At 67.4% G+C, this 98,698-nt stretch carries 103 protein-coding genes and 2 pseudogenes (1 of these 105 running past the window's edge); 69 read left to right on the top strand and 36 right to left on the bottom strand.

Features of this window, described 5'->3' with window-relative positions; translation table 11 throughout:
* Positions 1–1,583, bottom strand: a 1,583-nt coding sequence (locus tag OQ789_RS08730; protein ID WP_324684982.1) for a hypothetical protein, incomplete at its 3' end; no start/stop codon positions are given.
* Between the two features lie 126 nt (positions 1,584–1,709).
* Between OQ789_RS08730 and OQ789_RS08725 the strand changes: the two genes are divergently transcribed.
* The gene (locus tag OQ789_RS08725; RefSeq protein WP_324684980.1) at positions 1,710–2,672 is read left to right on the top strand and encodes a hypothetical protein; all 963 of its coding nucleotides are present in this window, start codon (positions 1,710–1,712) and stop codon (positions 2,670–2,672) included.
* Here OQ789_RS08725 and OQ789_RS08720 read toward each other — a convergent pair.
* The 6 genes from OQ789_RS08720 to OQ789_RS08695 form a co-directional block, all read right to left on the bottom strand.
* Positions 2,649–3,467 (bottom strand): ABC transporter permease, encoded by an 819-nt coding sequence (locus OQ789_RS08720; RefSeq protein ID WP_324684979.1) that lies wholly within the window; start codon positions 3,465–3,467, stop codon positions 2,649–2,651. The genes OQ789_RS08725 and OQ789_RS08720 overlap by 24 nt on opposite strands.
* Positions 3,457–4,305, bottom strand: coding sequence for an ATP-binding cassette domain-containing protein (locus OQ789_RS08715; RefSeq protein ID WP_324684978.1), 849 nt, complete (start codon positions 4,303–4,305; stop codon positions 3,457–3,459). Before OQ789_RS08715 ends, OQ789_RS08720 begins: the two co-directional genes overlap by 11 nt.
* Positions 4,302–4,754, bottom strand: a complete 453-nt coding sequence (locus OQ789_RS08710; RefSeq protein WP_324684977.1) for a MarR family winged helix-turn-helix transcriptional regulator — start codon at positions 4,752–4,754, stop codon at positions 4,302–4,304. Before OQ789_RS08710 ends, OQ789_RS08715 begins: the two co-directional genes overlap by 4 nt.
* A gap of 67 nt (positions 4,755–4,821) precedes the next feature.
* On the bottom strand, positions 4,822–5,319 hold the full coding sequence (locus tag OQ789_RS08705) for a metallophosphoesterase (RefSeq protein WP_324684976.1): 498 nt from the start codon (positions 5,317–5,319) through the stop codon (positions 4,822–4,824).
* Positions 5,320–5,343: 24 nt separating this feature from the next.
* Positions 5,344–8,262 carry an RND family transporter gene (locus OQ789_RS08700; protein WP_324684974.1) on the bottom strand — a complete coding sequence of 973 codons (2,919 nt, stop codon included), beginning with the start codon at positions 8,260–8,262 and terminating at the stop codon, positions 5,344–5,346.
* On the bottom strand, positions 8,259–8,690 hold the full coding sequence (locus tag OQ789_RS08695; RefSeq protein ID WP_324684972.1) for an MmpS family transport accessory protein: 432 nt from the start codon (positions 8,688–8,690) through the stop codon (positions 8,259–8,261). Before OQ789_RS08695 ends, OQ789_RS08700 begins: the two co-directional genes overlap by 4 nt.
* A 75-nt stretch (positions 8,691–8,765) precedes the next feature.
* Here OQ789_RS08695 and OQ789_RS08690 point away from each other — a divergent pair, with 75 nt between their 5' ends.
* From OQ789_RS08690 to OQ789_RS08680, 3 genes are all read left to right on the top strand, one after another.
* Positions 8,766–9,068: a metal-sensitive transcriptional regulator gene (locus OQ789_RS08690; protein ID WP_324684971.1), complete on the top strand. Its 303-nt coding sequence runs from the start codon at positions 8,766–8,768 to the stop codon at positions 9,066–9,068.
* Positions 9,069–9,131: 63 nt separating this feature from the next.
* Positions 9,132–9,710, top strand: coding sequence for a hypothetical protein (locus OQ789_RS08685; RefSeq protein WP_324685088.1), 579 nt, complete (start codon positions 9,132–9,134; stop codon positions 9,708–9,710).
* 43 nt (positions 9,711–9,753) lie between these two features.
* Positions 9,754–10,155, top strand: coding sequence for a DUF302 domain-containing protein (locus tag OQ789_RS08680; RefSeq protein ID WP_324684969.1), 402 nt, complete (start codon positions 9,754–9,756; stop codon positions 10,153–10,155).
* Positions 10,156–10,197: 42 nt separating this feature from the next.
* Here the strand turns inward: OQ789_RS08680 and OQ789_RS08675 are convergent, their stop codons facing one another.
* The gene (locus OQ789_RS08675; RefSeq protein WP_324684966.1) at positions 10,198–10,371 is read right to left on the bottom strand and encodes a hypothetical protein; all 174 of its coding nucleotides are present in this window, start codon (positions 10,369–10,371) and stop codon (positions 10,198–10,200) included.
* Positions 10,372–10,505: 134 nt separating this feature from the next.
* Here OQ789_RS08675 and OQ789_RS08670 point away from each other — a divergent pair, with 134 nt between their 5' ends.
* The gene (locus OQ789_RS08670; RefSeq protein ID WP_324685087.1) at positions 10,506–10,961 is read left to right on the top strand and encodes a MaoC family dehydratase; all 456 of its coding nucleotides are present in this window, start codon (positions 10,506–10,508) and stop codon (positions 10,959–10,961) included.
* Between the two features lie 9 nt (positions 10,962–10,970).
* On the opposite strand, the gene OQ789_RS08665 is transcribed toward OQ789_RS08670, so the two are convergent.
* Positions 10,971–12,266, bottom strand: a complete 1,296-nt coding sequence (locus tag OQ789_RS08665; RefSeq protein WP_324685085.1) for an acyl-CoA dehydrogenase family protein — start codon at positions 12,264–12,266, stop codon at positions 10,971–10,973.
* Between the two features lie 261 nt (positions 12,267–12,527).
* The gene (locus tag OQ789_RS08660) at positions 12,528–13,622 is read right to left on the bottom strand and encodes a F420-dependent hydroxymycolic acid dehydrogenase (RefSeq protein WP_324684964.1); all 1,095 of its coding nucleotides are present in this window, start codon (positions 13,620–13,622) and stop codon (positions 12,528–12,530) included.
* A gap of 50 nt (positions 13,623–13,672) precedes the next feature.
* Here OQ789_RS08660 and OQ789_RS08655 point away from each other — a divergent pair, with 50 nt between their 5' ends.
* The gene (locus tag OQ789_RS08655) at positions 13,673–14,290 is read left to right on the top strand and encodes a GNAT family N-acetyltransferase (RefSeq protein ID WP_324684962.1); all 618 of its coding nucleotides are present in this window, start codon (positions 13,673–13,675) and stop codon (positions 14,288–14,290) included.
* Positions 14,291–14,341: 51 nt separating this feature from the next.
* On the top strand, positions 14,342–14,671 hold the full coding sequence (locus OQ789_RS08650; RefSeq protein ID WP_324684961.1) for a hypothetical protein: 330 nt from the start codon (positions 14,342–14,344) through the stop codon (positions 14,669–14,671).
* A gap of 34 nt (positions 14,672–14,705) precedes the next feature.
* Here the strand turns inward: OQ789_RS08650 and OQ789_RS08645 are convergent, their stop codons facing one another.
* A complete protein-coding gene (locus OQ789_RS08645; protein ID WP_324684959.1) occupies positions 14,706–15,380 on the bottom strand; it encodes a TetR family transcriptional regulator in 675 nt (224 codons plus the stop codon).
* 70 nt (positions 15,381–15,450) lie between these two features.
* Here OQ789_RS08645 and OQ789_RS08640 point away from each other — a divergent pair, with 70 nt between their 5' ends.
* Genes OQ789_RS08640 through OQ789_RS08625 form a run of 4 tightly spaced genes read left to right on the top strand, consistent with a single transcriptional unit; the run spans position 15,451 to position 19,234 of the window.
* Positions 15,451–16,554 carry an iron-sulfur cluster-binding domain-containing protein gene (locus OQ789_RS08640; RefSeq protein ID WP_324684957.1) on the top strand — a complete coding sequence of 368 codons (1,104 nt, stop codon included), beginning with the start codon at positions 15,451–15,453 and terminating at the stop codon, positions 16,552–16,554.
* Positions 16,555–16,566: 12 nt separating this feature from the next.
* Complete coding sequence (locus tag OQ789_RS08635; RefSeq protein ID WP_324684955.1) at positions 16,567–17,667, top strand: acyl-CoA desaturase; 1,101 nt, start codon at positions 16,567–16,569, stop codon at positions 17,665–17,667.
* A gap of 11 nt (positions 17,668–17,678) precedes the next feature.
* Positions 17,679–18,203, top strand: coding sequence for an SRPBCC family protein (locus OQ789_RS08630; RefSeq protein WP_324684953.1), 525 nt, complete (start codon positions 17,679–17,681; stop codon positions 18,201–18,203).
* Complete coding sequence (locus OQ789_RS08625) at positions 18,203–19,234, top strand: LLM class flavin-dependent oxidoreductase (protein ID WP_324684951.1); 1,032 nt, start codon at positions 18,203–18,205, stop codon at positions 19,232–19,234. The genes OQ789_RS08630 and OQ789_RS08625 overlap by 1 nt, the downstream gene beginning before the upstream one ends.
* Here the strand turns inward: OQ789_RS08625 and OQ789_RS08620 are convergent.
* Complete coding sequence (locus OQ789_RS08620; RefSeq protein ID WP_324684949.1) at positions 19,231–19,860, bottom strand: helix-turn-helix domain-containing protein; 630 nt, start codon at positions 19,858–19,860, stop codon at positions 19,231–19,233. The genes OQ789_RS08625 and OQ789_RS08620 overlap by 4 nt on opposite strands.
* A gap of 81 nt (positions 19,861–19,941) precedes the next feature.
* Here OQ789_RS08620 and OQ789_RS08615 point away from each other — a divergent pair, with 81 nt between their 5' ends.
* Entirely contained in the window at positions 19,942–21,612 is a 1,671-nt protein-coding gene (locus tag OQ789_RS08615) for a CocE/NonD family hydrolase (protein ID WP_324684948.1), read from the top strand.
* Here OQ789_RS08615 and OQ789_RS08610 read toward each other — a convergent pair.
* Together OQ789_RS08610 and OQ789_RS08605 are read right to left on the bottom strand one after the other, a co-directional pair.
* On the bottom strand, positions 21,609–22,712 hold the full coding sequence (locus OQ789_RS08610; RefSeq protein WP_324684947.1) for a DUF1214 domain-containing protein: 1,104 nt from the start codon (positions 22,710–22,712) through the stop codon (positions 21,609–21,611). The two genes, OQ789_RS08615 and OQ789_RS08610, sit on opposite strands and share 4 nt — an antisense overlap.
* Positions 22,709–23,296, bottom strand: a complete 588-nt coding sequence (locus OQ789_RS08605; protein ID WP_324684945.1) for a TetR/AcrR family transcriptional regulator — start codon at positions 23,294–23,296, stop codon at positions 22,709–22,711. The genes OQ789_RS08610 and OQ789_RS08605 overlap by 4 nt, the downstream gene beginning before the upstream one ends.
* A 96-nt stretch (positions 23,297–23,392) precedes the next feature.
* On the opposite strand from OQ789_RS08605, the gene OQ789_RS08600 reads away from it, so the two are divergent.
* Both OQ789_RS08600 and OQ789_RS08595 read left to right on the top strand, forming a co-directional pair.
* Positions 23,393–24,556 carry a sulfotransferase gene (locus OQ789_RS08600; protein ID WP_324685083.1) on the top strand — a complete coding sequence of 388 codons (1,164 nt, stop codon included), beginning with the start codon at positions 23,393–23,395 and terminating at the stop codon, positions 24,554–24,556.
* A gap of 29 nt (positions 24,557–24,585) precedes the next feature.
* The gene (locus tag OQ789_RS08595; RefSeq protein WP_324684943.1) at positions 24,586–25,473 is read left to right on the top strand and encodes an alpha/beta hydrolase; all 888 of its coding nucleotides are present in this window, start codon (positions 24,586–24,588) and stop codon (positions 25,471–25,473) included.
* A 27-nt stretch (positions 25,474–25,500) separates the two neighbouring features.
* Here OQ789_RS08595 and OQ789_RS08590 read toward each other — a convergent pair whose 3' ends face one another.
* On the bottom strand, positions 25,501–25,713 hold the full coding sequence (locus tag OQ789_RS08590) for a TOBE domain-containing protein (protein WP_324684942.1): 213 nt from the start codon (positions 25,711–25,713) through the stop codon (positions 25,501–25,503).
* A gap of 100 nt (positions 25,714–25,813) precedes the next feature.
* Entirely contained in the window at positions 25,814–26,437 is a 624-nt protein-coding gene (locus OQ789_RS08585) for a TetR/AcrR family transcriptional regulator (RefSeq protein WP_324684941.1), read from the bottom strand.
* Between the two features lie 128 nt (positions 26,438–26,565).
* Here OQ789_RS08585 and OQ789_RS08580 point away from each other — a divergent pair, with 128 nt between their 5' ends.
* Positions 26,566–27,888: a cytochrome P450 gene (locus OQ789_RS08580; RefSeq protein ID WP_324684939.1), complete on the top strand. Its 1,323-nt coding sequence runs from the start codon at positions 26,566–26,568 to the stop codon at positions 27,886–27,888.
* A gap of 24 nt (positions 27,889–27,912) precedes the next feature.
* On the opposite strand, the gene msrA is transcribed toward OQ789_RS08580, so the two are convergent.
* Positions 27,913–28,425 carry a peptide-methionine (S)-S-oxide reductase MsrA gene (gene msrA, locus OQ789_RS08575; RefSeq protein ID WP_420716067.1) on the bottom strand — a complete coding sequence of 171 codons (513 nt, stop codon included), beginning with the start codon at positions 28,423–28,425 and terminating at the stop codon, positions 27,913–27,915.
* An 88-nt stretch (positions 28,426–28,513) separates the two neighbouring features.
* Here msrA and OQ789_RS08570 point away from each other — a divergent pair, with 88 nt between their 5' ends.
* The 4 genes from OQ789_RS08570 to OQ789_RS08555 all read left to right on the top strand — a co-directional run bounded on the left by OQ789_RS08570 (position 28,514) and on the right by OQ789_RS08555 (position 31,360).
* Positions 28,514–29,023 (top strand): nuclear transport factor 2 family protein, encoded by a 510-nt coding sequence (locus tag OQ789_RS08570; protein ID WP_324684937.1) that lies wholly within the window; start codon positions 28,514–28,516, stop codon positions 29,021–29,023.
* A 14-nt stretch (positions 29,024–29,037) separates the two neighbouring features.
* Positions 29,038–30,081, top strand: coding sequence for an NAD-dependent epimerase/dehydratase family protein (locus OQ789_RS08565; RefSeq protein ID WP_324684935.1), 1,044 nt, complete (start codon positions 29,038–29,040; stop codon positions 30,079–30,081).
* Between the two features lie 53 nt (positions 30,082–30,134).
* Entirely contained in the window at positions 30,135–30,917 is a 783-nt protein-coding gene (locus OQ789_RS08560) for a class I SAM-dependent methyltransferase (protein WP_324685081.1), read from the top strand.
* Positions 30,918–30,979: 62 nt separating this feature from the next.
* A complete protein-coding gene (locus OQ789_RS08555; RefSeq protein WP_324684933.1) occupies positions 30,980–31,360 on the top strand; it encodes a DUF427 domain-containing protein in 381 nt (126 codons plus the stop codon).
* Here OQ789_RS08555 and OQ789_RS08550 read toward each other — a convergent pair.
* Positions 31,354–31,752 (bottom strand): nuclear transport factor 2 family protein, encoded by a 399-nt coding sequence (locus OQ789_RS08550; RefSeq protein ID WP_324684931.1) that lies wholly within the window; start codon positions 31,750–31,752, stop codon positions 31,354–31,356. The genes OQ789_RS08555 and OQ789_RS08550 overlap by 7 nt on opposite strands.
* Before the next feature lie 62 nt (positions 31,753–31,814).
* On the opposite strand from OQ789_RS08550, the gene OQ789_RS08545 reads away from it, so the two are divergent.
* Both OQ789_RS08545 and OQ789_RS08540 read left to right on the top strand, forming a co-directional pair.
* Positions 31,815–32,726 (top strand): DNA-3-methyladenine glycosylase 2 family protein, encoded by a 912-nt coding sequence (locus tag OQ789_RS08545; protein ID WP_324684929.1) that lies wholly within the window; start codon positions 31,815–31,817, stop codon positions 32,724–32,726.
* 89 nt (positions 32,727–32,815) lie between these two features.
* The gene (locus OQ789_RS08540; RefSeq protein ID WP_324684926.1) at positions 32,816–33,364 is read left to right on the top strand and encodes a DNA starvation/stationary phase protection protein; all 549 of its coding nucleotides are present in this window, start codon (positions 32,816–32,818) and stop codon (positions 33,362–33,364) included.
* A 9-nt stretch (positions 33,365–33,373) separates the two neighbouring features.
* Here the strand turns inward: OQ789_RS08540 and OQ789_RS08535 are convergent, their stop codons facing one another.
* Positions 33,374–35,377: a chloride channel protein gene (locus OQ789_RS08535; RefSeq protein ID WP_324684925.1), complete on the bottom strand. Its 2,004-nt coding sequence runs from the start codon at positions 35,375–35,377 to the stop codon at positions 33,374–33,376.
* Positions 35,378–35,591: 214 nt separating this feature from the next.
* On the opposite strand from OQ789_RS08535, the gene OQ789_RS08530 reads away from it, so the two are divergent.
* From OQ789_RS08530 to OQ789_RS08500, 7 genes are all read left to right on the top strand, one after another.
* Positions 35,592–36,584, top strand: a complete 993-nt coding sequence (locus tag OQ789_RS08530; RefSeq protein WP_324684924.1) for a pirin family protein — start codon at positions 35,592–35,594, stop codon at positions 36,582–36,584.
* A 2-nt stretch (positions 36,585–36,586) separates the two neighbouring features.
* Positions 36,587–37,222: a TetR/AcrR family transcriptional regulator gene (locus OQ789_RS08525; RefSeq protein WP_324684922.1), complete on the top strand. Its 636-nt coding sequence runs from the start codon at positions 36,587–36,589 to the stop codon at positions 37,220–37,222.
* Between the two features lie 75 nt (positions 37,223–37,297).
* Complete coding sequence (locus OQ789_RS08520; protein ID WP_324684920.1) at positions 37,298–38,239, top strand: class I SAM-dependent methyltransferase; 942 nt, start codon at positions 37,298–37,300, stop codon at positions 38,237–38,239.
* Positions 38,240–38,267: 28 nt separating this feature from the next.
* Positions 38,268–39,209: a class I SAM-dependent methyltransferase gene (locus tag OQ789_RS08515; protein WP_324684919.1), complete on the top strand. Its 942-nt coding sequence runs from the start codon at positions 38,268–38,270 to the stop codon at positions 39,207–39,209.
* A gap of 81 nt (positions 39,210–39,290) precedes the next feature.
* Positions 39,291–40,856 carry an LCP family protein gene (locus OQ789_RS08510; RefSeq protein ID WP_324684918.1) on the top strand — a complete coding sequence of 522 codons (1,566 nt, stop codon included), beginning with the start codon at positions 39,291–39,293 and terminating at the stop codon, positions 40,854–40,856.
* Positions 40,857–41,008: 152 nt separating this feature from the next.
* The gene (locus OQ789_RS08505) at positions 41,009–42,433 is read left to right on the top strand and encodes an aldehyde dehydrogenase family protein (RefSeq protein ID WP_324684917.1); all 1,425 of its coding nucleotides are present in this window, start codon (positions 41,009–41,011) and stop codon (positions 42,431–42,433) included.
* 58 nt (positions 42,434–42,491) lie between these two features.
* Positions 42,492–43,355 (top strand): SDR family oxidoreductase, encoded by an 864-nt coding sequence (locus OQ789_RS08500; protein ID WP_324684916.1) that lies wholly within the window; start codon positions 42,492–42,494, stop codon positions 43,353–43,355.
* A gap of 11 nt (positions 43,356–43,366) precedes the next feature.
* On the opposite strand, the gene OQ789_RS08495 is transcribed toward OQ789_RS08500, so the two are convergent.
* Both OQ789_RS08495 and OQ789_RS08490 read right to left on the bottom strand, forming a co-directional pair.
* Positions 43,367–44,191: a tyrosine-protein phosphatase gene (locus OQ789_RS08495; RefSeq protein ID WP_324684914.1), complete on the bottom strand. Its 825-nt coding sequence runs from the start codon at positions 44,189–44,191 to the stop codon at positions 43,367–43,369.
* Positions 44,188–45,405, bottom strand: coding sequence for an acyl-CoA dehydrogenase family protein (locus OQ789_RS08490; protein WP_324685079.1), 1,218 nt, complete (start codon positions 45,403–45,405; stop codon positions 44,188–44,190). The genes OQ789_RS08495 and OQ789_RS08490 overlap by 4 nt, the downstream gene beginning before the upstream one ends.
* 109 nt (positions 45,406–45,514) lie before the next feature.
* On the opposite strand from OQ789_RS08490, the gene OQ789_RS08485 reads away from it, so the two are divergent.
* The 4 genes from OQ789_RS08485 to OQ789_RS08470 all read left to right on the top strand — a co-directional run bounded on the left by OQ789_RS08485 (position 45,515) and on the right by OQ789_RS08470 (position 49,075).
* Positions 45,515–45,985: a nuclear transport factor 2 family protein gene (locus OQ789_RS08485; protein WP_324684912.1), complete on the top strand. Its 471-nt coding sequence runs from the start codon at positions 45,515–45,517 to the stop codon at positions 45,983–45,985.
* A 227-nt stretch (positions 45,986–46,212) separates the two neighbouring features.
* Positions 46,213–47,313 carry a Re/Si-specific NAD(P)(+) transhydrogenase subunit alpha gene (locus OQ789_RS08480; protein WP_324684910.1) on the top strand — a complete coding sequence of 367 codons (1,101 nt, stop codon included), beginning with the start codon at positions 46,213–46,215 and terminating at the stop codon, positions 47,311–47,313.
* Positions 47,313–47,642, top strand: a complete 330-nt coding sequence (locus tag OQ789_RS08475; protein WP_324684909.1) for an NAD(P) transhydrogenase subunit alpha — start codon at positions 47,313–47,315, stop codon at positions 47,640–47,642. The genes OQ789_RS08480 and OQ789_RS08475 overlap by 1 nt, the downstream gene beginning before the upstream one ends.
* The gene (locus OQ789_RS08470; protein WP_324684908.1) at positions 47,639–49,075 is read left to right on the top strand and encodes an NAD(P)(+) transhydrogenase (Re/Si-specific) subunit beta; all 1,437 of its coding nucleotides are present in this window, start codon (positions 47,639–47,641) and stop codon (positions 49,073–49,075) included. Before OQ789_RS08475 ends, OQ789_RS08470 begins: the two co-directional genes overlap by 4 nt.
* Here OQ789_RS08470 and OQ789_RS08465 read toward each other — a convergent pair whose 3' ends face one another.
* Positions 49,076–49,201 carry a hypothetical protein gene (locus OQ789_RS08465; RefSeq protein WP_003874194.1) on the bottom strand — a complete coding sequence of 42 codons (126 nt, stop codon included), beginning with the start codon at positions 49,199–49,201 and terminating at the stop codon, positions 49,076–49,078.
* 158 nt (positions 49,202–49,359) lie between these two features.
* On the opposite strand from OQ789_RS08465, the gene OQ789_RS08460 reads away from it, so the two are divergent.
* The 4 genes from OQ789_RS08460 (at position 49,360) to OQ789_RS08445 (ending at position 53,438) form a co-directional block, all read left to right on the top strand.
* Positions 49,360–49,995 (top strand): TetR/AcrR family transcriptional regulator, encoded by a 636-nt coding sequence (locus tag OQ789_RS08460; RefSeq protein ID WP_324684904.1) that lies wholly within the window; start codon positions 49,360–49,362, stop codon positions 49,993–49,995.
* 155 nt (positions 49,996–50,150) lie between these two features.
* Complete coding sequence (locus OQ789_RS08455) at positions 50,151–51,251, top strand: diacylglycerol kinase (RefSeq protein WP_324684902.1); 1,101 nt, start codon at positions 50,151–50,153, stop codon at positions 51,249–51,251.
* Between the two features lie 16 nt (positions 51,252–51,267).
* On the top strand, positions 51,268–52,008 hold the full coding sequence (locus OQ789_RS08450; protein WP_324684901.1) for a glucose 1-dehydrogenase: 741 nt from the start codon (positions 51,268–51,270) through the stop codon (positions 52,006–52,008).
* Positions 52,009–52,097: 89 nt separating this feature from the next.
* Positions 52,098–53,438: an FAD-binding oxidoreductase gene (locus OQ789_RS08445; RefSeq protein ID WP_324684900.1), complete on the top strand. Its 1,341-nt coding sequence runs from the start codon at positions 52,098–52,100 to the stop codon at positions 53,436–53,438.
* On the opposite strand, the gene OQ789_RS08440 is transcribed toward OQ789_RS08445, so the two are convergent.
* The 4 genes from OQ789_RS08440 to OQ789_RS08425 form a co-directional block, all read right to left on the bottom strand.
* On the bottom strand, positions 53,435–53,980 hold the full coding sequence (locus tag OQ789_RS08440) for a TetR/AcrR family transcriptional regulator (RefSeq protein ID WP_324684899.1): 546 nt from the start codon (positions 53,978–53,980) through the stop codon (positions 53,435–53,437). The two genes, OQ789_RS08445 and OQ789_RS08440, sit on opposite strands and share 4 nt — an antisense overlap.
* A 52-nt stretch (positions 53,981–54,032) precedes the next feature.
* Positions 54,033–54,863, bottom strand: coding sequence for a thioesterase family protein (locus tag OQ789_RS08435; RefSeq protein WP_324684898.1), 831 nt, complete (start codon positions 54,861–54,863; stop codon positions 54,033–54,035).
* Positions 54,864–54,878: 15 nt separating this feature from the next.
* Entirely contained in the window at positions 54,879–55,697 is an 819-nt protein-coding gene (locus OQ789_RS08430) for an SMP-30/gluconolactonase/LRE family protein (RefSeq protein WP_324684897.1), read from the bottom strand.
* 73 nt (positions 55,698–55,770) lie between these two features.
* On the bottom strand, positions 55,771–56,247 hold the full coding sequence (locus OQ789_RS08425; protein ID WP_324684895.1) for an SRPBCC family protein: 477 nt from the start codon (positions 56,245–56,247) through the stop codon (positions 55,771–55,773).
* A gap of 131 nt (positions 56,248–56,378) precedes the next feature.
* Here OQ789_RS08425 and OQ789_RS08420 point away from each other — a divergent pair, with 131 nt between their 5' ends.
* From OQ789_RS08420 to OQ789_RS08410, 3 genes are read left to right on the top strand one after another with little or no spacing between them, the layout of a single operon-like run.
* Entirely contained in the window at positions 56,379–57,269 is an 891-nt protein-coding gene (locus OQ789_RS08420; protein WP_324684893.1) for an acyl-CoA thioesterase, read from the top strand.
* Between the two features lie 5 nt (positions 57,270–57,274).
* Entirely contained in the window at positions 57,275–58,195 is a 921-nt protein-coding gene (locus OQ789_RS08415; protein ID WP_324684891.1) for an LLM class F420-dependent oxidoreductase, read from the top strand.
* Positions 58,195–59,352, top strand: coding sequence for an acyl-CoA dehydrogenase family protein (locus OQ789_RS08410; RefSeq protein WP_324684889.1), 1,158 nt, complete (start codon positions 58,195–58,197; stop codon positions 59,350–59,352). The genes OQ789_RS08415 and OQ789_RS08410 overlap by 1 nt, the downstream gene beginning before the upstream one ends.
* On the opposite strand, the gene OQ789_RS08405 is transcribed toward OQ789_RS08410, so the two are convergent.
* Entirely contained in the window at positions 59,336–60,010 is a 675-nt protein-coding gene (locus tag OQ789_RS08405; RefSeq protein ID WP_324685077.1) for a DUF427 domain-containing protein, read from the bottom strand. The two genes, OQ789_RS08410 and OQ789_RS08405, sit on opposite strands and share 17 nt — an antisense overlap.
* A gap of 111 nt (positions 60,011–60,121) precedes the next feature.
* Here OQ789_RS08405 and OQ789_RS08400 point away from each other — a divergent pair, with 111 nt between their 5' ends.
* The 9 genes from OQ789_RS08400 to OQ789_RS08360 all read left to right on the top strand — a co-directional run bounded on the left by OQ789_RS08400 (position 60,122) and on the right by OQ789_RS08360 (position 67,820).
* Positions 60,122–61,291 carry a CoA transferase gene (locus tag OQ789_RS08400; RefSeq protein ID WP_324684888.1) on the top strand — a complete coding sequence of 390 codons (1,170 nt, stop codon included), beginning with the start codon at positions 60,122–60,124 and terminating at the stop codon, positions 61,289–61,291.
* A 160-nt stretch (positions 61,292–61,451) separates the two neighbouring features.
* Positions 61,452–62,006: a hypothetical protein gene (locus OQ789_RS08395; protein WP_324684887.1), complete on the top strand. Its 555-nt coding sequence runs from the start codon at positions 61,452–61,454 to the stop codon at positions 62,004–62,006.
* 3 nt (positions 62,007–62,009) lie between these two features.
* Positions 62,010–62,714 (top strand): NIPSNAP family protein, encoded by a 705-nt coding sequence (locus OQ789_RS08390; RefSeq protein ID WP_324684886.1) that lies wholly within the window; start codon positions 62,010–62,012, stop codon positions 62,712–62,714.
* Positions 62,715–62,776: 62 nt separating this feature from the next.
* Positions 62,777–63,952: a cytochrome P450 gene (locus OQ789_RS08385; RefSeq protein ID WP_324685075.1), complete on the top strand. Its 1,176-nt coding sequence runs from the start codon at positions 62,777–62,779 to the stop codon at positions 63,950–63,952.
* A 1-nt stretch (position 63,953) separates the two neighbouring features.
* The gene (locus OQ789_RS08380) at positions 63,954–64,922 is read left to right on the top strand and encodes a zinc-binding dehydrogenase (RefSeq protein ID WP_324684885.1); all 969 of its coding nucleotides are present in this window, start codon (positions 63,954–63,956) and stop codon (positions 64,920–64,922) included.
* 7 nt (positions 64,923–64,929) lie between these two features.
* Positions 64,930–65,688: an HpcH/HpaI aldolase family protein gene (locus OQ789_RS08375; protein ID WP_324684884.1), complete on the top strand. Its 759-nt coding sequence runs from the start codon at positions 64,930–64,932 to the stop codon at positions 65,686–65,688.
* The gene (locus OQ789_RS08370) at positions 65,685–66,080 is read left to right on the top strand and encodes a nuclear transport factor 2 family protein (RefSeq protein WP_324684882.1); all 396 of its coding nucleotides are present in this window, start codon (positions 65,685–65,687) and stop codon (positions 66,078–66,080) included. The genes OQ789_RS08375 and OQ789_RS08370 overlap by 4 nt, the downstream gene beginning before the upstream one ends.
* A complete protein-coding gene (locus OQ789_RS08365) occupies positions 66,077–66,793 on the top strand; it encodes an SDR family oxidoreductase (protein ID WP_324684881.1) in 717 nt (238 codons plus the stop codon). Before OQ789_RS08370 ends, OQ789_RS08365 begins: the two co-directional genes overlap by 4 nt.
* A gap of 88 nt (positions 66,794–66,881) precedes the next feature.
* A complete protein-coding gene (locus OQ789_RS08360; RefSeq protein WP_324684880.1) occupies positions 66,882–67,820 on the top strand; it encodes an alpha/beta hydrolase in 939 nt (312 codons plus the stop codon).
* Here the strand turns inward: OQ789_RS08360 and OQ789_RS08355 are convergent.
* A complete protein-coding gene (locus tag OQ789_RS08355; protein ID WP_324684879.1) occupies positions 67,817–68,929 on the bottom strand; it encodes an alcohol dehydrogenase catalytic domain-containing protein in 1,113 nt (370 codons plus the stop codon). The genes OQ789_RS08360 and OQ789_RS08355 overlap by 4 nt on opposite strands.
* A gap of 14 nt (positions 68,930–68,943) precedes the next feature.
* Here OQ789_RS08355 and OQ789_RS08350 point away from each other — a divergent pair, with 14 nt between their 5' ends.
* Entirely contained in the window at positions 68,944–69,429 is a 486-nt protein-coding gene (locus tag OQ789_RS08350) for a thioesterase family protein (protein ID WP_324684878.1), read from the top strand.
* Between the two features lie 92 nt (positions 69,430–69,521).
* Positions 69,522–69,965, top strand: coding sequence for an SRPBCC family protein (locus OQ789_RS08345; protein ID WP_324684877.1), 444 nt, complete (start codon positions 69,522–69,524; stop codon positions 69,963–69,965).
* Between the two features lie 88 nt (positions 69,966–70,053).
* Here OQ789_RS08345 and OQ789_RS08340 read toward each other — a convergent pair whose 3' ends face one another.
* Positions 70,054–70,731 (bottom strand): GntR family transcriptional regulator, encoded by a 678-nt coding sequence (locus OQ789_RS08340; RefSeq protein ID WP_324685073.1) that lies wholly within the window; start codon positions 70,729–70,731, stop codon positions 70,054–70,056.
* A gap of 183 nt (positions 70,732–70,914) precedes the next feature.
* Here OQ789_RS08340 and fadD5 point away from each other — a divergent pair, with 183 nt between their 5' ends.
* From fadD5 to OQ789_RS08275, 13 genes and pseudogenes are all read left to right on the top strand, one after another.
* Positions 70,915–72,510 (top strand): fatty-acid--CoA ligase FadD5, encoded by a 1,596-nt coding sequence (fadD5, locus tag OQ789_RS08335; protein ID WP_324684876.1) that lies wholly within the window; start codon positions 70,915–70,917, stop codon positions 72,508–72,510.
* Between the two features lie 293 nt (positions 72,511–72,803).
* Positions 72,804–73,619, top strand: coding sequence for an MlaE family ABC transporter permease (locus tag OQ789_RS08330; RefSeq protein WP_420716066.1), 816 nt, complete (start codon positions 72,804–72,806; stop codon positions 73,617–73,619).
* A 1-nt stretch (position 73,620) separates the two neighbouring features.
* On the top strand, positions 73,621–74,490 hold the full coding sequence (locus OQ789_RS08325; protein ID WP_324684874.1) for an ABC transporter permease: 870 nt from the start codon (positions 73,621–73,623) through the stop codon (positions 74,488–74,490).
* A gap of 5 nt (positions 74,491–74,495) precedes the next feature.
* A complete protein-coding gene (locus tag OQ789_RS08320) occupies positions 74,496–75,803 on the top strand; it encodes an MCE family protein (RefSeq protein WP_324684872.1) in 1,308 nt (435 codons plus the stop codon).
* On the top strand, positions 75,800–76,840 hold the full coding sequence (locus tag OQ789_RS08315; protein WP_324684871.1) for a virulence factor Mce family protein: 1,041 nt from the start codon (positions 75,800–75,802) through the stop codon (positions 76,838–76,840). Before OQ789_RS08320 ends, OQ789_RS08315 begins: the two co-directional genes overlap by 4 nt.
* The gene (locus OQ789_RS08310) at positions 76,837–78,402 is read left to right on the top strand and encodes an MCE family protein (RefSeq protein WP_324684870.1); all 1,566 of its coding nucleotides are present in this window, start codon (positions 76,837–76,839) and stop codon (positions 78,400–78,402) included. The genes OQ789_RS08315 and OQ789_RS08310 overlap by 4 nt, the downstream gene beginning before the upstream one ends.
* Positions 78,399–80,012, top strand: a complete 1,614-nt coding sequence (locus tag OQ789_RS08305; RefSeq protein WP_324684869.1) for a virulence factor Mce family protein — start codon at positions 78,399–78,401, stop codon at positions 80,010–80,012. The genes OQ789_RS08310 and OQ789_RS08305 overlap by 4 nt, the downstream gene beginning before the upstream one ends.
* Positions 80,009–81,178 (top strand): virulence factor Mce family protein, encoded by a 1,170-nt coding sequence (locus OQ789_RS08300; RefSeq protein WP_324684867.1) that lies wholly within the window; start codon positions 80,009–80,011, stop codon positions 81,176–81,178. Before OQ789_RS08305 ends, OQ789_RS08300 begins: the two co-directional genes overlap by 4 nt.
* Complete coding sequence (locus tag OQ789_RS08295; protein ID WP_324684865.1) at positions 81,172–82,722, top strand: MCE family protein; 1,551 nt, start codon at positions 81,172–81,174, stop codon at positions 82,720–82,722. The genes OQ789_RS08300 and OQ789_RS08295 overlap by 7 nt, the downstream gene beginning before the upstream one ends.
* Positions 82,692–83,458: pseudogene (locus OQ789_RS08290) on the top strand (Mce protein). Before OQ789_RS08295 ends, OQ789_RS08290 begins: the two are co-directional and overlap by 31 nt.
* Positions 83,455–84,426, top strand: coding sequence for an RDD family protein (locus OQ789_RS08285; RefSeq protein WP_324684864.1), 972 nt, complete (start codon positions 83,455–83,457; stop codon positions 84,424–84,426). Before OQ789_RS08290 ends, OQ789_RS08285 begins: the two are co-directional and overlap by 4 nt.
* Positions 84,423–84,983 (top strand): mammalian cell entry protein, encoded by a 561-nt coding sequence (locus OQ789_RS08280; RefSeq protein ID WP_324684863.1) that lies wholly within the window; start codon positions 84,423–84,425, stop codon positions 84,981–84,983. The genes OQ789_RS08285 and OQ789_RS08280 overlap by 4 nt, the downstream gene beginning before the upstream one ends.
* Positions 84,950–85,666: a mammalian cell entry protein gene (locus OQ789_RS08275; protein WP_324684861.1), complete on the top strand. Its 717-nt coding sequence runs from the start codon at positions 84,950–84,952 to the stop codon at positions 85,664–85,666. The genes OQ789_RS08280 and OQ789_RS08275 overlap by 34 nt, the downstream gene beginning before the upstream one ends.
* Positions 85,667–85,708: 42 nt before the next feature.
* On the opposite strand, the gene OQ789_RS08270 is transcribed toward OQ789_RS08275, so the two are convergent.
* The 4 genes from OQ789_RS08270 to OQ789_RS08255 form a co-directional block, all read right to left on the bottom strand.
* The gene (locus OQ789_RS08270) at positions 85,709–86,818 is read right to left on the bottom strand and encodes a phosphodiester glycosidase family protein (protein ID WP_324685070.1); all 1,110 of its coding nucleotides are present in this window, start codon (positions 86,816–86,818) and stop codon (positions 85,709–85,711) included.
* Between the two features lie 79 nt (positions 86,819–86,897).
* On the bottom strand, positions 86,898–88,334 hold the full coding sequence (locus tag OQ789_RS08265) for a YhgE/Pip domain-containing protein (RefSeq protein ID WP_324684859.1): 1,437 nt from the start codon (positions 88,332–88,334) through the stop codon (positions 86,898–86,900).
* 57 nt (positions 88,335–88,391) lie between these two features.
* Complete coding sequence (locus OQ789_RS08260; protein ID WP_324684858.1) at positions 88,392–89,117, bottom strand: pirin family protein; 726 nt, start codon at positions 89,115–89,117, stop codon at positions 88,392–88,394.
* Between the two features lie 25 nt (positions 89,118–89,142).
* Positions 89,143–89,967: a MarR family transcriptional regulator gene (locus OQ789_RS08255; protein WP_324685068.1), complete on the bottom strand. Its 825-nt coding sequence runs from the start codon at positions 89,965–89,967 to the stop codon at positions 89,143–89,145.
* A 128-nt stretch (positions 89,968–90,095) separates the two neighbouring features.
* Here OQ789_RS08255 and OQ789_RS08250 point away from each other — a divergent pair, with 128 nt between their 5' ends.
* Positions 90,096–91,229 carry a dihydrodipicolinate reductase gene (locus OQ789_RS08250; protein WP_324684857.1) on the top strand — a complete coding sequence of 378 codons (1,134 nt, stop codon included), beginning with the start codon at positions 90,096–90,098 and terminating at the stop codon, positions 91,227–91,229.
* On the opposite strand, the gene OQ789_RS08245 is transcribed toward OQ789_RS08250, so the two are convergent.
* Both OQ789_RS08245 and OQ789_RS08240 read right to left on the bottom strand, forming a co-directional pair.
* Positions 91,226–92,635, bottom strand: coding sequence for an alpha/beta hydrolase domain-containing protein (locus OQ789_RS08245; protein ID WP_324684856.1), 1,410 nt, complete (start codon positions 92,633–92,635; stop codon positions 91,226–91,228). The two genes, OQ789_RS08250 and OQ789_RS08245, sit on opposite strands and share 4 nt — an antisense overlap.
* Before the next feature lie 11 nt (positions 92,636–92,646).
* Positions 92,647–93,781, bottom strand: a pseudogene (locus OQ789_RS08240) (sigma-70 family RNA polymerase sigma factor).
* Between OQ789_RS08240 and OQ789_RS08235 the strand changes: the two are divergent.
* The 4 genes from OQ789_RS08235 (at position 93,744) to OQ789_RS08220 (ending at position 98,136) form a co-directional block, all read left to right on the top strand.
* Positions 93,744–94,568 (top strand): lysophospholipase, encoded by an 825-nt coding sequence (locus OQ789_RS08235; RefSeq protein WP_324685067.1) that lies wholly within the window; start codon positions 93,744–93,746, stop codon positions 94,566–94,568. The pseudogene OQ789_RS08240 and the gene OQ789_RS08235 overlap by 38 nt on opposite strands.
* Positions 94,569–94,706: 138 nt before the next feature.
* Positions 94,707–95,456, top strand: a complete 750-nt coding sequence (locus OQ789_RS08230; RefSeq protein ID WP_324684855.1) for a DUF2786 domain-containing protein — start codon at positions 94,707–94,709, stop codon at positions 95,454–95,456.
* Positions 95,453–95,965: a TIGR04338 family metallohydrolase gene (locus OQ789_RS08225; RefSeq protein WP_324684854.1), complete on the top strand. Its 513-nt coding sequence runs from the start codon at positions 95,453–95,455 to the stop codon at positions 95,963–95,965. The genes OQ789_RS08230 and OQ789_RS08225 overlap by 4 nt, the downstream gene beginning before the upstream one ends.
* Before the next feature lie 95 nt (positions 95,966–96,060).
* Positions 96,061–98,136 (top strand): beta-glucosidase, encoded by a 2,076-nt coding sequence (locus tag OQ789_RS08220; protein WP_324685066.1) that lies wholly within the window; start codon positions 96,061–96,063, stop codon positions 98,134–98,136.
* 38 nt (positions 98,137–98,174) lie between these two features.
* Here the strand turns inward: OQ789_RS08220 and OQ789_RS08215 are convergent, their stop codons facing one another.
* Entirely contained in the window at positions 98,175–98,321 is a 147-nt protein-coding gene (locus OQ789_RS08215; RefSeq protein WP_324684853.1) for a metallothionein, read from the bottom strand.
* Positions 98,322–98,528: 207 nt separating this feature from the next.
* On the opposite strand from OQ789_RS08215, the gene OQ789_RS08210 reads away from it, so the two are divergent.
* Positions 98,529–98,698, top strand: the 5' end (the start) of a protein-coding gene (locus OQ789_RS08210) for an O-methyltransferase (protein ID WP_324684852.1). The gene runs 484 nt beyond the window's last position; only the first 170 of its 654 coding nucleotides appear in the window; its start codon is at positions 98,529–98,531; its stop codon lies off the right edge, out of view.

Genomic DNA, 98,698 nt, shown 5'->3' with positions numbered 1-98,698 from the left:
TGCTGGAGGTGCCAGCCGCCGGCATCGTGCCAGGCGTCCTGGACGTTGCCGTGGGCGTCGCGGTAGGTGAAATGCTGAAGGCCGTCGTAGACCGAGACGAACAGGTCGCCGACGGCGGGCGGGCCGGCGGCGTCGGTGTTGATGTGTTGGAGGTGCCAGTTGGTGCCGTCGAACCAGATGTCTTGGATTGCGCCGTGGGCGTCGAGGTAGGCGAAGTGGTGTTCGTTGTGGTGTGCGCAGACGAATAGTCCGCCCGCGGCTGGTGGGGTGTGGTCGGCGTGGTTGATGTGCTGGAGGTGCCAGCCGCCGGCATCGTGCCAGGCGTCCTGGACGTTGCCGTGGGCGTCGCGGTAGGTGAAATGCTGCCGGCCGTCGTAGACGGAAACACACGGGCTCCCCGGGGCGGGCATCGGCCCCGGGGTGGGGATGACGTACTCGCCGCTGACCGCGGCTGCGCCGGCTGAGAGCTGCTGCATGTTCCACCCGCCGCATCCCAACCAGGCGTCCTGTAATTGGGCGCCGGCGTCGCGGTAGGTGAAATGCCGCTGATCTTCGAAGACTGAAACGAACAGGCCGCGACCGAGCGCGAAGGGGACGAGCACCGCCGTGATGCCGGTGGATGCGTAACCGCCGAGCCGCTGCTCCGCCGACCATGAGCCGTCGGGGTCGCGCCAGAGCGAGGACACACCGTCTTGACCGTCGTAGAAAAGCTGCACGACAGCGGTGTCCGGAACGACCACGCTGGCGATGTGGTCTTCGGTGGCCACTTGTCCACCGATGCGCTCCTCCGGCGACCATGAGCCGTCGGCGTTGTGCGAGCGCGACCGCACAGCGTGGTCGATGCCCGGATAAAACAGCCGGAGGACGTCGGAACGCGAAACCCTGTTGGTCGCGATGTCGCCGATGGCGGCCCCGCCGAGGTTCTGTTCCGCCGACCATGACCCGTTGGCGTTGCGCCGCATGGAGCGCACGGTGTTGTCGGTCGCCCGGTAGAACAGCTGGACCTCGGTGCCCGGAACCACGCCGACCGCGATGTTGCTTGCCGGGTGCACGTCCCCGCCGAGGCTCTGCTCTTGCGACCAAGACCCATCGTGGCGGCGCCACAGCGAGGAGACACCTCGGCGGCCCCGATAGAACAGTTGCAGAAGATCTGTGCCCGGAATCGCGAGGGCGGCGATCCTGCCGCCACTCACCTGGCCACCGAGGCTTTCCTCCGCTGACCACGATCCGTCCGAATCGCGCCGGCGCATGATCACGTGGCGGCTGGGGCCGGCGTAGAAGGTGTGCAAGACGTCGCTGCCGGGCACGGCACTCCCCGTTATCTCACTGCAAACCGTTCCCCCTAGGCGCTGCGCTGCCGACCAACACCCGTCCGGGTTGCGGCGACGCGAACACGCCCCGCGGTCCGTCTCGACATAGATCAAGTCCAAGACGGCGGCTCCCGGTACCGAGACCGCGATGACCGGACCGACGGGTGTGCCGCCAAGTGCCTGTTCGGCAGACCATGTCCCATTCGGGTTCCGCCAGCGGGTGATCACACCGCCGGCTCCCGCATAGAACAGCTGCACCATCTCTGTCGACATCGCTCGGCAACCTTTCGCCCCTCTTAATCTGCCCCATGTCGAACGGAAAACATATGTGTCGGGAGCCATCCAACGCCGGCTGTGGTATGCAGACCTTGCGCCTTACGAACTCGGAAGGGGTGGGTGGTGACAAGTCCCTTCGCCCGGATGGCCGCCCACGTTACCGACGGCGCCATCAAAATCGTTGAGCTGCAGGCGGTCCCACGATCCCAGTCGACAGTGTTGGGCAGATGTCTGAACGAATCCGGCGCGACCAGCCTATTCATCAACGAGCCCTTCAACAACATGCGCGATGGCGACTTGAACATCGCCGCGGGACATGTCGTCGAGGCGGTCGAACCGGTTTTGTCGTCGGCGCACGAACCGGTGGTGGTGTTCTCGAAGAACATGGCGCATTATCTCTCGGCGTCGGTGTTTGGAGCCTGGATCGATGCCTGCAGCGCGGTGGTGTGGTGCATCCGCGATCCGCGGATGCAGCTTTCGTCTCTGGTGACGCGGCTGGCCAACGATATGTTGTTCGGCCCCGGGTCCGATCGGCTGAAACAAAGCGACCTGCCGCTATCCCAACCCTTGAGGTCGCCGGCGTGGCCGGGGGTCGTGGAGACGGTGACCGAAATGCTGCGGAACAGTCGGTGGTCGACGGACTTCTCGGCGACGGGTTGGCGCGCCATCGCTGCGCACTACACCGATTGCGTTGCGCGCCAGAGCTTTGTGGCCGACGGGTCATTGTTCAGCCGGGTCCCCGAACGGTTCTTACGGTACCTGTGCGGCGGTCTGGGCATCGAATTCCGTGCTGGCATGATCGACGGCTGGCAGCAGCCATTTCTCAATGCAAACCGGCTCGACAGCCATCCGGATCGGCGGTTGGATCCGGCCCAAGCGTGGACCGGGCACGCGGCCACCAGCGGTGGTATCGAGGAGACCGATAGCGTCCCACTGCAGGCATCGCTTCTGCCCACGGCGCTACGGGATCATCTGACCGAGGTGGCCTTGCCCACGTATGAGATGTTGACGCGCGCTTTTTCTGCGCAACAGAATCTCGCGCAGTATCGGCTCGATCGCGGCCTAAGCGACGAGCCGGCGCAATAGCGTTGACGCCGCGGCGATTCCGGCCACCGCGGCCACCGCCAGGACGACGAGGTCCATCGGGTGGAAAGGCGTGCCGATGAGCATGCCCCGTAAGGCGTCGACCTCGTAGCTGAGCGGGTTGACCCTGCTCAGCACGTGCAGCCACGTCGGCATGACGTCGACCGGGTACAGCGCGTTGGAGGCGAAGAACAACGGCATCGTGATGGCCTGGCCGATGCCCATCAGGCGATCGCGACTGCGCACCAGCCCGGCCAGCGTCATCGACAGGCAGGCGAAGAACGCGGCACCGAGCATGACGACCGCCATCGCCGCCAGAATCCGCAGCGGGTTCACCGTCAGGCCGACATTCATCAAATACGCCAGCGCCAGCACGCCCACCACCTGGGCGACCGACCGCACACCGGCCGCGAACGCCTTGCCGGTGATCAGCGCCGACGCGGGTGCCGGGGTCACCATGAGCTTGGCCAGTATGCCGGCGTCTCGATCCCAAATGATCTGTATGCCATAGAAGATCGAGATGAACAGCGCCGACTGGGCAATGATGCCCGGCGCCAGGAAGGCCAGGTACGAAACCGGCCCGGTGTTGATGACGTGCAACTTGCTGAAGGTGGTGCCGAAGATCAGCAGCCACAGCGCCGGCTGCACCATCCGGGTGACGAGTTCGGTCCGGTCGTGTTGCAGCTTCTGCAGTTCGACGATCGCGAATGCCCCGATGCGACCGGCCAGCGCGCCGACTCGCTGCCACCCACGCGGCGCGCGGGTCAGCGTTCCTGGGGAGGCGGTATCAACCGACACGGCGCGCCACCCCTCTGCTGGAACGGATTTCGCGGATGGACCCGCCGTCTTCCGGCGAATCGACTTGGGGCTGGCGACCCGATGCCGCGTCCAGATCCGATGCCGCATAATGACGGAACACATCCTCGAGGGTGGCCGACGGTGACACGGTGGCCTTCAACTTGTCGGGGGTTCCCACGGCCCGCAGCCTGCCGCGGTGCATCAGCGCGACCCGGTCGCACAGCGCGTCGGCCTCCTCCATGTAGTGGGTGGTCAGCAGCACCGTCATGCCGAACTGCGCCTGCATCTTTCGCACTTGCGCCCAGACACCGTCCCGCGCGATGGGATCCAGGCCGACGGTTGGTTCGTCGAGCATCAGCAGCGACGGGCGGTTGACCAGCGCCTGCGCCACCTCGAGGCGGCGCACCATGCCACCGGAGTACGACGAGGCCGACCGGTCGGCGACGTCGATGAGATCCATGGCGAGCAGCGCCTGGTCGACGCGGTCGGCCCGGTCGCCGCGCGGCACGCCGTACAGGCGCGCGAACCATTGCACATTCTGTCGGCCGGTCAGTGCGGACTCGATCGAAAGTTGTTGCGGGACATAGCCGATGTTGCTCCTGATGTCGGTGGTTTGACGGCGCGCGTCCATTCCGAAGATGCGCAGTTCCCCGTGCTGCACCGGCATCAGCGTGGTCAGCATCCGGATCATGGTCGTCTTACCGGCGCCGTTGGGCCCCAGCAGGCCCAAGGTTTCGCCGGGCCGCACCTGCAGTGTCACATCATCGACGGCGGTGAACTGGCCGTAGTGATAGCTCAGGTTTCGGGCATCGACCGCCATCGGCAGCGATCCGCTCATGATCGCCGCTCTCGCAGTTTTCGGGTCATCGTGTCGAGGACCTCCAATCCCTTTGTCAAAGACTCGATCTGGTCGTCGTCGAGTTCCTCGACGACCTCGGACAACAACGCTCGCCGGGTGGCGCGGGATGCGTCGACGACCTGCTGGGCCGGCTCGGCGAGCCGCAGCTGGCACACCCGGCGGTCGGTGTCGCCGGCCGTGCGCAACAGCAGCCCGGCGGACACCAGCTTGGTGACCAGGGTCGAGGCGGTGTTGGGCACCAGCCCGAGCTCGGCGGCCGCGGCGCTCACCGAAATCCCCGGCCGGCGCCCGACCAGCCACAACAGCTCGGACTGCGACTCAGAAAGTCGCGACGTGTCGAAGCCCCGGCCCGCCGACCTGCGGAGTTGTCGGCGGAACCTGCCGACCACACCGAACAGCTCGCCTGCCACATCCGTGCGCGTAGTCATATGCGCCAATAATACCTCTGTAGCCAAGCTATCTATGTGTGCAAGCTGTGTCTGAGATATGTACCCGTTACCGCGGGAGGCGATGCAGCGCGACGCCGGTCAGCCCGCGCTCGTCGACGCGCGCGGTCATGTAGGTGCAGAAGGGTTGGCGCCGGCGGTCCGTCGGCGAGCCGGGATTGAGCAGGCGCAAACCGCTGTCGGTGACGGTGTCCCACGGGATATGGCTGTGGCCGAAGACCAGCACGTGGCTTTCGGGGTAGAGCCGCGACATCCGCGCGTCACGTCCGGTGGCGGCGCCGGTTTCGTGGACGACGGTGATCCGCACCCCCGCCAGCGTCACGTCCGCGCGCTCGGGCAACCGCGCCCGCACGGAGGGGCCGTCGTTGTTGCCCCAGCAGCCCACCAGCCGGGGCGCCCGCGCTTCGAGCGCGTCGAGGAACTCCGGCGCTATCCAGTCACCCGCGTGGACGACGACGTCGGCCTCGGCCACCTCGTCCCAGACCGGCGCGGGCAGGTCGCGGGCCCGCTTCGGAATGTGGGTATCGGCGATCAGCAGCAGCCTCACAGACCCATCTTGCGCCCGCGGTCCTCACCGCACCGACGATGCCAGGGTCCTGTCGTGCTTGGCGGTCGGCTCATCCGCGGCCTCGCCGAGCAGCAGCGAACGAACGAGGCCACGCGGGCCGAAGGGTCGGAGCATGAAACTGGCCGGACGCGGCCGCACCCGCAGCGGCCACCAGAACCAGCGTCCGAGCAGCGCCGCGATCGACGGCGTCATCAACGACCGCACAATCAGCGTGTCGAACAGCAGGCCAAGCCCGATCGTGCTGCCGGCCTGGCCGATCGAGCGCAGGTCGCTCGCGACCATCGACATCATCGTGAAGGCGAACACCAGGCCGGCCGAGGTGACGACCCCACCGGTCTCGCCCATCGAGCGGATGATGCCGGTCTTCAGCCCCGCGCCGATCTCCTCCTGGAACCGGGACACCAGCAGCAGGTTGTAGTCGGATCCGACGGCCAGCAGGATAATCAACCCGAACACCGGTGCGATCCAGTTCAATTCGAGGCCGAAGAGGTGTTGCCAGACCAAAACCGAGAGTCCAAAGGCCGCGCCCAGCGACAACAGCACCGTGCCGACGATCACCAGGGATGCGACCAGCGCCCGGGTGATGATCAGCATGACGACGAAGATCAGCGTCAGCGCCGCGAGTCCCACGATCACTAGGTCGTAATGAGAGCCCGCTTGGATGTCGCGATAGATCGCCGCGGTGCCGGTGAGGTAGAACTTGGCGCCGGTCAAGTTCGTCCCCTTCACCGCTTGGTGCGCGGCGGCGAGTTCGGGCATGACCGTGGAGATGCCCGCCGGCGTCGCCGGGTCCGCGTCATGGGTGATGATGAAGCGCGCGGCCTGACCGTCCGGCGACAGGAAGAGCTGCAGGCCGCGCTGAAAGTCGGTGTTCTGGAACGCTTCCGGCGGCAGGTAGAAGTAGTCGCCACTGCGCGCGGCGTCGAAGGCCTGACCCATCGCGCGTGCCGTGTCGGTCATCTGGGACATTTGGGTGATCAGACCGGAGAAGCTGCTGTGCATGGTGAGCAGCGTCCCCTGCATCGCTGTGGCGACGGCGATGATCGGCGGGAATTCGGCGAGCAGCTGGGGCAGAATCGCGTCCACGTTGTTCACGTCCTTGACCAGCGTGCTCATGTTCTCACTGAACTTGTCCACACCGTCGATCGCCTCGAACACCGATCTTGAAGCCCAGCACACCGGGATGTTGAAACAATGTGGCTCCCAATACAAGTAACTGCGGAATGGCCGCGCGAAATCGTCGAAGTCCGCCAGGTGGTCGCGCATCTCGTCGAGTGCGGCTTGCATTTCGTGCATATCGCCGACCATGTGGTGGGTCGCGCCGCTCATCTGCCCGAGCACGCCCTGCATCCGCTGCATCGAGACGATCATGGCGCCAAGGTCGTTGCTCATCTTGAGCATGTCGTCCGATCGGTCCTTCATGAATTGAATGTTCTGCCGGATCGGAATCGATTGTGCGCTGATCTGGAACGGAATGGACGTGTGCTCGATCGGGCCCCCCAACGGCCGGGTGATGCTCTGCACCATCGCGATTCCGGGTGAATTGAAGATGTTCTTGGCGATCCGATCCAGAATGATCATGTCGCCGCTGTTGCGCATGTCGTGATCGGCTTCGATCATGAGGATGTCGGGATTCATGGTGGCGGCGCTGAAATGCCGCTCGGCAGCGGCGTATCCAACGTTCGACGGCAGGTTGCGGGGTATGTAGAAGCGGTCGTCGTAGCTGACCTTCATGCTCGGCATGATCAGGATGCCGACGATCGCGATGATCAGAGAGGCCGCGAACACCGGACCGGGCCAGCGCGCGGTGGCGGTGCCGATACGGCGCCACCCGCGGGTCTTGATCATCCGCCGCGGGTCGAGTAAGCCGAACCGGCTGGCCACCGCGACCACCGCGGGCGCCGCGGTCAGCGCTCCCGCAACGACGACGAGCAGGCCCAGCGCCGACGGGATGCCGAGCGCCTTGAAGTACGAGAGGCGCGCCAAGTGCAGGCAGAATGTGGCCCCGGCGATCGTCAATCCCGAGCCCAAGATGATGTGCGATGTTCCGCGAAACATCGTGTAGTAGGCGGCTTCTCGATCCTGGCCGGCCTGGCGGGCCTCTTGGTAGCGACCGATGAGGAAGATCGCGTAATCGGTGCCCGCCGCGATCGCCAGCGACGACAGCATGGCGACGACGAACGTGCTGAACCCTAACCAGCCGTTGTTCCCGAGCAGCGCGACGAGCCCTCGGGCCGTGCCCATCTCGAATCCGACCATGACGAGCACCAGCAGTACGGTGCTGAGGGAACGGTAGGCGATGAAGAGCATGATCATGATGACCACACCGGTCACGCCCATCATCTTGAACATGCTTTTATCGGCGGCTTCGTTCATGTCCGTGGTCAGCGGGGCCGGACCGGTGACGTAGACCTGGAGACCTGTGGGTGGCTTTGAGCTGTCGACGATCTTTCGCACCGCATCGACGGACGCGTTGCCCTGGGTGCTGCCCTGGTCGCCGGCCAGATTGAGCTGGACGTAAGCGGCTTTGCCGTCCCGGCTCTGGACACCGACGGCGGTGAGAGGGTCTCCCCAGACGTCTTGGACGTGCTGCACGTGCTTCGGGTCGGCCTGCAGAGTCTTTACCAAGCCGTCGTAGTAGCGGCGCGCCTCGGCGCCGAGGGGGCTGCTGCTCCCCAGGACGATCATCGCGATGCTGTCGGAGTCCGACTCGTGGAAGGTTGCACCGATGCGCTTGGCGGCGATCATCGCCGGTGCGTCCTTTGGCGACATCGTCACCGCGTGGTTTCGTGCGACCGACTCGATCGGGGGAACCAACACATTCAGGGCGACGGTCAAGAGCAGCCATGCCAGCAGGATGGGCACGGCGAACCTGCGGACGAACCGCATGAACCTCGGTCGGGTGTCATTGTCGGCGCTCATGCGGCCTTCACCAGACAGGAGGTTTGGGCGTGGCGCCCGGCCGATGACCGCTCGTCCTTGACTTCACCGTTGACGGTGATGCGGCAGCCGATGTTGTCACTATTGCCTTGTGCGACCAGGCTGGCGATGGCAGCCGGCGCTGTCGTTGCGACGGTGACTGTCCAGGGCAGACCGGTGAAGCTCGCCTGCTCCGGCTGGGCATCCTTGTCCAGGTAGCTCACGCTGCCGGCCGCCTCGCCGGGCCCGTAGACCTCATATGTGACCCGCTTGACGTGCGAAGCTTCGAGCGGTGCGGCGCCGGCTTCGGTGGCGGAGAAGATTTCGTCGGAGCCGAACACGCCCCGCAGTCTCATGACGGCTTCGCCCCCGAGGGCAACGGCCACCACGACGACGAGCGGTAACCATGCCTTCTTGAGAAACGTGAACATCAGACCGGACTCCTTGCGTCGCCAGCTACGGACAGCCGCCAGCATATACCCTACGGGGTATGGTATAAAGGGACCATGGCAATCGAAGGTAACGGCGGCCGATCACGCAAGGCGGACGGGCACGAACCCGGCGACGTCGATGTCGTCCTGGCTCGATTACGGCGGGCGCACGGTCAGCTCGGGGGCGTCATCTCGATGATCGAGCAGGGCCGCAGCTGCAAGGACGTCGTCACCCAATTGGCTGCGGTGTCGAAAGCGCTGGATCGTGCGGGCTTCAAGATCATCGCCTCCGGTCTGCGTGACTGCATCACGCGATCAGGGGATCAGCCGACCGTGTCCATCGATGAGCTGGAAAAACTGTTCCTGAGCCTGGCCTGATGGCCCGGGCCGCCGAGGAAGGGAAGAGGAGCGGAAGTGTCATCCACCGAAATTGATCGCGCGGTGACGTTGTGGCTGGACCCGGTGTGTCCGTTGTCGTGGAACACCGCGCGTTGGCTGCGCGGGGTCGCCGAGACGACGGGGTTGGCCATCGACTGGCAGCTCATGAGCCTGGCGCTGCTGAATGAGGGACGCGAACTGTCACCCGCGCAGCAGGCCCGGATGCGTGATTCGCAACAGGTCGGCCGCCTGATGGTCGCCGTAGCGCGCGAGCACGGCGCCGCCGGATGGACCGCCGCGTATTTTGCCTTCGGCGAGCGATACTTCGATCACTCGGAACCCGTCAGCGCCAAGCTCGTCGCGAACATCCTGATGACGGTCGGGGCCCGCGGCGCCACGGCGTCGGCAGTGTCGGACACATCCCACGACGACTTCGTCCACAGTCAACATGCTGCGGGGCAGCGCGCGCTGGGTGAAGCCGGGGGCAGCCCTATTCTGCGGATTGGCGAACGCACATTCTTCGGGCCGGTGCTCACCGCGCCGCCGGATGCGGAAGCCGCCGCCCCGTTGTTCGATGCGGTCGCGACGCTGGCCGCAACTCCGCAGTTCGCCCAGCTGCAACGGCCGCGCACCGCAACATAGCCGAAATCCTGGCCAATGCAACGCCGACATGAGGAGAGGACAAATGACAGCGGCATTGAGCACCACCCTGCACACCTCGTTCGAAGACGCGGTGGAGCGGACCACAAAAGCCCTGGCGGATCAGGGTTTTGGCGTGCTCACCACGATCGATGTGAAAGCCACGCTGAAGCAGAAGCTCGGGGAGGATATGGAGAACTATCTCATCCTGGGTGCCTGCAACCCGACGCTCGCGCATCGCGCGCTGGGCATCCAACGCCGGATCGGCCAGTTATTGCCCTGCAACGTGGTGGTGCGGTCCGATCCCGCCGGTGAGTCCGACGTGGTCGTGGTCGAGGCGATGGATCCCCAGCTCATGGTCAAGGTGACCGGCGATCGGGCGGCTCTGCAGGACGTCGCCGATCAGGCCACCACCAAGCTGCAAGCCGCCATCGACGCACTCGGATAATTCGGACCCACGACGCCTGGCCCCGACGGCTCACGGCCCAGGTTAACCGCGTTCACTGCGGGCTTCCGCACCCGTCTCTCCGGCGTCGAACGAATCGTCGGAACCCGCCGCACCGACATAAGAGCCGTCCTCCTCACCCGCGGCGGCGCGGGATTGAGTCTGGTGCGTCTCAGCGGCTACGTCTTCCTCGGATTTGTGGCCCTTGGGATCTGGCATGGTGGCGTCCTTGTCTGTGCAGGCGGTCTTTTTCGAAGAGTTCCCCCGAGGGTGCGCCCGAAACGGGAACCATGCACTCGGCGCGCCGACGCCCGGCGCTATTGTTGGCAGCCGAGACCAAGGAGAACACGCCGATGCGCACCTTCGAATCAGTCAGCGACCTTGCCGGCGCCGCGGGCGAAGCCCTGGGGCACAGCGACTGGGTCACCATCACCCAGGAAGACGTCAATCTGTTCGCCGACGCGACCGGCGATCACCAGTGGATCCACGTCGACCCGGAGCGGGCCGCGTCGGGCCCGTTCGGCACGACCATCGCCCACGGCTTCATGACCCTGGCATTGCTGCCGCGGCTGCAACACCAGATCTATACCGTCAATGGCATCAAGCTCGCAATCAACTACGGGCTCAACAAGGTTCGCTTCCCCGCTCCGGTCCCGGTCGGCTCTCGGGTGCGCGCGCAGAGTTCGTTGATCAGCGTTGACGACGTGGGGAACGGCGCCGTGCAGGCGACCATCTCGACCACCGTCGAGATCGAGGGCTCGGCCAAGCCGGCGTGTGTGGCCGAGAGCGTGGTTCGTTTCGTCGCCTGACGCCCGCCGTCAGAACTCGGCGGCCGCGTGTTCCAGCCGTTCGGCCAGCCGCGCCTGAGCCTCGGCGCGCCGGGTCGGGATATGGGCCGACGGGAAAGGCGTTGTCACCGGCTCGTATTCGCGTAGGGTGCGGCGCGCGACCGTCATCTTGTGCAGCTCGGTGGCGCCGTCGGCGATGCCCAGCGACTCTGCGGCCACCAGCATCTTGACGAACGGCATCTCGTCGGACACTCCGAGCGCGCCGTGCAGATGCAGCGCACGCTGCGCGACGTCGTGCAGCACCTGGGGCATAGCCACTTTCACCGCCGCGATGTCGCGGCGCACCTTCTGGTAGTCGTGGTGCTTGTCGATCAGCCACGCGGTGCGCAGCACCAGCAGCCGGAACTGCTCGATCTGGATCCAGCTGTCGGCGATCTTCTCCTGGGTCATCTGGAAATCGGCAAGTTTCCCGTGCCGCGTCCGGCGCGACACCGCCCGCTCGCACATCATGTCAAAAGCCCTGCGCGCCAGCGCAATAGTGCGCATGGCGTGATGGATGCGCCCGCCACCGAGGCGGGTCTGGGCGATCATGAACGCCGAGCCCTCACCGCCGAGCACGTGGTCGGCGGGCACGCGCACATCGTGGTAGCGGACGTACCCGTGGGAACCGTGCTTGCCCGACTCGCCTCCCACCGCGACATTCCGGATGATCTCGATGCCCGGCGTCTCGCCCGGGACGATGAAGAGCGACATCTTGTCGTAGGTGCGCGCGTCCGGCTTGGTCACCGCCATCACGATGAAGAATGACGCGTGCTTGGCATTGCTGGAAAACCATTTCTCCCCGTTGATCACCCAGTCGTCCCCGTCGCGGACCGCCCCGGTCACGAACATCCCCGGATCCGAACCGCCCTGGGGTTCGGTCATCGAGTAGCACGAGGTGATCTCGCCGTCCAGCAACGGCTGCAGGTAACGGGCCTTCTGCTCGTCGGTCCCGAACAGCGCGAGGATCTCGGCATTGCCGGAATCCGGTGCCTGACAACCGAACACCGAAGGTGCCCAACGGGAACGCCCGAGGATCTCGTTGAGCAGCGCCAGCTTGACCTGACCGAAGCCCTGTCCGCCGAGCTCGGGCCGCAGGTGCGCCGCCCACAGCCCTTGGTCTTTCACCTGCTGCTGCAGCGGCCGCAGGATCGCCATCATCTCGGGATTCTTCTTGTCGTACGGATCGAGCGCGACGAGGTCGAGCGGTTCCAGCTCTTCGGTCATGAATTTCTCGACCCAGTCCAGCCTCGCCTGGTACTCGGGGTCTGTTTCGAAGTCCCACACGGTGGTCAACCAATCCCCGGCGCAACACCGCGCCGGACTCGTCGATGAGGACATCCCATCGTAGAGCGGGCCGGCCGCCCCGGTTACGGCACGGACCTACCCGCGCTCGCCGCGGGTGTCGATGATCCGCTGGGCGATGTCCACCAGCTTCATCTGGCTCTCTGCGAGAGCCGTCGCAGCAAGTCGAACGCGCGCACGTCGTCCACGCCGAAACGTATTCTGCACGAACCGCCCACGGCACATAAGGCGCCCAGGGGTTGCTCAGCGCAACTTCGGCAACACGTGGTCGCGGTAGAAGCCGATGGCGACGACGGGATCATCCTGGGGAAAGTGCATGAACGGGACGGCGCCCGCGTCGAGAACCCGCTGCACGGCATCGATGTGCCCAGCGGGGTCGGTGCCGACCGTCCAGCCGGCCAGCACCTTGTCGATCGGGTTGGACTCGGCCGCCCGCTGGATCTCAACGGGATCGGGCTGATCGACTGCTCCGGCGGTGAAGCGCCACAGCGTGGCGGCCCGAGTGGCCTCGGCGTTGTCGCCGACGACCGCGAACAGTTCGGCGCGCTTGCCCAGCGTGGCCGCGTCGCGGCCGGCGGCTTGCGCACCGGCGGCGAAGGCCGCCAGCAGCTTTAGGTTCGTCACGTCGCCGGCCTGGGTGATCCATCCGTCCCCGCGCTGCCCGGCGAGCTTCGCGCTCTTCGGCCCGGCGGCGGCCACGAAGATCGGTGGTGGCGTGGCCGGGACGTCGTAGAGCCTGAGCGAGTTCGTCTGGAAATAGCGGCCGGAGAACGAGATTCGTGCGCCGCTCCACAGTTGGCGGATGAGGTCGATCGCTTCGGCCAGGCGGTCGTGGCGCTCCGCGTAGTTGCCGTAGGCGTTGGTGGTGGCCTGTTCGTTCAGGCGTTCGCCGGTGCCCACCCCGAGAAACACCCTGCCCGGGTTGAGGATCGCCAGGGAGGCGAATGCCTGGGCGACCGTGGCGGGATGGTACCGGTAGGTCGGGCACGTCACCCCGGTGCCGAACGAGACGCGGCTGGTGCCGCTGCCCACCAGCGCCAATGTGAGCCAGGGAAACATCGCATGGCCTTCGTTGTCCTGCCATGGCTGGATGTGATCGCTGGCCCAGACGTAATCAAAGCCCGCCCGTTCGGCCGCCTGAGCCTGCGTCATCAGGTGATCGGTGCGGAACTGCTCGTGGGAGAGCACGAATCCCACGCCCTTGCCCGTCGGTGCCGGACCGCTGGACTTGCCGTGGCCGGTGGCCGGTTTGGCGCACGCGTCGGCCACCCCGACCGACCCGAGCATGCCCGCACCGGCTGCCACCCGCCCGAACGTTCGTCGCGAGATGCCGGTCACCGGATCGGCATACCCGTCGCGCCGGGTTTGAAGCCACTAGCGTGGGGCGGATGAACCCGACGGTCCGACCTGCGGCCAACGCCGACATTCGCGAGCTGTCCCGCACGCTGGCCCGCGCGTTCTACGAGGACCCGGTGATGACGTGGCTGCTTCCCGATCGGGACAAGCGGACCGCCCACCTGGCCCGCCTGTTCGCGACGATGACGCGCCACCACCACCTGGCCCGCGGGGGCGTGGAGGTGGCACACGGGGACGTGGGTATCGGCGGGGCGGCGCTGTGGGATCCGCCCGGCCGATGGCTGGAAACACCCGGTGCGCAGTTGGCGATGACGCCGACGTTCATCCGCGTGTTCGGCCTGCGCTCGACGCGTGGCCGCGCAGTCCAGGAATTGATGAAGAGCGTGCATCCCGAGGAGCCGCACTGGTACCTGGCGGTGATCGGCAGCGATCCGGCCGTCCGCGGCAGGGGATTCGGTCAGGCGTTGATGAGATCGCGGCTGGACCGATGTGACGCCGAATACTGCCCGGCCTACCTCGAGTCGAGCAATCCCGAAAACGTCCCGTATTACCAGCGTTTCGGCTTCACAGTCACCGGTGAGATCGTGCTGCCGGACGGTGGCCCGAGCCTGTGGGCCATGTGGCGTCCGCCGCGCCCGCCGGGTGGCTGAACGTCTCGTACCCGCGTTTAACCCCCCGATGCGGCGGGCAACCGTCTCGGCATGAGCGATAACCCCGCGGATTTCCCCGACGAGGGCGGTCCGGGAGACACGTTGAACGCCAGCGAGGGCACCGACTCGGACGAATTGCGCAATGACGACGGCGACGTCGTCGTCGACCCGCCCGAGGATTGGAGCGAGGCCAACCGGTTCGGTATGACGGCCAGGGAAGAACGCGAGGGCGAATCCCTCGACGCCCGATTGGCGGCCGAGGAGCCGGACGTCCCCGACGACGTCGAGCCGCCCGACGACGGGCCCCGGCGCGCCCATCGGGGCCAGATCGACGGCACCCCCGAGGACGGTGACTCGCTGTACGAGGTGGTCGACGAGTAAGTCAGTGCTCGGCTGTTTACTGCGGCCGGGGTGCTCAGGGTGTGCTTCGCCAGCCGGCGATGCCGGTCGCGATCATCCGCAGCTGCTTGACGGCGAGCCGGCGGATGTCTTTGGTCGCCTCGGTGCTCTGCGAATCCTCCATGGTCTCCGCGATGACGATCATCGCGTTCACGAACAGGGTCGCCAGCACATTGAGATCCTCGGTGGTCCACTCGTTCAACCCGGGAAATCGCGCCAGGTCGGTGGCCAGTTCGGAGGTGATCAGCCGGATCTCGGTGCGAATGGCGTACCGCAGCACAGACAGCCCGCTATTGCGCTCCCGGCCGATGAGCCGCCAGTGTTCGCGCCTGTCGGCGACGCTGGCGAGCAGGATCTCGACGGACGACTCGATCACCCGGTTGGGGTCGAGCTTGCCGGCACGCGCGTCACGCAGGGTGTCGCGCAGGCTGCGGAACGATTCGTCGATCAGGACCAGGCCGAGGGCCTCCATCGACTCGAAATGCCGGTAGAACGCCGCCGGAACTATCCCGACCTCGCGGGTCACCTCGCGCAGGCTCAGGCTGGAGAAGCTGCGGTCCTGCAACAGCTTGAGCGCCGCGGCGATGATGGCCCGCCGGGTAGCCTCCTTGCGCTCCTCACGCGACTGGCTTTCGCCCGAACGCGCTCGGCCGGAGCCGCGCGTCCGTGAGCTAGGAGTACGGCTGTTCACTATGTGAACCCTACCACAGCCAGGCAGTACACCCTTGACGGCAAGGGGGTTCTCGGCGCACGGTATACAAATGTTCACTCAAACCGCTCAAACTTCTGGCCGAGTCCTCGCGCGGACCCTCCGTCAGCGCGTGTTGGGTTCAGAGCTGTTGGACTTGCTGACCGGCCCGCACGGCGTCGACCGCTACACCGAACTGGTGGCGCCCACCTGGACGCTGGGCGAGGCCCGCGCCAAGGTGACCGACGTGCGCCGGACCACGCCGCGCAGCGTCACGCTGAACCTGACCGCCAACGACGCCTTCCTGGCCGCGCACACGCTGAAAGCCGGCCAGTACGTCAACGTCACCGTCGAGATCGACGGCCGCAGGCACACCCGGTGCTATTCGCCCGCCAACGCCGAAGGAGCGGCCGGCCTCGAGTTGACCGTCGGCCGGCACGAGGGCGGCCTGGTCTCCAACTACCTGTACGAGCATGCCCACCGCGGCATGGTGGTCGGACTGGCCGGCGCCGGGGGCGACTTCACGTTGCCGGCGCGCGGACCGCGGCACCCGCAGCGCATCCTCTTCGTCTCCGGGGGTAGCGGTATCACCCCCGTGCTGTCGATGGCGCGCACCCTGCTCGCCGAGGGCCATCCCGGCGAGATCGCCTTCATTCACTACGCCCCGACGCCCGCCGAGGCGTGCTACCGCGACGAGCTTGCCGCGCTGCCGTCGGTGCGGGTGCTGCACGGCTACACCCGATCCGGGGACGGTGACCTCACCGGACGATTCGGGGCCGAGCACCTGGCCACCGCGATGCCGTCACCCGATGCGGTATTCGTCTGCGGGCCAGCACCTCTGGTCGAGGCCGTCCGATCGCACTGCGGCAACGTCCACACCGAAAGCTTCGTACCGCCTGCCATCGACCTTCCGGCGAATCCGTCGGGCGGACGAGTCACGTTCTCCGACAGCGGCATTGGCGTCACCGACGACGGCCGCTCGCTGCTGGAACAGGCCGAAGCGGCGGGCCTGACGCCGCAGAACGGATGCCGGATGGGCATCTGCCACACCTGCACCCGGCGCAAGACCTCCGGCACCGTGCGCAACCTGACCACCGGCGCAGTCTCGACCGGCGCCGACGAAGACATTCAGATCTGTGTATCCGCTCCCGTCGGCGACGTCGAAATCGCCCTCTAAAAAGGAGAAGTCATGCCTAACAACACAATCACCCTGACCCCCGAGCAGGCCGACGCCTTCGGCCGCGAACTCGACGCCATCAAGGAACGCATCATGGCGGACCTCGGCGCAACAGACGCCGACTACATCCGTCGCGTCATCAAAGCCCAGCGTGCGCTGGAAGTAGGCGGGCGCGCCCTGCTGTACCTGCCCCCCGCGTGGCTGCTGGGCACCGCGATGCTGGGCGTGTCGAAGATCATGGACAACATGGAGATCGGGCACAACATCATGCACGGCCAGTACGACTGGATGCGTGACCCGGCGATCTCCGGCCAGTCCTTCGAATGGGACACCGCATGCCCCGCCGACCAATGGCGGCATTCGCACAACTACATGCACCACACCCACACCAACGTCCTGGGGATGGACCGCGACATCGGCTACGGCATCATCCGGATGAGCGAAGAGCAGAAGTGGAGCCCCTACTTCCTGGGCAACGCGGTCTACGCCTTCCTGCTGATGGTGCTGTTCCAGTACGGCGTCGCGCTGCACGAACTGGAAACCGAAAAGATCCGCTCCGGTGAAATCAGCGTCCGCGACAAAACGGACACCCTCAAGGAAATCTGGAAGAAGACTCGCCGCCAGACCCTGAAGGACTACGTCGCCTTCCCGCTGCTGGCCGGGCCGTTCGCGCCGTTCGTCTTCACCGGCAACATGACTGCGAACCTGATGCGCAACGTGTGGTCCTACATGATCATCTTCTGCGGCCACTTCCCGGACGGCACACAGGAATTCACCGTCGAAGAGACCAAGGACGAGTCGCGCGGTCAGTGGTACTTCCGACAGGTCCTCGGTTCGGCGAACCTGACCGGCGGCAAGCTCTTCCATCTGCTGTCCGGCAACCTGTCGCACCAGATCGAGCACCACCTGTTCCCGGACATGCCGGCGCGCCGGTACTCCGAGATCGCGCCCGAGGTGCAGGAGATCTGCGAGCGTTACGGCATTCCCTACAACAAGGGCCCGCTGCTCAAGCAGTTCGGCACCGTCGTACGCAAGATCGTCAAGCTGAGCTTCCCGGGGTCCCGGAAAGCGACTGAGAGCGAGCCGCTCGACCGGGTGCCTGTCGCCGCGTAAACGGGAGCACAATGGGCGTCGTGCAATGGACCGGCGCCCGCTACGCGGACAACCCGACAGTGGAAGCATCGACATGGATCGACGCCGACCCGGAGCGGGTCTGGAGTTTGGTCTCCGACATCCAACTGATGCCGACGCTCAGCAACGAGCTGCAGCGGGTGGAGTGGACGGACGGGGCCGACCGGCCCCGGGTCGGCGCCCGCTTCGTCGGATACAACGAGCACGACGCGTTCGGCCAATGGAGCACCACCTCGCAGATCATCGAGTGCGACGAGCCGCATGAATTCGCTTGGGCGGTAGGCGACCCCGATGATCCCGCGGCGAAGTGGCGCTTCCGGCTGACTCCCCGCGACGGCGGTACCGCGCTGAGCTTCTGGATGCAGATGGGGCCTGGCCGCTCAGGCTTGTCCGTGGCGATCGACTCGATGCCCGACAAGGAAGAAAAGATTGTCTTCGTGCGGTTGCGTGAATTCGAGACGGCGATCGACAAGACTTTGGCGGCGATCAAGCGGCTGGCCGAACACGGGGTGCGGTGATGCGGACCGCGACGACGGTCGAGCTATCCCAACCCGGGGTGGTCGACTTCGTGGTCGAGGCGGAAAAGCTGGGCCTGGACGTGTGTTGGGTCGCCGAGGCGTGGGGATCGGACGCTCCATCGGCCCTCGGTTACCTCGCGGCCCGCACCGACCGGATGTTGCTCGGCTCTGGCGTGATTCAGGTCGGTACCCGCTCGCCGGTGCTCGTCGCGCAAACCGCGATCACGTTATCCAACCTGTCCGGCGGACGGTTTCTGCTCGGCCTGGGGGCTTCGGGACCTCAGGTGATGGAAGGTCTGCACGGGGTGGCGTTCGCCCGGCCGTTGACCCGCATGCGCGAGACGGTGGAGGTCGTCCGGCAGGTGTTCGAGGGCGGCAAGATCTCATACTCCGGCAAGGACATTCACATTCCACGCCCGGGCGGGGAAGCCAAGCCGATGCGATTGTCCACCCGGCCCGAGCATGCCATTCCCGTGTATCTGGCCACGCTGTCACCGGCAATGCTGCGGTTGACCGGCGAGGTCGCCGACGGCTGGCTGGGCACCAGCTTCGTTCCGGAGGGTGCCGCTGAGGCGTACTTCGCGCACCTCGACGACGGTCTGGCCGCCGCCGGCCGCACGCGCGCCGACATCGACATCTGTCAGGGCGCCGAGGTGGCCTTCGCCGCCGACGACGGCGACCTCGCCAGCATGGTCGCCGGCCGCAAGAAGGAACTCGCCTTCAGCCTCGGCGGCATGGGCTCGTCGAGCACGAACTTCTACAACCAGGCCTACAGCCGGCAGGGCTGGGCCGAGGTCGCCGCCGAGGTCCGCGAGCGCTGGCAGGGCGGCGACCGCGACGGCGCGGCGGCACTGGTGACCGACGAAATGGTGCTGGCCACCACGCTGATCGGCACAGAGGAGATGGTCCGCGCGCGGCTCGCCGTTTGGCGCGGTGCCGGCGTGAACACGGTCCGGCTGTATCCGGCCGGCGACACGCTCGACGCCAAGCTGGAGACTCTGGGCCGTGCGATCGAGCTGATCCGCGGCTAACGCAGGAGCGCGGCGCGCAGCGTCTGACGCATCCAGTTCTGGAACTGATCCAGTGTGTAGCCGCGTCGGCTCACCAGCAGCTCGTAGCACTCCGGGCTGACGATCGCCCACGCCGTGTCGACGGCGTCGCGCCGGGCCATGGCGTTGCGCAGCGCGCCGGTGGGGATGTTTCGTAGCGCCTTATCGATCGTCGTTCGGCGCAGCGACTGCAATTCGTCCCAGTCGGCGGCGATCTCGGGATCCACCGCCGAGGCATCTCGGTAGAGCTTCCACCCGATGGCGGCACGGTCGGCGATTTCGGCGACGAGCGCGGCGAGCTCGTCGACAACCTCCCGGGGTGGCTTGCCCGCGAAACGTTCGACGACGTCACCGGGACCCTGTCCACCACCGCTGAGTCTGGACTCCAGGTAGGCACGCAGCAACGAACGCTTGTTGCCCCACGCCAGGTACAGGGTTTGCACCGTAACGCCGGCGCGCTCGGCGATCCTGCTCACGGTGGCCGCCTGGTAACCACCCGCTTCGAACTCCTCCCCGGCGGCGATCAACAACCTGCGCCGGGTCTCTTGACGGGCCATGGCGCCGGCCTGTTGCTGCCGGCTCACGGTGGCGACGTCTCTTTCGACCATGGACACCAGCCTACCCGATGATTTTGAGTTACGCTCAAGTGCATTAGAGTGACGCTAAAAAGCTCGAACGCGGAGGCAGAAATGGCAGTCAAAGATCGACCCTGGCGTCGGCCCGGCGAATTCGCATACGCCCGCGGCCGGATCAAGGCGGCTCTCCGGCCCCCGGTGACCGTCACACCGGCGCCCGCGGACCTGGTCAAGGATCACGACGTCGCGGTGCCGATGGCCGACGGTGTCCGCCTGCGGGTCAACATCTACCGGCCGGCCGGTGACGGACCATTCCCGGTCATCCTGTCCGCGCACCCCTACAACAAGGACATGCTGCCCAAGAAGACCCGCAACGGCTGGTCGGTCAACGTGCAGTACCGGGTGATGAATCAGCCTGAGCCGCTGAGCTTCTCCAGCGAAACCAATTGGGAGGCGCCCGATCCGGTCTGGTGGACACAGCACGGATACGCCGTGATCAATGCGGACACCCGGGGCGGGGGCAGCTCCGAAGGCGTCGGGTCGCTGTTCTCCGACGAGGAGGCCGACGATATCTACCAGCTGATCGAGTGGGCCGCACGTCAACCCTGGTGCACCGGCAGCGTGGGCATGCTGGGGGTGTCCTACCTCGCCATGTCGCAATACAAGGTTGCCGCGCTGAATCCGCCTAGCCTGAGGGCGATCTGCCCGTGGGAGGGATTCACCGACGCCTACCGGGACTTGATGACACCCGGGGGTATCCCGGAGAATGGCTTCTCGCGAATCTGGCAGACCGTCGCCCAGCGTCAAGCTCGGTTGAGCACCGATTTCGGCAAGCAACGCCCGCAGCACCCGCTGCGCGACGAGTGGTGGTCGTCCATCACACCCGACCTCCCGAAGATCACCGTCCCGATGCTGGTGTGCACAAGCTTCTCCGACGCCAACCTGCACAGCCGCGGATCGATGCGCGCCTTCGAAGCGGCCGGGTCGGAGGACCGCTTTGCCTACACGCATCGCGGTGCGAAGTGGGCAGTCTTCTATGGCGACGACGCGAAACGAGCCCAGCTGGCATTCTTCGATCGCTACCTGCGTGGGCTCGACGTGCCCGAGCCGCCGCGCCTGCGGCTCGAGGTGCGCGAGAACCGGACGGACGTAGTCGCGGTGCGCAGCGAGAACGAGTGGCCGCTCGCCCGCACGCAGTGGCAGGAACTGCACCTCGGCGACGGAGGTGTGTTATCCGAAACAGTTGCCCTCGAAGGCAATGCCACCTTCATCGCCCGGCGCGGCGCGGTGGCGTTTCACCATGTGTTCTCCGAAGACACCGAGATCACCGGACCGATGAGCGTGCAGCTGTGGGTATCGGCGCACGGCGCTCCCGACGCCGATGTCTTTGTCGGAGTGGAGAAATGGAACGGTTCGCGCTACGTCCCCTTCGAAGGCTCGTATGGTTACGGCCGCGACCGTGTTGCGTCGGGCCAGTTGCGGCTCTCGTTGCGCGAACCCGACGCCGCGGCGAGCCGCCCGTATCAACCCGAGCACACGTTCCGCACCCGCGTGCCGTTACAAGACGATGACGTTGTGGCGGTACAGATTCCGCTGTCGGCCTCGGCGACGTTGTTCCGGGCCGGAGAGTCGCTGCGGTTGGTCATCGCCGGTCGCTATCCTCAACCACGGAACCCATGGTTCGGGCACTTCCCGGCGCACTACCGGTCGAGCCGCCGCGGCAAGATCAGCCTCCATTGGGGCGGCGAGCGTCCGTCGCTGCTGCGGATTCCGGTTATCCCCTAGGACACGTTCGACGGCGCGTCGATCGCCTTGACGAGTTGCACCTCAGGGCGAGCCGGCACGCCGTCGGACAGGAACCACCGGAACGCCAGGTTGCCGAGCGGATACCCAAGTGTCGTCAGTGAATTCGGGTGTGCCAGTATCTCGCGGGACAAAACGATCGTCACCGAGCCGTCGCTGTTGAGCGCCGCGCTGTGATTGTTCAGGGAAGAGCGGGCATCCTCGTCGCCGTAGGTCGCCATGAACTGGTTCCACACCACCAGATTCCAGAACCGGCACGACGGCGGGCGATGCGTGATCACCAGCGCCTCGTCGTCGTCGAGCACGAAGCTGCCGTAGGCGTAGCACGCGTCGCGGGCGGACCAGCCGAAGTTGGCGTCGGGCACCTGATAAGGATCGGCGAATTCATTTGCAGCGTGCACAGTTTCGTGGCCGAGCCCGTGCTGGTCGTCGACGCGGTTCCCGACCGGCAGCGGCACGATGGCGCCCATCGTGCGCATCCAGGCCGCAGCCGCCCGCAGGCTGGCCGCTGTTTCGGCGTCGCCATGCCGGATCGGCTCCGGCTCGTCGAGCGCCTCGATGTTCCACGTCACCGGGCGGCCTGTCAGCGGGTGGGCCTGGTAGTCGCGGGTCATCAGCACGGCGGCATCGGCGGTCGGCGGGAACTCGAAGGAGAAGTTGCCGTCGGCGTCGATGTCGAGATCGGTGTCGCGCACGATCGCGACGATCCGGTCCGACCAGGCGCCCGGGGAGGGTTCGTTGTAGGCGGTCACCGAGAAGTACACGCTGTCACCCTTGTTGCCGCTGATGCGGTAGCGACGCTTCGGGTCGACCGGGCAGATGAAGTAGTACGCGTCGGTGTTGTCGCCGCCCCATCGGCGGTCGCGGCGGAATGGCGTGTTGACCGCGACGAATTGCGGGCGGCCGGGTTCGGGGAACAGGTAGGTGTCGAAGGCCACGCCCAGGGTTGACGCCAGCATCCGGTAGCCGTCGGCGATGTGGCGGTCGTCGGAGACCGCCCGGTCGCCCTCGAGGAAGTTGCGGTCGAGGTCGCCAAGGGTGGCCAGCAGCTCTTTCCACGCGGCGGTCGATTCGTGCGTCATGCGCTGATTCCTTTCAGGAGTAACGTGGTGGTGCGGTCGACCCAGGTGTCGTCGAGTTCGTTGGCGCGGGTGAGCAGGCCGATCAGCGTGATGCCCGCAATGGCTTCCGTGAGTTGGGAGGCGAGTTCGGCGGCGGTCACGTTGGCGCGGACCTCGCCGCGGGTCGCGGCCCGTTCCAGCAGTTCGGCGAGCCCGCCGCCGATGATGCCGCCGAACCGCTCCAGCAGCGCCGAATGCAGCGTCGGATCCGCCGCCATCTCGCCGACGAGTCCCGGAAGTGCGGCCCTGGCGGCCGGGGTCGTCAGGAAAACCATTGCGCGGCGCACCATTTCGTGCAGGTCTTCGGGCAGCGATCCGGTATCGGGCAGGTCCGTCGCGGCGCCGATCGGGAACACGGCCTCGTGCACGAGGTGCGCTTTGCTTGGCCAGCGCCGGTAGATCGACGGCTTGCTGGTGCCGGCTCGTTCGGCGATCGCGGAGACCAGCAGCCCGGGATAACCGGTTTCGGCGAGCAGCTCGACCGTGGCGCGCAGCACCGCGCCGTCGATGCGTGGGTCACGGGGTCTGCCAAAATCAACAACCATTACGAAACTCAGAGTAACATAAGTCGCGTGACCCAAGTTCACCTCGATGACCTGGCCGAACCGCGATTCAGCACCGACGCCCGGGCGATCCTCGACATGATGGCCGCGATGGCCCCCCAGTGCCCGCTGGACGCCGACGCGCTGCACACCCAGGCCAGTGCCGATACCGGCCTGAGCGATTTCGGCCCTGCCGACTACCGCGAGCGGTTCGACGTCTACCTCGGCGCGCTGCGCGAGATCGACGGCCTGCACGACGCCGGGGTGGTCAACTTCTATGGGCAACTGCTGCAGATCCTCAAGAATCGGCTGCTGCTGACCGACCTGCTGAGCCGGCACCCCGAGATCAACGATATCGAACTGCGCCCACCGGTGGTCATCGCCGGGCTACCCCGCACCGGAACCACACACCTGCACAACATGCTGGCCGTGCCGCCGACCTTCCGCACCATGCCGTACTGGGAAAGCAACGAGCCGTTCCCGATGCCGAATGAAGTTGGCGTACAACCGGATCCACGGCGCGCCCGGATGGACGTCGCGGTCGGGGTGATCAACATGGTGATGCCGCATTTCGCGCTCATGCACGAGATGACCACCGACCACGTCCACGAAGAAATCCAGCTGCTGGCCAACGACATGTCCACGATGCTGTTCGAGACGCTGGCCGAGGTGCCGCGGTGGCGCGACTACTACCGCGCCCACGATCAGACCCCGCACTACGAATACCTCGCCACCCAGCTCAAGGCGATGCAGTTCCTGCGCGGCGGCCGGCGCTGGTTGCTCAAATCGCCGCAGCATCTCGAGCAGGTGCCCGTCCTGGATCGGGTGTTTCCCGACAGCATCGTGGTGTTCACCCATCGCGACCCCCTGCCGGTGGCGCTGTCGATGATCGCGATGATCACCTACTCCGCCCGCATGCACCGCTCGCCGGTGCCGGTCGAGCAGATCGCGGCATCCTGGATCGACCGGCTCGACCAGATGCTCACCGCGCTGATCCGCGACCGCGACACCATCGGTCCGGACCGCTCCGTCGACATCCGCTTCGACGACTTCATGGCCGACGAAATCGCCGTCGCCCAACGGGTATACGCCCTGGCCGGCGAACCGTACACCGCCGAGGCGGCCACAGCGATCGGCGACTACCTGGCGGGACACCGGCGCGGCAGGTTGGGCAACGTCGAGACGTCGTGCGACATGTTCGGGCTGCGCGAGGACGACCTGCGCGAGCGCTTCGCGCCGTATGTGGAGCGATTTCTGGCCTAAGCCGCCGCCGGACGCTACGTTCTCCAATCATGGTCACTATGCCCACCCTCAATGGTGTGGAACACAGGTATGTCGAGCTGGGAAACGGCGTGACGATCCATGTGGCGGACGCCGGGCCGGCGAACGGGCCGGCAGTGATGCTGGTGCACGGGTTCCCGCAGAACTGGTGGGAGTGGCGCGAGCTGATCGGGCCACTTGCCGCCGACGGCTACCGGGTGCTGTGTCCGGACCTGCGTGGCGCGGGCTGGAGTTCGGCGCCACGCTCGAGCTACACCAAGGACGAGATGGCCGGCGACCTGGCCGGGGTGCTGGACCGGTTGGGTATCGCGACCGTCAAGCTGGTGGCTCACGACTGGGGCGGGCCGGTCGCGTTCATCATGATGTTGCGGCATCCGGCACGGGTAACCGGGTTTTTCGGGGTGAATACCGTTGCGCCGTGGGTTAAACGGGACCTGTCGGCGCTGCGCAATATCTGGCGGTTCTGGTATCAGATCCCGATCGCACTGCCGATCATCGGGCCGCGGGTGATCAGCGATCCCGACTCCCGGTTCCTGCGCCTGCTCGGGTCGTGGGTCGGCGGCGGCTTCACCCTGCCCGAGGATGAAACCCGCGTCTACATCGCGTGCATGCAACAGCCCGGCCACGCGGAGGCCGGCTCGCGGTGGTATCGCAGCTTCCAAACCAAGGAGATGCGCAAATGGATGCGCGGCGAGTACAACGACGCTCGCGTCCACGTCCCGGTCCGCTGGCTGACCGGCACCGAAGATCCGGTGATCACACCGGATCTCACCGACGGATATGCCGATCGCATCGACGATTTCCAGGTCGAACTCGTCGACGGCGTCGGCCATTGGATCGTCGACCAGCGACCGGATCTGGTCCTGGACCGGGTCCGCACCTTCCTCAACGAAAAGTGATGTACGTCAAGGGTTTTCGTCAACGCACTAGTCGACGCCGATAGTGACTTCGGTCGCTTTGATGAACACCGACGCCGGCTGCCCGACTTCGAGTCCGAGGTCGGTCGCGGCGTCCTTGGTGACCGACGACGTGACGACCTGATCGCCGCCGTCGAGCCGCACCTTCACGACGGCCATCACGGCGCCGAGTTCGACCTCGGTGATGGTGCCTCTGAGCTGACTTCGGGTAGAGAGCCGCATCGCAAAATCCTCCATGTCGGGGGTATCTGCGGTGAGCCTAGCCGCGCCGGGACGAGACCGGAATAGCTTGCGACACTTTCGGTTACGCCGATGAATGGGCCTAATGCCGAGGGCCGAGCAGAGCTACGGAAGCATCCACCGCGGGTTCCACGATTTCGCGGACCGGTTTACCGTCTTCGACCGCAAGTGCGGTCAGCTCCCGCAGCCCGCCCAACAGGATCACGGCCAACGGCGCCGTCAACGGCGGAAGTTCGGCGCGCCGGAACCCCGGGCTGGCGCTGAGGTCGATCAGCAGGCTGGTCAACAGTTGCAGCCCGCGGCGCTGGACCGGGCGGGCGGCCGCACCCAGCGAAGGCAATTCGCGGATCCAGCTCAACGTGATCGCCGGCCGCGCCTCGATGTATCCGACGTAGGCCTCGACCGCCTGCCGGATCTGCACATGCCAGTCGGCCTCGGGATCGACCGCGGCGACGATCCCGGCGCCCAGGTTTTCGATATCGACGGCCAGTAACTCGAGGAAACACTCCTCCTTGCCGGCGAAGTGGTCGTAGAAGGTGCGCTTGGACGTGCGTGCGTACCGGACGATGCCCGCGACGGTGCTGGCGCGATAGCCGCGCTCGGTGATCGAGGTGGCGAGGCCGTCGAGCAGGCGCTGGCGGAACGGATCGGGTGGAGCGGGCGCGTCGGCCGCAACCGTGTCGGCGGCCGTCGCAGTGGGTGTCACGCGGGCATCCTCCGGTGGGTGCGGGACCTTGTGAGGTCTGGTACTTCAGAGTACCGTACTCAGAACACGCTGCGGTACATCGCCGTACCACCCCGCTGCCGGGGCAGATGCTGGGAGAGGCCATCGTCATGAGCCAACAAGTCGTCGCCGCGCCGTCCGCGGTCAACCTGCCTCCCGCGGCCCGAATTCCCAAGTTGTTGCAGGGTGTCGGATTCGCGTTGTCGCGGCGCTCGATGATGCGGCGACTGTCGCGCCGCCACGGCAGCGTCTTCGCGCTGCGGCTCCCGATGTGGGGGCCCGTCATCGTGGTCACCGACCCGGAGCTGGCCAAGCAGATCTTCACCACCAGCCCCGACGAGCTCGGCAACATTCAGCCCAATCTCGGCAGATTGTTCGGCTACGGCTCGGTATTCGCGCTCGAGGGCGACGAACACCGCCGCAGGCGGCGTCTGTTGGCGCCGCCGTTTCACGGCAAGAGCATGAAGAACTACGAGAGCATCATCGAAGAAGAGACACTGCGTGAGATCGCCGGCTGGCCGCGGGGCGAGTCTTTCGCGACGCTGCCGCCGATGATGCACATCACGCTGAACGCCATACTGCGCGCGGTCTTCGGGGCCGACGGCGCCGAACTCGACGAGCTGCGCCGCCTCATTCCGCCGTGGGTCACCCTGGGCTCGCGGCTGGCGGCGCTGCCCAAGCCGGAACGGAATTACGGTCGGTTCAGCCCGTGGCACCGCCTCGACACGTGGAGGCGCCAGTACGACACGGTGATCGACACGTTGATCGCCGCCGAGCGGGCGGACCCGAACTTCGCCGAGCGGACCGACGTGCTCGCCCTACTGCTGCGCAGCACCTACGAAGACGGTTCAACCATGTCGTGCAACGACATTGGTGACGAGCTGCTCACCCTGCTGGCCGCGGGCCACGAAACCACCGCGTCCACGCTGGCGTGGGCGTTCGAGCGGATCAGCCGGCACCCCGACGTGCTGGCTGCGCTAGTCGAAGAGGCCGACGGTGAAGGCGGCAACGAGCTGCGCCAGGCGACGATCCTGGAGGTGCAGCGGGCAAGGACGGTGATCGACTTCGCCGGTCGCCACGTCTACCCGGAGAGCTTTCAACTCGGCCAGTGGCGGATTCCGCGCGGCTACTCGATCATCGTCGGCATCGCGCAACTACACGACAACCCCCAGCTGTTCCCCGACCCGGGGCGCTTCGACCCGCAGCGCTTCATCGGAACCAAGCCGTCGGCGCTGTCCTGGGTGCCGTTCGGTGGTGGCACCCGTCGGTGTGTCGGCGCGGCATTCGCCAACATGGAGATGGACGTGGTGCTTCGAACGGTGTTGCGCCACTGCGCTATTGAGACCACAGACGCCCCCGGCGAGCACTGGCACTGCCGCGGGGTCGCGTTCACTCCCAAGGACGGCGGCCGGATTGTGGTGCGCCCGCGCTGAACTCGCCGTGTTCGGCGACCCTGGTTACTGATCGGCCGTGGCGCGGCGCGGCAGCTTCCAGCCGGGGCGAATGTAGTGGCAGGTATACCCGCTGGGATAGTGCTGCAGGTAGTCCTGGTGCTCGGGCTCGGCTTCCCAGAAGTCGCCGGCGGGGCTGACCTCGGTCACCACCTTGCCGGGCCACAGCCCGGAGGCCTCGACGTCGGCGATGGTCTCCACGGCGGTCCGCTTCTGGTCCTCGTCGAGATAGAAGATCGCCGACCGGTAACTCATCCCGCGGTCGTTGCCCTGCCGGTCTTTCGTTGTCGGATCGTGGATCTGGAAGAAGAACTCCAGGATGGTGCGGTAGTCGGTAACCGCCGGGTCGTAGACGATCTCGATGCCTTCGGCGTGCGTGCCGTGGTTGCGATAGGTCGCATTGGGGACGTCACCGCCGGTGTAACCGACGCGGGTCGAGACCACGCCCGGCTGCTTGCGGATCAGCTCCTGCATCCCCCAGAAGCAGCCGCCAGCGAGAATCGCTTTCTGGTTGGGCATCGTTCGTCCTCCATTGCCGGCCAGCACTCGGGCAAGAACAAACCCCAGGCTACACTCCGCCGATGAGCTGCAACGGGGCCGCGAGACCATGACCACGCCGAAATTCTCGCGCAGCGAACTGGCCGCCGCATTCGAGAAATTCGAGGCGACCGTCGATGACGCGGCGCGGTCGCAGGACTGGGACGCCTGGGTCCGGCATTACACCCCCGACGTCGAATACATCGAACACGCGGCGGGCACCATGCACGGCCGCGACGAGGTCCGCGAGTGGATCGGCCGGACGATGGGCAGCTTTCCGGGCAGCCACATGGTGGCGTTCCCGTCGCTGTGGTCGGTGATCGACGAGACAGGCGGGCGCATCATCATGGAACTCGACAACCCGATGAAAGACCCGGGGGACGGCAGCGTCATCACCGCGACCAACATCTCGATCATCACCTACGCCGGTGACGGCCTGTGGCGTCGTCAGGAAGACATCTACAACCCGCTCCGCTTCCTGCGGGCCGCGATGAAGTGGTGCCGCAAGGCGCAAGCGCTGGGGACGCTCGACGACGACGCGGCGCGCTGGATGCGGGAGAACGGCGGCGGTCAAGGGTGAGCGAAGGGGAACGGGTGCCCACGAAACCGAAGCTGGTCATCGGCGCCAACGGCTTTCTGGGTTCGCACGTCACCCGACAGCTCGCCGACGGCGGCGCGCACGTCCGGGCCATGGTGCGGCCGAACGCGAACACACGCGGCATCGACGACCTCGCGCTGACCCGGTTTCACGGCGACGTCTTCGATACCGCGGCGCTGCGCGAGGCGATGGACGGTGTCGACGAGATCTATTACTGCGTCGTCGACACCCGCGCCTGGCTGCGCGACACCTCGCCGCTGTTTCGCACCAACGTCGAAGGGCTGCGCAACGTTCTCGATGTCGCCGTCGGCCAGACCGGCCTGCGCCGGTTCGTCTTCACCAGCACCTACGCCACCGTCGGGCGCCGCCCCGGGCACGTCGCGACCGAGGAGGACATCGTCGGCACCCGCGGTTTGTCGGACTACGTCAAATCCCGGGTTCAGGCCGAAAACCTGGTGATGCGGTATGTGGCCGAGGCCGGGCTGCCCGCGGTGGCGATGTGCGTGTCGACGACTTACGGCGCCGGCGACTGGGGCCGCACCCCGCACGGTGCGTTCATCGCAGGCGCGGTCTTCGGCAAACTGCCCTTCACGATGGAGGGCATCGCGCTCGAGGTCGTCGGTGTCACCGATGCCGCCCGGGCGATGATGCTCGCCGCCGAACGCGGCCGCATCGGCGAGCGGTACCTGATCTCCGAGCGGATGATCGCGCTGAAAGAGGTGGTCCGGATCGCCGCCGACGAGGCCGGTGTGCCTGCGCCGCGGCGGTCCATTTCCGTCCCGACGCTGTATGCGCTTGGCGCGCTGGGCAACCTGCGGGCCCGCCTGACCGGCAAGGACGCCGAACTCAGCCTGGCGTCGGTGCGGATGATGCGTGCCGAAGCGCCCGTCGATCACAGCAAGGCCGAGCGCGACTTGGGTTGGCAGCCACGCCCGGTCGAGGAATCCATCCGCGAGGCGGCCCGGTTCTGGGCCGCACTGAAGAGCGCTCAGGCCGGCCGGAATGAGCCCCGGGACAGCGGGGCCGCGAGAGCCGAATAGGCTTCGATCGCGTGGAACGCCTCCAGCTCGACCTTCACGGACCGCCGCAGACCATGCTCGCGACCTTGTATGCCAAAGCCCTGGACGCGGACTTGCCCAAGCCGATCCTGGGCGATCGCTACGCCAGGGACATCGTCGGGCGCATCGACTACGACTGGTCGAAAACAACTATCACGCCCCGGAATTCGACGTCCGTGACCACCCGCACGGCGCACTTCGACAGCTGGGTTCGTCAATTCCTCGCCGCCCATCCGAGCGCCACCGTTCTGCATGTGGGCTGCGGGCTGGACGGCCGCTACTTCCGGTTGCGGCCGGGCCCGCAAGTCCAGTGGTACGACGTCGACTACCCCGACGTCGCCGGACTGTGCACCCAGCTCTACCCCGCGACGGAAAACCGCCGCGTGATCGCGGCATCGGTGACCGACCCGGCCTGGATCGCCCAGATACCCGACGACCGGCCCACTCTGATGATCGCCGAGGGACTGACCATGTACCTCGACCAGCCGCAGGGCATCGCGATGCTGCGGCGGATCGTCGACCGCTTCGAGTCCGGCGAGCTCCAGTTCGACGCCTTCAACCGGCTGGCGATCAAGACGCAGTGGATCAACGCGGTGGTGCGTCGCTCCGGGTCGAAGCTGGGGTGGGGTGTCGACCGGCCCGCCGATATCCTTGACGCCGTGCCCGGCACCCGTCTGCTGTCCTGGCAGCGGTGGTTCGAATCGGACACCTTCGCGTTGGTGCCGCCGGTGTATCGAGTGCTCGGCAAGACCATGGCGCTGGTGCCCGCCGTGGCGAACATGGCCCAGTATCACCGCTACGCATTCGGCCCGGCCTGATCGGGAAGTGTCGGACGCACGCCGCTGTTGCATCCGTTGTCCGCGTCAAAGGAGGAACGACCATGGCCCACCCGGAAATCAAAGAGCCCAGCGCCGGGCACCCGATCACCATCGAGCCGACCAAAGGGCGGGTGCAGGTGCGCGTTAAGGGCGAACTCGTCGCCGACACCACCGCGGCGCTGGAACTACGCGAAGCCAGTTTGCCTGCGGTGCAATACATTCCGATCGCTGACGTGGTACAGGACCGGCTCACCCGCACAGGTACCAGCACGCACTGCCCCTTCAAGGGCGACGCGAGCTACTACAGCGTGACCACCTCGGCCGGTGACACGGTCGACGATGTGATCTGGACCTACGAGCAGCCGTATCCGGCGGTCGCGTCGATTGCCGGGCACGTGGCGTTCTACCCCGACAAGGCCGACATCAGCGTCTCGGCTCAGTAGGGGATCCACCCGGGAAGCGCGGTCGCGACCGCGCGGGTGTCGCTGTAGAGGCGCATCGAGACGATCAGCCCGTCGCGGGTGTCGAAGATGCACACGAACGGGCTGTCGTACTGCGCGCCGGCGCGGGTGGTGCCGGTGGCGTGCGCCTCGACAACCACGGTGTCGCCCTCGTTGACGCAGCGGACCAGATCGATGGTCAGCTCCAGCTCTTGCTTGCGTCGCTCGATCGCCCGGCGGAACACGTGCTTGTCGCAGGGGGTCCGCGTGTAGAGCGTCCAATAGGTGAAGTCGTCGCTGAGCAGGCCAAAGCCCTCGTCCAGATCGCCGCCGTCGCTCGTGCTCTGCAGGAACATCCAGGCCAGTTCGCCCTGCGGGTCATCGAACGGCGTCATCACAACGCAATATTGACTGGGACGCAGTTCACGGTCAATGAGAGCGATCGGAGAGTCATCGGGTGGAGTGCACGCGCACGGTCGTGTTCCCCGGAGCCGTCAGCTTCGGCCACACCCTGGCGCCCCTCCGCCGCGGCCTCGGGGATCCGTGCTTCCGGACTCCCGGCGACGGCTCCGTCTGGCGCACCAGCCTGCTGCCCAGCGGGCCGGTCACCGCCAGGATCAGCCGCGCCGCGGCCAATGCCGCACACTGCGTGGCGTGGGGCGCCGGCGCGCAGGAGTTCGTCGACACGTTGCCCGCCCTGCTGGGTCTCGAGGACGACGACTCGGACTTCGTCCCGCGGCATCCGACGGTTGTGGCCGCCTACCAACGGGTTCCGCACCTGCGCCTGGGCCGCACCGGGCTGGTGCTCGAGGCCCTGATCCCGGCGATCATCGAGCAGCGGGTGCCCGGCGCCGACGCGTTTCGCGCCTGGCGGTTGCTGGTGTCGAAGTACGGGTCGCCGGCACCGGGGCCGGCGCCGGACGGGATGCGGGTCTTGCCGTCGGCGCAGGCATGGCGCCACATCCCGTCGTGGGAGTTTCATCGCGCCAACGTCGACCCGAGGCGGGCGCAGACCGTGGTGACCTGCGCGCGGCGGGCCGCTTCCGTTCAGCGGCTGGTGTCACAATCGCCGGCGCAGGCGCGCGAGGCGCTGATGTCGCTGCCGGGCGTGGGGGAATGGACCGCCGCCGAGACGGCGCAACGCGCCTTCGGCGACGCCGACGCACTGTCGGTGGGCGATTACCACATCCCCAAAATGATCGGCTGGACTCTGCTGGGCCGGCCCGTCGACGACGCGGGCATGCTCGAGGTGCTCGAGCCGATGCGACCCCACCGCCAGCGGGTGGTCCGGCTGCTCGAAGCCAGCGGGCTGGCCTACGAGCCCCGCCGCGGGCCGCGGCTGCCGGTGCAGCAAATCCACTCGCTGTGATCGTCACGTTTTTCAGCTCGGCCATCGGGTATCCAACCGCGTAACGAGCTCTGTGTGAAAGCGATGGGAAGGAAGCCAGGAAACAAGCGATGACTCAGTTCACCATTCCGGGATTGACCGACAAGCAGGCAGCGCGGCTCACCGAACTGCTCCAAAAGCAACTGAGCACCTACAACGATCTGCATCTGACGCTGAAGCATATTCACTGGAATGTGGTCGGCCCGAACTTCATCGGCGTGCACGAGATGATCGACCCGCAAGTCGACGCGGTTCGCGGGTTCGCCGACGACATCGCCGAACGTATTGCGGCCCTTGGTGCTTCGCCGCAGGGGACGCCCGGCGCCATCATCAAGGACCGTTCGTGGGACGACTACTCGGTCGGCCGCGACACGGTGCAGGCGCATCTGGCCGCGCTCGACCTCGTCTATACCGGCGTCATCGAGGACATCCGCCAATACATCGACGAGACAGACGAACTCGACCAGGTGACCCAGGACCTGCTGATCGGCCAGGCGGGGCCGTTGGAAAAGTTCCAGTGGTTCGTCCGGGCGCATCTGGAGAGCGCCGGTGGCAAGCTGGCGCACCAGGGCAAGAGCACTGAGAAGGCCGCCGCCCGCAGCGCGCGTGGCAAATCCTGACGCCGCGCCTCACCGAGACGACTGCGACTCGGAACCTCGAAAACCGTTGCCGGGCGCCAGCACATTGATCCGGTCGCCTGCCGCAAGTCGGACGCCCGGATGGGCGTCGACCAGTCGCCGCTGGTGCACGACCGATACCGGGAGGTGACCCGTCGGCCAGTCCAGGTCGTCGAGGTTGCGGCCGACCGCGGCCGAGTCCGACTCCAGCGTGTGCTCGATGATGCAGTATCCGGTGAGCTGGCTGTGCGGATCGTGTTCGGTGTCGGGAGTTCGGGATTGGGCCGATTCGGCGGGCGGACCGCCGGCGGAGACGTCCGGCTGGGCGTCGGTGAGGTAGGTGCCGACGGCGCGCAGCACGTTCTGGTTGGTCAGCCAGCCCTGCACCTGCTTGGCGTCGGTGTCGATCACCGGCAGGCCGTCTCGGCCGTAGAGGATCAGTTGCCGCAGGGCTTGGGCCAGGCTGTCGTTGGCGAACAGCGCCTGCGGGTGCCGAATCCGGGTCACGGGTCCGAGCAGGGCCGTGCGGTCGTCGGCTGCGCCGTCGACCGGGCGACTCATGTTGACCGGGGCCGCGAACGGATGCATGGCGTCGGCGACCGTGAGGTCGGCAAATCCGTGCATCGGGGTGGGCCGGTCGATGTCGATGCCCCGGCGTAGCAGCTTGGCCGTGTAGATGGTGCCGTAGGAGAGCGCCCGGGACACCGTGGTGCCGACGGCGACGGCCAGCATGACGGGCAGGGTCAGGCTGAAGTCGCCGGTCATCTCGACCGTGCTGGCCAACGCCGTGAGCGGCGCCCGGGCGGCCGAGGCGAACACCGCCCCCATGCCGACGATGGCATACAACGCCGGATGCCCGACCGCCGTGCCGATGAGGTGTTGCATGGCCAGGCCGAAGGCCATCCCCGACGTGGCTCCCACGAACAGCGACGGCGCGAACACGCCGCCCGAGCCGCCGATGCCGATGCTCAAGGCGCAGGCCAGCATCTTGCCCGCGGCAAGGATCACCAGGAACCACAGCGCGTAGTGGCCGGCGAAGGCGGCGTACATGACGGGATAGCCGACCCCGTACAGCTGGGGCACGGCGAGCAGCAACAGGCCGAGCACGATTCCGCCGACGGCCGGCCGCGCCCAGTCCGGCCGGCCTCCCCACAACCGGTCGCACAGATCCTCGGTCTTGTAGAGGACGTTCTTGAAGGCGATCCCGACCACCCCGGCGATCGCGGCGAGAAGCGCCACCAACAGATAGTTGGCGATGTGATCGAGTTCGATGCCCTGCGGAAGCTGGGTGAGGAAGGGATCGGAGCCGAAGAACACCCGGGCGATCACGTCGGCAACCATCGCCGACAGCATGATGGTGAAGATACCTTCGACGGACAGTTCGCGCAGGATCAGCTCGACGGCGAAAAACACCCCGGTGATCGGAGCGTTGAACGTTGCCGAGATGCCGCCGGCCGCCCCGCAGGCCACCAGCAGCCGCAGCCGGTTCTCCGGCATCCGCACCCATTGACCCAGGCCTGAGGCCAGCGCCGCGCCGATCTGCACGATCGGCCCCTCCCGACCGACCGAGCCGCCGGTGCCGATGCAGATCGCCGACGCCAGCGCCTTCACGACCGTCACCTGGGGCCGGATCCGGCCGCCGTTCTCCGCGACCGCGATCATCACTTCGGGCACGCCGTGGCCGCGTGCCTCGCGCGCGAACCGGCTGATCAGCGGCCCGTAAAGCAGCCCACCGATGACGGGTATGACGACATAGAATCCGACGCCCAGCCAACGCAGGTGATCGCTGGCCACCCAGCCCTGCTGGCCGAACTCGTCGTGTCCGGTTGCCAGCCAGGTGAAGCCGAAGACCAGGTATCGGAACGCAGCGGCGCCCAGCCCGGCGCCGATCCCCACCGTGATTGCCAGGAAAAACAACCCGAGGCGGTTCCCGCGCGTCCAGCTGGCGGCCCGTCCGAGGGCGTCGGACAACCCGCTGCGCCGAGCCGGATCGGCCACCAGCGCGTTCTGTTCCATCCCCGTCACCCCTCTCGAGCGGCCTTCCCGCGTCCTCGTCCGTCGTCATTTCGCGGCCGCGCCGAACATTTACCTCAGCAAATATTGCCCTATCAAAGGATGGCCCGCGCGGCGGGCCGTGACAGTCAGGCCGGCCGGACGCGTCTGTGGAGTGTCGGGGAATAAGTGGACTACAGTCCGGTTATATCGGACATCCGCGCTATGAGGAGGCGAAATGCCCGCAGTCACGGCTAACACGCTGGTGTTGCCACGAGTCAACGGTCCCGGCCCCGCCGACACCGAGCGGCCGGTCCGATCCATCACCACCGGCCCTCGCGGTTATGAGGGCGAGGGTTTTCCGGTCGTGCGCGCTTTCGCGGGGGTCAGCACGGGCGCGCTCGACCCCTTCGTGCACATGGACCAGATGGGCGAGGTCGACTACTCCCCCGGGGAGCCGCGGGGCACCGACTGGCACCCGCACCGCGGCTTCGAGACCGTGACCTACATGCTCGACGGGAAGTTCGCGCACCAGGACTCCCACGGCGGCGGCGGCCTGATCGCCGACGGCGCGACGCAGTGGATGACGGCCGGCTCGGGCATCCTGCACATCGAGACGCCCCCGGCCGAGCTGGTCGAGAGCGGCGGCCTCTTCCACGGCGTCCAGCTCTGGGTGAACCTGCCGAAGAAAGACAAGTTCGCACCCCCGCGGTATCAGTCCATCGAAGGCGGCGACGCCGCCTTGGCGGCGTCGCAGGACGGCGGAGCGCTGATCCGCATCATCGCCGGCGAGATCGGCGGCCACCGCGGCCCCGGTGTCACCCACACGCCGATCACCCTGGCGCACGCGACGATCGAGAACGGCGCCCGGCTCAACATTCCATGGCGACGCGACTTCAACGCGCTGGTCTATGTGCTGTCCGGCAGCGGTTACGTCGGCCCGGTCGCCCATCCGATCCACCAGGGACAGCTCGCGGTGCTGGGGCCGGGCGACCGGATCACCGTGGGAGCGCGGCAGATCCCGGATTCGGGCCGGACGCCCGTTCGCGCGGCCATCGATGTGCTGATCCTGGGTGGGCGGCCGATTAGGGAGCCCGTATTCCACTACGGCCCTTTCGTGATGAACACCCGCGCGGAATTGATCGAGGCACTCGAGGACTATCAAGCCGGAAAATTTGGCAGCATTCCGCCGAATGCGCTTATGCCGCACCGGGGCGATGGCACACTTTAGCGATGCAGCCAAGGGGGAATCGCCGGCCCGGGCGTCCCCCTGCCGCGAAGGCGGATGAGACGCGGCAGCGAATCATCCAAGCTGCCCGTTTGGTATTCAGCGAACGCGGCTACGACGGCGCGACGTTCCAGGCGATCGCGGCCCGCGCGGACCTGACCCGGCCCGCGATCAACCATTATTTCTCGAGCAAACGGGCGCTGTATCGCCAAGTTATGGACGACACAAACGAATTCGTGATTGGGGCGGGTATCAAACAAGCCGAACGCGAGACGACCCTGGCGGCTCAGTTGACGGCATTCATCTCCGAAGCGACGCGGGCCAATTCGAAGAATCCCGCCGGATCCGCGTTTCTCATCAGCGGCGTGCTCGAATCGCAACGGCACCCGGATCTGACCGGAACAGACAACGAATCCGTGCGGATGAGCCGGGAATTTCTGCTGCGGGTCATCAAGGCGGCGATCGAGCGCGGCGAGATCGTCGCTGACGTCGACGCGACGGTGTTGGCGGAGGCGCTGCTGGTTCTCGTGTGCGGGGTGGGGGTGTATGCGGGCTACGTCGAGAGCCCGGAGAATCTGCTGGCGCTCACGGGAGTGATGCGCGGGCTACTGGAAGGCGCGTTCCAGCGGCAAGGTGCGTAGCCACAGGTTGTGCGCAGTGAAGTTGCCCACAAAGCGTATAGGCTAACTAACTTATTCCGGTAGTATGGCCGGGATATGACTGATCTGGATGCCTCGCCGCCGCCCTCCGTACGCTCTGACGGCGACAGCTGGAACATCACCGAACTCGTCGGCGCGACCGCGCTGGGCGTCGCCGCGTCGCGCGCGGCGGAAACCGCCGGACCCGATCCGCTGATCCGCGACGAGTTCGCGCGGCTGCTGGTGTCCTCCGCCGGCCCCGCCTGGGCGCGGCTGGCCGACCCGCAACTCGCCTGGCTCGACGGTGATGAGCACGGGCAGCGCTCCCACCGGTGCGGCATCGACTACCAGGCGGTGCGCACCCACTTCTTCGACGAGTACTTCGACAACGCCGTCGGCGCCGGGATCCAGCAGGTGGTAATCCTGGCCGCCGGGCTCGACTCCCGGGCATTCCGGCTGGACTGGCCGGCCGGCACCACCGTCTACGAGATCGACCAGCCCCAGGTGCTGGAGTACAAGACCGGCATCCTGCGGCAGCACGGCGCCGTGCCGTCCGCCATCCGGCATCCGGTGCCGGTGGACCTGCGCGACGATTGGCCCGCCGCCCTGAGCGCCGCGGGGTTCGACCGCGCCCGGCCCACCGCCTGGCTGGCCGAGGGGCTGCTGCCATACCTGCCCAGCGACGCGCAAGACCGGCTCTTCGAGATGGTCACCGACCACAGCGCCCCGGACAGCCGGATCGCGATCGAGATGTTCGGCCTGAACTCCCGGAGCAACTCGCAGCGCTGGCTGCGGATGCGCGACAGGCTCGGTTTGGACGTCAATGTCCAGGCGCTGACCTACCACGAGCCCGATCGTTCCGACGCCGCCGCCTGGCTGGCCGGCCACGGCTGGGACGTGCACAGCGTGAGCAACCGCGACGAGATGGCCCGGCTGGGCCGTCCGGTACCCGACGACCTGAGCGACGAGGCGGTCCGCAGCACCCTGCTGCGGGCGCGTCTCGGCACGCCCACCGCCTGACCACGGATCGACCCGAGGAGCACCCGCCATGAGTTCACTGCGCACCCACGACGACAGCTGGGACATCAAGAGCAGCGTCGGCACGACGGCGGTGATGGTGGCCGCGGCGCGCGCCGTCGAGACCGAACGTCCCGACGCACTCATCCGCGACCCCTACGCCAAGCTCCTGGTCACCAACTCCGGTGCGGGCGTGCTGTGGGAGGCCATGCTCGACCCGGAGATCGCGGCCAAGGTCGAGGCGCTGGACGAAGAGTCCGCGGCGCACCTGCACCACATGCGCGGTTACCAGGCGGTGCGGACGCACTTCTTCGACACCTTCTTCGCCGACGCCGTCGCCGCCGGGATCCGCCAGATCGTGATCCTGGCGTCGGGGCTGGACTCGCGGGCGTACCGGTTGGACTGGCCGGCCGGCACCACGGTCTACGAGCTCGACCAGCCCGAGGTGCTGGCCTACAAGTCGACCACGCTGGCCGAAAATGGGGTGACGCCCTCGGCCGATCGCCGCGAAGTCGCCATCGACCTGCGGCAGGACTGGCCCGCCGCGCTGCGCGCTGCGGGTTTCGATTCCACCCAGCGCACCGCGTGGCTGGCCGAGGGCCTGCTGATGTATCTGCCGGCCGAGGCCCAGGACCGGTTGTTCACCCTGGTCGGCGAGCTGAGCCCGGCCGGAAGCCGCGTCTCGGCGGAAACCGCACCCAATCACGCGGACGAGCGGCGCCAGCAGATGCGTGAACGGTTCAAGAAGGTGGCCGACGAGATCGGCATGGAGCAGACCCTCGACGTCGGGGAGCTGATGTACCGCGACGAGCACCGCGCCGACGTCACCGAATGGCTCAACGAGCACGGCTGGCGCGCGACGGCCGAGCACTCGACGGCCGCGATGCGCCGGCAGGGCCGCTGGATCGAGAACGTCACGCTGGCCGACGACAAGGACGCATTCTCCGACTTCGTGGTCGCCGAGCGCGTGTAAGGGCGCCCATCGCCTCGTGACGGTCCCGTCGGTGCGGTTACCGGGAATTCGCCCGGCCGTCGGGAACAATGGTCACTCATCATGGGCAGCAATGGATCCGGTCAATCGCACCGATGGGTAGTGCTGAAGGGCCGGCTGATATTCAGCGTCGCGTCGGCTCTCGTCATGGCCGTCACCGGTGTCGGCTGGACGGGGTACCACACGGCGCTGGGCAAGATCATCATTTCGCACGCGCTGCCGAATGCGGCGACGACGCTGGACGGAAACCAGAACATCCTGCTGATAGGGCTGGACAGCCGGCTGGACCAGAACGGCAAGCCGCTGCCCCAGGACATCTACGAGGCGCTGCATGCCGGGGACGAAAGCTCGGGCGGCTACAACGCCAATGTCCTTATCGTGGTGCATATTTCGGACGGCGACGGCCCTGTGACCGCGATATCGATTCCCCGCGATGACTACGCGGAGTTGCCGGGCTGCCCAGGATCGGTATGCGCCGGCAAGATCAAGCAGGCATACGGGTTGGCCTATGAGCAGTCGCTGAATTCGCAGGCGGCCGCGAACTCGGACGGGGCGGGCGCCAACGACCTGACGGCGCGCGAGCAGACCGCCCGCGAGGCCGGCCGGAAGGCCGAAATCAACGCCGTCAAGGACTTTCTGGGCATCTCGATCGACCACTTCGTCGAGGTCACGCTGGGGGCGTTCTTCCAGATAGCCAAGGCCGTCGAGCCGATCACGGTGTGCCTCAACGCCGATACGCGGGACAGCTACTCGGGCGCCGACTTCCGCCAAGGGGTGCAGCGCATCGACGCCGCGGACGCGATGGCCTTCGTGCGGCAGCGGCGCGACGAAAACGACGGCTCCTTCACCGATTTCGACCGCACCCGGCGACAGCAGGCCTTCCTGGTGTCGTTGGTCAGCGCGGCGCGCAGCGGCGGCGCGCTGTCCAGCGTGAGCGGGCTGCGCAAGCTGCTGCAGGTCGCCCGCGACAACGTCGCCGTCGACGACGGGCTGGACATCATGGAATTCGCGTCGCGGGCCTCGCAGCTGAGTGAGCGCCACCTGTCGCTGTACACCCTGCCGATCGCCGGCTTCGGCAAAGACGCCAACGGATCAGACATCAACCAGGTCGACCTGCCGACCATCCGCCGCATCGTCAACGAGCGCTTCATGTCGGACACCCCTGCTGCGCCCGCGGCCGCGGCGCCGGCGACCCAACCGGCGCCGCCGTTGACCGGCCCCGTCATCCTCGACGTGGTGAACGCCGCCTCGCGGGACGGGCTGGCGGGAGCAATCGAGGAGGCGTTCGCCGGCCGCGGCTTCACCCGCGGCAGCGCCACCACCGCGCCGGTCCCGGCCGACGACAGCGTCGTCGAATACGGCCCGGGCGCCGATCAGGGCGCGCGGTACCTGGCTGAGCAGTTGCACGTGCCGGCGACGGCGAACGACACCGTGGCCGCCGGTACGGTGCGGCTGACCGTGGGAACTCAGTTTCCCGCGGGCGACTACCTGGCCCACCCCGGCGCGACGACCGACGCGTCCGGGTCCGGTGAGGTGAGCGCGGTGCCGGCCACCGGCGTCGGCGACCGCGCCCCGGCCCCGACCGACCTCAGCCAGATGACCGCGGCGACCGTCCCCTGCGTGAAGTAACCGTGCGGGGCGCCGGGTCCTGCGCCGATCCGTCCCGTCGCGGCAGGGCTGTGGCCGCATCCTTCCTTCCTGCTCTCCCAACCGGATGGTTAGTATCGCGGTTATCACCGATGAGCGGCCGCCGCGCGGCGGGACTCTGCTCGGGAAGGACAATGATGACCACCGAATCGGTTGCACCTAGGACATCGGACTCCAGGAACGGCGCTGCACCGGCCGATGTGGCAGGCACGGTTGCCCGGCTTCGTCAGACCTTCGCCACCGGACGGACGCGCGACATCGAATGGCGCAAGCGGCAGTTGCTGCAGCTGGCGAAGCTGATGGAGGAGAACGAGGGCGCCATCGCGGCCGCGCTGTCCGAAGACCTGGACCGCAGTCCCTTCGAAGCCTTCATCGCCGACATCGCCACCACCGCCGGCGAGGCGAAGTTCGCGGCCAAGAAGGTTCGTAAGTGGGCGAAGCGTCGCTACCAGCTGCTCGAGATGCCCCAGCTGCCGGGGCGCGGCTGGATTGAGTACGAGCCCTACGGCACGGTGCTGATCATCGGTGCGTGGAACTACCCGTTCTACCTGACGCTGGGTCCGGCGGTCGGCGCGATCGCGGCCGGAAACACGGTCATTCTCAAGCCTTCGGAGATCGCCGCGGCGTCCGCACACCTGATGGCCGAGCTGGTGCCGCGCTACCTGGACAACGACGCGATCGCGGTGATCGAGGGCGACGGCGCGACCAGCCAGGAGCTCATCGCGCAGGGCCTGGACCGCCTGCTGTTCACCGGCGGCACCGAGATCGGCCGCAAGGTCTACGAGGGCGCGGCGCCCCACCTGACCCCTTGCACGCTGGAGCTCGGCGGGAAGAGCCCGGTGATCGTGGCGGCCGACGCCGACGTGGAAGTCGCCGCCAAGCGCATCGCCTGGATGAAACTGCTGAACGCCGGCCAGACGTGTGTCGCGCCCGATTATGTGTTGGCGGACGCCGGCATTCGCGACGAGCTGGTGAGTAAGATCGGCGCCGCCGTCACGAAGTTCACCGCGGACAAGCCCGACGGCATGCGGATCGTCAACCAGCGGCAGTTCGACCGGATCAGCGGCTACCTGGCCGGCGGGGACGGCAAAGTTGTCGTCGGCGGCAAGTGTGACGCGTCGAGCCTGCGCATCCAGCCCGCCGTGGTGGTGGACCCCGACCCGGACGGGCCGCTGATGCAGAACGAGATCTTCGGGCCGGTGCTTCCGATCATCACCGTCCAATCTCTGGACGACGCAATACGTTTCGTCAACGCGCGGCCCAAGCCGCTGTCGGCGTATCTGTTCACCAAGACGCGCGAGACCCGCGAGCGGGTGATCAAAGAGGTGCCCGCCGGCGGCATGCTGGTCAACCACCTCGCCTTCCAGGTGTCGACGGCCAAGCTGCCCTTCGGTGGCGTCGGCGCGTCGGGCATGGGTGCCTACCACGGCAAGTTCGGCTTCGACGAGTTCAGCCACCGCAAGTCGGTGCTGACCAAACCGACCCGGCCCGACCTGTCGAGCTTCATCTACCCGCCCTACACCGAGCGCGCCATGAAAATGGCCCGCCGGATGTTCTGACATTTGGCTTAACGAAAGCCATTGCCTAACCACGTTTTTCACAGCAGAGAGGAACCCCATGCCCGGAGTGCAGGATCGCATCATCATCGTCACCGGAGCCGGTGGAGGACTGGGCCGTGATTACGCCCTGACCCTCGCCAGAGAGGGCGCCAGCGTCGTCGTCAACGACCTCGGTGGATCCCGGGACGGCACCGGCGCCGGCCACAACATGGCCGACGAGGTGGTCAAGGAGATCAAGGACGCCGGCGGCAGGGCGGTCGCCAACTACGACAGTGTCGCCGAATCCGAGGGCGCCGAGAACATCATCAAAACCGCGCTCGACGAATTCGGCGCCGTGCACGGTGTGGTCAGCAACGCCGGCATCCTGCGCGACGGCACCTTCCACAAGATGACCTCCGAGAACTGGGACGCCGTGCTCAAGGTGCACCTCTACGGTGGCTACAACGTCATCCGCGCCGCATGGCCGCACTTTCGTGAGCAGAGCTACGGCCGGGTGGTCGTCGCCACCTCCACCAGCGGGCTGTTCGGCAACTTCGGCCAAACCAACTACGGCGCAGCCAAACTCGGCCTGGTCGGATTGATCAACAGCCTGGCGCTCGAGGGTGCCAAGTACAACATCCACGCCAACGCGGTCGCCCCGATTGCGGCGACCCGGATGACCGAGGACATCCTGCCCAAGGAAGTGCTCGAGAAGCTGACGCCCGAGTATGTCGCCCCGGTGGTGGCCTACCTGTGCACCGAGGAAAACCCCAACAACGCTTCGGTTTTCGTGGTGGGTGGCGGCAAGGTGCAGCGCGTCGCCCTGTTCCAGAACAAGGGCGTCAACTACGACAAGCCGCCGACGGTGGAGGACATCGCGTCGCAGTGGGGCGAGATCACCGACCTGTCCGCGGCGAAGCAGGCCGATTTCAAGCTGGGATAAATCCGGCCCGGTCAGCCCAGCAGTTCGTTGCGCAGGCGGTCTACGTCCGCCTGCGTGACGCCTGCGTCCCGTAGGTAGGAGTCCAGCGACCCGAATTGTTCGTCGATGGTGTGGCGCGCGGCGTCCAGGTATTCGGGCCGTACGCCGAGCACGCCGTCGGACAACCGTGCCTGCGTGAAGGTGACGACCTCGGGGGTGAGTTCGACGTCGGAGCGCTGCTTGATCATCTCGGAGATGTGGTCCCGAAGTTGGGGGACGGCGGCGTTGCTGCGCAGGTAGTCGGCGACGATGGTGTCGTGGTCGACGCCGAGGACTTCCAGGACCGTGGCGATCACGAAGCCGGTACGGTCTTTGCCCGCGAAGCAGTGCGTGAGCACCGGGCGTCCGGCGCCGAGCAACGAGAAGACTTGCCGCACAGCGCGTTGCGCCCCGTTGCGCGTCGGAAATTGCCGGTACTCGTCGATCATGTGGCCGACCGCGGCCTCGTTGACGGACTCGTCGGACTGGTCGCGGTCGCCTTCGAACAGCCGCCGGAATGCGTGTTCGTGGGGAGCCTCGTCGTCGGGTGATTCGTCGTCGCCGAGATCGGGGAGGGGGAGCCGGTGAATCTCGACGCCGTCGGGAACCAGGCCCGGACCGCGCCGGGCCACTTCCCGGTTCGCGCGCAGGTCGGCGACGTCGGTGATGCCCAACTCGCCCAACGTCGCCCGCCCCGCGTCGTCGAGCCGGCTCAGCTCACCGGACCGGAACAACCGTCCGGGCCGTAACGCCGGAGCGGCGTCCGCGACGTCGCGAAAGTTCCACGCGCCGGACAGTTCTCGCAGCACCTCAGTCATTTCGCGGTGGCCGCAGCGGCGAGCGGGGATTTCTCGCGGCCGAGCTCGGCGCGCGCGATGGTCCGCATGTGCACCTCGTCGGGTCCGTCGAAGAGCCGCATGGCCCGGTGCCAGGCGTACAGCCGGGCCAGCACCGTGTCCTCGGAGACGCCGGCGGCCCCGTGCACCTGGATGGCGCGGTCGATGACGTTGCACGCCACCTGCGGGGCGACCGCCTTGATCTGCGAGACCAGCGTGTGGGCGGCCTTGTTGCCATGCTTGTCGATGGTCCACGCTGCCTTTTCGCAGAGCAGCCGGGCCTGGTCGATTTCGTTGCGGGACTTGGCAATCGACTCGCGGACCACGCCCTGCTCGGCCAGCGGCCGGCCGAACGCCACCCGCTTGGAGGCCCGGTCCACCATGAGCGCCAGCGCCCGCTCGGAGCCGCCCAGCGCGCGCATACAGTGGTGGATGCGGCCCGGCCCCAGCCGGGCCTGCGCGATCGCGAAACCGCCGCCCTCCTCGCCCAGCAGGTTGGTGGCGGGCACCCGGACGTTGTCGTAGATGATCTCGCAGTGTCCCGGCTGGTCCTGGAAGCCGAAGACACTGGTCGAGCGGACCACGGTAACGCCCGGGGTATCCATCGGCACCAGCACCATGGACTGCTGCTGGTGGCTGGCCGCCTCGGGGTTGGTTCGCCCCATCACGATCAGGATCTTGCAGCGCGGATCGGCCGCGCCCGAGGTCCACCACTTGCGGCCGTTGATCACGTAGTCGCCGCCGTCGCGCACGATCGAGGTCTCGATGTTGCGCGCGTCGCTGCTGGCGACCGCGGGCTCCGTCATCGAGAAGCCGCTGCGGATCTCGCCGTTGAGCAGGGGCTCCAGCCATTGTTTGCGCTGCTCCTCGGTGGCGAACAGGTGCAGGGTCTCCATGTTGCCGGTGTCGGGTGCCGCGCAGTTGAGCGCCTCGGGCGCGATCTCCAGGCTCCAGCCGGTGATCTCGGCCAGCGGCGCGTATTCGAGGTTGGTCAGGCCCGACTCGGCCGGCAAGAAGAGGTTCCACAGGCCCTGGGCCCGGGCCTCGGTCTTGAGTGCTTCGACGACGGGCGGGACCGTGTGATCGTGTGGGCCGGCCGCGTCGCGATATTTGTCGTATTCGGCCTCGGCCGCAAAGACGTACTGCGTCATGAAGTCGGACAGGCGCTTTTGATAGTCGATGGCTTTGGCTGACATCGCGAAGTCCATGCCCGTCACGATAGGACACGTGTCGAGTGACCGTGTTTCCGGTCGTCAGCGCATCGGTTACGCGGCGGTGACAACGCTCCGGCGCACCATGGACGTCATGACCGACAGTTCGCAAGCCCGGCCCCCGTTCCCGCCGTTCACCCGAAAGACGGCGGTCCAGAAGGTGCAGGCGGCCGAGGACGCCTGGAACACCCGCGATCCCCACCGCGTCAGCCTGGCCTACACGACCGATTCGCAGTGGCGCAATCGCGGCGAGCACATCGTGGGCCGCGACGAGATCGTCGCGTTTTTGACGCGCAAGTGGCGTCGCGAACTGGATTACTCGCTGCGCAAGAGCCTTTGGGACTTTCACGACAACCGCATCGCGGTGCGATTCCAGTACGAATGCCACGACCAGTCCGGGCAGTGGTATCGCAGCTACGGCAACGAGCTGTGGGAGTTCACCGATTCGGGACTGATGGCACGCCGCGAAGCCAGCATCAACGACGTGCCCATCGACGAATCGCAGCGCCGCTACTTCGGGCCCCGCCCGGAATCCGAACACGGCCGCGAAATCCCGCTCTGGTAGCCGGCCGGACCCGCGACAACCGCGGATTGTGACCCCACAACGGCGCGGGCGCTACTGGTCAGCCGTGCGGTGGCGAACCATCGACCGGGGTATGCCGCGCCGGGTGGCGCGGAGCCGATCACATCGTCATGGTGAAACCTGGTTAAGGTAGCGAAGCGCGCGGCCAAGCCGGCGCCACGCCTCGGCGGGGACAGTACGGGAAAGTACGGAAAGTGGATGTACGCGCCATGACAAATGCGCAGACGACGGTTGGAGTGGTCGCCGAATCCGGCGCGGACGAGCGGCGGGTCGCGCTCGTGCCGAAGGCGGTCGCGTCGCTGGTGAGCAGCGGCGTGGCGGTGGTGGTCGAGTCCGGTGCGGGCGAACGGGCCCTGCTGCCCGACGCGCTCTACACCGACGCCGGGGCCAGCATCGGCGATGCCTGGGCCGCCGACGTGGTGGTCAAGGTCGCGCCGCCGACCGCGGACGAGGTCGCCAAGCTGCGCAGCGGCCAGACGTTGATCGGTTTCCTCGCGCCCCGCAATGCCGAGAACTCGATCGGCGCCCTGAAGCAGGCCGGCGTGCAGGCGTTCGCGCTCGAGGCCATTCCCCGGATCTCGCGGGCCCAGGCGATGGACGCGCTGTCGTCGCAGGGCAACGTGTCCGGCTACAAGGCCGTGCTGCTCGCCGCCTCGGAGTCCACCCGCTTCTTCCCCATGCTGACCACGGCGGCGGGCACCGTGAAGCCCGCCACCGTGCTGGTGCTCGGCGTGGGCGTGGCCGGGTTACAGGCGCTGGCGACGACCAAGCGGCTGGGCGCGCGCACCACCGGCTACGACGTCCGCCCCGAGGTGGCCGACCAGGTGCGCTCTGTGGGTGCGCAGTGGCTCGATATCGGCATCGATGCCGCGGGCGAGGGCGGCTATGCCCGTGAGCTCACCGACGAAGAACGCGCCCAGCAGCAGAAGGCCCTGGAGAAGGCGATCAGCGGGTTCGACGTCGTGATCACCACGGCGCTGGTCCCGGGACGGCCGGCGCCGCGTCTGGTCACCGCGGCGGCGGTGGAGGCGATGAAGCCGGGCAGCGTGGTCGTCGACCTGGCCGGTGAGACCGGGGGCAACTGCGAACTCACCGAGCCCGGGCGGACCGTGATCAAGCATGACGTCACCATCGCCTCGCCGCTGAACCTGCCCGCCACCATGCCCGAGCACGCGAGCGAGCTGTACAGCAAGAACATCACGGCCCTGCTCGAGCTGTTGATCACCGACGGCAAGCTGGCCCCGGACTTCGACGACGAGGTCGTCGCGGACTCGTGTGTGACGCGCCAGACCAGCGGAGGGGACTCCTGATGTACGACGAACTACTGGCCAACCTGGCGATCCTGGTGCTCTCCGGATTCGTCGGGTTCGCCGTCATTTCCAAGGTGCCCAACACGCTGCACACCCCGCTGATGTCGGGCACCAACGCCATCCACGGCATCGTGGTGCTGGGCGCCCTGGTGGTGTTCGGTTCGGTCGAGCACCCCTCGCTGGCGGTGCAGATCATCCTGTTCGTCGCGGTGGTGTTCGGAACCCTGAACGTCATCGGCGGGTTCATCGTCACCGACCGGATGCTGGGCATGTTCAAGGGCAAAAAGAAACCGCTGCCCGCGCCCAGTAAGGAGCAGGCGGCCAAATGAACTACTTGGTGATCGGCCTCTACATCATCTCGTTCGCGCTCTTCATCTACGGCCTGATGGGGCTGACCGGACCCAAGACGGCGGTGCGGGGCAACCTGATCGCCGCGGTGGGCATGGCGCTGGCGGTGGCGGCCACCCTGATCAAGATCCGCCACACCGACCAGTGGGTGCTGATCATCGCCGGCCTGGTGGTGGGGGTGGTGCTCGGCGTCCCGCCGGCCCGCTACACGAAAATGACCGCCATGCCGCAGCTGGTGGCGTTCTTCAACGGCGTCGGCGGTGGCACGGTCGCGCTCATCGCGCTCGCGGAATTCATTGAGACAAGCGGCTTTTCGGCCTTCCAGCACGGCGAGTCGCCGACCGTGCACATCGTGGTGGCGTCATTGTTCGCCGCGATCATCGGCTCGATCTCGTTCTGGGGATCGATCATCGCGTTCGGCAAGCTGCAGGAGATCATCTCCGGGTCGCCGATCGGCTTCGGCAGGGCGCAACAGCCGGTCAACCTGCTGCTGCTGGCCGCGGCGGTGGGCGCCGCGGTGGTGATCGGGCTGCACGCCCATCCCGGCCCTCCCGGCGGGACAGCCGGAGCATCACTGTGGTGGATGCTCGGGCTGCTGGCCGCCGCGGGTGTGCTGGGCCTGATGGTGGTGCTGCCCATCGGCGGCGCGGATATGCCCGTGGTGATCTCGCTGCTGAACGCGATGACGGGGCTCTCGGCCGCGGCCGCGGGCCTGGCGCTGAACAACACCGCGATGATCGTGGCGGGCATGATCGTCGGCGCGTCCGGCTCGATCCTGACCAACCTGATGGCCAAGGCGATGAACCGCTCCATCCCGGCGATCGTCGCGGGCGGCTTCGGCGGCGGCGGGGTCGCCCCGAGCGGCGGCGACGGCGGCGACAAGACCGTCAAGGCCACCTCGGCCGCCGACGCCGCGATCCAGATGGCCTACGCCAACCAGGTGATCGTGGTGCCGGGTTACGGCCTGGCCGTCGCGCAGGCCCAGCACGCCGTGAAGGACATGGCGGCCCTGCTGGAGGACAAGGGCGTGGAGGTCAAGTACGCCATCCACCCGGTGGCGGGGCGGATGCCCGGGCACATGAACGTGCTGCTGGCCGAGGCCGAGGTCGACTACGACGCCATGAAGGACATGGACGACATCAACGACGAGTTCGCGCGCACCGACGTCGCGATCGTCATCGGCGCCAACGACGTCACCAACCCGGCGGCCCGCAACGACGCATCCAGCCCGATCTACGGCATGCCGATCCTCAACGTAGACAAGGCCAAGTCGGTGATCGTGCTCAAGAGGTCGATGAACTCCGGGTTCGCCGGCATCGACAACCCGCTGTTCTACGGCGAGGGCACCAGCATGCTGTTCGGCGATGCGAAGAAGTCGGTGACCGAGGTCGCCGAGGAACTCAAAGCGCTTTAGCTAGACGGGCGGGTAGGCGGGCGGCGGGTATCCGTTTCCGTCGGTGACCCCGCGCAGTCCCCAGGTCAGGTACCGCATGAAGAACTCGATCTCGTCGCTTCCGTCGTAATCCGGACTCGGATCCATCGGCCCCACCTCTCGACTCATTGCGCGCGATGACGAGTCTAGTCCCATACGTCTGCACGTGACACCCGGCGTTTTGCTTAAACTGTCCAACCAGTTGATTGATAGTTATCCTGGCCGGACCGGCCCTGGCCAGGACATACCGACGATAGTGAGAGCAGATGCCCACCGACAGCAGCACCCCGAACGGGCTGAGCCGCCGCGAAGAGTTGCTGGCGGTAGCCACCAAACTGTTCGCGGCGCGCGGCTATCACGGCACCCGAATGGACGACGTGGCCGACGTGATCGGCCTGAACAAGGCGACCGTCTATCACTACTACGCCAGCAAGTCGCTGATCCTGTTCGACATCTACCGCCAGGCCGCCGAGGGCACGCTGGCCGCCGTGCACGACGACCCGTCCTGGACCGCGCGCGAGGCCCTCTACCAGTACACGGTCCGCCTGCTCACCGGCATCGCCAGCGATCCGGAACGGGCCGCGGTGTACTTCCAGGAGCAGCCGTACATCACCGAATGGTTCACCAGCGAGCAGGTCGCCGAGGTCCGCGAGAAGGAAGCCCAGGTCTACCACCACGTGCACGGCCTGATCGACCGCGGGATCGCCAACGGCGAGTTCTACCCGTGCGACTCGCACGTGCTGGCGCTGGGCTACATCGGCATGACGCTGGGCAGCTACCGGTGGCTGCGGCCGAGCGGCAGGCGCTCGGCCAAGGAGATCGCCGCCGAGTTCAGCACCGCGCTGCTGCGCGGGCTGATCCGCGACGAAGCGATCCGCACCACGTCCCCGCTGGGACCGTAACCGCGCGGGCGCCTGCCGGCGAACGGCGGCCGGTCGGCGACGTCGATCGCGAAATGGTCCCCGGGGCCGCGACCCGCCCGGCAGTATGCGCCCCGAAATTTGTGGACTACTGTCTAGAAACGTTGTCCGGAGTTCACAGGGACGGAGAGACTGTCATGGCGATCCGCGTCGCGCACGTCGGTACCGGCAATGTCGGAGGGCTGGCCCTCGCCGAACTCATCACCAACCCGCAGTTCGAACTGACCGGGGTGTGCGTCTCGACACCCGAGAAGGTGGGTAAGGACGCCGGCGAACTGTGCGGCGCCGGCCTGGACACCGGCGTCGTCACGGGGGTGGCGGCAGGCAACGATCTGGACGCGATCATCGCCGCCAAACCCGACTGCGTCGTCTACTGCGCGATGGGCGACACCCGGCTGCCCGAGGCGATGGCCGACGTCATGCGCATCCTGGCCGCGGGCATCAATGTCGTCGGCTCGTCACCCGGTCTGCTGCAGTACCCCTGGGGCGTCATGCCCGACAAATACATTTCCCGCGTGGAAGACGCCGCCAGGCAAGGCAATTCGAGTGTCTTCATCAGCGGCGTCGACCCGGGGTTCGCCAACGACCTGATCCCGTTCGCACTCGCCGGTACCTGTCAGCGCATCGAGCAGGTGCGCTGCATGGAGATTCACGACTACGCCTCATACAACGGGACCGAGGTCATGGACTACATGGGATTCGCCAAGCCCATGGACGAGATCCCGATGCTGCTGCAGCCGGGCATCCTCAGCATCGCCTGGGGAACCGCGATCCGTCAGCTGGCGGCAGGTCTGGGCGTCGAGGTCGACCAGATCACCGAGTCATACCAGCGCGAGCCCGCACCCGAGGACTTCGACATCGCCGTCGGCCGCGTCGCCAAGGGCACAGTCGCGGTGCTGCAGTTCGAGATTCGCGGCATGGTCAAGGGCCATCCCGCCATCGTCATCGAGCACGTCACCCGGCTGCGGCCGGACCTGCGCCCCGACCTGCCCCGGCCCGCGGCGGGCGACGGATCGTATCGCGTCGAGATCACCGGCGAGCCGTCGTATGCGGTCGACATCATCCCGAGCAGCCGCAATGGCGACCACAACCACGCCGCGATCGCGGGCGCCGCGGGTCGCGTCGTCAACGCCATCCCCGCGGTGATCGCCGCGCCGCCGGGCATCCGGACCACACTTGATTTGCCGCTGGTAACGGGCAAAGGCCTTTACGCACCAAGCACTTTGGTGACCACCTAATCGAAAGGAGACCCACGTGGGTCGGGTAGACGGCAAGGTAGCGATCATCAGCGGAGGCGCCGGCGGCATGGGCGCCGAGGATGCGCGCCTGCTGGTCGAGGAGGGCGCCAAGGTGGTGATCGGAGACATCCTCGACGACCAGGGCAAGGCGCTGGCCGACGAGCTGGGCGACTCCGCGCGCTACGTACACCTCGACGTCACACAGCTCGACCAGTGGGAAGCCGCTGTCGCGACCGCCGTCGGCGAGTTCGGCAAGCTCAACGTGGTGGTCAACAACGCGGGCACCGTCGCGCTCGGCCAGCTGAAGAAATTCGATATGGCCAAGTGGCAGAAGGTGATCGACGTCAATCTCACCGGCACCTTCCTGGGTATGCGGGTGGCGGTCGACCCGATGACCGAGGCCGGCGGTGGCTCCATCATCAACGTGTCATCCATCGAGGGACTGCGCGGTGCGCCCATGGTGCACCCCTACGTCGCGTCCAAGTGGGCGGTGCGCGGCCTGACCAAGTCCGCGGCGCTCGAGTTGGCGCCCTTGAACATTCGGGTGAATTCGATCCATCCCGGATTCATCCGCACCCCGATGACCAAGCACCTGCCGGAAGACATGGTGACCATCCCGCTGGGCCGTCCGGGCCAGGTGCGCGAGGTCGCGACGTTCGTGCTGTTCCTGGCCAGCGATGAGTCGTCCTACTCCACCGGCAGCGAGTTCATCATGGACGGCGGCCTGGTCACCGACGTCAACCACAAAGACTTCTAAGCTGATCCGTCGCCGAATGTGCTCCGAGGGCAGGATTTTCGCGATTTTTTCGCCCTGAGTGCACGTGCGGCGCGGGAGGAGCCGTGCCCATGCTGCGCAGTCTGGCGGGCCTGGTCGGGTCGAACCACGTCGTCACCGACCCCGATGTGATGGCGGCGCGCAGCATCGACTACACCGGCCGGTATCGGGGCAGGGCGAGCGTGCTGGTGCGGCCGGGCACGGCCGAGCAGGTCGCCGAGGTGCTGCGGGTGTGCCGGGACGCCGGGGCGCACGTGACGGTGCAGGGCGGCCGGACCTCGCTGGTGGCCGGCACCGTTCCCGAGCACGACGACGTGTTGTTGTCCACCGAGCGGCTGCACGCACTCGGTGACGTCGACACCGTCGAACGCCGGATCGAGGCCGGCGCCGGAGCCACCCTGGCCGCGGTGCAGCGGGCCGCTGTCGCGGCGGGCTTGGTGTTCGGCGTGGACCTGGCGGCCCGCGACACCGCGACCGTCGGCGGCATGGCGTCGACGAACGCCGGCGGCCTGCGCACGGTCCGCTACGGCAACATGGGCGAGCAGGTGGTCGGCGTGCAGGTGGCGTTGCCCGACGGCACGCTGCTACGCCGGCACAGCCGGGTGCGCCGGGACAACACCGGCTATGACCTGCCGGCGCTGTTCGTGGGCGCCGAGGGCACGCTGGGCGTCATCACCGAGCTGGACCTGCGGCTGCACGCCGCGCCGTCGCACCGGGTGACGGCGATCTGCGGGTTCGCCGACCTCGATGCGCTGGTGGCCGCCGGGCGCACCTTCCGCGACGTGGACTGCATCGCGGCCCTGGAACTGATCGACGGCCGGGCCGCTGCGCTGACCGCCGAGCATCGTGGCATCGGTTCGCCGGTCACCGCCGACTGGCTGCTGTTGGTGGAACTGGCCGGCGATCACGACCAGACCGAGCGGCTGGCCGGGCTGCTCGACGACGTGCCGATGCGCGCCGACCCCGCGGTTGGCGTGGATCTTGCTGCGCAGCAACGGTTGTGGCAGCTTCGCGAGGCGCTCGTCGACGTGCTCGGCGTGCACGGCCCACCGCTGAAGTTCGACGTGTCGCTGCCGATGTCGGAGATCGCCGGATTCGAGAGGGCTGCAGTCGATTTGGTGCACACGCACGCCCCCGACGCGCTGCCGCTGCTGTTCGGCCACATCGGCGAGGGCAACCTGCATCTGAACGTGTTGCGTTGCCCGGCCGACCGGGAGCGGGCGCTGTATCAACCGATGATGGATCTCATCGCCAGGTCCGGTGGCAACGTCAGCTCCGAGCACGGTGTCGGCAGCCGCAAACGGCCGTACCTCGCCATGTCACGCGATGCCGCCGACATCGCCACGATGCGCACGGTCAAAGCCGCACTGGACCCGACGGGTTACCTCAACGCCGCGGTGTTGTTCGACTAGACGGCCTTGATCCCGACCGCGTGGCGCAGCTGCGCCAGGAACTGGTCGGCGTCATCACTGGGCACGATGTAGTGCGATATCGCGATCCGGATCACCGTCGCGGCCTTGACCGCCGCATTGGGTCCGGGCAGGTGCCGCTGCAGGCCCTCGCGCATCTGCGGGATCACCCACGAGAACTGGGCGATGGTGTGCTCGGGTTCGACGTCGACCATCCGCACGCCGGAGTACGAATGCTGGTACTCGACGATGAACCGCAGCACGGCGTCGAGCTTGTCCACACCCTTGAGGCCCGCGGTCGCCTTTACCAGCCCGCTTTCGAAGATCTGGCGCTCGTAGGCCGAAAACGCCGACAGCAACTCCTCTTTGGACGCGAACCATCGGTACAGCGTCGGGCGGGAGACGCCGGCCTGGGTGGCGACGTCAGAGAGGCTCAGCTTGGTCTTTCCGTTGCGGCCGAGCACCTCGGCGGTGGCCGCCAGGATGCGCTGACGGGTCGAGGTGTCGGTTTCGGCGATCGTCGTCGCCCGGGCCGGCCGGCTCATGATTCAAACTCTTCGCGGTGTCGCCGAGGTGTCATGGTCATTCGCTCCCACGTTAGGCCCGAGGGGGGCGCCGGCGCACCAGCACCGACTGTTGGATGGCGCCGACCGCGCCCTGCTCGTCGAACAACGTGCCGATGGTCGTCCCGATGCCGTCCGGCCCGTAGCTGGTCTCCGCCCGAATGCCGATCCAGTCGCCGTCGGGAACACGAAACACGTGCACGGCCAGATCGGTGTTGAGGAAGGTCCACTTGGTGATGTCCAGCTTGCTGCCGATGCCGTTGGCGCAGTCGGCCACCGCGAACAGCCGTTCCAGCTGCGTCATGCGCTCGCCGTTGACCAGGTCGACCGTCGGGTTGATCCACGATTCGCCGGGCCCCTCGCTGAGCGGCTCGTTCAGCCACAGCCACTGCAGGCTGTGCACGTAGTTGCGGTCCCAGTCCCGCGCCTTGAGGTTGCGGTTGTAGGCCTCGGCCCGCGGCCGTGGCAGCGGCGCCGGGGCGTGGGCCAGGGACTGCGTGTCCTGATGCTGTAGCCGCCATCCGGTGGCGCGCGCCACCGGCCGCGGTGTGCCGTCGGGCCCGGGCGCCAGCATCTCGGCGCTGAGCAATTCGATCTGCTTGCCTGGGCGTTGCACCTCCGCGCGCACCGACAAATCACCCTCGGCCGGCACTCCGCCCAGCAGGTCGATGACGACCCGGGACAGGCGCGTGTCGTCGCGCTGTTCGCACCGCTGAAGCCCCCGCACCAGCAACGCCGACACCGGGCCGCCGTGCTGGATCGCCGCCGACCAGGTGCCACGCGCCAGGTCGGTCGCCCGGAACTTCTCGCCCGGCGCGGCTGTGTCGCCGGCCGAGTCGATCAGCTCGTAATAGGCGTCGGTCATCGTCAACCTCTCGGGTCAGGGCAGGCCGGCGCCGGGAGTGTTCACCGTGACGGCATCCAGCCGGGAAAGCCGGGTGCCCGCCAGGCGCTGAGGATAGGCCTCCGTGCTCGACAACAGAAACAGCGTGCGGCGCTGCGGGCCGCCGAGCGCGCAGGCGATCGCGACCCGGTCGCCCATGTCGATTCTGTCGGTCACGGCGCCGCCCGCCATGACCCGCTCGAACTGATGGGCCAGCGTCATTGCCGTCCACACCCCGCCCTCGGCGTCCAGCGCGATGCCGTCGGGCGGGCCGTCGAGGCCGTCGGCGACGATCCGGCGGTCGGACAGTCCGCCGTCGTCGCCGATGCGGAACGAGGTCAGCCGCCGGCCCGTCGACTCAGCCACGATCAGCGTCCCGCGGTCGGGCGTGATCGCCATGCCGTTGGGAAATTGCAGGTCTTCGGCCACGATCGTGGCGCTGTCGTCGGGATCGAGCCGGATGATGACGCCCCCGGTGAAGGCCTGTGACCCGATGTAGGCGCGCCCGGCGTCGTCGATCACTATGTCGCCGAGGTTGGCCGGCGCCAGGCCGGTGAGATCGGCGATGGTGATGACGCTCTCGCCGTCATAACGCAGCACCTGCCGGTCCTCGGTCGAGGCGATCAGCAGTGACCCGTCGGGGCGGAAACCCAGGCCCGACGGCGAATGCCCCGGCAGCGGCAGCGTGGTCAGCGATCCACCCATGGTCGCGGTGTGGACGGCCTCGCCCAGCATGTCGGAGAACCACAGCAGGCCCTCGAACCAGCGCGGGCCCTCGCCGAAGCAGAATCCGTTGGCCAGTGGCTCAGGAATCATCCGCCCTTGCCTCCGGCACATCGGTCCGCGTTACAAAACACCGAAAAAGTGTCATGCACCGCGGGTATCGGTGTCAATTTTCCGACCGGGCGAGCTCCCGTGCCACTGCCTCGTGGTACGCGTCGATCTTCGCCGGATTGGCCTGAACGAACAGTTGATCGGGCAGCGGGGCGTGCTTGTCCGCCTCGATCGTCATGGTCCGGGAGAACAGCGTGATGTCCTGTCCGGGCCTGGTGAGGCGGTAGGAGACCGTGATGCGGCCCGCCATCCCGCCGTTACCGTCACGGTCATGGCCCAGGCGGCCGAGCGAGGTGAACACGAACAACGTCGGGCGTACCGCGGCGGCCAGCTGCCAGGTGAAGACGCGGTCACCGTCGGCGCCGGCCTCCTCCCAGGTGTCACCGACCGTCAGCGGGAGTTCCGGCAAGTTGCCGATGTGCGCGCTGCCGGGGTAGGTCTTTGTCCAGTTGGCCGGGTTGGTGACGAAGTCGTACACGGTCTCGGCGGACTGCGTGAACGCGGTCTCCGATGTGGTGGTCGCGATGCCCAATCCTGTTGCCTCCCTGTCTGTTCCACCGTCCCAGTGAAGCGTGGGGCCGCGGTCTGATTAGCCAAGCTTTACAAATCCTACTCAAAGTGTCACGCTGAGCGCTGGGCCGCGAGCGCGAGAGGAACAGTGGGTTGACGAAGGCGTCTGAGGAATCCGAGCAGACCGAATGGACCGTGCAGGGCCTGCTGGATCTGTTCGACGTGCGGGCCGACGGGCAAGACCGGTTCACCGGTGAGACCGGCATCGCGGGGGGCGACGAACGCCAGGTGGTAGAGGGAACCCAGGTGCTCGCGCAGGCGATCGTGGCGGTGGCCAAGCGATTTCCCGACAAGTCGGTGCGCTCGGCGCACGCGGTCTTCTCGCGTGCGGTCACCGTCGGCCCGCCGATCGAACTGGTCCTCGACGTCGTGGCCGAAGGCCGCTCCACCGCCACCGCGGTGGTCGCCGTGCATCAGAACGGCAGGCGCTGCCTGAGCATCACGGTGCTGGCCGACGTCCCCACCGGCGATGTCATCCGCCACCACCTGCCGCGCCCGGACGTCGCCGCGCCGGCGGACGCACACCACTCGCCGATGCCGATGGTCGGCCGCGAGCTACGGCTGGTCGACGTCGTCGACGTCAACAGCCCCGACGAGGTCGGCCCGCCGGAGCTCCACGCGTGGTTGCACTACGACCCGATTCCCACCCGCGACGACCTGGCCAAGGCGCTGCTCGCGTACTTCACCGGGCACCTGGGGATCTCCACCACCATGCGCGCGCACGAGGGCATCGGCACCAGCCAGGCGCACCTGACCGTGTCCACCGCGCCGATGAGCATCTCGGTTGCCTTCCACGAACCGGTGGACTGGACCGGCTGGCTGCTCTACACGCACGAGAGCACCCAGGTCGGCGCCGGCATGTCCTACGTCCGGGGCGCCGTGCACGCCGAGGAGGGCGACCTGTTGTGCTCGTTCGCGCAGGAGGCGCTGATCCGTCCACTGCGCACCAGCGACACGGCGATCGACTCGCGCGCGCGGTTCTAACGGCCATGCGGTTCACCATCACCCACCCGATGCACAGCCATCCGTACAACCCGGAGCTGGTGAGCGGTGACGGCATCGGCAAAGTGGCCGCGGCGGCAGAGGCGGCCGGAATCCACGGTTTCGGCTTCACCGACCACCCGGCGCCCTCACAGCGATGGCTGGAGGCCGGCGGGCACGATGCGTTGGATCCCTTTGTCGCATTGGGTTTCGCGGCCGCCACCACGTCCACGCTGCGGCTGATCCCCAACATCGTGGTGCTGCCGTACCGAAACCCGTTCGTGGTGGCCAAGTCCGGCGCCACTTTGGACCTGCTCTCCGGTGGCCGGTTCACGCTCGCGGTGGGCGTGGGCTACCTCAAGCGGGAGTTCGCGGCGCTGGGCGTCAGCTACGACGAGCGCGCCGAGCTGTTCGAGGAATCCCTGCAGGTGATCAGGGCCATCTGGACCGGTGACGATATCTCGTTCGAGGGCAAGCACTTCAGCGCGCGTGGCATCACCGCGCATCCCCGGCCGGTCAGTGATCCGCACCCGCCGATCTGGATCGGCGGCAACACCTCGTCGTCGCGCCAGCGGGTGGCCCACCACGGCGACGGGTGGTGCCCGTTCCCCGCGCCACCGCAGCTGGCCCAGACCGCGGGCACGGCCGTCATCGACTCGGTGGGCAAGCTCGCCGAGGGCATCGACGACCTGCGGCGCAGATGCGATGCGGCGCAGCGGGATTGGTCGGCCATCGACATCACCTTCACCAACTTCGAGGGCGGCAGCATCACCGATGCCGACTTCAACGCCGATGCCTACCTGCACGGCCTGGAGAAGCTGGAGAACCTGGGCGTCACGTGGGTCAGCGTCCACCTGCCGGGCGACAGCATGACCCACGCGCTCGAAACCCTCGACCGTTTCCGCACCCTGGTCATCGACGCGGCGTGATGGACTTCTCCCGCGTCGAGCTCTCGCCCGAGGACCAGGAATTCTACGATGAGTTCCGGTCTTTCATCGCTGAGCACGTCACCGACGAGGTACTTCGCCGTGATCGCGAGACCGGTGAAAACTTCAGCGAGCCGGTGCATTTGGGATTGGGCAAAGCGGGATATCTGGCTTCGGACTACAAACAGGAGTCCGAGGGGGGATTCAATCCGGTGCGCAGGCGAATCTTCCACCTCGAGGTCGGGCGCGCCCACACGCCGTGGTTCCACTGGGGCACCACCGCCGCCGTCGCGCGATTGGTGCAGCAATTCGGGGCTCCCGAACTCGCCGACGCGGTGTTGCCCGGCGTGCTGTCCGGCGAGATCCGGCTGTGTCTGGGCTATACCGAGCCTGAAGGCGGCTCGGACGTGGCCACCTGCAAGACCCGCGCGGTGCGCGAGGCGGACGGATCGAGCTGGGTGATCAACGGCTCCAAGATGTTCACCTCGAACGTGCAGAACGCGAAATACGTCTTCCTGCTCACCAACACCGACCCGCAGGGGCGTAAACACAAGAACCTGACCATGTTCCTCGTGCCGCTGGATTCACTAGGAATCGAGATCCACGGCATCCGCACGGTCGACGGCGACCGCACCAACATCGTCTATTACAGCGATGTCCGCGTCGACGACCTCTACCGGATCGGCGAGGTCAACGGCGGCTGGACGGTGATGCGGTTCGCCCTCGATGCCGAACACGGCGTCACCGACCCTGCAGACCATGGCCTGCAGAACATTTCGATGCTGTCCGAGCACGGCCACCTGATGGCCGAGGCGGCCGACGGGGTAGCGGCACGCGTGGCGGGACTCGACGACGACTCGGTGAAATACCGGCTCGGGCGCAGCCTCGCCCGCATCGAGGCGGCGCTGTCGACTCCCGGCAGCTACGGACGCGTCGCGATCATTCAGACGATGCGCGACGTCGCACCGGACTTGATGGACATTCTCGGGGCCGCGTCGGCATTGCCCACCGACACAACGGGTTCCGCTGACGACGGTGCCATCGAGTTCATCTTCCGCCACGGCGTTCCCGCCGGGATCTACGGCGGCAGCATGGAGGTGTTCCGCAACATGATCGCCCAGCACGAGCTGGGGCTGGGGCGTCCTAGCTACGGACGCTGACCGGCAGTTCGGCCGTCACCTCGGCGCGGGTGTCGTCGAAACTGAGGAATCCCTTGATCGGCAGGCTTTCCGGCGGCGGATCCGGGTAGCTCCAGGCGATGTCTTCGACCTCACTCGATGACCAATACGTCGCGAAGCCTTTGTAATTACAGTAACTCGACGTCTCAGAGGGGCGCAGCAGGTCGGTGCGCACGTGTGCCGGATCGACGTAGAGCCGCGGGCCGAGCGCGGTCTCGAAAAGGATCACCGTGTCGTCGGTATCCACCAGCGTGGTGCCCGCGACGCGGACGCGCAGGCGGCGTCGCGTCGGGCGGCAGTCGACGCGGTGATAAGGATTGGGCGGGTAGTGGACGAGTTCGCGCCCCTCTTCGAGCCAGGTGTCGACCGCGTCCCAAGGCACCTGGACGAAACCCGGCGCCTCGGGTTCCGGCTCGCCCGGCAGGTCGCCGACTTCGTCGGCCGCGAAGGCGTAGCTCAACGGGCGGCCGCGCCGGTGCACCATCAGCGCGTGCTCGGTGTCGATCACCAGGTTGCCGTCCTTGACGGCCTGCACGCGCCGGGGATGTGGTTCGACGTAGACGACGTCGTCGGGTATCGCGGGCGAGAAGCGCCCCGCGGGATCGTTACTGAGCGGACCACGCCCGGCCACCAGAGTCATGAGTCGCCCTTCCATCGCCCGCAACCGCCCCCGAACGTCACGCTAGCGTGACTCTGAAGTTGCGGCGTCACGCTGGCGTGACGCTCGAATGGCAGAGGGCAGGAATTACCGATGGCAGGACCGGTGGCAGGCATCAAAGTCGTCGAACTCGGAGTCTGGGTGGCCGGGCCGGCGGCCGGCGGCATCCTGGCCGACTGGGGTGCCGACGTCGTCAAGATCGAACCACCGACCGGTGATCCGGCGCGCATGTTCGGTCGGATGCTGGGCTGCGACCTGGGCCTGAACCCCCCCTTCGAGATGGACAACCGGTCCAAACGCAGCGTCGTGCTGGACCTCGGCGCTGAGGCGGGTCGCGACACCGCTGTCGAACTGCTCGCCGACGCTGACGTTTTCCTGACCAATGTGCGCCCCGGCGCGCTCCGACGCCTCGGCCTGGATTTCGAGTCGGTGTCGGCCGCCAACCCGCGCCTGGTCTACGGGCTCATCACCGGATACGGCGAGGAGGGGCCCGACGCCGACCGCGCCGCCTTCGACGTCGCCGCATTCTGGTCGAGGGCCGGGGTGGCGCATCTGCTCACCCGCCCGGGCGACACGCCCCCGTTTCAGCGTGGCGGCATGGGCGACCACTCCGCCGGCATGACGATGGCCGCGGCCGTGTGCGCGGCCCTGCTCGCCCGCGAACGTTCCGGCGCGGGCCAGCTGGTGACCACGTCCCTCTACCGGCAGGGCGCCTACACCGTGAGCTTCGACCTCAACACCTATCTGATGAGCGGGCAGCCGATCGCGATCGGCCGGCGCGAGACGATGGGCAACCCGTGCATGAACAACTACGCCGCCGCGGACGGGCGCCGGTTCTGGATCGTCGGCCTGGAGCCCGAGCGGCACTGGCCGGCGCTGTGCCGCGCGGTGGGCCGGCCGCAGTGGCGCGACGATCCCCGCTTCGCCGACGCCCGCGCCCGCGCCGTCAACTCGACGGTGCTGATCGCCGCGCTGGACGAAATCTTCGCGACGCGCCCCCTCGACGAGTGGGCGCAGGTCTTCGCGGGCGAGCCGGATTTCTTCTGGTCACCGATCAACAGCCTGGAGGACGTCGTCGCCGACGAGCAGTTCCACGCCGCGGGCGGCATCGTCGACGTGCCCGACGGCGAAGGCTGCGTGCCGATGGTGTCGACGCCCGCGGATTTTCACGGCACCCCGTGGGCACCGCGTTCTGTGGCACCGGAACTCGGGCAGCACACCGAGGAGGTCGTGGCTGAACTGGCGGCGCGCCGGCGTTCCTGACGGGGCGCCGGGACCTTTACAAATTTCAACAAAAGTGTCACGCTGTCCGGTGAGCCGCATCGCCCGACGCGTGAAGCGGCTGCAGCCCATGAGAAAGCCCATGACAAGCGCTTGAGGCCCGCCGTCCCACGGCTGGCGGGCGGTGGTGAGGAATGGATCGATGGTCGCGCCTACGTTCGACATCAGCAAGAGCAGCGCTGCGAAAGCAACCGGCGAGGGTCTGCGGTACCGGCTCGACGTCGTCGCGGCCAGTGCGGTCGACGCCGTGCAGTCGGCCGGCGGCTGGCTCTACGACCGGGCCATGGCCGGTTGGGAAGTGACCGTGTTGCTACCGCGGGGCTGCGACACCCACCCGCTACGGATCCTGGGGGTGCGGGCGGCCGACCTCGGGCCGCAGCTGGCCGGGCTGGGTGCGGACTCGACGAGCCTGGCCGTGAGCGCCGAGGCGTTCATCGCCGATGCCCTGGTGCGCGACGCGGTGCTCGAGTCCTTGAACAGCCGGCTGGTCGAGGTCGCCTTGTGGGGCGAGGGATGGCCGCTGGGCGTGAACCGCGCAACGACCCGGGCGCAGCACCTGCTCAGCGGCGCGGCCCGCATGTTCAAGGGTCATGCGCTTGCGGCGGCGGGCATCCCGGGCGCGACGGTCGACGCCACCGAGGCGTTGCTGTGCGACGTTGGCTCGGGGGCCGAATCAGAGCTGATCCGGCTCGACTAGCCCATGAAGAAATACTTCCGGCACACCCTGCTGTATCTGCACGAGACGATCTCGCTGGGATCCGGGCGAAGCGACCGATTCACCGAGATGTTCGCCGACACCTACCAGCCGACGATGGAACAGCTCGGCGCCCGGCTGTTCGCGATCTGGGAATCCACGCCGTACAACGGTCACTGGCCGCAGGTGACGGTGATCTGGGAGATCGACGGCTTCTCCGACTACGCCCGGATCGGCGCCGCGCGGGCCCGCGGTGGCAGCCACGAGGCCGCGGCGGGCAAATGGTCGGCGTTTCTGGCCGATATCGGCGCCTCGGGGGAGGGCCGCATCATGTACCCGGGCCCCAACAACAGGACCCTCGCCCAGCTGCGCGAGGCCGAATTCGCTGCGCCGCTGGTGATTCAGGAGATCATGCAGACCAAGCCGGGCCGCCAGGACGACTACATCCGCGAACTGGAGCGCCTCTACGTGCCCTGGTCGGAACGCACCGGCAAGCGCTGGCTCGGGTCGTTCACCACGACTTTCCGCTACAACGAAGTCATCCACTACTGGGCGCTCGACGGCGGCTGGGACTGCTTCGCCGAACACTATCCGTCCTGGAAGGAGAGCCCACCGGCCGAGATCGTCACGTGGATGAGCGTGGCTCCCGCGCTGCGTGACGGCTGGGAGGATTCCATTCTGCAGGCCCTGTCGCCATCGCCACTGCAGTGACGGAGCGTCGAAATCTGTTGAACATCAACGACTTCAGCTACGACCCCTTCGACGCGGCCGTCATGGCAGACCCGTTGCCGTACTACCGGACGCTGCGCGACCGCTACCCGGTGTACTACATGCCGCAGTGGGACACCTTCGCGCTGTCGCGGTTCGAGGACATCTGGACGGTGTTGGAAGTCAACAACGGCACTTTCGTCGCCTCGGAGGGCACGCTGCCGCCGGCGTCGGTTCTGGCCCAACACAACGACGGTCCGGTCGGCGACCCCCCGCTGCACCCGCTGCCCTTCCACGCCGTGTTCGACGCGGACCTCTACGGCGAGATCCGGCGTACCCACTCCCGGCCGTTCCGGCCGCGGTCGGTCACCGACCTGGAGGGCCGGATCCGCGCGCTGGCCAACGAGCGCCTCGACGCGCTGCTTCCGGGCGGTTCATTCGACCTGACCCAGGATTACGGCGGCGTCGTGGTGGCCGCCGTCGTCTGCGAATTGCTGGGTATTCCCACCGATCTCGCGCCGCAGGTCCTCGCCACCGTCAACGCAGGCAGCCTCGCCCAGCCGGGAGCGGGCGTGGACACCGGGCAGGCGCGTCCCAACTACTTCGAATATCTACTGCCCGCCGTCCAGCGCCGTCGCGCCGACTCGTCGGCGGGATCCCTCGACGTGGTTGACGGCCTGCTCGGATATCGCCTGCCCGACGGCAGCGCGCTCGACGACATGGAAGTCGCGACCCAGATGCTGTGCATCTTCATCGGGGGGACCGAAACGGTACCCAAGATCGTCGCGCACGGGCTCTGGGAGCTCAGCCGCCGGCCCGACCAACTGGCCGCCGTGCGCGCCGACCTGGAGAACAACGTGCTCGTCGCGCGCGACGAGATGATCCGATTCTGCGCTCCCGCACAGTGGTTCGCGCGAACGGTGCGCAAGCCCTTCAAGATTCACGGCCGGACCTTGAATCCGGGCCAGCGCGTGATCACCCTGCTCGCGTCAGCCAACCGCGACGAGCGGGAGTACCCCGAGCCCGACGCGTTCATCTGGGATCGGCCGATCCGCCGCTCGCTGGCGTTCGGCCGGGGACAGCACTTCTGCATCGGATACCACCTGGCGCGGCTGGAAGTGGCTGTGCTGCTTGCCGAATGGCTGCGCCGGGTGCCCGACTACGCCATCCGGGACGACACCGCCACCCGGTTGCCGTCGAGCTTCCAATGGGGCTGGAATAGCATCCCGGTGGAGGTCTGAGGTGTGGTCCTACCGAATCACCGCGCCGTACTTGTTCGAGCGCACCACGATCGACGACAAGACACCCGAGTGCCTGGCCGACGGGCAGGTACTGCTTCGGTTTTCGGCCGCCGGCGTCTGCGGCAGCGATCTGCCGGCCTTTCGCGGCGCCAGGGGCCGCATCCCCGGTGACGACGGTCCCAACGGCCCGGAGAAGGACGGATTCCCCATCCACGAGGTCGCCGGCGAGGTGATCGCAAGCCGGCATCCCGCACACCGTCCCGGCGATCACGTGGTCGGCTGGGCATCCGGCTTCGACGGGATGATGGAACGCGTCGTCAGCCACGGTGACGGACTGGCGCCCTACGACCCGGCGCTGCCCCCCGCCCAAGCGGTCGGGCTGCAACCACTGGCGTGCGTCCTCTACGCCTGCGAGCAACTCGGCGACCTGGCCGGCCGGCACGTCGCGATCATCGGCCAGGGATCGATCGGCCTGTTGTTCTCCTACGTGGCCAAGGCCGCCGGAGCGGGACGCGTCACCGGGGTCGACCCGATCGATCGCCGTGACCTGGCAAGCGCTTTCGGCGTCGACGACCCGGTGCGCGCCACCAGCGACCGCTGGGTGAGCCGGCTCGGGTCTGCCGACCGCGCCGACATCGTCATCGAGGCCGTCGGTCATCAGGTCGCCACTCTGAACCACGCCATCGACGCCGCCGCGCCCGGCGGCACCGTGTTCTACTTCGGCGTCGCCGACGACGAAATGTATCCGATCAGCATGCGGGTGATGCTGCGCAACAACCTGACGCTGAAATCCGGTGTGACGCTGGACCGGCGGCGAATGCTGGAGCTCGCAGGCAAGTTCGCGGCCGAGCATCCCCGGCTGCTGGGCGCCTACCTCACCCACACGTTCGGCAGCGACGAGGTGCAGGACGCCTTCGACCTGGCCAGCCGCCCGGTCGCCGAACGCATCAAGATCGCGATCGCCGGATGAGACGACCATGACCGACACCTCGCCGAGCAATCTGCAACGGGCACTGAGCCGCAAAACCCCGATATTCGGCGGCTGGGTCACCGGTCTCACCGCGCACGGACCCGAGGAATTCGCCCGTGCGGGTTACGATTACGTCGGCTTCGACGCACAGCACGGCTATCTCGACGACGCCGACATCGCCGGCCTGCTGCGCCGCACCGAGCACGTGCCGGTCGGCACCGTGGTACGCCTGCCCAACGCCGACGCGGGGCCGATCGGCCGGGTGCTGGACGCGGGCGCCGACGCCGTCGCCATCGCGATGATCGAGTCGGCGGACCAGGCCGCCGCGGCGGTGTCCGCCACCCGCTATCCACCCAGCGGCATCCGCAGCTTCGGTCCGCTGCGCGCCGGCCTGGGTCACGACCCCGCCGACCACGAGGCGCGGGTCAGCGTGTTCGCGATGATCGAGACCGCCGCGGCGCTGTCCGGCATTCACGAGATCTGCGCCGTTGACGGGCTCACCGGAATCTACGTCGGCCCAGCCGATCTGGCGATATCGCTGGGCGCAGGCGTCGTCGGCGCGACACGGAATCCGGACGTGCGCGACGCGATCGTCCGCATCCATCGGGCCGCCGCGGACGCGCGACTGGTCACCGGCGTTCACGCCGGGGACGGCAAGACCGGACATGCCATGGCGCAGCTGGGATTCGGCATGATCACCCTGGCCGCCGAATCGCAGGCGCTACGACGAGGCGCCGCCGAGCACCTGCGCGAGGCGACACAATGACCGACAAGGCAAGGATCCGTGAGCTGCTCGCCGGCTACGCCCTGGCGCTTGATGTGGGCGACGTCGACGAATGCGTCGGGCTGTTCGTGCCCGACGGCGAATTCCTGGTCTATGGCAAGACCTTTGCCGGCCACGACGGGATCGCGGGCATGTTCCGCGACGCCGCCCGCGGCCTACACCTGACCGGAAGCGCGCGGATCGAGGTCGAAGGGGAACACGCCACGGCCAGGTCGCAGGTGCTGTTCGTCCGCGCCGGCGACCTGCAACTGCGGCCCGCGATCTACGACGACGAGCTCACTCGCATCGCCGGGCAGTGGCGCTTTGTACGGCGCCGGTGCCGCTTCGTCACCAGCGCCGGATTAGCCGACAGCCCGGAGGTGAGCCGAGCATGAACCAACGCGTCGCACTGGTGACCGGCGCCGCCGGCGGACAAGGCGCCGCCATCGCCAAAAGACTTCGGGAAAAAGGGTTTTCGGTAGCGGCGTGCGACCTGCGGACGGAGGAGCTGCGCGCCGCGGACGACGATGATGCGATCGCCCTCGAGCTTGACGTCACGTCGCCGGAGCAGTGGCACGCGGTGGTTGCGCAGGTCGTCGCGCGCTTCGGGGCGTTGAGCGCGCTGGTCAACTGCGCCGGCGTCCTGCACCGGGCGTCTTTGGCCGACGAAACGCCCGACGGATTCGAAACCGCCTGGCGGGTCAACTGTCTGGGGCCGTTCCTTGGGATGCGCGCGGCGGTGGAACCGCTGCGCGCCGCAACGAACGCGTCGATCGTCAACATCTGCAGCACCGGTGCGATCCGCCCCTTCCCGCAGCACGGCGCCTACGGGTCGTCGAAGTGGGCGCTGCGCGGCCTGACCCAGACCGTCGCGGCCGAACTCGCCCCCTCGCGCATCCGGGTCAACGCCGTTTTCCCGGGGCCGATGGCCACGCCGATGCTCGACGCGGACACCCAGGCGCGGTTGGCCGAGGCGTCCCCGTTCGGGCGGATCGGCGCGGCCGGTGAAGTCGCCGACGCGGTGGCCTTTCTGGTTTCCGACGAGGCGTCGTTCATCACCGGCGCCGAACTCGTCATCGACGGTGGGCAATGCCTGCAGATCCGGTAAGCGACCTCACGATCGGCATCATCGGCGCTATGCCGGGGGGACTGGCATTGGAAATCATGCTGTCGCGGCCGCCGGAGCGGGGCGTGCGGTGACGGTCCTGGACGGCGCGGATCGTCTCGACCCCGCGCTGCGCGCCGTCGCGACGACACGGACCGAATTCTCCGTCTCCGCACTGCGACTCACCCGCGGTCCCTTTGACGAACGGCGCCGTCTGACCGTCGCACAGACGGATGCGCGGGGGGTCCGCATCGTCGAGGACAACGTGCCGACGAAATCCGGCGGTGTCACCGTGCGCATCTATCGTTGCGGGCACGTGGAGCCGGCACCGGGCGTGGTGTACTGCCACGCCGGTGGCTTCGCGCTGGGAAGCCTGGACACCGATCACCGGCAATGCGTGGAGCTTTCGCGCCGCGCTCGCTGCGCGGTGGTGTCGGTCGACTATCGGCTCGCCCCCGAACACCCCTACCCGGCGGCGCTCGACGACGCGAGCGCCGTGCTGCGGTGGCTCGCCACCAACGCGGGACATCTCGGGGTGGATCCGTCGCGCCTGGCCGTCGCGGGCAGCAGCGCCGGTGCGGCACTCGCCGCATGTTTGGCGCAGCAGGCCACCGACGGCACGCTGCCGCAGGTGGTGTTCCAGCTGCTACACCAGCCGGTGCTCGACGATCGAATCACTCTGTCGAAGAAGGAGTTTCGCAGCAGTCCGGCTTTCGACGGCGAGGCCGCCGAGCTGATGTGGCGCCACTACCTGGGACCGGCAGGCGCCCCGGAGTGCGCCGTGCCCGCCCGGCGAGGCGAATTCGCCGGACTGCCACCGGCTTTGATCACCTGCGCGGAGGTCGACCCCTTCCGCGACGAGGCCATCGACTACGCGCTGCGGCTACTGCGCGCGGGGGTCTCCGCCGAGCTGCACGTCTTCGCGCGCGCCTGCCACGGGTTCGACTCGCTGCTGCCCGACTGGCCCGGCTCGCATCGGTTGTTCGCGCTGCAGGGCGCCGCCCTGTCCGGCGCGTTGCACGGTGACTAACCGTCGAATCTGATCAGCTGTCGCACGGCGGTGCCGTTGGCCAGGTTGTCCATCGCCTCGTTGATGTCCTCGAGCGGGATCGTCGACGACACCAGCGATTCCACCGGTAACCGGCCCGACTGCCACAGGCCGACGAACCGGGGGATATCCCGGCTGGGCACCGCCGAACCCAGGTAACTGCCGATCAGTGATCGGCCCTCGGCGACAAAGCCCAAGGGCGACAAGCTGATTCGTGCGGACGGTGGCGGCAGACCCACGGTGATGGTGCGCCCGCCGGGCGCGGTCAACCCGATCGAGGCCTCCAGCGCGGCCGGATGACCGACGGCCTCGACCACCACGGCGGCCTTGACCCCGGCGTCCGAGGCCTGCTGCGGCGTGAAGGTGTCGTGCGCGCCCAAGCGCCGGGCGGCGACCAGCTTCTCCGGCAACTGATCGACGGCGACGACGCGGACGTCGTCATAGGTCAGTGCGGTGAGCAGCGCCGCCATTCCGACGCCGCCGAGCCCGACAACGGCAACCGTCTGCCCCGGCCGCGGATGCCCGACGTTGAGCACCGCGCCACCACCGGTGAGCACCGCGCAGCCCAGCAGCGCGGCGACGTCGGCCGGCACGTCGCCGGGCACCGCGACCGCGCTGGCGCGATTGACGACCGCGTGCGTCGCGAAACCCGACACACCCAGGTGGTGATACACCGGATGGCCGGCCCGGCTGAGCCGAATGTCGCCACCGAGCAAGGTGCCCGCGCCGTTGGCCGCGCTGCCGGGTTCGCACGGCGTCAGGCCCTCGGTCGCGCACGCCGCGCAATGGCCACAGCGCGGCAGGAACACCAGCACCACCCGCTGGCCGACGGCCAGGTCGTCGACGCCTTCGCCGACCCGCTCGACGATGCCGGCGGCCTCGTGGCCGAGCAGCATCGGCACCGGTCGCACCCGATTGCCGTCGACCACCGACAGGTCGGAATGGCAGACGCCGGCCGCCTCGACCCGCACCAGGACTTCGTCGCGACCCGGAGGCGCCAGCTCGAGGCCGGTGACGGCGATCGGCCGCGACTGGGCATAGGGCCGGGGTGACCCGATGCGCTCCAGTACCGCGCCCCGAATTCCAGACATGCTGGAATACAACCATGGCGTCGAGTTCGGTAGTTCCGCCCGCACCGGACGGGCTCACCAGCAACGACTTTCCGGTGCTGTGGCCGGTCGGCACCCGGTGGGCCGACAACGACATGTTCGGCCACCTCAACAACGCCGTGTACTACCAACTGTTCGACACCGCGATCAACGCCTGGATCAACATCGGCACCGGCCTGGACCCGATCACCACTCCCGCGCTGGGCATCGTCGCCGAATCGGGTTGCCGCTACTTCTCGGAGCTGCAGTTCCCGCAAGACCTTGTGGTCGGTCTGGCCGTCACTCGGCTGGGCCGCAGTAGCGTCACCTACCGGCTGGGCGTGTTCCGGACCGCGCGGCACGAGCCCGCGGAAAGCGAGGCGCAACCCATCACCGCGCTCGGGCACTGGGTTCACGTCTACGTCGACCGCGTCACCCGCAAGTCCGTCCCCATCCCTGACGCCGTCCGCGCGCTGCTGGCGACCGCGACCGTCGAGGCGTAAGACGAATAAGCGCCTGGCAGCAGGGCTTTCGTCTCGAACGCGGCCGCGGCCGCGCGGGAAGGACGGATCGTCGGCCCCGCTATGCTTCGCGCATGCCAGTGATGAGCAAGACCGTCGAGGTGCACGCCGACGCCGCGTTGATCATGAAGATCGTCGGTGACTTTGAGGCCTACCCGCAGTGGAACGAGGAGATCAAGGGCCTATGGGTGCTTGCCCGCTACGACGACGGGCGCCCCAGCCAGCTGCGGCTCGACACCGACTACCAAGGCATGCAGAGCATGTTCATTCAGGCCGTGTACTACCCGGGAGACAACCAGATTCAGACCGTCCTGCAGCAGGGTGACCTGTTCACCAAGCAGGAGCAGCTGTTCAGCGTGGTGCCGATGGGAGCGTCGAGCCTGCTGACGGTGGATCTGGACGTGGAGACCTCGATGCCGGTGCCGGCGCCGATGGTGAAGCAACTGCTCAACAACGTGCTCGACCACCTGGCCGAAAGCCTCAAGAAGCGCGCCGAACAGCTCGCGTCGCAGCCTTGATGGCGGCGACGCGCTTCGCCCGGCTTCGCCGCGCTCGCTATCACCGCCGGTCCTGATTGGCGGCGACCCGCTTCGCCCGGCTTCGCCGTTAGAAGATCCCCGTGCGGTCGCGCATCTCCGTCAGCCGCGTCGCCGCGTCGGTGAACTGCCACACGGTGTGCTCGATCACCGCGGCGGTGTCGCGGCGGCGCAGCGCGGCGATCAGCTGGCGGTGGTTGTCCACCGCGGCCTGACCCCAGTGCGGATCGGTGGCGTAGACCAGCACCGGCATGTACCGCGCCGCGTTGAGCAGGAACCACGCCAGTTTGATGCGACCACTGGCCTGGTTGAAGACGCGATGGAACGCGAACTCGATACCCGCGATGGTCTCGGCGTCGCCAGAGCCGACGGCCGCAGCCAGCGAGTCGTTGATCCGGGCCAACTCGTCGATCTCGGTGTCGGTGATGTGGCCGGTGGCCGCGGCCGCCAGCTCCCGGGCGATCGAAGCCTGCAGCCAGAAGATGTCCTCGATGTCCTGCCGGGTCAGGGGCAGCACCACATGCCCGCGGTGCGGTTCGAGCTGCACCATTCCCTCGCCGCGCAGCTTCAGCAGGGCCTCGCGCACCGGGGTGACGCTGACCCCGAGCTCGGCCGCGGTCTCGTCCAGCCGAACGAACGTCCCCGGCCGCAGCTTGCCGGACATGATCGCCGCCCGAAGATGACCCGCCACTTCGTCGGACAGCTGCGCCCGGCGCAGCGGCCGCCGGCTCCTCGGCTGCATGGACATCGGTGCGTTCACGGCGGCTGCCAGGGCTTTCGTGGGCTTGGCGGGACGGGGTTCAACTTTTGACGGGTGTTAACGGGGACTTGTCAGTGGACCGTCAACGCCATAGTGTGACCCACACAACACCAAGTTTTATCAAATATCAACCTGGCGCAAGCGGTGCGCGAGTGAAGGGGAGTGCTCAGCTTGACCGCGCAATTGGCGAACCATATGACGCAGGCGAACGAGCAGCCGTACCTGGCCCGGCGACAGAACTGGGTGAACCAGCTGGAACGGCACGCGCTGATGCAACCGAAGGCGACGGCGCTGCGGTTCCTGGGCAAGACGCTGACGTGGGACGACCTGCGCAGGCGGGTGACGGCGCTGGCCGATGCCTTGAGCCGCCGGGGTGTCGGCTTCGGCGACCGCGTCATGATCCTGATGCTCAACCGCACCGAGTTCGTCGAGTCGGTGCTGGCCATCAACATGCTCGGCGCCATCGCGGTCCCGCTGAACTTCCGGCTCACCCCGTCCGAGATCGCGTTCCTGGTCCAGGACTGCGAAGCGCGCGCCGTCGTCACCGAACCCGTGCTGGCCCCGGTGGCCGTCGGGGTCCGCGGCATCGAGTCGACGCTGAGCACCATCGTGGTGGCCGGCGCTCCGACCGACGACAACGTGCTCGGCTACGAGGACCTGATCAACGAGCCCGGGCAACAACACCAGCCCGTCGACATCCCGAACGACTCGCCGGCGCTGATCATGTACACCTCGGGCACCACCGGACGCCCGAAGGGCGCCGTGCTGACCCACACCAACCTGACCGGCCAGACGATGACCGGGCTGTACACCAACGGCGCCGACATCAACAGTGACGTCGGATTCATCGGGGTGCCGTTCTTCCACATCGCCGGCATCGGCAACATGCTGATCGGGATGCTGCTGGGCATCCCGACGGTGATCTATCCGCTCGGCGCCTTCGAACCCGGTCAGCTGCTCGACGTGCTCGCCGCCGAGAAGGTCACCGGCATCTTCCTGGTGCCGGCCCAGTGGCAGGCGGTCTGCGCCGAGCAGCGCGCCCGCCCGCGCGAGCTGAAGTTGCGGGTGATCTCGTGGGGCGCCGCGCCGGCCCCCGACTCGCTGCTGCGGGAGATGTCGGCGATGTTCCCCGGCACGCAGATACTCGCCGCGTTCGGGCAGACGGAGATGTCGCCTGTCACGTGCATGTTGCTGGGCGAAGACGCCATTCGTAAGCGTGGCTCGGTCGGCAAGGTGATCCCCACCGTGGCCGCCCGCGTGGTCGACGAGAACATGAACGACGTGCCAATCGGCGAGGTCGGCGAAATCGTTTACCGCGCACCAACTTTGATGAGCGGTTATTGGAATAACCCGGAGGCCACGGCGGAAGCGTTCGCCGGCGGCTGGTTCCACTCCGGCGACCTCGTCCGGATGGACGAGGAAGGCTACGTGTGGGTGGTCGACCGCAAGAAGGACATGATCATCTCCGGCGGCGAGAACATCTACTGCGCCGAGGTGGAAAACGTCCTCGCCAGCCACCCCGGCATCGTCGAAGTCGCGGTGATCGGCCGGGCCCACGACAAGTGGGGTGAGGTGCCCATCGCCGTGGCCGCCGTCGCCGACGACAATTTGCGGCTCGACCATCTCGGCGAGTTTTTGACTGAGCGACTGGCCCGTTACAAGCACCCCAAGGCGCTCGAGATCGTCGACGCGCTGCCGCGCAACCCGGCCGGGAAGGTGCTCAAGACTGAACTGCGGGTGCGCTACGGCGTCGGAGAAATCGACTAAATCCATTCTAGGGCAAGAGGTTTTACGAGCAGAAAGGAAAGCTGACGGGAGCTGAAGCGTTTGCCGGCTGTTGGTGAAGGGTTAATTGTGCAGATGCGGTTCACACGTGCATGGCCATCGGGTACATTCCTGTGGTCTCCGTTACTACTTGCCAGTAGGGAGCCGATGGTCACAGGCATCAAACCGGGGCGACGTGGGGGCACCCCCAGCTGCACCGCGGTGAGGGGGCGAGGCGTGCTACACGATCCGCCGCGACGCCATGAAGCGCGCGGTGACGGCCAGAGGGGGCAACGGTGACGTCAACGTCGACAAGTCGGCGGGGTCCCTACTTGGTCAGCTACGTGCGCGATCAGCTCGAGACGCCCCTGACGCTCGTCGGGGGATTCTTCCGGATGTGTGTGCTCACCGGAAAGGCGCTGTTCCGCTGGCCCTTCCAGTACCGCGAGTTCATCCTGCAGTGCTGGTTCATCATGCGGGTGGCGTTCCTGCCGACCATCATGGTGTCGATCCCGCTGACCGTACTGCTGATCTTCACGCTCAACGTCCTGCTCGCCCAGTTCGGCGCCGCTGACCTGTCCGGCGCCGGCGCGGCGATCGGTGCCGTCACCCAGCTCGGCCCCCTGACCACCGTGCTGGTGGTCGCCGGTGCCGGCTCGACCGCGATCTGCGCGGACCTCGGAGCTCGCACCATCCGCGAAGAGATCGACGCGATGGAAGTGCTCGGCATCGACCCGATCCACCGGCTGGTGGTGCCCCGCGTGGTCGCCGCGACCCTGGTCGCCACCTTGCTCAACGGCCTGGTGATCACCGTGGGCCTGGTCGGCGGTTACCTGTTCGGCGTCTACTTGCAGAACGTGTCGGGTGGTGCCTACCTGGCCACCCTGACCACTATCACCGGCCTGCCCGAGGTCGTCATCGCAACCGTCAAAGCCGCCATCTTCGGGCTCATCGCCGGCCTGGTCGGCTGCTACCGCGGGCTGACCGTGCGCGGCGGCTCCAAAGGGCTGGGCACCGCAGTCAACGAGACCGTCGTGCTCTGCGTCGTCGCCCTCTACGCCGTCAACGTGGTGCTGACGACGATCGGTGTGCGGTTCGGGACGGGGCACTGACATGTCGACTGCCACCGTCTTTCGCTCCCGGTTCCCGCGGGCGGCAGAGAACCTCAACCGCTACGGCCTCGCCGCGGCCCGCGGGCTCGACGACATCGGCCAGATGGCGTGGTTCGGTGCGGTCGCCGTCGGCCACATCCCGCACGCGCTGCGCCACTACCGCAAGGAAACCCTGCGCCTGATCGCCCAGATCGGCATGGGCACCGGCGCCATGGCGGTCATCGGCGGCACGGTCGCCATCGTCGGCTTCGTGACGTTGTCCGGTAGCTCGCTGGTCGCCATCCAGGGCTTCGCCTCACTGGGCAATATCGGCGTCGAGGCGTTCACCGGCTTCTTCGCCGCGCTGATCAACGTGCGCATCGCCGCGCCCGTCGTCACCGGCATCGCCATGGCCGCGACGGTCGGCGCCGGCGCCACGGCGGAGCTGGGCGCCATGCGCATCAGCGAAGAGGTCGACGCGCTGGAAGTGATGGGAATCAAGTCGATTTCGTTCCTGGCCTCCACCCGCATCATGGCCGGCCTCGTGGTGATCATCCCCATCTACTCCATGGCGATCATCATGACTTTTCTGTCCCCGCAGCTCACCACGACGGTGATCTACGGGCAGTCGCACGGCACCTATGAGCATTACTTCCGGACGTTCCTGCGTCCCGAGGACGTGTTCTGGTCGTTCCTGGAAGCCATCATCATCACCGCGGTCGTGATGATTACGCACTGCTTCTATGGTTACGAAGCCGGCGGTGGTCCGGTGGGCGTGGGCGAGGCCGTGGGTCGGTCGATGCGCTTCTCGTTGGTGTCGGTGCAGGTAGTCGTGTTGGCCGCCGCGTTGGCGCTGTATGGCGTCAACCCCAACTTCGCACTCACGGTGTAATCGCCATGGCCAAACCGATTCAGACCAACGCCCCGCGGACCCCGCCGTACAAGCTGGCCGGCGTGGCGCTCCTGGTCGTCTTCGCGCTGGCGTTAGCCCTTATCTACGGGCAGTTCCGGGGCAGCTTCACCCCCAAGACGCAGCTGACCATGCTCGCGGCGCGCGCCGGGTTGGTGATGGATCCGGGTTCGAAGGTCACCTACAACGGCGTGGAGATCGGCCGCGTCGGATCGATTGCAGAGACCTCGCACGACGGCAAGCCCGCGGCGAAGTTCACGCTGGAGGTGTATCCCCGGTACTTGAAGCTGATTCCGTCGAACGTCAACGCCGACATCAAGGCGACGACGGTGTTCGGCGGCAAATACGTGTCGCTGACGACGCCGGCCAACCCGTCGCCGCAGAAGATCTCCACGCGCACCGTGATCGACGCGCGGTCGGTGACCACCGAGATCAATACCTTGTTCCAGACGATCACGTCGATTTCGGAGAAAGTCGATCCGGTCAAGCTGAATCTCACGTTGAGTGCGGCGGCGCAGTCGCTGGCGGGGCTGGGGGAGAAGTTCGGCCGGTCGGTGACCAACGCCAATGTGTTGCTCGATGATGTGAACCCGCAGATGCCGCAGGCGCGCAAGGACATTCAGGGGTTGGCGGCGCTGGGTGATACGTATGCGAACGCGGCGCCGGATCTGTTCGACTTCTTGAACAATGCGGTGATCACCTCGCGCACCATCAACGCCCAGCAGAAGGATCTGGATCAGGCACTGCTGTCGGCGGCCGGGTTCGGCAACACGGGTGCGGACCTGTTCAACAAGGGCGGGCCGTATCTGGCGCGCGGCGCCGCCGATTTGGTGCCCACGGCTCAGTTGCTGGACACCTACAGCCCCGAGCTGTTCTGCACCGTGCGCAACTACCACGACATCGAGCCCAAAGCCTCGTCCTTCCTGGGCGGCAACGGCTACTCGCTGGTCGCCCACACCGAGGCACTGTCCGGATTGGGGTTGGTCGCGAATCCCCTGTCCCTGGTCGCGGTCGCCGCGCTGACGCTGGGGCTCGGTGCCACGGCCGGCCTGGTCGGTGGTGCGCCCAACCCCTACATCTATCCCGAGAACCTGCCGCGGATAAACGCGCGCGGCGGCCCCGGCGGTGCGCCGGGTTGCTGGCAACCACTCACCCACGACCTGTGGCCCGCGCCGGAGCTGGTGATGGACTCCGGCAACAGCCTTGCGCCGTACAACCACCTGGACACCGGATCGCCGTATGCGATCGAGTATGTCTGGGGCCGCCAGGTAGGGGATAACACGATCAACCCATGAAAATCACCGGAACCCTCGTCAAACTCGGCATCTTCTCGGTGGTGCTGCTGATCTTCACTGTGATGATCATCGTGGTGTTCGGTCAGATGCGCTTCGACCGCACCAACGCATACTCGGCCGAGTTCAGCAACGTCAGCGGCCTGCGCGCGGGGCAGTTCGTCCGTGCGTCGGGGGTTGAGGTCGGGAAGGTCGACAAGGTCGAGCTGATCGACGGCGGCAAGCGGGCCCGGGTGAAATTCAACGTCGACCGCTCGATCCCGCTGTACCAGTCGACGACCGCCCAGATCCGCTACCTCGACCTGATCGGTAACCGCTACCTGGAGCTCAAGCGCGGTCAAGGTGAAGGCGCCGACAAGGTCCTGTCGCCCAACGGGTTCATCCCGCTGGCGCGTACCCAACCGGCGCTCGACCTCGACGCCCTGATCGGTGGGTTCAAGCCGCTGTTCCGGGCGCTCGATCCACAGAAGGTCAACACCATCGCGACGAGCCTGGTCACTGTGTTCCAGGGGCAGGGCGGCACCATCAACGACATCCTGGACAACACCGCGCAGCTGACCAGCCAGCTCGGTGAGCGCGACCAGGCGATCGGCGAGGTGATCAAGAACCTGAACACCGTGCTGGACACGGCTGTTCGGCACCGGCAGCAGTTCGACCAGACCATCAACAACCTGGAGGTGTTGATCACCGGTCTGAAGGACCACGGTGACCAACTGGCCGGGGGGACCGCCCACATCAGCAACGCCGCGGGCACGGTGGCCGACCTGCTGGCCGAGGACCGCGGCCTCTTGCACAAGACGATCAACTACCTGGACGCGGTGCAGCAGCCGCTGATCGACCAGCAAGACCAACTGCAGGACTACCTCAAGAAGGTGCCGACCGCGTTGAACATGATCGGGCGTGCCATCGGGTCCTACGGGGACTTCGTCAACTTCTATGCCTGCGACATCACCCTGAAGATCAATGGCCTGCAGGCCGGCGGTCCGGTCCGCACGGTCCGGCTGTTCCAGCAGCCGACGGGTAGGTGCACGCCGCAATGAGAACCCTGGAACCACCCAACCGGATGCGCATCGGCCTGATGGGCATCATCGTCACGCTGCTGGTGATCGGCGTGGGCCAGAGTTTCACCAGCGTGCCGATGCTGATGGCCAAACCCCACTACTACGGGCAGTTCGCCGATACCGGCGGCATCAGCAAAGGCGACAAGGTGCGCATCGCCGGCGTAGACGTAGGCAAGATCGAGGGCATCAAGATCGAAGGCGATCACATCTCGATCCAATTCAACGCCGGCACTGCGCAATTCGGCACCGAAAGCCGGATCGCGGTCAAGACCGACACCATCCTCGGAAAGAAGGTCCTCGAACTCGAGCCGCGGGGCAACCAAACGCTGCGGCCAGGGGGGACGTTGCCGGTGGGGCAGAGCACCACGCCCTACCAGATCTATGACGCGTTCTTCGATGTCACCAAGGCCGCGCAGGGCTGGGACATCGACACCGTCAAGCAGTCACTGCACGTGCTGTCGCAGACCATCGACCAGACCTATCCGCACCTGACCCCGGCGCTGCAAGGGGTGGAGAAGTTCTCCGCGACCGTCGGCAAGCGCGACGAAGAGGTCAAGCACCTGCTCGCCCAGGCCAACCAGGTGGCCGGCATCCTCGGCAATCGCAGCGATCAGGTCGACCGGTTGTTGGTCAATGCCAAGACGCTGATCGCCGCCTTCAACGAACGCGGCCAGGCCATCAATGCTCTGCTCGGCAACATCGCGGCGTTCGCCGAACAGGTCAAGGGCCTGATCAACGACAACCCGAACCTCAACCACGTGCTCGAACAGCTGCGCACGGTGAGCGACATCCTGGTGCAGCGCAAGGATGACCTGGCCGACGGCCTCACCGAGGTCGGCAAGTTCCTGCCGTCGCTCAACGAGGCAATCGCCTCGGGACCGTTCTTCAAGGTGGTCCTGCACAACCTGGCCCTGTACCAGATTTCGCAGCCCTGGGTCGACGCCGCCTTCAAGAAGCGCGGCATCGATCCGGAGGACTTCTGGCGCAGTGCGGGCTTGCCGGCCTACCGGTTCCCGGACCCCAACGGCACCCGGTTCCCCAACGGCGCGCCGCCACCGGCACCGCCCGTGCTCGAGGGCACGCCCGATCACCCGGGTCCGGCCGTGCCGCCGGGATCGCCCTGCTCGTACACGCCGGCGGCCGACGGGCTGCCCCGCCCGGACAACCCACTGCCCTGCGCGGGTGCGGTGTCGGGGCCGTTCGGTGGGCCGGGCTTCCCGGCGCCGGTCGACGTGATGACGTCGCCGCCTAACCCGGCCGGCCTGCCGCCGACGCCGGGCATCCCGATCGCGGGCCGGCCGGGCGCCCCGGCACCCGACGTCCCGGGCACGCCGGTCCCGTTGCCGACGCAGGCACCGCCGGGTGCGCGCACCGAGAACCTCGCACCGGCCGGACCGCCGCCGCCGCCGTCGACGTTCGCGCCGGGGCTCCCGCCGGGACCGGCGGCACCGCCCGGGCCGGGCAACCAGCTGCCCGCACCGTTCATCAACCCCGGCGGAGCCGGAGGCAGTGGCGCAGCGGGGGGAGGTAGCCAGAATTGAGCACCATCTTTGATATCCGCAACCTGCGGCTGCCGAAGCTGTCGCGGGCATCGGTGATCATCGGAGCGCTGGTGGTGATCCTGGCACTCGTCGTCGGCTACGTCGGGTGGCGGCTGTACGAGAAGCTGACCAACAACACCGTGGTGGCCTACTTCCCGGCGGCGAACGCGCTGTATCCGGGCGACAAGGTCCAGATCATGGGCCTGCGGGTGGGTGCGATCGACAAGATCGAGCCCGTCGGCGACAAGATGAAGGTGACGTTCCACTACGAGAACCAGTACCGCGTTCCGGCCAACGCCTCGGCGGTGATTCTCAACCCCACCCTGGTGGCGTCGCGGGCCATCCAGTTGGAGCCCGCCTACAAGGGCGGTCCGGTGCTGGGCAACAACGCGGTGATCCCCGAAGAGCGCACCCAGGTGCCGGTGGAGTGGGACCAGCTGCGCAACAGCATCACCAACATCATCTCCAAGCTGGGCCCGACACCCGAGCAGCCGAAGGGTCCGTTCGGTGAGGTCATCGAATCGTTCGCCAATGGGCTGGCCGGCAAGGGCAAGCAGTTCAACGCCACTCTGACGAACCTCTCTGCGGCGCTGACCGCGTTGAACGAGGGCCGCGGCGACTTTTTCGCGGTGGTGCGCAGCCTGGCGCTGTTCGTCAACGCGTTGCACAACGACGACCAGCAGTTCGTCGCGCTCAACCAGAACCTCGCCGATTTCACCACCCGGCTCGCGCACTCCGACGGCGACCTGGCCAACGCCATCTCCCAGTTCGACAGCCTGCTCACCACCGTGCGTCCGTGGCTGGATCAGAACCGCGGGGTGCTGACCCAGGACGTCAACAACCTCGAGACCGCGACGAACGCGCTGCTGCAACCGGATCCGCTGAACGGGCTCGAGACCGCGCTGCACGTGCTGCCGACCGCCGCGGCGAACATCAACCAGATTTATCACCCGTCGCACGGTTCGGTGGTCGCCATCCCGTCGATCACCAACTTCGCCAACCCGATGCAGTTCATCTGTAGTGCAATCCAGGCCGGCAGCAGGCTGGGCTACCAAGAGTCGGCCGAACTGTGCGCGCAATACCTCGCGCCGATCCTGGACGCGATCAAGTTCAACTACCCGCCGTTCGGGTTGAACCTGTTCAGCACCGCCGAGACGCTGCCCAAGGAAGTCGCGTACTCGGAGGATCGGCTGCACCCGCCGAACGGATACAAGGACACCACCGTTCCTGGCATCTGGGTGCCGGACACCCCGACGTCGCACCGCAACACTCAGCCGGGCTGGATCGTCGCCCCGGGCATGCAGGGCCAGCAGGTCGGTCCGATCACCGCGGGTCTGATGACGCCGGAGTCGCTGAACGAGTTGATGGGCGGACCGAACATCGAGCCGGTTCAGTCCAACCTGCAGACACCGCCGGGTCCGCCGAACGCCTACGACGAGAACCCGATCCTGCCGCCCATGGGCCTGAACGCGCCGGTGCCGATCCAGCCCCCGCCGCCGGGGCCGGGCGTGATCCCGGGTCCCGTCGCCCCGACACCGGCGCCGGTGTCCGCACCCGCGCCGAACGCGGGTGGCCCGGCGGCGCCCGCTGACTTTGGAGGTGGCCAGTGAGGCGGGCGACGAGCGCGAGTGTCATTCGCCATCGGGCGTGGCAAGGGCTGACCCTGCTGATCACCGCGATGGTGCTGAGCTCGTGCGGCTGGAAAGGCATCTCCAACGTCTCGATCCCGGGCGGGCCCGGCAGCGGCTCGGGGGCCATGACCGTTTATGTGCAGGTGCCCGACACCCTGGCCATCAACGGCAACAGCAAGGTGCTGGTCGCCGACGTGTTCGTCGGCTCGATCAAGAACATCCAGTTGAAGAACTGGATAGCCACCCTGACGCTGGGCATCGACAAGAAAACCAAGCTGCCCAAGAACGCCGTCGCCAGGATCGGCCAGACCTCGCTGCTGGGTTCCCAGCACGTCGAGCTCGCCGCGCCGCCGAACCCGTCGTCCGAACCGCTCAGGAATGGCGACACCATTCCGCTGAAGAACTCGACCTCGTATCCCACCACCGAGCAGACGCTGGCCAGCCTGGCTCTGATCATGCGCGGCGGCGGCATCCCCAACCTGGAGGTGCTGCAGAACGAGGTATACGACATCTTCAACGGCCGCGGCGAACAGATCCGGGCTCTGCTCGGCAAGCTGGACACCTTCACCAGCCAGCTCAACGAGCAGCGCGACGACATCACGCACGCGATCGACTCGACCAACCGGCTGCTGACCTACGTGGGCGGCCGCGCCGACGTCCTGGACCGGGTGCTCACCGACATCCCGCCGCTGATCAAGCATTTCTCCGACACCAAGAACCTGCTGATCAACGCCACCGATTCGGTGGGACGGCTGAGCCAGGCCGCCGACCAGTATCTGTCGGAGGCGCGCGGGCCGCTGCACACCGACCTGCAGGCGCTGCAGTGCCCGCTGAAGGAGCTCGGCAAGGCCTCGCCGTACCTGATCGGCGCCCTGAAGTTGATCCTCACCCAGCCGTTCGACATCGACACGGTCCCGAAGATCTTCCGCGGTGACTACATCAACATCTCGCTGACACTCGACCTGACCTACAGCGCCGTCGACAACGCGTTCCTCACCGGAACCGGGTTGTCGGGAGCCCTGCGGGCGCTCGAGCAGTCCTTCGGGCGCGACCCGGAGACGATGATCCCCGACGTGCGTTACACGCCGAACCCGAACGACGCGCCGGGCGGACCTCTGGTGGAAAGGGGGGACAGGAATTGCTGACTCCCTTCATTCGCCGCCAGCTGATCGCCTTCGGGATCCTGACCGTCATCTCGCTGCTGGTGCTCGGGATCTACTACCTGCAGATCCCGAGCCTGGCCGGCATCGGCCGCTACACGCTGAAGGCTGACCTGCCGGCATCGGGCGGGCTGTATCCCACGGCCAACGTCACCTATCGCGGCATCACCATCGGCAAGGTCACCGATGTGGAACCGACTGAACGCGGCGCCTTGGCGACGATGAGCATCGACAGTCACTACAAGATCCCGGTCGACGCGACGGCTAACGTGCACTCGGTCTCGGCCGTCGGTGAGCAGTACCTGGACCTGGTGTCGACCGGTAGTCCCGGCAAGTACCTGGCAGAGGGGCAGACCATCACGAAGGGCACCGTGCCCGCCGAGATCGGGCCGGCGCTGGATACGGCGAACCGCGGGCTGGCGGTGCTGCCCAAGGAGAAGCTCGGCCAGCTGCTCGACGAGACGGCGCAATCCGTCGGGGGGCTGGGTCCCAACCTGCAGCGGTTGGTCGACGCCACGCAGGCGATCGTCGGCGACTTCAAGAACCAGATGACCGACGTCAACGACATCATCCAGAACTCCGGCCCGGTGCTGGACAGCCAGGTCAAATCGGGTGACAACATCGAGCGCTGGGCGCGCAACCTGAACAGGCTCGGCGCCCAGACCGCGCGGGAAGACCAACACCTGAAGAGCGTGTTGCGCCAGGCGGCGCCGACGGCCGACCAGGTCAACTCGGTGTTCAACGACGTGCGGGATACGCTGCCGCAGACGCTGGCCAACCTCGAGGTGGTCATCGACCTGCTCAAGCGCTACCACACCGGCGTCGAGCAGGTCCTCGTGTTCCTGCCGCAGGGTGCGTCCATCGCGCAGACGGTGGCCGCGCCGTTCCCCAACATGGCCGCTCTGGACCTGGCGCTGTCGATCAACCAGCCGCCGCCCTGCCTGACCGGCTTCATCCCGGCCTCGGAGTGGCGGTCACCGGCCGATACCAGCATTCAGCCGCTACCCACGGGCACGTACTGCAAGATCCCGATGGACACTCCGGCCAACAGCGTGCGCGGGTCGCGCAACCTCCCGTGTACGGACATTCCGGGCAAGCGGGCCGCGACGCCGCGCGAATGCCGCGACCCCAAGCCGTATGTGCCGGCGGGTACCAACCCCTGGTACGGCGACCCCAACCAGACGCTGACCTGCCCCGCGCCGGCGGCGCGGTGTGACCAGCCGGTGAAGCCCGGCATGGTGATCCCCGCTCCGTCGGTGAACAACGGGCTGAACCCGGCACCCTCGGACCGGGTCGCGGGCACACCCCCGCCCACCAGCGATCCGTTGACCCGACCGGGGTCGGGTACGGTGCAGTGCAATGGCCAGCAGCCCAACCCCTGTGTCTACAAGCCCAGCGGGCCCCCCTCGGCGATCTACAGTCCCCAAAGCGGTGAACTGGTAGGGCCAGACGGCGTTAAATACTCCGTCGAGAACTCGACCAGAACAGGAGACGATGGATGGAAGGAGATGCTGGCACCAGCCGGCTGAACCCATCGACACGGACGATTCGTTGACCACGCAGGACAAGGACGAGGATTCGACGGCACCCGAGACCGGAGCCGGCCAAACCGGTCCAGAGGACGCCTCCGAGGATCGGACGGAATCCACCGACGGTGTTGCCGACGGTGACGCCGATGCCGGCGTCGACGCCGTCCGGTCCGAGCCCGACGGCGCCGCCGAGGGTGACGCGGCGCCGGGCGAGGCCGGCGTGGCCGTATCGCGCGGTCCGTCCCGGGTGGGCCGCGGCTGGCTGGCGGCCATCGCGGCGGTGCTGGTGCTGTGCGCCGCGGTTGTCGGGGTGGGTGGTGTACTTGCGCTGCACCGCCATCATCAACGCCAAGGTATCGCCCGCAACGACGCCGCGGCGCTGAAGGCGGCGGTGGAGTGCGTGTCGGCGACGCAGGCGCCGGACACCAATGCGATGACCGCGAGCGAGCAGAAGATCGTCGAATGCGGCACCGACGTGTTCCGCTCGCAGGCGTTGCTCTACACCAGCATGCTGGTGCAGGCCTACCAGGCCGCGAACGTCCACGTTCAGGTGTCGGATGTGCGCGCGGCCGTCGAACGCAACAACCCCGACGGTTCGATCGACGTCCTTGTCGCGATGCGCGTCAAAGTCGCCAGCGACCAGAACCAGAGCGAGGCCGGCTACCGGTTGCGCGTGAAAATGGCCTTCGCCGAGGGGCAGTACAAAATCTCCAAGCTCGACCAGGTGACGAAGTGACGGTGGTGGTCGAACAGACTGCCCCCACGGCAAGCCGGGTTTCATCGCGGGAAGCCTTGGCGCCCTGGCATTCTCGCGTCGGCGCGGTCGTCGTCGACGTGCTGCCCGGCATCGCCGTGATCATCACCATGGCGTTGGTCCTCGGGACCGTGCCGACCCACGGCGTGTGGTGGTGGCTGGCCATCTCCGTTCTCGGCATCGTCATCCTGGTGGTTTTAGCCAACCGGTTGCTGCTGCCGGTGATCACGGGCTGGAGCCTGGGCCGCGCGATGGCGGGCATCGCGGTGACGCAACGCACCGGTGCCTCTCCAGGACCGTGGACCCTGCTGCTTCGGGACGTCGTTCACCTGCTCGACACCGCGTCGATCGTGGGATGGCTTTGGCCGCTCTGGGATTCGCGCCGTCGTACTTTCGCCGACATGTTGACCCGCACCGAAGTGCGCGGTCTCGCGCCGGACCAGATGCCGGCGCACATCCGGCGGTGGAGCGCGGTCGCCGTGTCGAGCGCGGGGGCGCTCTGCCTGGCCGGCGCCGCGGTGAGTTATTTCGCGGTCTACTCCGCGGACCGGGCAACCGACCAGACTCGCGCCCAGATCGCGACGCAGGGGCCGAAGATGGTCGCCCAGATGCTGACCTATGACCCCGCGTCGCTGCACGACGACTTCGCGCGGGCGCTGTCGCTGGCGACCGACAAATATCGGTCCCAACTGGCCGCCCAGCAGGACCTGGTACAGAAGGCGCACCCCATCATCAACGAATATTGGGTCACCAACAGCTCGATCGAATCGGCGGCCCCGGATCGCGCGACGATGTTGCTGTTCATGCAGGGCCGGCGCGGTACCGGGCCCGAACAGCGCTATATCAGCGCCACCGTGCGGGTGAACTTCGCGAAGAGCGCCGGAAACGCTTGGCGCGTCGACGATCTCAACGTGCTGACCAAGCCGACACAGCCCGGGAGTGGTCGATGAGTCCCCGCCGCAGGTTTGCGCCCGACGAGCTACCACTGCTCGTCGCACGCCCGGTCGAGGCCGGGGCGCAGCGTCGATGGATGGCGCCGTTGGCGGGCACGGCCACCGCGGTGCTCATGGTGGCGGCGATCACCGCCTGCGCGCTGATGTTCGCCTCGCATGAGTCCCGGGTGCGGACCGCGTCGAAGGACCGCGAGGTGCTGAACTACGTTTCGGGTTTCATGACGCAGTTCGTCTCCATCGATCCGTTTCACGCCAACGACTACGTGAACATGGTATTGGCCCAGGCGACCGGCGATTTCGCCAAGCAGTACGAGAAGAACGCCAATGAGATCCTCCTGCAGGTCGCCCGGGCCGAACCGGCCACCGGCAGCGTCCTGGGTGCAGGCCTGGAGCGATGGAACGACGACGGCAGCGCCAATGTCATGGTGGCCACGGCGATCACCACCAAGTCGCCGGATGAAAAGCAGGTAGTGCAGAACACCAACCGATGGGCGGCAACCGCGACGCAGGAAGGGAACCAGTGGAAGATCAGCAGCCTGCAGCAGGTGATGTGACCGTCGAGAAGAACGCCACCGTCCCCGAAGGCGAGGCGACCGAGGCGGCAACGGTCGGCGGCGTGCAGCCGGACGACGAAACAGCCGAAGCGGCAACGGAATCCGAGGCCGGCGACAATGGGAAGGCCGCCGGCGCGGCGCCGGTCGCCGCCCCGCAGAAGAAGCGGCGGGCCGGCAAGGTCTGGGCCGTCGTCGCGCTGATCGCCGCGCTGTTGTTCGTCGGATCCGCCGCGTTCGCGGGCGCGATGGTGCAGCCATATCTGGCCGACCGCGCCACCGACGCAACGAAACTGAACATCGCGCGGACCGCGGCCAGCGCGATCACCACGCTGTGGACGTACACGCCGGAAAACATGGACACGCTCGCCGACCGCGCATCCCGCTACCTGAGCGGCGATTTCGAAGCGCAGTACCGCAAATTCGTCGACGCGATCGTGGCCCCCAACAAGCAGGCCAAAATCACCAACAACACCGAGGTCACCGGCGCGGCTGTCGAATCGCTCGACGACCCCAACGCCGTGGTCATCGTCTACACCAACACGACCTCCACCAGCCCGCTGACCAAGAACGTCCCGTCGCTGAAGTACCTGTCCTACCGGCTGTTCCTGAAGCGATCGCACAGCCGTTGGCTGGTGACCAGGATGACCACGATCACTTCGCTGGATCTGACGCCGAAAGTCTAGCCGCCGCGCCTTCTGCCGCAACGTAAATCGTTGTGGCCGTGGCTAGTTGAACGCCAGCCAGCTGGGCAGCGCGCGCTCGTGCGAATCGCAGAGCACCTGCCGGGTGTCGCACGACCCTCGCGGTGATCCCGCGCCGGCCCACATGCCCCCGGTGTCGCGGCGCAGCACGATCGCCGAGGACCCACCGCCGTCGAGCAGCACGGCGTTATCGCTGCCCAGGCCGCGGAACAGGTCCTGCATGTTGTCGGGGGTGTAGTTGCCGCCCTCGAAGATGTACATCTCGTCCTTCTGCCTGGAGTACGCCAGCGCGGTTCGGGCCGCGCTGGGACCGCCGTCGTGCAGCTGGCCGGTGTTGCCGGGCGCCAGCAGCCCGATGCCCGAGACCGCGACGAACCTCTCGTTCTTGTTGAGCAGGTCGGCGACCACCGGAGTGGCGGCGTCATAGTCGCTCTTTGTCTTGGGCCACACCACATATGGCGCACCGCCGGACGGCAGGATCATGGTCGTCAGCGCGCTCCAGCTTTCTCCGCCGCCGGACAGGCCCTGCTTGCCGGGATAGGCCACGGTGCCGGTGACCGCCTGGTTGGCGCGGCCCTGACCCTGGGTGTTGTCGACGAAGGCGCCCAATGGCGAGCTGCAGCCGGTCTGCCGCCACGAGCCGCCTTTTTGTCCGCGCACGTCGAAGAAGTTGGCGTTGATCGCGATGGTCGGCTGGCCCATGCGCTGCCAGGCCTGAAGCGGTGCGTAGAGCTCCGAGGCCTGCCAGAGGCCCTCGCCCGTGCGGGCCCCGGGGTTGTTCTCGCAGCGGGCCTGATCGCCGCGGTGCGTGTCGACCAGCAGGTGCGGCGACAGGCGTCCCGCCGCGTTCTTGATGATCATCAGGTGGCCGCCGTTGTTCATCTCGTACCAGCTGCCGCCCGCGTTGAGCATCGGTGCCGGATGGCCGGGGCCGAAGTTGTAGACCAGGTAGGAACCGCGGGTGCTACCGATGGCGTTGGCCAACAGGTCGCGGCCGTCGGCGGCCAGGGCGAGCGGTTGTCCGGAGGTGACGGCCAGCGTGACGCAGGCAATGACGGCGGCGCAGCACGCCGCGAGCCGGCGGAAGCTGGCGCGTCGGGTCAGCACGATAGCCCTTTCCGCCCGGAACTGGATGCAACACGAACATCATCAGTCTCACGAGTCACACTGTCAACATCGATAACGATGCGGTGACGGCGGGGCTACACGTGAATTACGGTTGCTCGCTTGGGCTTTCGCTCTCGGATCCGGCAGGCTCGGACTCGGCCGGTTCGGATTCGGCGCTCTCGGATTCGGCCGGCTCGGTCGGTTCCACGTGCTTGCCGCGGCGGGCCTGATGCTGCGCCTGGTGCTCCTGGGCTATCGCCAATTCGACCGCGCCCGGAATGCGGTGAAAGCCCTTGCGGTCGTAGAGGTGCGTGACGATGCCACCGAGCGCCAGCCCGATGACCAGGCCGATCGTCGTCATGGTCAGGGCCTGGCTCAGACCGGCGTCGCCATGGCCACCGAAGTACAGCAGCGACCGGGCGCCGAGAAACACCTGGTGCATCGGCTCGAACTCGGCCAGCCAGCGGAAGAAGGGCGGCGTGGCCTCCAGCGGCACGGTGGCGCCGGCCGACGGCAGCCCGAGGATCACGAAAATAAGCATGCTGACCAGCATTCCGGCGGTGCCCAGCACCGAGAGCAGCGAACTGGATGTGATGCCCACCGCGGCGATCGCGAAGACGCCGAACGCCCACAACTGCCAGCTGTGCTCGATGGGCATGCCCAGCCCGTCGGCGATCGCGAGGTACACCGCCGAGGTCAGCAGCCCCAGCAGCACCATCATGGCCCACTTCAGCAGCAGGGTCTGGAATCTGGAAATCCTGACCTGCTCGGCGAACCGGTAGACCGGGCCGAATTCGGCCGGCACGTAACCGAGCAGCGCGTCCACCAGCGTGCTGACCACGATGCTGCCGGTGAATCCGGCCAGCAGCAGCAAGAGCGCGTAGTAGAAGGCGGACAAGCCGTTGCCGGTGCCGTTGGGCAGCGGGTGGTAGACGTTCGACTGGATGTCGATGGGGGCGCTCAGGCCCACCTGGGCCGCCCCGACCAGTGACGCGCCGCCGGTCTGCGCGGCGACTTCCGCCGTAACCCGTTGGCCCGCAATATTGTTCGCAATTACCATCGCCGAGTTGAGGGTCTGCCCGGCGATGCTCGCGCCGAGTGTGCCTGCCCTCGGATTGGTGGACACGGTGATCGACGGCCGGTCCGCGCGCGTCGGCAGCACCGCGCTGGTGGCGAAGTCCCGCAACTTCGACGAGAAGCTCGGCGGGATCAGCACCTGGCCGTACACCCGGCCGGTGTCCAGCTGGTGTTTGGCCTCGCCGGCGGAGAGCACGCGAACGTCGAACTTGTCTTTGTCCAGCGCGTTGACCAGGCGGTCGACGATCTGAGCGCCTCCGGGACCGGCGTCCTCGTTCACCACCGCGATCGGGAAGTGACGCAGGTTCGTGCTCGGATTCAAAATGCCGCCGAGGTAGAGCGCGCACAGCGCCGACATCAGCGCCACCGTGATCACCAGGGGTGCCGCCCAGAACCGCACGGTGCGGATCGCCTTGATGTTCCGGTTGGGGTTGGGCGCCGCGTGCTGCGGGTGCGAGTGAGGCATGCCGACTCCTGTCTGTCGTGCCCACTCTATGGGCTGCGACCCCGGCCCTCTATGGCCTCAGTCACCCAGCTTCGCGTGCATCTCCCAGATCAGCAGTTCCGACGGCTCGCCCGCCGACACGCGCCGGCCGTCGGCGTCGGTGAATCGGACCGCATCGCCCTGGCCCACCGTGCCGACTCCTTCCACGCCGACCCGGCCCTTGGCGACGAAAAGGTGCAGGTAGGGGGCGCGCGGAAGGCTCACCGCCGCGCCGGCCGCCAACCGCGTCGCGTGCAGCGCGGCGTCGCGGTTGTGCAGGGTGATCGCGGCCTCGTGCGCGTTGATGCCTGAGGCGATCGTCACAAGGCGGTTGGCCAGCAGCCGCTCGTCGATCTCGTGCTGTTGATAGCTCGGCGGGACCCCGGCCTTGTCGGGGGCCACCCACATCTGTACGAAATGGACCGGCTCACTGGGGGAGTCGTTGCGCTCGGAGTGCAGGATCCCGCTGCCGGCCGACATGCGTTGCGCCAGGCCGGGATAGATCACCCCGCGATTTCCCGCGGAGTCGTGATGCGCCAGTTGCCCGCGCAGCACCCAGGTCACGATCTCCATGTCGCGGTGCGGATGGGTGTCGAATCCCGTTCCCGGAGCAACGATGTCGTCATTGTTCACCAGCAGCAGCCCGAAATGTGTGTTGTCCGGGTCGTAGTGATCGCCGAAGGAGAACGAGTGCCGCGACGTCAGCCACGGGGTGCTGGTGACGGCCCGAGCCGCCGCATCCCTGATCTCCGCAGTCCCCGGCATCGCCCCAGCCTAATCGTCCGGCGCCTCAGGGCACCGCCGCGGTGAGCAGCCCTTGGGCGTGCCGAAGCGCCGCGTCGAGTGCGGGCAGGGTCAGCCCGGTGGCACGGCCCAGGTGGATCTCGATCTGGTACTCCGGCTGGCCGCCATGGCCGAATATCGGCAGGACAACGAATTCCGTTGCAGCCAAGTCTATCTCGAGAACATCGGTGACCGACTGCAGCGTCACCATGGTCATCAACGTGGTGAGTTGCCGGGTGACCTGAGCCGTCGGCTCCAGCGAGGCCAGCACGTCGGCCAGCCGGGTGTGCAGCGACCGGTGTGTGTCGTCGAAGCGCCATGCGCCGTACCCGCGGGCGCGAATATCGGCGAGCACCCGCTGGTGTTCGGCGATTTCGGCGCGGGTAAGTCTCGGCGTCACGCGATGCAGCCACGCTTCGACGAAGCCGTCGTCGCGCCACGCCATCGCGACCAGACCGAACGGCGGGTCGATCGGGAAGCGCTGCCCCACGGCGTGTGCGCCGTCGGTGCCATGGCCGACCGTGTCGACGGTGGTCAAATGCCGGGCGCCGATCCGTGACATCGAGCAGCCCGCGCCGAGCGTGTCGTGCAGGAAGCGCAGCGCATCGCGCCCGCGGTCGAGCAGTGGAAACTGCTCGCGCAGGCCGTGCACCAGCGCGAACAACCCGCTGCCCAGCACGTAACGGCGATCGTCGCGGCGCGCTATCCAGGCCCGCCGCTCCAGCTCGGCCAGCACCAGGGCGCAGGTCGAGGTGCTGATCGCGCAGTTCTTGGCCAGCTCGGCAGACATCCGCCCGTCTGGCGAATCCGCGAGGGCGGCAAGGATATCCATCACCCGGGCGGTGGGGGGTGACTTGGCGGCCGACTCGTCGTGGTCCCGCGCCATTGACGTGGCCACCGCTACCTCCCTACGATCCGTCCAAAATACAAGAATGCAAGTCCTAATATTAGGAGATCGTCGTGTTCAAGGTCGGAGTATGGGGCCCGGGTTCGATGGGCGTGATCGCCCTGCGCGGGGTGATCGACCATCCTGAGCTGCAACTGGTCGACGTCGTCGTGCACAGCGACGCGAAAGCCGGTCGCGACGCGGGAGAGCTGTGCGGCATCGCACCCGTCGGCGTGGCGGCTACCCAGGATCCAGCGGCCCTGCTGGCCGGCGACGCCGACGTGGTGGTGTATGCGGCCGGGGCGAACCTGCGGCCGCTGGAGGCCGTCGAGGACATGGTGTCGATCCTTCGGGCCGGCAAGAATGTGGTGTCGTGCTCGGTGGTGCCGCTGGTGTTTCCCGACGCGGTCGACGCGGCGTTCACCGACCCGCTGCGCCAGGCCGCGCTGGACGCCGGGGTGTCGTTCTTCACCACCGGCATCGACTCCGGGTTCGCCAATGACGTTCTGCCACTGTTACTTACCGGCGTCTCTCGGGTGATCGAGTCGGTGCGGGTGACCGAGATGTTCAACTACGCGACCTATCCTGACAAATCCGCCGTCTACGAGATCCTCGGATTCGGCCAGCAGCCCGACTACCCGGCCTTCGCGGCCCAGCCGGGGATCTTCACCTTCGGCTGGGGCCCGGTGCTGCATCAGCTGGCCGCCGGGCTGGGCGTCAAGATCGACGACATCGAGGAGAGCAACGAGCGGATGCCGGCCACCGAGTCCTTCGACACCCCCACCGGTCACATCGCGGCCGGGACCATCGCCGCGATGCGCTCGACGCTCACCGGTTACGTCGACGGGAAGCCGACTTTCGTGCTCGACCACGTCACCCGCATGCGTGATGACATCGCTCCGGACTGGCCGCAGCCGCGGATCTCCATCGCGCCCAAGGACCTCGGCTACGGGCCGGCGTCCGGACAGGGGCTGTACCGGGTGGAGATCGAGGGCTCGCCGAGCATGCGCTGCGAATTCGAGATGGCCGAGGACGCGGACCACGACCTGGGGGCCCGCATCGCCGGCTCGTCGCGGATGGTCAACGCCATCCCCGCGGTGTGCGCGGCCCCGCCCGGACTGCTGTCCGCGCTGGATCTGCCGCTGATCACCGGGACCGGCCTGGTGCGTCCGGTGCCGGGCCCCTCGCCGGACAGCCGGCTGTTCTAAGCGCGATCGCCGGGATACATTGCGGCGGCCAGCTGCAGGATCTCGGCGCGATCGGTGGGCAGGATGAACCCGGCACCGATCGCAGTGTCGAGGGCCGCGGTGAAGCGATCCAGGTATTGGGTGCGGCCCCCTGGGTAGAGCCGCTGAATCGTGTTGGCGTCGAACGGCTCTGCGGACCCGAAGATTGCCGACATGATGCTCTCCTGGCCGCCCACGCCCGACGTCCTGGCGATCGGCACATCCACCCACGGGGTCCTGATGCCACCCCGGGCGATGCCGTTGGCGTCCGGAACGAAATGCGGCCCGGCGTTTTCGCGGACCTCGAGCGGCTCCGCGTCCGGCGCAGGCGCGCCGGTGCCCACCCAGGCGTTAAGCGCCGAGAGCGCCGCCTGCACGACGTAATGGTGCTGCGGGCCGAAATTGATGTGGTGCGCCAGCTGTTGGCCCATCAACACGTTGGTCGGCGCGTACCCGGCCACGATGGCCTCGAGCGGTGCCGAGCCGCTGTCGATGAAGGCCACCTGGATCGTGTAGTTGTCGGCGTGGGCGGCACCGGCGATCTCCCAGACCCGCAGCCGCTCGTTGTCGGGCTGCCTGGCGAAGTAGTAGCCCTCACGCGGACCGCCGATGACATCGGTCTCGGTGATGACCGTCAGCACCGGCGCCCGCAGCTCGGGGCGGAATGTAACCGGTTGCGTCGCAACGGATTCATCGAATATCGAGCTGCCGTCCAGTGGGGCGGCCGGGCCGAACCGCGAGTGCACCAGGAATCCGTGGTAGACGCAGGCCAGCGGGTCGACGGCGTTGATGTAGGTGGTGAGGAACATCGCGGACTGGGACTCGCCCAGCGCGATCACGCGTTGCGCGGGCAGGTCCCGAAGGATGGCGCCGTGTGCGCCGCCCCTGATGAGCCCGCCGATCTGGGTGAAGATGTCGTAGGAGAACGCGTCACCGGGGTGGTGCAGGGCCGCATACCGTTGCGGGTCTTGGGCTTTCAGGGAAAGGTCTGTCGCCATGAGGCTCTCGCCGCCCTCGACTCCCACGCGCTGTGCCGAGACCGCGACGTAGGCGTAGCCGGAGCGCCGGATTTCGCGACCCGCCATCATCCACACCGCAGCGGCGTCGATGCCGCCGCTGACGTTGAGCCACTCGACGAGCACGGTTCCGTTGAAGCGGGCCGGGTCGGACGGCGTCAGCGCCACGACCCGGGTGGTGTAATCGGTCGTGCCCGAGGGTGTTACGTCCCAGCGGCCGTCGGGGCCCGGCTCGCCCACCGGATCGTAGCGAGACGCCGTGGCCGAGACGAGGAACTCCTCGGCGACGTAGCCCACTTCGGCCAGGTCGAAGGCGCTCAGCAGCAGCGCAGGCTTGCCGGGGATGGGTGTCACCTGGATGCCATCGGTCATGCGCAACCATCCTATCCCTGACCCGCGGGCAGCGAACCGGGCAGCCCGAATTTCGCGAACAACGCGTCGTCGAGGAAGGCCACCACGTGGGATACCTTGCCGCCCTGCACATCCAGCACATGCAACTGGAACGGAACGTGGACGTCGCCGACGCGCATGTACATGGCCGCGGCGAGCTGGCCGTTCGCGGTCAGCGGCAACATGCGCATGTCGCCACCGCCCTGCGCCGGGCACTGCTGGTGGATGAGGGTGATGATGTCTCCCACGCCCCGATACCAGCCGGTATACGGCGGCATCTCCCAGATCGCCTCCGCGGTGAACAGCTCGACCAGTCGGTCGATGTCGTAAGTTTCGAAGGCGGCGATATAGCGCGCCAACAGGTCCTGGGCTTCCGCCGAATCCGGTTGCACCAGTGGGTCTTCGGAACTCGGCGCGACCTCTTCGAGCTGCGCCCGGGCGCGCTGCAGCAGGCTGTTGACGGCGGTCGTGGTGGTGCCGACCGCATCGGCCACCTCGGCGGCCTTCCAGCCCAGCACGTCGCGCAGCAGCAACACCGCCCGTTGTCGTGGCGAGAGGTGTTGCAGCGCAGCGACAAACGCCAACCGCACCGACTCGCGCGCCCCGACGACGACAGACGGGTCGGCAGGATGTTCGGTGATCTCGGGCAGTGGCTCCAGCCACGGCACCTCGCGACGCTCCACCAACTCGGCGGTCGGGTCGGAGCTCGGCGCGCCCAGGCCCACCGGCAACGGTCTGCGCCCGCTTCCCTCCAGCGCGGTCAGGCAGGTGTTGGTGGCGATGCGATGCAGCCAGGTCCGGATCGAGGATTTGCCCTCGAATCGCTCGTAGGCCTTCCAGGCCCGCAGCAGGGTCTCCTGCACCAGATCCTCCGCGTCATGCAGTGACCCGGTCATGCGATAGCAGTGGGCCAGCAGTTCGCGCCGATACGGTTCGGCGTGCGCCGAGAAGTGCTCGCCGGCCACCGAATCACCTTCAGCGTTTTGGGCGAGAAGACTCATCCGCAAGAGCCTACGCAGTGTCTGGTCAGACGGCCTGCATCAGCAGCGATTACGCTGCCCGTAATGACTAGGACCTCCAAGTGAACCGGATCGAACGCAGTTTCGACGGGTTCGGCGGTGTGCGCATCGTGTACGACGTCTGGACACCCGACACTGCCCCGCGAGCCGTTCTGGTGCTTTCCCATGGTCTCGGCGAGTACGCCCGCCGCTACGACCACGTCGCCCGGCGCTTCGGCGAGGCCGGCCTGGCGACCTACGCGCTGGACCATCGCGGGCACGGCCGCTCCGGCGGCAAGCGGGTGCTGGTGCGCGACATCCACGAGTACACCCACGACTTCGACACCCTGGTCGGCATCGCCACCCGGGAGCACCACGGCCTCAAGTGCATCGTGCTGGGGCACAGCATGGGCGGCGGAATCGTCTTCGCCTACGGCGTCGAACGCCCGGACAACTACGACCTGATGGTGTTGTCGGGGCCCGCGGTGGCGGCCCAGGATGAGGTCTCGCCCCTGCTGGCGGCGGCCGCCAAGGTGCTCGGGGCGATCGCGCCCGGACTGCCGGTGCAGGAGCTCGACGTCGACGCCATCTCCCGAGACCCCGCCGTGGTGGCCGCCTACAAGAACGATCCGCTGGTGTACCACGGCAAGGTGCCTGCCGGCATCGGTCGCGCGTTGCTGCAGGTCGGGGAGACCATGCCGCAGCGGGCACCGGCGCTGACCGCGCCGCTGCTGGTAGTGCACGGTGAGCAGGACCGGCTGATCTCCGTCGCGGGCAGTCGGCGCCTGGTCGAGTGCGTGGGGTCCAGCGACGTCGAATTGAAGGTTTATCCGGGGCTCTACCACGAGGTTTTCAACGAGCCCGAGCGCGAGCAGGTGCTCGACGACGTGGTCACCTGGATCACCGCCCGGTTGTGAGGTGGGGGTTGTCGGTCGGCTCCCGTAGGTTGGCGCCATGAATCGCGCCGGCGACGATGCAGAGCGAAGCGATGAGAAGTGGCGCCATGAGTCGCGCCGGCGACGATGCAGAGCGAAGCGATGGGGAGGAGTGGCGCCATGAGTGACGACAAGATGCTGGTGCGTATCGCCGCGCTGCTGCGTCAGGCCGAGGGCACCGACAACACCCACGAGGCCGACGCGTTCATGTCCGCCGCGCAGCGGCTCGCGACGGCCGCGTCCATCGACCTTGCGGTGGCGCGCTCCCACTCGGCCCAGCGCTCGGCGGCGCAGACGCCGACGCAGCGCACCATCACGATCGGGGCGGCCGGCACGAAGGGGTTACGCACGTACGTGCAGTTGTTCGTGGTGATCGCCGCGGCCAACGACGTGCGCTGCGACGTGGCCTCGAATTCGACGTTCGTGTACGCGTACGGGTTCGTCGAGGACATCGACGCCACCCACGCCCTGTACGCCAGCCTGGTCGTCCAGATGGTGCGCGCGTCGGACACCTACCTCGCCTCGGGCGCGCACCGTCCTACGCCCACGATCACCGCCCGGCTCAATTTTCAGCTCGCGTTCGGGGCACGCGTCGGCCTGCGGCTGGCCGAGGCCCGCGAGCAGGCCCGCCAGGAAGCCACCCGGGACCGCCACCGGTCGCCGGGTACCGCTATCGCGTTGCGGGACAAGGAGGTCGAGCTGGTGGACTACTACCGCGGCGCGTCCAAGGCGCGCGGCACCTGGCAGGCCAGCCGGGCGTCGGCGGGGTATTCGTCGGCGGCGCGGCGCGCCGGGGATCGGGCCGGCAAGCGGGCACGGCTCGGCAACAGTCCCGAACTTCCCGGGGCGCGCAGCGCGCTGAGCGGGTGAGCGCGGGGAATCCCCCTCGGCGGGATTCTCAACGCTCCAGGGTCTATGCGGCCGAGGAGTTCGTCCGGACGCTGTTCGACCGTGCCGCCCAGCACGGTTCACCGGTGGTGGAGTTCTTCGGCACGCAGCTGACGCTGCCGCCGGAGGGTCGATTCGGCTCGGTGGCCTCCGCACAGCGATACGTGGACGACGTGCTGGCGTTGCCGGCGGTGCGGCAGCGGTGGCCGGACGTGTCGCCGCTGCGGGTGCGGGGACGGCGCGCCGCCGGCGCGGCACATTACGAAAACCAGGACGGGACAGGCGTTATCGCCGTTCCCGATCGCGACACCGCCGACTGGGCGCTGCGCGAGCTGGTGGTGCTGCACGAACTGGCGCATCATTTATGCCAGGCCGACCCGCCGCACGGGCGCGAGTTCGTTGCGACGATCTGTGAGTTGACCGAGCTGGTGATGGGACCGGAATTGGGGCACGTGCTGCGCGTGGTCTACGCGAAAGAGGGTGTGCGGTGAGCGCCCCCTTCGGTGACGATGCGGGCCGCTCTAATGCTGGGGGAGTTGCCGGGCGGTTCGATCCCGACGCGCGGGCTGGCGAGGTCGAAGCCCGCATGACCGACGACGAACGATTCGCACTGCTGGTCTCGGTGATGGGGGCCTGCGACATGTGGCCGGTGCGCGACGAGCGCATCCCCGAGGGCACGCCGATGAGTGCGGGATACGTGCCGGGCGTTCCCCGCCTCGGTGTGCCGGCACTGCTGATGAGCGATGCCGGTTTGGGTGTTACCAATCCCGGTTTCCGTCCGGGCGATACGGCCACCGCGCTGCCCGCCGGTCTGGCGCTGGCGGCCGGCTTCAATCCGGCGCTGGCCCGGTCCGCGGGTGAGGTGATCGGCGTCGAGGCGCGAAGCCGCGGGTTCAACGTGCAGCTCGCCGGCGCGATGAACCTGACCCGCGACCCACGCAACGGCCGCAATTTCGAATACCATTCCGAGGACCCGCTTTTGACCGCAAGCATGGTGGCCGAGCAGGTCGACGCCATCCAGCGTCACGGGGTGGTCTCGACGGTCAAGCACTACTCGCTGAACTGTAACGAGACCAACAGGCACTTCCTGGACGCCGTCATAGATCCCGACGCACACCGCGAATCCGACTTGCTGGCATTCGAATTGGTTATCGAGCGCTCGCAACCCGGCGCCGTGATGGCCGCGTACAACAAAATAAACGGGGAGCACGCCGCGGCGAACACCGTGCTGATCAATGACGTGCTGAAGGGCGCCTGGGGCTACCGCGGTTGGGTCATGTCGGATTGGGGCGGAACGCCGAGCTGGCGGTGCGCCCTAGCCGGCCTCGACCAGGAGTGCGGGGCACAGTTCGACGCGCTGTTGTGGCAGGACGAGTGCTTCGGTGCTCCATTACGTGACGCGTACGCCGGCGGCGGACTCACCAAGGAGCGCCTGTCGGACATGGTTCGCCGGATCCTGCGGTCCGTGTTCGCCGTCGGCGCCGACCGCGTCGACGCGCCACCGGCACCGGACGTGGCCGCGCACAACAAGATTGCGCTGGAGATCGCGCGGCAGGGAGCGGTGCTGCTGACCAACCGGGGGCTGTTGCCGTTGGCGCCCGAGCCGGGCGCTCGCATCGCCGTCATCGGCGGGCACGCGCACGTGGGTGTGCCGGCCGGGTACGGTTCCAGCACCGTGGTTCCGGCCGGTGGATACGCGGGCGTGGTCCCGATCGGCGGCACGGGCCTGGAGGCCGGGCTGCGCAATCTGTACCTGCTGCCCTCGAGTCCGCTCACCGCTTTGCGAAACCTGTTACCGCAGGCCAGGTTCGAGTTCGATCCCGGTATCAGCCCGGCCGAGGCGGCGCGGGCCGCGCGCGGCGCCGACGTCGCGATCGTGTTCGCGGTCCGTGCGGAGGGCGAGGGCTTCGACCTGGCCGACCTCTCGCTGCCCTGGGGTCAGGATGAGCTGATCGCGGCGGTGTCGGCGGCGAATCCGGATACCGTGGTGGTGCTCGAGACCGGCAACCCGGTGGCGATGCCATGGCGCAAATCGGTGAATGCCATTGTGCAGGCGTGGTTTCCGGGCCAGGCCGGTGGACGGGCGATCGCGGAGATCCTCACCGGAACGGTGAATCCGTCGGGCCGGCTGCCGATCACCTTCCCGGCCGATCTGGCCCAGACCCCCCGCCCGCGGCTGCCCGATGTCGACGAACGGTGGGGAACGCCCACCACGATCGACTACTCCGAGGGAGCCGACGTCGGCTACCGCTGGTTCGCCCGACACGGTCACGATCCGATGTTCGCATTCGGCCATGGGTTGTCCTACACCAGGTTTGACTATCGCGACCTGGTGGTCAGCGGCGGCGAAACCCTCAGCGCCAGTTTCGACGTGGTCAATGTAGGCGATCGCGCCGGGGCGGACGTGGCTCAGCTGTATCTGACGGCCGCCGCGGGCGAACGGTGCCTACGGCTGCTGGGATTCGAGCGGGTGGAGCTCGAGCCTGGAGCTACCCACCGCGTGCTCCTCGAGGCGGATGCGCGGCTGCTTGCCCGGTACGACGGTGGCGTTCAAAGCTGGCGAATCCGCCCGGGCGCCTATACGGCGGCGGTGGGCGCCTCAGCAACCGCGATGCGGTTGCACGCCACGGCCGAGCTGACCGGTCGTACGTTCGGGCGTTGAGCCACACGGGCACCCGAACGCACGACCGGCCCCACCCGTTACTTGACGGGGGTCAGCGCGTCGCCGCACGTGCAGCGGTACGGGGCACCGGAACCCGAGCAGTGGCAGGGGACCTCGATGCGGACGCGACAGCCGCAGCCTTCGTGGCCGCAGGTCAGTTCGGTCCCGGCCTCGTAAGTTGCCATGTAACTCACCCTTTTCTCGTTGTGGTGACTCTTGCGGTACGGGTCGACCGCACCCCCACTATATACCCCCCATGGGTATATGCCAACGGTCGCGCCGGCCGAGGCTAGCGATTGCTCGCCGGGCGCCACTCTGGCGTGACACTCGGTGGCGACGGTCACTCTGGCGTGACGCTCGGCGACGGCGCCGACCCGACTACTGTGGGCGCCATGGCCGAAACACCAACCCCCAAAGACATCGACGCATTCTTGGACAGGGTCGTGGGGGGCGCCGATCCGGCATTGAGCGCGGCCGCGGAGGCCAGCAGTGCGGCGGGATTGCCGCCGATTGCGGTCTCGGAGCAGCAAGGGAAATTCTTGAGCCTGCTTGCCGGCGCCAT

Source organism: Mycobacterium sp. 94-17 (assembly GCF_035617725.1).
In the GTDB taxonomy this organism is placed as follows: domain Bacteria; phylum Actinomycetota; class Actinomycetes; order Mycobacteriales; family Mycobacteriaceae; genus Mycobacterium.
The sequence above is the reverse complement of the archived record's forward strand: the minus strand, read 5'-3'. Positions and strand labels throughout refer to the sequence as shown.

Coding starts and splice junctions, on each gene's coding strand:
- OQ789_RS08650 (WP_324684961.1), top strand. CDS start 14,342: ATGAGCGATAACCCCGCGGATTTCCCCGACGAGGGCGGTCCGGGAGAC.
- OQ789_RS08260 (WP_324684858.1), bottom strand. CDS start 89,117: ATGCCGGGGACTGCGGAGATCAGGGATGCGGCGGCTCGGGCCGTCACC.
- OQ789_RS08480 (WP_324684910.1), top strand. CDS start 46,213: ATGACAAATGCGCAGACGACGGTTGGAGTGGTCGCCGAATCCGGCGCG.
- OQ789_RS08370 (WP_324684882.1), top strand. CDS start 65,685: ATGACCGACAAGGCAAGGATCCGTGAGCTGCTCGCCGGCTACGCCCTG.
- OQ789_RS08395 (WP_324684887.1), top strand. CDS start 61,452: ATGGTCGCGCCTACGTTCGACATCAGCAAGAGCAGCGCTGCGAAAGCA.
- OQ789_RS08595 (WP_324684943.1), top strand. CDS start 24,586: ATGGTCACTATGCCCACCCTCAATGGTGTGGAACACAGGTATGTCGAG.
- OQ789_RS08470 (WP_324684908.1), top strand. CDS start 47,639: ATGAACTACTTGGTGATCGGCCTCTACATCATCTCGTTCGCGCTCTTC.
- OQ789_RS08605 (WP_324684945.1), bottom strand. CDS start 23,296: ATGGTTGTTGATTTTGGCAGACCCCGTGACCCACGCATCGACGGCGCG.
- OQ789_RS08695 (WP_324684972.1), bottom strand. CDS start 8,690: ATGTTCACGTTTCTCAAGAAGGCATGGTTACCGCTCGTCGTCGTGGTG.
- OQ789_RS08475 (WP_324684909.1), top strand. CDS start 47,313: ATGTACGACGAACTACTGGCCAACCTGGCGATCCTGGTGCTCTCCGGA.
- OQ789_RS08600 (WP_324685083.1), top strand. CDS start 23,393: ATGATGGCCGCGATGGCCCCCCAGTGCCCGCTGGACGCCGACGCGCTG.
- OQ789_RS08230 (WP_324684855.1), top strand. CDS start 94,707: ATGAGTGACGACAAGATGCTGGTGCGTATCGCCGCGCTGCTGCGTCAG.
- OQ789_RS08345 (WP_324684877.1), top strand. CDS start 69,522: ATGCCAGTGATGAGCAAGACCGTCGAGGTGCACGCCGACGCCGCGTTG.
- OQ789_RS08560 (WP_324685081.1), top strand. CDS start 30,135: ATGCTCGCGACCTTGTATGCCAAAGCCCTGGACGCGGACTTGCCCAAG.
- OQ789_RS08535 (WP_324684925.1), bottom strand. CDS start 35,377: ATGGAACAGAACGCGCTGGTGGCCGATCCGGCTCGGCGCAGCGGGTTG.
- OQ789_RS08400 (WP_324684888.1), top strand. CDS start 60,122: ATGGCAGGACCGGTGGCAGGCATCAAAGTCGTCGAACTCGGAGTCTGG.
- OQ789_RS08490 (WP_324685079.1), bottom strand. CDS start 45,405: ATGTCAGCCAAAGCCATCGACTATCAAAAGCGCCTGTCCGACTTCATG.
- OQ789_RS08625 (WP_324684951.1), top strand. CDS start 18,203: ATGCGGACCGCGACGACGGTCGAGCTATCCCAACCCGGGGTGGTCGAC.
- OQ789_RS08410 (WP_324684889.1), top strand. CDS start 58,195: ATGGACTTCTCCCGCGTCGAGCTCTCGCCCGAGGACCAGGAATTCTAC.
- OQ789_RS08715 (WP_324684978.1), bottom strand. CDS start 4,305: ATGAGCGGATCGCTGCCGATGGCGGTCGATGCCCGAAACCTGAGCTAT.
- OQ789_RS08550 (WP_324684931.1), bottom strand. CDS start 31,752: ATGACGCCGTTCGATGACCCGCAGGGCGAACTGGCCTGGATGTTCCTG.
- OQ789_RS08675 (WP_324684966.1), bottom strand. CDS start 10,371: ATGCCAGATCCCAAGGGCCACAAATCCGAGGAAGACGTAGCCGCTGAG.
- OQ789_RS08455 (WP_324684902.1), top strand. CDS start 50,151: ATGGCGATCCGCGTCGCGCACGTCGGTACCGGCAATGTCGGAGGGCTG.
- OQ789_RS08430 (WP_324684897.1), bottom strand. CDS start 55,697: ATGATTCCTGAGCCACTGGCCAACGGATTCTGCTTCGGCGAGGGCCCG.
- OQ789_RS08680 (WP_324684969.1), top strand. CDS start 9,754: ATGACAGCGGCATTGAGCACCACCCTGCACACCTCGTTCGAAGACGCG.
- OQ789_RS08630 (WP_324684953.1), top strand. CDS start 17,679: ATGGGCGTCGTGCAATGGACCGGCGCCCGCTACGCGGACAACCCGACA.
- OQ789_RS08710 (WP_324684977.1), bottom strand. CDS start 4,754: ATGACTACGCGCACGGATGTGGCAGGCGAGCTGTTCGGTGTGGTCGGC.
- OQ789_RS08670 (WP_324685087.1), top strand. CDS start 10,506: ATGCGCACCTTCGAATCAGTCAGCGACCTTGCCGGCGCCGCGGGCGAA.
- OQ789_RS08315 (WP_324684871.1), top strand. CDS start 75,800: ATGAAAATCACCGGAACCCTCGTCAAACTCGGCATCTTCTCGGTGGTG.
- OQ789_RS08220 (WP_324685066.1), top strand. CDS start 96,061: ATGACCGACGACGAACGATTCGCACTGCTGGTCTCGGTGATGGGGGCC.
- OQ789_RS08390 (WP_324684886.1), top strand. CDS start 62,010: ATGAAGAAATACTTCCGGCACACCCTGCTGTATCTGCACGAGACGATC.
- OQ789_RS08495 (WP_324684914.1), bottom strand. CDS start 44,191: ATGACTGAGGTGCTGCGAGAACTGTCCGGCGCGTGGAACTTTCGCGAC.
- OQ789_RS08435 (WP_324684898.1), bottom strand. CDS start 54,863: ATGACCGACGCCTATTACGAGCTGATCGACTCGGCCGGCGACACAGCC.
- OQ789_RS08280 (WP_324684863.1), top strand. CDS start 84,423: ATGAGTCCCCGCCGCAGGTTTGCGCCCGACGAGCTACCACTGCTCGTC.
- OQ789_RS08510 (WP_324684918.1), top strand. CDS start 39,291: ATGGGCAGCAATGGATCCGGTCAATCGCACCGATGGGTAGTGCTGAAG.
- OQ789_RS08255 (WP_324685068.1), bottom strand. CDS start 89,967: ATGGATATCCTTGCCGCCCTCGCGGATTCGCCAGACGGGCGGATGTCT.
- OQ789_RS08690 (WP_324684971.1), top strand. CDS start 8,766: ATGGCAATCGAAGGTAACGGCGGCCGATCACGCAAGGCGGACGGGCAC.
- OQ789_RS08355 (WP_324684879.1), bottom strand. CDS start 68,929: ATGTCTGGAATTCGGGGCGCGGTACTGGAGCGCATCGGGTCACCCCGG.
- OQ789_RS08615 (WP_324684948.1), top strand. CDS start 19,942: ATGGCAGTCAAAGATCGACCCTGGCGTCGGCCCGGCGAATTCGCATAC.
- OQ789_RS08610 (WP_324684947.1), bottom strand. CDS start 22,712: ATGACGCACGAATCGACCGCCGCGTGGAAAGAGCTGCTGGCCACCCTT.
- OQ789_RS08655 (WP_324684962.1), top strand. CDS start 13,673: ATGAACCCGACGGTCCGACCTGCGGCCAACGCCGACATTCGCGAGCTG.
- OQ789_RS08310 (WP_324684870.1), top strand. CDS start 76,837: ATGAGAACCCTGGAACCACCCAACCGGATGCGCATCGGCCTGATGGGC.
- OQ789_RS08520 (WP_324684920.1), top strand. CDS start 37,298: ATGACTGATCTGGATGCCTCGCCGCCGCCCTCCGTACGCTCTGACGGC.
- OQ789_RS08620 (WP_324684949.1), bottom strand. CDS start 19,860: ATGGTCGAAAGAGACGTCGCCACCGTGAGCCGGCAGCAACAGGCCGGC.
- OQ789_RS08215 (WP_324684853.1), bottom strand. CDS start 98,321: ATGGCAACTTACGAGGCCGGGACCGAACTGACCTGCGGCCACGAAGGC.
- OQ789_RS08340 (WP_324685073.1), bottom strand. CDS start 70,731: ATGTCCATGCAGCCGAGGAGCCGGCGGCCGCTGCGCCGGGCGCAGCTG.
- OQ789_RS08525 (WP_324684922.1), top strand. CDS start 36,587: ATGCAGCCAAGGGGGAATCGCCGGCCCGGGCGTCCCCCTGCCGCGAAG.
- OQ789_RS08700 (WP_324684974.1), bottom strand. CDS start 8,262: ATGAGCGCCGACAATGACACCCGACCGAGGTTCATGCGGTTCGTCCGC.
- OQ789_RS08385 (WP_324685075.1), top strand. CDS start 62,777: ATGGCAGACCCGTTGCCGTACTACCGGACGCTGCGCGACCGCTACCCG.
- OQ789_RS08445 (WP_324684900.1), top strand. CDS start 52,098: ATGCTGCGCAGTCTGGCGGGCCTGGTCGGGTCGAACCACGTCGTCACC.
- OQ789_RS08265 (WP_324684859.1), bottom strand. CDS start 88,334: ATGCCTCACTCGCACCCGCAGCACGCGGCGCCCAACCCCAACCGGAAC.
- OQ789_RS08405 (WP_324685077.1), bottom strand. CDS start 60,010: ATGACTCTGGTGGCCGGGCGTGGTCCGCTCAGTAACGATCCCGCGGGG.
- OQ789_RS08320 (WP_324684872.1), top strand. CDS start 74,496: ATGGCCAAACCGATTCAGACCAACGCCCCGCGGACCCCGCCGTACAAG.
- OQ789_RS08580 (WP_324684939.1), top strand. CDS start 26,566: ATGAGCCAACAAGTCGTCGCCGCGCCGTCCGCGGTCAACCTGCCTCCC.
- OQ789_RS08640 (WP_324684957.1), top strand. CDS start 15,451: ATGTTCACTCAAACCGCTCAAACTTCTGGCCGAGTCCTCGCGCGGACC.
- OQ789_RS08415 (WP_324684891.1), top strand. CDS start 57,275: ATGCGGTTCACCATCACCCACCCGATGCACAGCCATCCGTACAACCCG.
- OQ789_RS08245 (WP_324684856.1), bottom strand. CDS start 92,635: ATGACCGATGGCATCCAGGTGACACCCATCCCCGGCAAGCCTGCGCTG.
- OQ789_RS08375 (WP_324684884.1), top strand. CDS start 64,930: ATGACCGACACCTCGCCGAGCAATCTGCAACGGGCACTGAGCCGCAAA.
- OQ789_RS08440 (WP_324684899.1), bottom strand. CDS start 53,980: ATGAGCCGGCCGGCCCGGGCGACGACGATCGCCGAAACCGACACCTCG.
- OQ789_RS08505 (WP_324684917.1), top strand. CDS start 41,009: ATGATGACCACCGAATCGGTTGCACCTAGGACATCGGACTCCAGGAAC.
- OQ789_RS08570 (WP_324684937.1), top strand. CDS start 28,514: ATGACCACGCCGAAATTCTCGCGCAGCGAACTGGCCGCCGCATTCGAG.
- OQ789_RS08515 (WP_324684919.1), top strand. CDS start 38,268: ATGAGTTCACTGCGCACCCACGACGACAGCTGGGACATCAAGAGCAGC.
- OQ789_RS08460 (WP_324684904.1), top strand. CDS start 49,360: ATGCCCACCGACAGCAGCACCCCGAACGGGCTGAGCCGCCGCGAAGAG.
- OQ789_RS08325 (WP_324684874.1), top strand. CDS start 73,621: ATGTCGACTGCCACCGTCTTTCGCTCCCGGTTCCCGCGGGCGGCAGAG.
- OQ789_RS08635 (WP_324684955.1), top strand. CDS start 16,567: ATGCCTAACAACACAATCACCCTGACCCCCGAGCAGGCCGACGCCTTC.
- OQ789_RS08590 (WP_324684942.1), bottom strand. CDS start 25,713: ATGCGGCTCTCTACCCGAAGTCAGCTCAGAGGCACCATCACCGAGGTC.
- OQ789_RS08555 (WP_324684933.1), top strand. CDS start 30,980: ATGGCCCACCCGGAAATCAAAGAGCCCAGCGCCGGGCACCCGATCACC.
- OQ789_RS08530 (WP_324684924.1), top strand. CDS start 35,592: ATGCCCGCAGTCACGGCTAACACGCTGGTGTTGCCACGAGTCAACGGT.
- OQ789_RS08365 (WP_324684881.1), top strand. CDS start 66,077: ATGAACCAACGCGTCGCACTGGTGACCGGCGCCGCCGGCGGACAAGGC.
- OQ789_RS08540 (WP_324684926.1), top strand. CDS start 32,816: ATGACTCAGTTCACCATTCCGGGATTGACCGACAAGCAGGCAGCGCGG.
- OQ789_RS08465 (WP_003874194.1), bottom strand. CDS start 49,201: ATGGATCCGAGTCCGGATTACGACGGAAGCGACGAGATCGAGTTCTTC.
- msrA (WP_420716067.1), bottom strand. CDS start 28,425: ATGCCCAACCAGAAAGCGATTCTCGCTGGCGGCTGCTTCTGGGGGATG.
- OQ789_RS08485 (WP_324684912.1), top strand. CDS start 45,515: ATGACCGACAGTTCGCAAGCCCGGCCCCCGTTCCCGCCGTTCACCCGA.
- OQ789_RS08500 (WP_324684916.1), top strand. CDS start 42,492: ATGCCCGGAGTGCAGGATCGCATCATCATCGTCACCGGAGCCGGTGGA.
- OQ789_RS08350 (WP_324684878.1), top strand. CDS start 68,944: ATGGCGTCGAGTTCGGTAGTTCCGCCCGCACCGGACGGGCTCACCAGC.